General features: G+C 60.6%; 100 protein-coding genes, 1 tRNA gene, 1 other RNA gene and 3 pseudogenes (1 of these 105 running past the window's edge). 42 read left to right on the top strand and 63 right to left on the bottom strand.

The genetic code is table 11. The features are described from left to right. Positions 1-350 carry the 3' end of a fumarate/nitrate reduction transcriptional regulator Fnr gene (gene fnr / locus HBO09_RS09835; protein ID WP_029298173.1) on the top strand. Its footprint begins 385 nt before the window's first position, so the window shows 350 of its 735 coding nt (coding positions 386-735); the start codon falls outside the window, past its left edge; the stop codon is at positions 348-350. Between the two features lie 90 nt (positions 351-440). Beyond that, entirely contained in the window at positions 441-989 is a 549-nt protein-coding gene (locus tag HBO09_RS09830) for an adenine phosphoribosyltransferase (RefSeq protein WP_133715024.1), read from the top strand. Between the two features lie 343 nt (positions 990-1,332). Here the strand turns inward: HBO09_RS09830 and HBO09_RS09825 are convergent, their stop codons facing one another. The 5 genes from HBO09_RS09825 to dnaX all read right to left on the bottom strand — a co-directional run bounded on the left by HBO09_RS09825 (position 1,333) and on the right by dnaX (position 6,965). After that, positions 1,333-2,481: an acyl-CoA dehydrogenase family protein gene (locus HBO09_RS09825; protein ID WP_169992570.1), complete on the bottom strand. Its 1,149-nt coding sequence runs from the start codon at positions 2,479-2,481 to the stop codon at positions 1,333-1,335. Between the two features lie 199 nt (positions 2,482-2,680). Beyond that, entirely contained in the window at positions 2,681-3,283 is a 603-nt protein-coding gene (gene recR, locus HBO09_RS09820) for a recombination mediator RecR (RefSeq protein ID WP_070994718.1), read from the bottom strand. A gap of 58 nt (positions 3,284-3,341) precedes the next feature. After that, entirely contained in the window at positions 3,342-4,367 is a 1,026-nt protein-coding gene (locus tag HBO09_RS09815; protein WP_169992572.1) for an NADP-dependent oxidoreductase, read from the bottom strand. Between the two features lie 141 nt (positions 4,368-4,508). Beyond that, positions 4,509-4,847, bottom strand: a complete 339-nt coding sequence (locus HBO09_RS09810; RefSeq protein ID WP_003193199.1) for a YbaB/EbfC family nucleoid-associated protein — start codon at positions 4,845-4,847, stop codon at positions 4,509-4,511. Between the two features lie 66 nt (positions 4,848-4,913). Then, positions 4,914-6,965: a DNA polymerase III subunit gamma/tau gene (gene dnaX / locus HBO09_RS09805; protein ID WP_169992574.1), complete on the bottom strand. Its 2,052-nt coding sequence runs from the start codon at positions 6,963-6,965 to the stop codon at positions 4,914-4,916. Positions 6,966-7,099: 134 nt separating this feature from the next. On the opposite strand from dnaX, the gene HBO09_RS09800 reads away from it, so the two are divergent. Then, positions 7,100-7,867, top strand: coding sequence for a transporter substrate-binding domain-containing protein (locus HBO09_RS09800; protein ID WP_169992576.1), 768 nt, complete (start codon positions 7,100-7,102; stop codon positions 7,865-7,867). Here the strand turns inward: HBO09_RS09800 and HBO09_RS09795 are convergent. Together HBO09_RS09795 and HBO09_RS09790 are read right to left on the bottom strand one after the other, a co-directional pair. After that, positions 7,846-9,537: an EAL domain-containing protein gene (locus HBO09_RS09795; RefSeq protein ID WP_169992578.1), complete on the bottom strand. Its 1,692-nt coding sequence runs from the start codon at positions 9,535-9,537 to the stop codon at positions 7,846-7,848. The genes HBO09_RS09800 and HBO09_RS09795 overlap by 22 nt on opposite strands. Before the next feature lie 18 nt (positions 9,538-9,555). Next, entirely contained in the window at positions 9,556-11,121 is a 1,566-nt protein-coding gene (locus HBO09_RS09790; RefSeq protein ID WP_169992580.1) for a PAS domain-containing methyl-accepting chemotaxis protein, read from the bottom strand. Between the two features lie 458 nt (positions 11,122-11,579). Between HBO09_RS09790 and HBO09_RS09785 the strand changes: the two genes are divergently transcribed. After that, positions 11,580-11,894, top strand: coding sequence for a helix-turn-helix transcriptional regulator (locus HBO09_RS09785; protein WP_029298195.1), 315 nt, complete (start codon positions 11,580-11,582; stop codon positions 11,892-11,894). A gap of 189 nt (positions 11,895-12,083) precedes the next feature. Next, the gene (locus HBO09_RS09780) at positions 12,084-12,986 is read left to right on the top strand and encodes a DUF2167 domain-containing protein (RefSeq protein ID WP_169992582.1); all 903 of its coding nucleotides are present in this window, start codon (positions 12,084-12,086) and stop codon (positions 12,984-12,986) included. Between the two features lie 131 nt (positions 12,987-13,117). Here the strand turns inward: HBO09_RS09780 and ffs are convergent. The 8 genes and pseudogenes from ffs to HBO09_RS09750 form a co-directional block, all read right to left on the bottom strand. Next, an RNA gene (gene ffs / locus HBO09_RS09775) (signal recognition particle sRNA small type) lies at positions 13,118-13,214 on the bottom strand. A gap of 133 nt (positions 13,215-13,347) precedes the next feature. Beyond that, positions 13,348-13,434 (bottom strand): annotated as a pseudogene (locus HBO09_RS29185) (outer membrane lipoprotein carrier protein LolA); the annotation flags it as partial. 8 nt (positions 13,435-13,442) lie between these two features. Further along, a complete protein-coding gene (locus tag HBO09_RS09770; RefSeq protein ID WP_169992584.1) occupies positions 13,443-14,606 on the bottom strand; it encodes a putative zinc-binding metallopeptidase in 1,164 nt (387 codons plus the stop codon). Positions 14,607-14,687: 81 nt separating this feature from the next. Beyond that, positions 14,688-14,771: pseudogene (locus HBO09_RS28885) on the bottom strand (outer membrane lipoprotein carrier protein LolA); the annotation flags it as partial. Positions 14,772-14,798: 27 nt separating this feature from the next. Further along, positions 14,799-17,156, bottom strand: a complete 2,358-nt coding sequence (gene ligA, locus HBO09_RS09765; RefSeq protein WP_169992586.1) for an NAD-dependent DNA ligase LigA — start codon at positions 17,154-17,156, stop codon at positions 14,799-14,801. A gap of 88 nt (positions 17,157-17,244) precedes the next feature. Continuing rightward, complete coding sequence (gene zipA, locus HBO09_RS09760) at positions 17,245-18,108, bottom strand: cell division protein ZipA (RefSeq protein ID WP_169992588.1); 864 nt, start codon at positions 18,106-18,108, stop codon at positions 17,245-17,247. A 253-nt stretch (positions 18,109-18,361) separates the two neighbouring features. Further along, positions 18,362-21,850, bottom strand: a complete 3,489-nt coding sequence (gene smc, locus HBO09_RS09755; RefSeq protein ID WP_169992589.1) for a chromosome segregation protein SMC — start codon at positions 21,848-21,850, stop codon at positions 18,362-18,364. A 2-nt stretch (positions 21,851-21,852) separates the two neighbouring features. Then, the gene (locus HBO09_RS09750) at positions 21,853-22,512 is read right to left on the bottom strand and encodes a GntR family transcriptional regulator (RefSeq protein WP_057439508.1); all 660 of its coding nucleotides are present in this window, start codon (positions 22,510-22,512) and stop codon (positions 21,853-21,855) included. A gap of 267 nt (positions 22,513-22,779) precedes the next feature. Between HBO09_RS09750 and xdhA the strand changes: the two genes are divergently transcribed. The 4 genes from xdhA (at position 22,780) to guaD (ending at position 28,885) form a co-directional block, all read left to right on the top strand. After that, a complete protein-coding gene (gene xdhA / locus HBO09_RS09745) occupies positions 22,780-24,228 on the top strand; it encodes a xanthine dehydrogenase small subunit (protein ID WP_169992591.1) in 1,449 nt (482 codons plus the stop codon). Then, on the top strand, positions 24,221-26,620 hold the full coding sequence (gene xdhB / locus HBO09_RS09740) for a xanthine dehydrogenase molybdopterin binding subunit (RefSeq protein WP_169992593.1): 2,400 nt from the start codon (positions 24,221-24,223) through the stop codon (positions 26,618-26,620). The genes xdhA and xdhB overlap by 8 nt, the downstream gene beginning before the upstream one ends. A gap of 110 nt (positions 26,621-26,730) precedes the next feature. After that, positions 26,731-27,573, top strand: coding sequence for a xanthine dehydrogenase accessory protein XdhC (xdhC, locus tag HBO09_RS09735; RefSeq protein WP_169992595.1), 843 nt, complete (start codon positions 26,731-26,733; stop codon positions 27,571-27,573). A gap of 7 nt (positions 27,574-27,580) precedes the next feature. Continuing rightward, positions 27,581-28,885 (top strand): guanine deaminase, encoded by a 1,305-nt coding sequence (gene guaD / locus HBO09_RS09730; protein WP_169992597.1) that lies wholly within the window; start codon positions 27,581-27,583, stop codon positions 28,883-28,885. 47 nt (positions 28,886-28,932) lie between these two features. Here guaD and HBO09_RS09725 read toward each other — a convergent pair whose 3' ends face one another. Beyond that, the gene (locus tag HBO09_RS09725) at positions 28,933-29,697 is read right to left on the bottom strand and encodes a GntR family transcriptional regulator (RefSeq protein ID WP_029298219.1); all 765 of its coding nucleotides are present in this window, start codon (positions 29,695-29,697) and stop codon (positions 28,933-28,935) included. Between the two features lie 354 nt (positions 29,698-30,051). On the opposite strand from HBO09_RS09725, the gene HBO09_RS09720 reads away from it, so the two are divergent. After that, positions 30,052-31,242 (top strand): benzoate/H(+) symporter BenE family transporter, encoded by a 1,191-nt coding sequence (locus HBO09_RS09720; RefSeq protein WP_169992599.1) that lies wholly within the window; start codon positions 30,052-30,054, stop codon positions 31,240-31,242. A 51-nt stretch (positions 31,243-31,293) separates the two neighbouring features. Here HBO09_RS09720 and HBO09_RS09715 read toward each other — a convergent pair whose 3' ends face one another. Then, a complete protein-coding gene (locus HBO09_RS09715) occupies positions 31,294-31,638 on the bottom strand; it encodes a YggL family protein (RefSeq protein ID WP_003219101.1) in 345 nt (114 codons plus the stop codon). Between the two features lie 237 nt (positions 31,639-31,875). Here HBO09_RS09715 and dacB point away from each other — a divergent pair, with 237 nt between their 5' ends. Further along, positions 31,876-33,336, top strand: coding sequence for a D-alanyl-D-alanine carboxypeptidase/D-alanyl-D-alanine-endopeptidase (gene dacB / locus HBO09_RS09710; protein WP_169992602.1), 1,461 nt, complete (start codon positions 31,876-31,878; stop codon positions 33,334-33,336). 240 nt (positions 33,337-33,576) lie between these two features. Here dacB and HBO09_RS09705 read toward each other — a convergent pair whose 3' ends face one another. Together HBO09_RS09705 and rlmKL are read right to left on the bottom strand one after the other, a co-directional pair. Continuing rightward, the gene (locus tag HBO09_RS09705; protein ID WP_169992605.1) at positions 33,577-35,976 is read right to left on the bottom strand and encodes a GGDEF domain-containing protein; all 2,400 of its coding nucleotides are present in this window, start codon (positions 35,974-35,976) and stop codon (positions 33,577-33,579) included. A 135-nt stretch (positions 35,977-36,111) separates the two neighbouring features. Further along, positions 36,112-38,382, bottom strand: coding sequence for a bifunctional 23S rRNA (guanine(2069)-N(7))-methyltransferase RlmK/23S rRNA (guanine(2445)-N(2))-methyltransferase RlmL (rlmKL, locus tag HBO09_RS09700; RefSeq protein ID WP_057439518.1), 2,271 nt, complete (start codon positions 38,380-38,382; stop codon positions 36,112-36,114). A gap of 534 nt (positions 38,383-38,916) precedes the next feature. Between rlmKL and HBO09_RS09695 the strand changes: the two genes are divergently transcribed. Beyond that, positions 38,917-39,132, top strand: coding sequence for a ribosome modulation factor (locus HBO09_RS09695; protein WP_002553055.1), 216 nt, complete (start codon positions 38,917-38,919; stop codon positions 39,130-39,132). 145 nt (positions 39,133-39,277) lie between these two features. On the opposite strand, the gene HBO09_RS09690 is transcribed toward HBO09_RS09695, so the two are convergent. The 4 genes from HBO09_RS09690 to HBO09_RS29180 all read right to left on the bottom strand — a co-directional run bounded on the left by HBO09_RS09690 (position 39,278) and on the right by HBO09_RS29180 (position 42,301). Then, positions 39,278-40,303: a quinone-dependent dihydroorotate dehydrogenase gene (locus HBO09_RS09690; protein ID WP_169992608.1), complete on the bottom strand. Its 1,026-nt coding sequence runs from the start codon at positions 40,301-40,303 to the stop codon at positions 39,278-39,280. Between the two features lie 90 nt (positions 40,304-40,393). Then, a complete protein-coding gene (locus tag HBO09_RS09685) occupies positions 40,394-40,858 on the bottom strand; it encodes a transglycosylase SLT domain-containing protein (RefSeq protein WP_169992611.1) in 465 nt (154 codons plus the stop codon). Then, positions 40,855-41,238 (bottom strand): winged helix-turn-helix domain-containing protein, encoded by a 384-nt coding sequence (locus tag HBO09_RS09680; protein WP_262381210.1) that lies wholly within the window; start codon positions 41,236-41,238, stop codon positions 40,855-40,857. The genes HBO09_RS09685 and HBO09_RS09680 overlap by 4 nt, the downstream gene beginning before the upstream one ends. Positions 41,239-41,431: 193 nt before the next feature. Further along, positions 41,432-42,301 carry a secretin N-terminal domain-containing protein gene (locus tag HBO09_RS29180; RefSeq protein WP_346266428.1) on the bottom strand — a complete coding sequence of 290 codons (870 nt, stop codon included), beginning with the start codon at positions 42,299-42,301 and terminating at the stop codon, positions 41,432-41,434. A 245-nt stretch (positions 42,302-42,546) separates the two neighbouring features. Here HBO09_RS29180 and HBO09_RS09670 point away from each other — a divergent pair, with 245 nt between their 5' ends. The 8 genes from HBO09_RS09670 (at position 42,547) to cobA (ending at position 54,204) form a co-directional block, all read left to right on the top strand. Beyond that, a complete protein-coding gene (locus HBO09_RS09670; RefSeq protein ID WP_169992617.1) occupies positions 42,547-43,773 on the top strand; it encodes a CmpA/NrtA family ABC transporter substrate-binding protein in 1,227 nt (408 codons plus the stop codon). 13 nt (positions 43,774-43,786) lie between these two features. Beyond that, positions 43,787-44,362 (top strand): ANTAR domain-containing protein, encoded by a 576-nt coding sequence (locus tag HBO09_RS09665; RefSeq protein WP_038442299.1) that lies wholly within the window; start codon positions 43,787-43,789, stop codon positions 44,360-44,362. 460 nt (positions 44,363-44,822) lie between these two features. Beyond that, positions 44,823-46,034, top strand: a complete 1,212-nt coding sequence (locus HBO09_RS09660) for a nitrate/nitrite transporter (RefSeq protein ID WP_032863378.1) — start codon at positions 44,823-44,825, stop codon at positions 46,032-46,034. Continuing rightward, complete coding sequence (locus tag HBO09_RS09655; RefSeq protein WP_169992620.1) at positions 46,034-47,701, top strand: bifunctional protein-serine/threonine kinase/phosphatase; 1,668 nt, start codon at positions 46,034-46,036, stop codon at positions 47,699-47,701. Before HBO09_RS09660 ends, HBO09_RS09655 begins: the two co-directional genes overlap by 1 nt. Before the next feature lie 278 nt (positions 47,702-47,979). Next, on the top strand, positions 47,980-50,433 hold the full coding sequence (nirB, locus tag HBO09_RS09650; RefSeq protein WP_169992622.1) for a nitrite reductase large subunit NirB: 2,454 nt from the start codon (positions 47,980-47,982) through the stop codon (positions 50,431-50,433). Then, positions 50,430-50,747 carry a nitrite reductase small subunit NirD gene (gene nirD / locus HBO09_RS09645; protein WP_169992624.1) on the top strand — a complete coding sequence of 106 codons (318 nt, stop codon included), beginning with the start codon at positions 50,430-50,432 and terminating at the stop codon, positions 50,745-50,747. Before nirB ends, nirD begins: the two co-directional genes overlap by 4 nt. Beyond that, positions 50,747-53,455 (top strand): nitrate reductase, encoded by a 2,709-nt coding sequence (locus tag HBO09_RS09640; RefSeq protein WP_169992627.1) that lies wholly within the window; start codon positions 50,747-50,749, stop codon positions 53,453-53,455. Before nirD ends, HBO09_RS09640 begins: the two co-directional genes overlap by 1 nt. An 11-nt stretch (positions 53,456-53,466) precedes the next feature. Further along, positions 53,467-54,204, top strand: a complete 738-nt coding sequence (cobA, locus tag HBO09_RS09635; RefSeq protein ID WP_169992629.1) for a uroporphyrinogen-III C-methyltransferase — start codon at positions 53,467-53,469, stop codon at positions 54,202-54,204. A 60-nt stretch (positions 54,205-54,264) separates the two neighbouring features. Here the strand turns inward: cobA and HBO09_RS09630 are convergent, their stop codons facing one another. The 8 genes from HBO09_RS09630 to ppsA form a co-directional block, all read right to left on the bottom strand. Beyond that, positions 54,265-55,245 carry an OmpA family protein gene (locus HBO09_RS09630; protein WP_057444927.1) on the bottom strand — a complete coding sequence of 327 codons (981 nt, stop codon included), beginning with the start codon at positions 55,243-55,245 and terminating at the stop codon, positions 54,265-54,267. A 107-nt stretch (positions 55,246-55,352) separates the two neighbouring features. Continuing rightward, complete coding sequence (gene sigX, locus HBO09_RS09625; RefSeq protein WP_169992632.1) at positions 55,353-55,943, bottom strand: RNA polymerase sigma factor SigX; 591 nt, start codon at positions 55,941-55,943, stop codon at positions 55,353-55,355. An 87-nt stretch (positions 55,944-56,030) separates the two neighbouring features. Beyond that, complete coding sequence (locus tag HBO09_RS09620) at positions 56,031-56,855, bottom strand: mechanosensitive ion channel domain-containing protein (RefSeq protein WP_169992634.1); 825 nt, start codon at positions 56,853-56,855, stop codon at positions 56,031-56,033. A gap of 2 nt (positions 56,856-56,857) precedes the next feature. Further along, positions 56,858-57,103, bottom strand: coding sequence for a hypothetical protein (locus HBO09_RS09615; RefSeq protein WP_029298275.1), 246 nt, complete (start codon positions 57,101-57,103; stop codon positions 56,858-56,860). Between the two features lie 85 nt (positions 57,104-57,188). After that, positions 57,189-58,184 carry a zinc transporter ZntB gene (locus tag HBO09_RS09610; protein ID WP_169992636.1) on the bottom strand — a complete coding sequence of 332 codons (996 nt, stop codon included), beginning with the start codon at positions 58,182-58,184 and terminating at the stop codon, positions 57,189-57,191. 24 nt (positions 58,185-58,208) lie between these two features. Further along, positions 58,209-58,700 carry a ribonuclease E activity regulator RraA gene (rraA, locus tag HBO09_RS09605; protein WP_169992638.1) on the bottom strand — a complete coding sequence of 164 codons (492 nt, stop codon included), beginning with the start codon at positions 58,698-58,700 and terminating at the stop codon, positions 58,209-58,211. Positions 58,701-58,929: 229 nt separating this feature from the next. Beyond that, entirely contained in the window at positions 58,930-59,919 is a 990-nt protein-coding gene (locus HBO09_RS09600) for an alpha/beta fold hydrolase (RefSeq protein ID WP_169992640.1), read from the bottom strand. A 99-nt stretch (positions 59,920-60,018) separates the two neighbouring features. Next, positions 60,019-62,394 (bottom strand): phosphoenolpyruvate synthase, encoded by a 2,376-nt coding sequence (gene ppsA, locus HBO09_RS09595; protein ID WP_029298284.1) that lies wholly within the window; start codon positions 62,392-62,394, stop codon positions 60,019-60,021. A 178-nt stretch (positions 62,395-62,572) separates the two neighbouring features. Here ppsA and HBO09_RS09590 point away from each other — a divergent pair, with 178 nt between their 5' ends. Next, positions 62,573-63,391 carry a pyruvate, water dikinase regulatory protein gene (locus tag HBO09_RS09590; protein WP_169992642.1) on the top strand — a complete coding sequence of 273 codons (819 nt, stop codon included), beginning with the start codon at positions 62,573-62,575 and terminating at the stop codon, positions 63,389-63,391. Between the two features lie 243 nt (positions 63,392-63,634). On the opposite strand, the gene HBO09_RS09585 is transcribed toward HBO09_RS09590, so the two are convergent. Further along, positions 63,635-65,059, bottom strand: a complete 1,425-nt coding sequence (locus HBO09_RS09585; protein WP_169992644.1) for a PLP-dependent aminotransferase family protein — start codon at positions 65,057-65,059, stop codon at positions 63,635-63,637. Positions 65,060-65,218: 159 nt separating this feature from the next. Here HBO09_RS09585 and HBO09_RS09580 point away from each other — a divergent pair, with 159 nt between their 5' ends. From HBO09_RS09580 to HBO09_RS09560, 5 genes are read left to right on the top strand one after another with little or no spacing between them, the layout of a single operon-like run. Next, positions 65,219-66,112: an EamA family transporter gene (locus tag HBO09_RS09580; protein ID WP_169992805.1), complete on the top strand. Its 894-nt coding sequence runs from the start codon at positions 65,219-65,221 to the stop codon at positions 66,110-66,112. A 26-nt stretch (positions 66,113-66,138) separates the two neighbouring features. Continuing rightward, positions 66,139-67,998, top strand: a complete 1,860-nt coding sequence (moeB, locus tag HBO09_RS09575) for a molybdopterin-synthase adenylyltransferase MoeB (protein WP_169992646.1) — start codon at positions 66,139-66,141, stop codon at positions 67,996-67,998. A 25-nt stretch (positions 67,999-68,023) separates the two neighbouring features. Beyond that, complete coding sequence (locus HBO09_RS09570) at positions 68,024-68,938, top strand: PLP-dependent cysteine synthase family protein (protein ID WP_169992648.1); 915 nt, start codon at positions 68,024-68,026, stop codon at positions 68,936-68,938. Between the two features lie 23 nt (positions 68,939-68,961). Next, positions 68,962-69,954 (top strand): serine O-acetyltransferase, encoded by a 993-nt coding sequence (locus HBO09_RS09565; RefSeq protein WP_169992650.1) that lies wholly within the window; start codon positions 68,962-68,964, stop codon positions 69,952-69,954. Between the two features lie 2 nt (positions 69,955-69,956). Further along, complete coding sequence (locus HBO09_RS09560; protein WP_169992652.1) at positions 69,957-70,685, top strand: alanyl-tRNA editing protein; 729 nt, start codon at positions 69,957-69,959, stop codon at positions 70,683-70,685. A gap of 64 nt (positions 70,686-70,749) precedes the next feature. Here HBO09_RS09560 and HBO09_RS09555 read toward each other — a convergent pair whose 3' ends face one another. The 8 genes from HBO09_RS09555 to HBO09_RS09520 form a co-directional block, all read right to left on the bottom strand. Beyond that, positions 70,750-71,643 (bottom strand): hypothetical protein, encoded by an 894-nt coding sequence (locus HBO09_RS09555; RefSeq protein WP_169992654.1) that lies wholly within the window; start codon positions 71,641-71,643, stop codon positions 70,750-70,752. A 150-nt stretch (positions 71,644-71,793) separates the two neighbouring features. Then, a complete protein-coding gene (gene prpD, locus HBO09_RS09550) occupies positions 71,794-73,278 on the bottom strand; it encodes a 2-methylcitrate dehydratase (protein WP_169992656.1) in 1,485 nt (494 codons plus the stop codon). A gap of 239 nt (positions 73,279-73,517) precedes the next feature. Continuing rightward, positions 73,518-74,708 (bottom strand): 2-methylaconitate cis-trans isomerase PrpF, encoded by a 1,191-nt coding sequence (prpF, locus tag HBO09_RS09545; protein WP_169992658.1) that lies wholly within the window; start codon positions 74,706-74,708, stop codon positions 73,518-73,520. Between the two features lie 11 nt (positions 74,709-74,719). Beyond that, complete coding sequence (acnD, locus tag HBO09_RS09540; protein WP_169992660.1) at positions 74,720-77,314, bottom strand: Fe/S-dependent 2-methylisocitrate dehydratase AcnD; 2,595 nt, start codon at positions 77,312-77,314, stop codon at positions 74,720-74,722. A 202-nt stretch (positions 77,315-77,516) separates the two neighbouring features. Continuing rightward, complete coding sequence (gene prpC, locus HBO09_RS09535) at positions 77,517-78,644, bottom strand: 2-methylcitrate synthase (protein ID WP_169992661.1); 1,128 nt, start codon at positions 78,642-78,644, stop codon at positions 77,517-77,519. Next, positions 78,623-78,775, bottom strand: coding sequence for a hypothetical protein (locus tag HBO09_RS09530; protein ID WP_169992292.1), 153 nt, complete (start codon positions 78,773-78,775; stop codon positions 78,623-78,625). Before HBO09_RS09530 ends, prpC begins: the two co-directional genes overlap by 22 nt. A 28-nt stretch (positions 78,776-78,803) precedes the next feature. After that, on the bottom strand, positions 78,804-79,697 hold the full coding sequence (gene prpB / locus HBO09_RS09525) for a methylisocitrate lyase (protein WP_169954256.1): 894 nt from the start codon (positions 79,695-79,697) through the stop codon (positions 78,804-78,806). After that, on the bottom strand, positions 79,694-80,404 hold the full coding sequence (locus tag HBO09_RS09520; protein WP_029298300.1) for a GntR family transcriptional regulator: 711 nt from the start codon (positions 80,402-80,404) through the stop codon (positions 79,694-79,696). Before HBO09_RS09520 ends, prpB begins: the two co-directional genes overlap by 4 nt. 273 nt (positions 80,405-80,677) lie before the next feature. Between HBO09_RS09520 and HBO09_RS09515 the strand changes: the two genes are divergently transcribed. The 6 genes from HBO09_RS09515 to HBO09_RS09490 all read left to right on the top strand — a co-directional run bounded on the left by HBO09_RS09515 (position 80,678) and on the right by HBO09_RS09490 (position 86,103). Next, on the top strand, positions 80,678-81,214 hold the full coding sequence (locus tag HBO09_RS09515; protein WP_092231868.1) for an ATP-dependent zinc protease: 537 nt from the start codon (positions 80,678-80,680) through the stop codon (positions 81,212-81,214). A 5-nt stretch (positions 81,215-81,219) separates the two neighbouring features. Beyond that, on the top strand, positions 81,220-82,752 hold the full coding sequence (locus HBO09_RS09510; protein ID WP_169992662.1) for an inactive transglutaminase family protein: 1,533 nt from the start codon (positions 81,220-81,222) through the stop codon (positions 82,750-82,752). Continuing rightward, complete coding sequence (locus HBO09_RS09505; protein ID WP_169992663.1) at positions 82,752-83,738, top strand: alpha-L-glutamate ligase-like protein; 987 nt, start codon at positions 82,752-82,754, stop codon at positions 83,736-83,738. Before HBO09_RS09510 ends, HBO09_RS09505 begins: the two co-directional genes overlap by 1 nt. 113 nt (positions 83,739-83,851) lie before the next feature. Beyond that, positions 83,852-85,195 carry an aminodeoxychorismate synthase component I gene (gene pabB / locus HBO09_RS09500; RefSeq protein WP_169992664.1) on the top strand — a complete coding sequence of 448 codons (1,344 nt, stop codon included), beginning with the start codon at positions 83,852-83,854 and terminating at the stop codon, positions 85,193-85,195. A gap of 249 nt (positions 85,196-85,444) precedes the next feature. Next, the gene (locus tag HBO09_RS09495) at positions 85,445-85,747 is read left to right on the top strand and encodes a type II toxin-antitoxin system HigB family toxin (protein ID WP_169992665.1); all 303 of its coding nucleotides are present in this window, start codon (positions 85,445-85,447) and stop codon (positions 85,745-85,747) included. Continuing rightward, positions 85,747-86,103 carry a transcriptional regulator gene (locus HBO09_RS09490; protein ID WP_169992666.1) on the top strand — a complete coding sequence of 119 codons (357 nt, stop codon included), beginning with the start codon at positions 85,747-85,749 and terminating at the stop codon, positions 86,101-86,103. Before HBO09_RS09495 ends, HBO09_RS09490 begins: the two co-directional genes overlap by 1 nt. 123 nt (positions 86,104-86,226) lie before the next feature. Here the strand turns inward: HBO09_RS09490 and thrH are convergent, their stop codons facing one another. Beyond that, positions 86,227-86,844, bottom strand: coding sequence for a bifunctional phosphoserine phosphatase/homoserine phosphotransferase ThrH (gene thrH / locus HBO09_RS09485; protein WP_029298307.1), 618 nt, complete (start codon positions 86,842-86,844; stop codon positions 86,227-86,229). 154 nt (positions 86,845-86,998) lie between these two features. On the opposite strand from thrH, the gene HBO09_RS09480 reads away from it, so the two are divergent. From HBO09_RS09480 to HBO09_RS09470, 3 genes are all read left to right on the top strand, one after another. Then, entirely contained in the window at positions 86,999-87,733 is a 735-nt protein-coding gene (locus tag HBO09_RS09480) for a phosphoadenylyl-sulfate reductase (protein ID WP_169992667.1), read from the top strand. Positions 87,734-88,292: 559 nt separating this feature from the next. Further along, complete coding sequence (locus HBO09_RS09475) at positions 88,293-89,822, top strand: NCS1 family nucleobase:cation symporter-1 (protein WP_169992668.1); 1,530 nt, start codon at positions 88,293-88,295, stop codon at positions 89,820-89,822. A gap of 14 nt (positions 89,823-89,836) precedes the next feature. Next, on the top strand, positions 89,837-90,565 hold the full coding sequence (locus HBO09_RS09470; RefSeq protein WP_169909944.1) for an aspartate/glutamate racemase family protein: 729 nt from the start codon (positions 89,837-89,839) through the stop codon (positions 90,563-90,565). A gap of 14 nt (positions 90,566-90,579) precedes the next feature. Here the strand turns inward: HBO09_RS09470 and HBO09_RS09465 are convergent, their stop codons facing one another. Continuing rightward, positions 90,580-91,038 carry an anti-virulence regulator CigR family protein gene (locus HBO09_RS09465; RefSeq protein WP_169992669.1) on the bottom strand — a complete coding sequence of 153 codons (459 nt, stop codon included), beginning with the start codon at positions 91,036-91,038 and terminating at the stop codon, positions 90,580-90,582. Positions 91,039-91,117: 79 nt separating this feature from the next. Continuing rightward, positions 91,118-92,041, bottom strand: a complete 924-nt coding sequence (locus HBO09_RS09460) for a LysR family transcriptional regulator (protein WP_169992670.1) — start codon at positions 92,039-92,041, stop codon at positions 91,118-91,120. A gap of 127 nt (positions 92,042-92,168) precedes the next feature. On the opposite strand from HBO09_RS09460, the gene HBO09_RS09455 reads away from it, so the two are divergent. After that, a complete protein-coding gene (locus HBO09_RS09455; protein WP_169992671.1) occupies positions 92,169-92,915 on the top strand; it encodes a 3-oxoacyl-ACP reductase family protein in 747 nt (248 codons plus the stop codon). A gap of 34 nt (positions 92,916-92,949) precedes the next feature. Here HBO09_RS09455 and HBO09_RS09450 read toward each other — a convergent pair whose 3' ends face one another. After that, complete coding sequence (locus HBO09_RS09450) at positions 92,950-93,639, bottom strand: HAD-IA family hydrolase (protein ID WP_169992672.1); 690 nt, start codon at positions 93,637-93,639, stop codon at positions 92,950-92,952. A gap of 115 nt (positions 93,640-93,754) precedes the next feature. Between HBO09_RS09450 and HBO09_RS09445 the strand changes: the two genes are divergently transcribed. After that, a complete protein-coding gene (locus HBO09_RS09445) occupies positions 93,755-94,111 on the top strand; it encodes a DUF2784 domain-containing protein (RefSeq protein WP_169992673.1) in 357 nt (118 codons plus the stop codon). A gap of 92 nt (positions 94,112-94,203) precedes the next feature. Continuing rightward, on the top strand, positions 94,204-94,863 hold the full coding sequence (locus HBO09_RS09440) for an aminopeptidase P family protein (protein WP_262381209.1): 660 nt from the start codon (positions 94,204-94,206) through the stop codon (positions 94,861-94,863). Here the strand turns inward: HBO09_RS09440 and HBO09_RS09435 are convergent. The 3 genes and pseudogenes from HBO09_RS09435 to HBO09_RS09425 all read right to left on the bottom strand — a co-directional run. After that, positions 94,860-95,015: pseudogene (locus tag HBO09_RS09435) on the bottom strand (dienelactone hydrolase); the annotation flags it as partial. The gene HBO09_RS09440 and the pseudogene HBO09_RS09435 overlap by 4 nt on opposite strands. A 34-nt stretch (positions 95,016-95,049) precedes the next feature. Beyond that, the gene (locus tag HBO09_RS09430) at positions 95,050-95,688 is read right to left on the bottom strand and encodes a hypothetical protein (protein ID WP_169992674.1); all 639 of its coding nucleotides are present in this window, start codon (positions 95,686-95,688) and stop codon (positions 95,050-95,052) included. Between the two features lie 249 nt (positions 95,689-95,937). After that, positions 95,938-96,027, bottom strand: a tRNA-Ser gene (locus HBO09_RS09425). Positions 96,028-96,360: 333 nt separating this feature from the next. Between HBO09_RS09425 and HBO09_RS09420 the strand changes: the two genes are divergently transcribed. The 3 genes from HBO09_RS09420 (at position 96,361) to HBO09_RS09410 (ending at position 99,234) form a co-directional block, all read left to right on the top strand. Beyond that, positions 96,361-97,050 (top strand): crotonase/enoyl-CoA hydratase family protein, encoded by a 690-nt coding sequence (locus tag HBO09_RS09420; protein WP_169992675.1) that lies wholly within the window; start codon positions 96,361-96,363, stop codon positions 97,048-97,050. Positions 97,051-97,449: 399 nt separating this feature from the next. Then, positions 97,450-98,172 carry a 1-acylglycerol-3-phosphate O-acyltransferase gene (locus tag HBO09_RS09415; RefSeq protein ID WP_169992676.1) on the top strand — a complete coding sequence of 241 codons (723 nt, stop codon included), beginning with the start codon at positions 97,450-97,452 and terminating at the stop codon, positions 98,170-98,172. 90 nt (positions 98,173-98,262) lie between these two features. Further along, a complete protein-coding gene (locus tag HBO09_RS09410) occupies positions 98,263-99,234 on the top strand; it encodes a magnesium and cobalt transport protein CorA (RefSeq protein WP_169992677.1) in 972 nt (323 codons plus the stop codon). Between the two features lie 24 nt (positions 99,235-99,258). Here HBO09_RS09410 and HBO09_RS09405 read toward each other — a convergent pair whose 3' ends face one another. The 3 genes from HBO09_RS09405 to HBO09_RS09395 all read right to left on the bottom strand — a co-directional run bounded on the left by HBO09_RS09405 (position 99,259) and on the right by HBO09_RS09395 (position 103,640). After that, positions 99,259-99,981 (bottom strand): amidotransferase, encoded by a 723-nt coding sequence (locus tag HBO09_RS09405; protein WP_169992679.1) that lies wholly within the window; start codon positions 99,979-99,981, stop codon positions 99,259-99,261. Positions 99,982-100,273: 292 nt separating this feature from the next. After that, on the bottom strand, positions 100,274-102,418 hold the full coding sequence (locus HBO09_RS09400) for a 3-hydroxyacyl-CoA dehydrogenase NAD-binding domain-containing protein (protein WP_169992682.1): 2,145 nt from the start codon (positions 102,416-102,418) through the stop codon (positions 100,274-100,276). 16 nt (positions 102,419-102,434) lie between these two features. After that, positions 102,435-103,640: an acetyl-CoA C-acetyltransferase gene (locus HBO09_RS09395; protein ID WP_169992684.1), complete on the bottom strand. Its 1,206-nt coding sequence runs from the start codon at positions 103,638-103,640 to the stop codon at positions 102,435-102,437. A gap of 688 nt (positions 103,641-104,328) precedes the next feature. Between HBO09_RS09395 and HBO09_RS09390 the strand changes: the two genes are divergently transcribed. Next, positions 104,329-105,141, top strand: coding sequence for a cytochrome c (locus HBO09_RS09390; protein ID WP_169992687.1), 813 nt, complete (start codon positions 104,329-104,331; stop codon positions 105,139-105,141). A gap of 37 nt (positions 105,142-105,178) precedes the next feature. Here HBO09_RS09390 and HBO09_RS09385 read toward each other — a convergent pair whose 3' ends face one another. The 13 genes from HBO09_RS09385 to HBO09_RS09325 all read right to left on the bottom strand — a co-directional run. Continuing rightward, positions 105,179-105,982: a transglutaminase family protein gene (locus HBO09_RS09385; protein ID WP_169992689.1), complete on the bottom strand. Its 804-nt coding sequence runs from the start codon at positions 105,980-105,982 to the stop codon at positions 105,179-105,181. Then, complete coding sequence (locus tag HBO09_RS09380) at positions 105,979-106,929, bottom strand: alpha-E domain-containing protein (RefSeq protein ID WP_169992691.1); 951 nt, start codon at positions 106,927-106,929, stop codon at positions 105,979-105,981. The genes HBO09_RS09385 and HBO09_RS09380 overlap by 4 nt, the downstream gene beginning before the upstream one ends. 4 nt (positions 106,930-106,933) lie before the next feature. Next, entirely contained in the window at positions 106,934-108,343 is a 1,410-nt protein-coding gene (locus HBO09_RS09375) for a circularly permuted type 2 ATP-grasp protein (protein WP_169992694.1), read from the bottom strand. Between the two features lie 461 nt (positions 108,344-108,804). Continuing rightward, entirely contained in the window at positions 108,805-109,146 is a 342-nt protein-coding gene (locus HBO09_RS09370) for a ribonuclease E inhibitor RraB (RefSeq protein WP_029299641.1), read from the bottom strand. 211 nt (positions 109,147-109,357) lie between these two features. After that, positions 109,358-109,594: a hypothetical protein gene (locus HBO09_RS09365; protein WP_029299643.1), complete on the bottom strand. Its 237-nt coding sequence runs from the start codon at positions 109,592-109,594 to the stop codon at positions 109,358-109,360. A gap of 102 nt (positions 109,595-109,696) precedes the next feature. After that, on the bottom strand, positions 109,697-110,305 hold the full coding sequence (locus HBO09_RS09360) for an START domain-containing protein (protein ID WP_169992696.1): 609 nt from the start codon (positions 110,303-110,305) through the stop codon (positions 109,697-109,699). A 41-nt stretch (positions 110,306-110,346) separates the two neighbouring features. Continuing rightward, entirely contained in the window at positions 110,347-110,601 is a 255-nt protein-coding gene (locus tag HBO09_RS09355) for a YkgJ family cysteine cluster protein (RefSeq protein WP_076961156.1), read from the bottom strand. Between the two features lie 161 nt (positions 110,602-110,762). After that, positions 110,763-111,251, bottom strand: a complete 489-nt coding sequence (locus HBO09_RS09350; RefSeq protein WP_169992698.1) for a translation initiation factor 2 — start codon at positions 111,249-111,251, stop codon at positions 110,763-110,765. 104 nt (positions 111,252-111,355) lie between these two features. Further along, positions 111,356-112,795: a PLP-dependent aminotransferase family protein gene (locus tag HBO09_RS09345; RefSeq protein ID WP_029299649.1), complete on the bottom strand. Its 1,440-nt coding sequence runs from the start codon at positions 112,793-112,795 to the stop codon at positions 111,356-111,358. A 307-nt stretch (positions 112,796-113,102) separates the two neighbouring features. Then, entirely contained in the window at positions 113,103-113,906 is an 804-nt protein-coding gene (locus HBO09_RS09340; protein ID WP_169992700.1) for an OmpA family protein, read from the bottom strand. After that, on the bottom strand, positions 113,903-114,259 hold the full coding sequence (locus HBO09_RS09335; RefSeq protein ID WP_076961152.1) for a DUF4398 domain-containing protein: 357 nt from the start codon (positions 114,257-114,259) through the stop codon (positions 113,903-113,905). The genes HBO09_RS09340 and HBO09_RS09335 overlap by 4 nt, the downstream gene beginning before the upstream one ends. A 9-nt stretch (positions 114,260-114,268) precedes the next feature. After that, positions 114,269-115,084 carry a transporter substrate-binding domain-containing protein gene (locus tag HBO09_RS09330; protein ID WP_169992702.1) on the bottom strand — a complete coding sequence of 272 codons (816 nt, stop codon included), beginning with the start codon at positions 115,082-115,084 and terminating at the stop codon, positions 114,269-114,271. Between the two features lie 80 nt (positions 115,085-115,164). Further along, the coding region (locus tag HBO09_RS09325; RefSeq protein ID WP_218192385.1) for an FAD-binding protein at positions 115,165-115,343 on the bottom strand (179 nt) is incomplete at its 5' end.

Below are 115,343 nucleotides of genomic sequence, written 5' to 3'. Positions count from 1 at the left end.
TGCAATTGCCACAGTTGCGCCGCCAGTTGATGCGCGTGATGAGCCGGGAAATCCGTGACGATCAGCAAATGATGCTGCTGTTGTCGAAAAAAACCGCCGACGAACGGATTGCCACCTTCCTGGTCAACCTGTCGGCACGTTTCCGTGCCCGTGGTTTCTCGGCCAACCAGTTCCGCCTGAGCATGTCGCGCAACGAAATCGGCAATTACCTGGGCCTGGCGGTGGAAACCGTTTCCCGGGTGTTCACCCGTTTCCAGCAAAACGAACTGATTGCTGCCGAGGGCAAGGAAGTCCATATCCTCGACCCGATCCAGCTCTGCGCATTGGCCGGCGGCTCCCTCGACGGCTGACCGCCGCACCGGGGATGCGACACTTGCGGCCAAGCCAACCGGCCAGGCCGCAGGTATACTGGCGAGTCTTTGCCCCCAGGACTCCCGACGATGGCTTTCGACTCCTTTGACATCAAATCCCTGATCCGCCCCGTCATCGACTTCCCCAAGCCTGGGGTGATCTTTCGTGATATCACACCACTGTTCCAGTCGCCCAAGGCCATGCGCCTGGTGGCTGACACCTTTATCCATCGTTATGTAGAAGCCGAGTTCAGCCACATCGGCGCGATGGATGCCCGGGGCTTTTTGATCGGCTCGGTGATTGCCTATCAACTGAACAAACCACTGATCCTGTTCCGTAAACAGGGCAAGCTGCCGGCGGACGTGCTGTCCGAGGGCTATCAGACCGAATACGGGGAAGCCTTCCTCGAAGTGCACGCTGACAGCCTGTGTGAAGGGGATTCGGTGCTGATGTTCGATGATCTGATCGCCACGGGTGGCACCTTGATTGCTGCGGCTAATCTGGCGCGGCGCATGGGGGCGCGGATTTTCGAGGCGGCGGCGATTATTGACTTGCCGGAACTGGGTGGCTCGCAGCGGTTGGAGGATATGGGGGTTCCGACGTTCTGTTTGACGCAGTTTGGGTTGACTGAGCGCTGATTTGCTTTGTCTGGGCGGGCCTCATCGCGGCATAGGTATCTACACAACTTTGCCGCAACGCCTAGATCCAGGCAGATAGCGCAGTTGTGGCGAGCGGGCTTGTCCCGCGCTGGGCTGCGAAGCAGCCCCAATAAGCCGAATGCGTTGTACCAGATACACCGCAGGGGGCGGTTTTGGGGCTGCTTCGCAGCCCAGCGCGGGGCAAGCCCGCTCGCCACGGGGAGTTCGTCAGTTTCTGAAAGTTGTGTAGATACCTATGCTCATCGCGGGCAAGCCCGCTCCCACATTGGACCGAGTTCCAACTTTTGAATGCCCGCGATGAGGCCCCTGGGAGCACTATCAATCACAACCCCATCTGCTTACTGATGATCTCGTTCATCACCTCCCGAGTCCCGCCGCCAATCGACAAAATCCGATTGTCCCGGTACAGCCGCTCCACCAGACTGCCACGCATGTAACCCAGCCCACCAAGAATCTGCACCGCGTCATACGTCACCCGGTCAGCCGTGTCGGTGGCCAGGTTCTTGGCCATGGAAATCTCCTTGATCACACTCTTGCCCGCCGCCATCTTCGCCGCCTGGCGGTAAGTGAACTCCCGGGAAACCTCGACCGCCGTGGCCATCTCCGCCAGACGGTGCTTGAGCACTTGGAACTTGCCGATCGGCTTGCCAAAGGCCTCGCGCTGCGCGGCCCACTTCAGGCTCTCTTCCAGCGCCAGCTGCGCCGTCATGTTGGCCATCAACGCCAGGGCCAGGCGTTCGCTCTGGAAATTACCCATGATGCAGGCAAAGCCCATGTTTTCGGCGCCGATCAGATTGCCCACCGGCACCTGGCAATCATCGAAGAACAGCTCGGCAGTATCCGACGCCCACCAGCCCATTTTCTTCAGCGGCTGGCCAACGGTGAAGCCGGGCGTGTCCTTTTCGATCAGCAACAGGCTGATGCCGGCAAAGCCCGGCCCGCCGGTGCGCACGGCCACGGTGTAGTAGTCGGCGCGCACGCCGCTGGTGATAAAGGTTTTGCTGCCACTGACCCGATAACAGTCGCCATCCCGCACGGCTCGGGTTTGCAAGCTGGCCACGTCGGAACCACCACCAGGTTCAGTGACGGCCAAGGCCATGATCTTCGCGCCAGACAAGACCTGGGGCGCCACACGTTCGCGGATTTCGGGGCGCGCCCATTTGACGACGGGCGGCAGGCCAATATCCAGCGAGCCCAGCCCCGCCACCACGCCGCCGGAACCACAACGCATCAACTCTTCGCTGGCGGCGACCTTGGCGAACAGATCGCCCTCGTGGCTGCCGCCCAGGGCTTCGGGGTAACCGATCCCGAGAATCCCCGCCGCGCCGGCCTTGAGATACAACTCGCGGGGGAAGCGTTCGGCCTCCTCCCATTGCTCGATGCCCGGCAGAATCTCGCGCTCGACAAAACGGCGCACGCTGTCGCGGACCAATTGGTGGCTGGGATCGAAGTATTCCTGATAGGCAGGCATCGGCAAGCTCCATGCAGAGATGGAGCGAACTTACCAAGCGCTTGCTTGGTTATCAAGCCAAGCGAAAATTTCGACCACAGCACAAATCCCCTGTGGGAGCGGGCTTGCTCGCGAAAGCGGTGGGTCAGTCGGTACATGTATTGACTGATCCACCGCTTTCGCGAGCAAGCCCGCTCCCACAGGGGATTTGTGGTGGGTGTTAGAGGGCGATAGGTTTGCGACCGGCAAACGAGTGCGCCAGGGTGCCGCCGTCCACCAACTCCAGCTCGCCACCCAGCGGAACGCCGTGGGCGATGCGCGAAGTGATCAAGCCTTTGTTGGTCAGCAGTTGCGCGATGTAATGCGCAGTGGCTTCGCCTTCCACGGTGGGGTTGGTGGCCAGGATCACTTCGGTAAAGGTGCCCTGCTCTTCGATCCGCGCCACCAACTGCGGGATACCAATGGCTTCAGGCCCCAGGCCGTCAAGCGGGGACAGGTGCCCCTTGAGCACAAAGTAGCGCCCGCGATAGCCGGTCTGTTCAACCGCGTACACGTCCATCGGGCCTTCGACTACACACAGCAGCGTGTCATCACGACGAGGATCTGCGCATTGCGGGCACAGTTCTTCTTCGGTCAGGGTGCGGCACTGGCGGCAATGGCCCACGCCTTCCATGGCCTGGCTCAAGGCCTGGGCCAGTCGCGAGCCTCCGCTGCGGTCACGCTCCAGCAGTTGCAGCGCCATGCGCTGGGCGGTTTTCTGACCCACGCCCGGCAAGGTGCGCAGGGCATCGATCAGTTGACGAATCAGGGGGCTGAAGCTCATGGGGCAAAAGTCCGACAAAACAACGAGACGCGGTTTATACCCGCGCCTCGGATAAGCGTCAAATACGCACGACCAACTTGCCGAAGTTACGTCCTTCCAACAGCCCGATAAAGGCCTCGGGTGCCTGCTCCAGGCCGTCGACCACGTCTTCGCGGAACTTGACCTTGCCGTCCCGCACCCAGGGCGCCATGGCGCTGATAAATTCCGGGTGGCGGTCGCCATAGTCGTCGAACACGATAAAGCCCTGGATGCGCACGCGCTTGGTCAACAACGTGCGTTGCAACGCCGGCAGCCGATCGGGGCCGGTGGGGGCCTCGTGGGCGTTGTAACCGGCAATCAGGCCACACAGAGGGATCCGCGCCTTGGGGTTGAGCAAGGGCAGCACGGCGTCGAATACCTTGCCGCCGACATTCTCGTAATAGATGTCCACGCCCTTGGAACAGGCCTGGGCCAGTTCATCGGCAAAATCCGCGCTCTTGTGATCGATGCAAGCGTCAAAACCCAACTCCTCCACCACATAGCGGCACTTGTCGGCGCCGCCCGCAATACCCACCACGTGCAGGCCCTTGAGCTTGGCCACCTGGCCGACCACCGAGCCCACCGCGCCCGAGGCTGCCGCGACTACCAGGGTTTCCCCGGCCTTCGGTTGGCCGATATCCATCAGACCCATATAGGCCGTCATGCCAGGCATACCCAGTACGCCAAGGGCCATGGACGGGCTTGGCAAGCCCTTGGGCACCGGTATCAGGTTACCCCCATCGCTGATGCTATGGCTTTGCCAGCCGGTGGCACCGACCACCAGGTCTCCCACCTCGAACTTGGGGTTGCGCGACTGTTCGATGCGACTGACAGCACCACCGGTCATTACTTCGCCGATTTCTACCGGTGCGGCGTAGGACGGCGCGTCGCTCATACGCCCACGCATGTAGGGGTCCAGGGACAGGAACAGGGTCTTGAGCAGAACCTGGCCGTCTGCCAGGTCAGGCAGCGCCACGCGCTCCAGGCGGAAGTTCTCCGGCACGGGCGCACCCTGCGGGCGGGATACCAGGACGATGCGCTGGTTGAGGGTCATGGCTTGGGTCATCAGCGAGGCTCCTTTATATCGGTGATTGAATTCAGCGGTATAGGGTGCAGACAGCTGTTGCAGTGCTGACGTTCGATTGTGCCCGACACAAACAAAAATGCCAGGCACGATGCCTGGCATTTTTGGTGTCGCGCTGGCCGATCAGAATGGCAGCTTCATGCCCGGCGGCAGTTGCATGCCTGCGGTCACGCCGGACATTTTGTCCTGGCTGTTGGCTTCGATCTTACGCACGGCGTCGTTGACGGCCGCGGCGAACAGGGCTTCGAGCATTTCCAGGTCGTCTTCGCCAACGCCAGGCAATACGCTTGGGTCGATGCTCACGCGCTTGATGTCGTGACGACCGGTCATCACCACGCTGACCATATCGCCGCCGGCTTTACCGGTGACTTCGGCGTTGGCCAGTTCTTCCTGCATCTTGGCCATTTTTTCCTGCATCTGCTGCGCCTGCTTCATCAGGCCGGCCATGCCACCTTTCATCATGGGAATCACCTCAAAAGTACGTGGATCAATACGGCGCCGTGCCTTGGGGCACGGCGCCTTCAATTATCAGCCCGCTGCGGCCTGGGCTTCGACGGGCTCAATAGTATCGTGTCGCACCACCGCGCCAAACTGCTCCATCATCTGCTGGATGAGCGGATCGGCCTGGATCGACTCCTCGGCCTCGCGCTGGCGGTTGAGCCGGCGACGGGTGGCGGCCTGGGCCGGGGTTTCCTGCTCGGGCTTGATCAGCTCGATGGTCACCGTCAGGGTGCGTTCGTGGAATTGGTTCAGGGCATCGTTAAGCCGGCGCTGTTGGGTCGCGTTGAACAGCGCACTGTGGGCTGGGTCCAGGTGCAATAGCCAGTGATCGCCATCGACGGCGATCAGCGTGCAGTTGGCAGCGATGCTCCCGGTCATGCCGGAGATCGGCAGCTTCGGGAACAGCTCCAGCCATTGCAGGGCCAGGCCGGTGGCCGGCATGGCGGCAGGTTCCACCTCGGGCTCGGGCGCAGGCTCGGCGGTGTGCTCGCTGGCCAGGTCGTCCAAATAGCTGTAGGCCGAGTCCATGTCCGGTTCGATGTAATCTTCGTCCAGCGGCGGCTCGTCATCCAGGTCGATACCTGGGGTGGCGGCGTCCACTTCGGCAATGGTTGGCTCGGGTACGGGTGCCGAGACCCATTCCGGCGCGTCCGGTACCACGCTGTCAGGGGTGGGCGTCGGCATCGGCGTCAGCTCAGGCTGCTCGGCGCTGGTTTCCAGCACGGGCTCGACGGCAGGTGCCGACTCGACCACGGCCTCTACCGGCTCATTCCAAGGCAGATCGACCACCGGCGCTGGCGCAGGCTCGGCAACCGGCTCCGGGGCCACTACAGGCGCCACAGGCTCGACCGCGACCGGAGCTGGAGCAACTGCCACAGGTTGCGGCGCGATCACTGGCGCGACGACCGCCGCGCCAGCCACTGATTTGGCGGAATCAACTGTGGCCTGGCTGATCCCCACTGGCTTTAGCGGCTGTCTCGGCGCATCGGCGGTGTCTGCGGGGCGAAACGCCAGCATGCGTAGCATGACCATTTCAAAACCGCCGCGCGGGTCGGGTGCCAAGGGCAGGTCACGGCGCCCGATCAAGCCCATCTGGTAGTAGAACTGTACATCTTCGGCTGGCAACGCCTGGGCCAGGGCCAACACGCGGTCGCGATCGCCGTGGCCGTTATCGACCCCTTCAGGCAGCGCCTGGGCGATAGCGACGCGGTGCAGCACGTTGAGAATTTCCGAAAGCACGCCATTCCAGTCCGGGCCCTGCTCCGACAGATGGCGCACAGCTTCAAGCAGCGCCTTGGCATCGCCTTCGATCAGCGCATGCAGCACGTCAAACACTTGCCCGTGGTCGAGGGTGCCGAGCATGGCCCGCACGTCGGCGGCCATCACCTTGCCTTCACCGAAGGCAATGGCCTGGTCGGTCAGGCTCATGGCGTCGCGCATCGAGCCATCGGCGGCGCGGCCCAGCAGCCACAGCGCGTCGTCTTCGAACGGCACGTTCTCCACACCCAGCACGTGGGTCAAATGCTCGACCACGCGCTCGGGGGTCATGTTTTTGAGGGAGAACTGCAGGCACCGCGACAAAATCGTTGCGGGAAGTTTCTGTGGATCGGTGGTGGCCAGGATGAACTTAACGTAGGGCGGCGGCTCCTCCAGGGTCTTCAACAGGGCGTTGAAGGAATGGCTGGAGAGCATGTGCACTTCGTCGATCAGGTAGACCTTGAAGCGCCCGCGGCTGGGGGCGTACTGCACGTTGTCCAGCAGTTCGCGGGTGTCCTCGACCTTGGTGCGGCTCGCGGCGTCGATCTCGATCAGGTCGACAAAGCGCCCTTCGTCGATCTCACGGCATACCGAGCAGGTGCCACAGGGGGTCGAAGTGATGCCCGTTTCACAGTTCAGGCATTTGGCAATGATCCGCGCAATGGTGGTCTTGCCCACCCCGCGGGTGCCGGTGAACAGGTAGGCGTGGTGCAGCCGTTGGCTGTCCAAGGCATTGATCAGAGCCTTGAGCACATGGGTCTGGCCGACCATTTCGCGGAACGAGCGCGGACGCCATTTACGTGCAAGAACCTGATAACTCATCGAAAACCGTCGCAACTGGGAAGCGGGAGCCGGTAATGCTAGCGGAGCAGGGGGGAAATTGCATCCGGCACGCTCGCCTAATCTGACTAAGCTGGTGGAGACACGCCCCGCAAAGGGCTGATCCCGGAGATTTTATGCGCGTAGTCCTGGGCGCTTTATGGATGATCACCACACTGAGCCTGGCGGCGCCCGCCCCGTTGCGCTTTGCCATTTCCGACAGCTGGGCCATGCCCATGGTGCAGATCGACGGGGGCCAGCCGACCCAAGGCATTTTGTATGACCTGATGCTGAGCCTGGCAAACCAGGTCGGCCACCCGGCGCAATTCCAGGTATTGGCCCGAGCCCGCATCGCCCCGGCCATGGAACACGGCGAGATCGATGTGCGCTGCTACGTCACACAGGCGTGGCTCAATAACCTGTCTGGCGACTATGCCTGGAGCATTCCGTTATGGGTCCAGCGCAGTGTGCTGGTCAGCGCCCATGTCCCGCCGCTGTCGGTGAATGTGACGAAGCTGGCAGCGCAGAACATCGGCACAGTGCTCAACTACAGCTACCCGACCCTTGAACCGCTGTTCGCCACGGGCCAGCTCAAGCGCGACGACGCCCGCAGCGAAGAGCAAGTGCTGCACAAGCTGGTGGCGGGCCGCTTCAAGTACGCGATCACCAACGAATGGACCCTGGAGCGCTTCAATCAGCAGTTTCCGAAGGGCCCGGGGCTGCACGTGGTGGCGGTGATCGAGGAGCAAAGCCTGGGTTGCTACGTGCGCAACGACCCTGCCCTGCCCGTCCAACGGATTTTGCGTACGCTGCTGCGCATGAAGATGTCAGGGGAGATTGACGACATCATTGGGCTCTACACCGGCGACCGCAAGCAGCCGCCTCAACCCTCACCGGCACCGTAGTTAAGTAGATCGAAGCCCGCCGCCCAGACCGGTACTTCGTCGGCTGGCATCGGTTGGGCGAAGTAATACCCCTGGGCCACTTCGCACCCCATACGCAGCAGCAGTTGGCCATGTTCGAGGGATTCCAGGCCCTCGGCGATCACCTCGCGGCCAAATGCCCGGGCCAGGCCGATCACGGCCTGGGTCAGGGCCAGGTCGTCCTTGTCATGGAGGATGTCGCGCACAAACGACTTGTCGATCTTGATGGTCTGCGTCGGCAGGCGCTTGAGGTAGCTGAGGGACGAATAGCCGGTGCCGAAATCATCCAGGGAAAACCGCACCCCCAGCGCCTGGCAGGCCGCAAGGTGCTCGGTGACCCGCTGGATATGATCGATGGCCACCGATTCGGCAATCTCCAGGTCCAGCATGTGCGGCGCAACATCGGGATGCTGGGCCAGCAGTTGTTGCAGGCGCTCGACAAAATCCGCGCGCTGGAAGTGCCGCGCCGCGATATTCACGCTGACCGGCCAGCAATGCCCGGCCTCCTGCCACTGACGTATCTGCGCCAGCACCTGGTCCATGACCCATTCGCCGACATCGACGATCAGGTCGGTCTGCTCGATCAATGACAGGAAATCCTTGGGCGACACCAGCCCCCGTATCGGGTGCTGCCAGCGCAGCAATGCCTCGAACCCCACGACCTGGCCGTGGCGCAAATTGATCTTGGGATGGAAGTGCAGGCACAACTCCCCCGCCGCCAGGGCCTGGCGAATCTGCTGCACGGTCTGGTGGGTGGCCTTGACCTCCTGCTCCAGGGACACGTCAAACAGCTGGTAGCGGTTACGCCCACTTTGCTTGGCCACATACATGGCCTGGTCGGCATGGCGCAGCAGGGTGTCGGCATCCTCGTCATCCAACGGGAACAGCGTGACGCCAATGCTGGCAAACACGTTGATCTGCGCCCCGAGGATCGAGTACGGCTCGGAAATGGCCGTGAGGATGCGCCGCAATGCGCGGTTCAACTCATCGGCGTCGCGCACGTAGCGCAGGATCAATACGAATTCGTCACCGGCGAGCCTGGCGACCACATCTTCGCCACGAATGATGTCACGCAGGCGGCTGGCGACCTCCACCAGCAACAGGTCGCCAGAGGCATGGCCATAGCCATCGTTGACCGCCTTGAAGCCGTCCAGGTCGAGCATGCACACCGCCAGGGGGATGTGCTCGCTGCGGGAAAACTCCAAAGACTGCACGAGCAATTCGGAGAGATAGGCGCGGTTGGGCAGCCCGGTCAGCACATCGTGGCCGACCCGCCATTGCAGAGTCTGCAGTAACTGGCGCTTTTCGCTGACATCAAAACGAATCGACACGTACTTCTGCACCTTGCCAGTACGCTCATCGACCAACGGCACCATGGTGCTGTCGACCCAATACAGCGAACCATCCTTGGCACGGTTGCAGATTTCCCCGCGCCAGACCTTGCCCTCGGTGATGGTGCGCCACATGCCCTGGAAAAACCCGGCGGGGTGCAATCCTGAACTGAGGATCCGGTGGTTGCGCCCCAGCAACTCGTCGCGGCTGTAGCCGGACATGCCGCAGAATTGGTCGTTGACGTAAGTGATGCGGCCGGTGAGGTCTGTCTCGGAGAAAATGGCGGCGGCATCCACGGCCCTGCGGTATTTCTCATCCATGAATGAGGCTCTAGGTGGCTAGCGGTTGAACCGCTCGACCAGGGCACGCAACCCGGAAGAGATGCTTTCGAGTTCCCGGCCACGGGTGACTGCAGCGTTGGCATTGCCCGCTGTCTTTTGTACCGTGGCCGCGACGTTATTGATCTGTTGTGAAACATCCTCTGCGACGTGGGATTGTTCCTGTGAGGCAGCAGCCATTTGCTGACTCATGCCGGTAATGCGCTCCACCGCCTGGCGAATGCCCTGCAGTGCCTCTTGCGCTTGCAACACTTGCTGCACACCCTGCTCGGCCTCGTGAATGCCGGTGCTGGCAATTTCCACGGCTTCTTCGGCGCCAGCGCGCAAATTCTGGATGATGCCCTGGATCTGCTCCGTCGACTCCCGGGTCTTGCCCGCCAGCGCCCGCACTTCATCGGCCACCACGGCAAAACCACGCCCCTGCTCGCCAGCCCGCGCCGCTTCGATGGCGGCATTCAGCGCCAGCAGGTTGGTCTGGTCCGCGATGGCCTGGATCATGCTCGCGGCCACGCGGATTTCCTGGGTCTGGCCAGCCAGATGGCCAACCGCCTGGTTGATCTGGGTGACGGTGGCCGCCAGCAACTGGATCGCCTCGCGTGTGGTGCCGACGACATGGCTGCCGTGCCCGGCCAGGTCATTGGCGGTGCGGGCTTCGCTGGCGGTCTGCTGTACATGCGTCGCCACTTCGGCGATAGACGCGGCCATTTCGGTCATGGCGGCGGCGGTCATATCGGTCTCGGCGCGTTGTTCCAGCAGCGCCGACTCGGTATTACCCGACAACACACTGGAATCGGCCGCCGCCTCGGCCATTTGGGTGGCGAGGTCACTGAGACGCGTGAGGGCGGTTTTCAAACGCGCCTCTTCACTGATCAGGATCATCTCCAATTGCGCGGCCGGGCCCAGCGCATCGCTGTAGGTCATGGCGCTGATGGGGTCGGAAAAGGTGTTGGGTGTATGCTCGACGATCTGCTTGAGCTGTCGCCCCAGACGCAGGTGCGCCCAGGCGCCCAGGCCGAGAAACAGCAGCGCGGTCGATGCCTGCGCCCAACCAGTGGGCAACCATTGCACCGCACCGCCAGCGACCACCGCCGCCAAGGCGGGCACGGCCAGGGCATTGCCGACCTGGCCCAGACGCCGCAGCAGCGACACCGCCGAACGCCCGGCATGCAAGCGGGCGTAGAGCGCTTCGGCCCGTCGGACTTGTTCACGCGTCGGCTTGACCCGCACCGACTCATAGCCCACCAACCGGCCATCTTCGAGGATCGGCGTCACATAGGCGCTGACCCAATAAAAATTGCCATTCTTGCAGCGGTTCTTGACCACGCCCATCCAGCTCTGGCCGGCCTTGAGGTAGCGCCACATCAGCTCGAAGACCGCGGGCGGCATATCCGGATGGCGTACCAGGTTGTGGGTGCTGCCGATCAGCTCGGCCTGGGTGAAGCCGCTCATGGCAGCAAACTCGGCGTTGCAGTAGGTAATGTGGCTATTGATATCAGTTGCGGAAATGAGCCGTTGCTGCTCCCCGAAAGTCTGTTCAACTGTGGTGACCGGCAAATTGACGCGCACTTTAAAGCTCCATGGACAGCATTCGATCTACCGACCCGGGATCTTGTAGATCCGGCAAGTAGAGGGGTATTTCCAGACGGGTAAACCGTCAATCGGCTGGCTGGCCCCATTCGGCGGCCAAACCAGGTTTTGCCCAGCACCTGACCTTCGATTTGACGAAGATCAACTAGGCTTTAATTCGAGCGTCTGGTGTGAGAGGCGTGGGCTGCATGGGCGCGCAAGAGCGAGCCTGGCGCTGCGGCCAGGCCACTGTTTTGCAACTACCTTTATGAAAGTGAGGAGAAAGCAATGATTTCCTGTTTCATAAAGCTGCCCTGTGAAACGACACCGCCAAATACTTGTCCTAAACGCCGATTCTACGAATTACATCACATTTTGCAAGAAAAGGTGATGGTGCGTGCCGTTGTCTAATGCCAATATTTATCGTTAAGTTCTTGATTCTAAATGGGAATTGAGCGATGCAAATTTCAAGTTTGGGTCCAGCCATCAGACGCTATCGAAAGGTAGCGGGGCTTACTCAGGCTGAACTAGGTGAGAAAACCGGTTTTGACCCTAAAACCATTAGCCGCTTCGAAACCGGCACCTATACACCCAGCGTTGACGCTCTCTTCTTGTTTGCAGAGGCTCTGGGAGTGAAGCTGAAAGTCTTTTTTGCCGATCTGGGCGATGAGGAAGAGCAGCGCGCTTATCTGTTCGGTGTCATTCATAAAGCCACCCCGAAGGATCTGGGAAAGCTGATAGCGGCGGTAGACCAGGCCTTGTCCAAGCCTTAGAGCTCGTACGACACAAAAGAGAACAGGTCGCTGTGCTGCCTGTTCTTTGCTCTTTGCCTACTGACATGATCCGACCGGACAGCCCCTCTTCTGGCAGGCGCTGGGCCACGCCTTTTGCCAGCATGCTCGCGCGGTACAGGCGGTTTCGGTATCCTTCCGCGCAATTATTTCAAAATGTAAGGGATTACCATGAACTACCTCCGCCTACTGGTGGTGGCTGCCGCCTTGAGCCTGTCTGCTGCGCCGGCCTATGCCATCACAGCGCCAGCGCCGGTCGAAGCCAGCGCACCTGCCGAAACCGCCGAACACTTCCTCGCCTCCCTCAAGCAGCAAACCGGCACTGTCACCCTGCCCGGCGGCATCGCCACGCTCAAGCTCAACGACGAGTTCTACTACCTCGACCCCAAGGACACCGAACGCCTGCTCACCGATGGCTGGGGCAACCCTCCAGGCTTCAACACCTTGGGCATGATCATACCCAAGGCCGTCAGCCCGCTGTCGGCACGCGGCTGGGGCGTCATCGTCAGCTACAAGGATGACGGGCATATTTCCGACGAGGACGCGGCAAAAATCGACTACGCCGAACTGCTCAAGCAAATGCAGGAAGACGATGCCGAGGACAACCAGGAGCGCCAGAAACAGGGCTACGCCGGCCTGCACCTGCTGGGCTGGGCCGAGCCGCCGCACTATGACCAACAGTCGCACAAAATGTACTGGGCCCGCGAACTGAAAGCCGACGACGCCGAGCAGAACACCCTCAACTACAGCATCCGCGTGCTGGGCCGTGAGGGCGTGCTGGAACTCAACGCCGTCGCCGCCATGGCCGACCTGCCCACCATCAAACAGGAGCTGCCCAAAGTCCTGGCTTTCACCAACTTCACCGACGGCAACCTCTACACCGACTACAACCCCGGTACTGACAAACTGGCCTCTTACGGCCTGGCCGCGCTGGTCGCTGGCGGCATAGCCGGCAAGGCCGGGCTGTTTGCCAAGATCGGCATCTTCCTGCTGGCAGCGAAGAAATTTCTGGTGATTGGTGTGGTGGCGTTACTGGCAGGCGCGCGCAAGTTCTTCAATCGCAACAAGGGCTGATTGCCAGATACGAAATCGCGGCGTACGGCTGCTTTGCCCCGGACAACAGACTGGGACAGGCGAAGAATTCTATCGGTTTGAACATTGATGCAAACAGGAGGGTGTTGCGAAGGAGAGCGTTATGGAGGCAACCCCACCAGCCACACCCCGGCACACAATGTTCCCGCTGTGGCTGCTTCCTTCCGGATCTGACCAGGTTCACGGGTAATCGTTGCGGGGGGACCGATGGGATCACCATAACGACGCTGGCCTCTCGGCAAGCGGGGCCATTGTACCGATCTCATCGGAAGTTACAACCGTCAGTTCAGGTTTAAAAATCTTATGAGGTTCAAGTACTTGCCCACTGGTTTCGTAGAAGCCCTGTAGGAGCGAGCTTGCTCGCGAAGAATCCGGATGCTCCACATTCATCCAGAATGCCCGCGTTATCGTTAACGATCTTCGCGAGCAAGCTCGCTCCTACAGATGAACGGCTTCGTCGGCCCGACCGCCCTCTTCCTGGATCACCAAGTGAATGAAATGCAGCTTGGCGATCACCGCCGGCGGCAGCACGAACGGATAGAAGTCCGGCTGCCCCATGCTGCGGGACAGTTCGTTAAGCATGCCGGCCAGCTCGATCCAAGCGTTGACGAATGACAGAAACGCTGCCCCGCCAGGATGCTCAGGGTCATAGAGGGTCGTGAGGGGAAACGGCTGATAGTCCAGATCCATCTCCCGCGCACTCATGCCAAACCCCAGGGCCGTGTCGACCGCGTCCATCATATGCAGATAGTGGGCCCAGGTTTCCGCCCAGTCTTCCCACGGGTGCATGGTGGCATAGGCGCTGACGCAGGTTTGCTGCCAGTCTGGGCGCGGGCCGTTCTGGTAATGCTGATCGAGGGCGTCGGCATAGCTGGCGCGCTCATCGCCGAACAGGTTGCGAAAGAGTTCAAGCCAGTGGCTGTCGGCGATCAGGCGATCCCAGTAATAGTGACCCACCTCATGTCGAAAATGGCCGAGCAAGGTGCGGTAAGGCTCGCGCATCTGCACGCGAATTTTCTCACGATGCTCGTCGTCGGCTTCCTTGATATCCAGGGTGATCAGGCCATTGGCATGCCCTGTTGTGGGAGCCTTGCCTTCCAGGTCGATGCCCACGAAGTCAAATGCCAGGCCGCTGTCTTCATCAACCGTTTTGGGGATGACTTGCAACCCCAGGCTGATCAGTTGCGCCACCAGCCGGCGCTTGGCGGTTTCGACTTTGCGCCAGCGCTCGTGGTTTTCCGGGATCGACAGGTCGGGGATGGTGCGATTGAGACTGCACGCCACACACAGCGGCGCGGTGCTGTACGCCGGGATCAGCCAGTTGCAGGCGGCCGGTGTGTCGAGGTTGGCGCAGCGGCGAAAGGCACCGGCGTCGAGGTTGTCGTCCTGGAGCCAAGTATCGACGACGGGCCCCGACTGCAGGGACGACAGCCGGCTTTGCTGGGGCAAGTAGCCCAACAGCGCCGAGCAGGCCAGGCACTGGCTGTTGCGAAAGAACAGCGACTGCCCGCAACGGCACTGCCACACCTTGCTGTTGCGCGACGGGCCCGCCGTGAACGGCGCTGCAATGCGCGAACTGAGTTGCTCGAAGTAGCGGAACATGACGATCTCTCCAGGGGCGTGCCCAAGACTAGATCATTCCCCACGCAAGATCGTTCAAAGTGGATGCAATCAGTCCCTTGCAGGAGCGAGCTTGCTCGCGAAGAACCTGAGACCGCCACGGGGAACCAGATACCCCGCGTTATCGTTGAGGTTTTTCGCGAGCAAGCTCGCTGCTACAAGATCGGGCCGGTATCAGACAGCGATGTGGTGCTTGGCCAGGAAGGCGACGAAAGCCTCCTCATCCAAGACCTTCAACCCCAGCTCGCTGGCCTTGGCCAATTTCGACCCGGCGCCCGGCCCTGCGACCACGCAATGGGTTTTCGCCGATACCGAGCCTGCCACTTTGGCGCCCAGGCTTTCGAGCTTTTCCTTGGCCACGTCGCGGCTCATCAACTCCAGCGAGCCGGTCAGTACCCAGGTGTGACCCGCTTCAGGCAAGCCCTCGACCACCTTCTTCTCGCTCTGCCAGTGCATACCGAAGTCCTTGAGCTGCTGCTCGATGGCCAGCGCACGACGAGCGTTGTCCGGATTGTCGAAGAACTCCCGCACCGCCTTGGCCTGCTTCTCCGGTAGCGCCTGACGCATGTCCAGCCAGTCGGCCTGGATAACACCCTCCAGGGAGCCGAACTTGTCCGCCAACTTCTGCGCAGCACCCGGCCCCACGGAAGGCACGTGCAACTTGTCGAGAAGGCCGCCCAAGGTGGTGCTGGCGGCGAACTCAGCGCTGAGCTCGCCCTGATCCTGCAAGACCAGCGCGCATTCGTCCGGCGACAGCAGCGCGCCGATCACCTGCTGGTTGTGACTGTCTTCAAAGAAACTGTGGATCTCGTGAGCCACTTCCAGGCCAACATCCGGCAAGTACGTCAGCACTTCCGGCAAGGCTTGCTGCACGCGCTCAAGGGACGCCAGGGAGCGCGCCAGCACCTTGGCGGTTTCCTCGCCCACATCGGGAATACCCAGGGCGTAGATAAACCGTGCCAGGGTCGGGCTCTTGCTGTTTTCGATAGCGGCGATCAGCTTCTTGCTGGAAACATCGGCGAAGCCTTCCAGGTCGATGATCTGCTCGTACTTGAGCTTGTACAGGTCAGCCGGCGAGCCGATAAGCTTTTCATCGACCAACTGCTCGATGGTCTTGTCGCCCAAGCCATCGATATCCATCGCCCGTCGCGAGACGAAATGAATGATCGCCTGCTTGAGCTGCGCACCACAGGCCAGGCGCCCGACACAGCGATACACCGCGCCTTCGCTGACGGTTTCCTTGCCCTTGCTGCGCTTGACCAGTTGCGTGCGCTCCACATGGGACCCACACACCGGACAGCTCTCAGGAATCTGTACCGCGCGGGCATTTTCCGGGCGACGCTCAGTTACGACCGACACGACCTGTGGGATCACATCCCCCGCACGGCGGATGATCACGGTGTCGCCGATCATCAAACCCAGGCGCGCCACTTCGTCCATGTTGTGCAACGTCGCATTGGACACAGTGACACCAGCCACCTTGACCGGCTTCAAGCGCGCCACCGGCGTCACGGCGCCGGTGCGGCCGACCTGGAATTCAACGTCCAGCAACTCGGTCAGTTCTTCCATCGCCGGAAACTTATGGGCAATGGCCCAGCGCGGCTCGCGGGCGCGAAAGCCCAGTTCACGCTGGTAGGCAATACTGTTGACCTTGAACACCACCCCGTCGATTTCATACGGCAGGCTGTTACGCCGCTCACCGATATCGCGGTAGTACGCCAGGCAATCCTCGATGCCCTTGGCCAGCTTCAGCTCATGACTGATAGGCATGCCCCACTTCTGCAACTGCTGCAGGTTGCCGATGTGGGTGTCACTGATATCCGTGGTCACGCCATAGCAGCAGAACTCCAAGGGACGGCTGGCGGTAATCTTCGAGTCGAGTTGGCGCAGGCTGCCCGCCGCCGCGTTGCGCGGGTTGGCGAAGGTCTTGCCGCCGACTTCCAGTTGCGTGGCATTCAAGCGCTCGAAACCGGCCTTGGACATGAATACTTCGCCGCGCACTTCCAGGGTCGCCGGCCAACCTGTGCCGTGTAGTTTCAACGGGATATTGCGCACGGTGCGCACATTCACGCTGATGTCTTCGCCGGTGGTGCCGTCGCCACGGGTCGCGCCGCGCACCAGTTCACCGTCCTGATACAACAAGCTGACCGCCAGGCCATCAAGCTTCGGCTCACAGCTGTATTCCACCGCCGCGCCACCGCCAAACAGATCGCCCACCGGCAGGTCGAGGCCCTCGGTGACCCGGCGATCAAACTCCAGCATGGTGGTTTCATCGAAGGCGTTGCCCAGGCTGAGCATCGGGATCTCATGACGTACCTGGGTAAAGGCCGACAACGCCGCGCTGCCCACCCGCTGCGTCGGCGAATCGCGGGTCACCAGATCCGGATGCTCGGCTTCCAGCGCCTTGAGTTCGTGGAACAACCGGTCGTACTCGGCGTCCGGGATGCTCGGTTCATCGAGGACGTGGTAACGGTAGTTGTGCTGATCCAGTTCAGCGCGCAGTTCGAGGATGCGGGTGTGGGCGGCGGTCATGGGTGTTCTCTCATAAAGCAAAAGAGCAGCCGAAGCTGCTCAATATGTTAGTGCGCTTAATTCTACTGACAACGCTGAGGACCAATCCTCAGCGTTTCTGTGTCAGGGCACGACGCTCGAACTCGACGATGCGCTGACGGTAGTGCTCGATGGTCTGGGCGGTCAGCACGCTGCGCTGGTCATCCTTGAGCTCGCCGTTGAGCTCCTGGGACAGCTTGCGGGCTGCGGCCACCATGACGTCGAACGCCTGTTTCGGGTGACGCGGGCCTGGCAGGCCAAGGAAGAAGCTCACCGCCGGGGTGCTGAACAGGTCGATATCGTCCAGGTCGAAAGTGCCCGGCTTGACCGCATTGGCCATGGAGAACAGCACTTCGCCATTGCCGGCCATGCTTTCGTGACGGTGGAAAATATCCATCTCGCCAAAACGCAGGCCGCTTTCCAGGATGTTCTGCAACAACGCAGGGCCCTTGAAGCCGGCCGCATCGCGGCAGATCACGCTGATCACCAGTACTTCTTCAGCTGCCGGCTGATCCTTGGCGGACTCACGCGGCGCGCTCTTGGCCGGGCTTTCATCCGGGAAATCACCATCACGGCTGCTGAAGCTCGGGCCTTCGTCGACGTCGAGGTTCAGGTCACCCTGATGCGGCTCGGCCACGCCAGCGCTGCCACGCTTGCCGCGCTTGGACGACGGCTCGCGGGCTTCACGCAGCGGTGCGCTCATCGACGGCAAGTCGTGTTCGTCCAGTTGTGGCTCTTTATGGGTATCCAGGACGCGGGGCGGCCCCAGCAGCTCGGCAGCGCCATCGTCGTCGGGCAGATTGGACAGGTTTCGGTCCAGACGGAATTTCAGCTTGCCCTTGCCGCCGCGCATACGGCGCCAGCCATCAAAAAGAATACCGGCGATTACAACAATGCCGATGACGATCAGCCACTCGCGCAGACCGATTTCCATGTAATCCCTTGCCTCTATAAAAAATGCTGAAAAATAAGGGGTTTAGCACCGTGCAAACCGCTTTAAAACGTGGCGCCAACTCTATGTTCTGACTGACGTTTTGCCCACGCATACGAAAAATTGACATTAAACTAGCACGACCAAAGATAACTTTACACAGTTGGCGCAAAATGTGTCGGCTGACGCAGGAATTAAGCTACAAACCCTAAGCTTCAAGCCGACGCTGTTGCCGCTCGAAGCTAGCAACTTGCCGCTAACTTTCCACCATCGCCATAGCCTCTTCGACATCCACCGCTACCAGTCTTGAACATCCCGGTTCATGCATGGTCACCCCCATCAGTTGATCAGCCATTTCCATGGCGATCTTGTTGTGGGTGATATAGATGAACTGCACCGTCTGGGACATCTCTTTAACCAAGCGGGCATATCGTCCAACGTTAGCGTCATCCAGCGGCGCGTCAACTTCGTCGAGCATGCAGAACGGTGCCGGGTTCAACTTGAAGATGGCAAATACCAACGCCAATGCAGTCAGGGCCTTCTCGCCGCCGGACAACAAATGGATGGTGCTGTTCTTCTTGCCCGGAGGCCGCGCCATGATCGTTACCCCTGTATCGAGTAGATCTTCGCCCGTCAGTTCCAAGTAAGCGCTGCCACCACCGAAAACTTTTGGGAATAGGGCCTGTAAACCGCCATTAATCTGATCAAAGGTATCTTTGAAGCGGTTACGGGTTTCCTTGTCGATCTTGCGAATGACGTTTTCCAAAGTGTCGAGGGCTTCCACCAGATCGGCGTCTTGGGCATCCAGATAACGTTTACGCTCGGACTGCTGCTGGTATTCATCGATGGCCGCGAGATTGATCGCGCCGAGTCGTTGGATACGTGCAGCAATGCGCTCAAGTTCTTCTTCGGCTTCTTTCTCGTTGGCCTGGGCGGTCAATGTATTGAGTACGCCGTGCAGGTCGTAGCCATCTTCCAGCAACTGGTCCTGCAGGGTTTTGCGGCGCACCGTGAGGGCTTGCCATTCCATGCGCTGCTGTTCGAGTTGGCTGCGGATCAATTGCGACTGCTGCTCGGCCTGGGTCCGGCGCTTTTCGGCGTCCCGCAGTTCGCGGTCGGCATCTTCCAGGGCGATTTGTGCGGTCTTGAGTTCTTCGTCGACGCTCATGCGCTTGTCGAGCAACTCCTCGAGCTTCAAGCGCAGCTCTTCCAGCGGCGCTTCGCCCTCCTCCAGGTTGAGGCTCAGTTGCTCGCGCTTTTCCGTCAGTCGTTCGGATTGCATCTCCAGGCGTTCCAGGGCCTGGCGCGTGGAGTCGTGCTGGGCGCGCAACGAGCCGAGGCGCACGGCCAACTGATGGGCGTGATCCTTATGCTGGCGCGCTTCCTGGCGTACGCGATCGAGGCGCTCGCGCAGGCTGTCACGCTGGGCCAGCAACAGTTCGCGCTGCTCGGTGTCGAGGGCCATGCTGTCGAGGGCCTCCTGCAACTGCAGGCGCGCTTCGCCGACTTGTTCATGTTCGAGGGCGCGCTGCTCGCCCATCTCGGCCACTTCTTCGTCGAGCCGGGTACGGCGCAGGGTCAATTGTTCGGCCTTGGCCTTGCTGGCTGAAAGCTGGGCTTTCAATTCGCCCTGCTGGCGCGCTTCATCCTGCAACAGACGACGCAAGTGCTCGCGCCCGGTCTCTTGCTGGCGCTGGGTGGCGCGCAGGGTTTGCAGCTGAGTTTCCAGAGACTCCAGAGTGGCCTCGCGCTCTTCGCGCTCGGCACTCAGGTTGACGATTTCCTGGCCACGGGCCAATACGCCACTTTCGGCTTCACTGGCGCGACGCACCCGCAAAAAGTGCCGGCCAACCCAGTAGCCGTCGCGGCTGATCAGGCTTTCGCCAGAGGCCAATTGGCCTCGCAACGCCAAGGCCTGCTCCAAAGAATCCACCGGTTTTACCAAGCCCAGCCATGGCGACAGGTCAATCTGCGCCTCGACTTTATCCAATAGGCTGCCCGGCACGCGGGTGCCATCGGCTGCGGGGCTGAGCAGGCGTAAATCGCCTTGAGCAAAGCTCGCCAGATCAAAGCCGCCGAAATCGTCCACCAACACGGCTTGCAGGTCCGCACCCAGCACGGTTTCCACGGCCAACTCCCAACCGGCTTCAACCTTCAAGCCTTCGGCCAGGCGCGGGCGTTCGGCCAGGTGCTGGTCGCGCAGCCATTCTGCGGTGCCGGTGCCGGGGTCCAATGCAGCTTGCTGCAAGGCTTCAAGGGAGGCCAAACGACCATTGAGGCGCTGCAAATCGCCCTGGGCCTGCTGCTGCGCCTGGGTCGCCTGATGCAGCTCCTGGCGCAATTGCTCCAGGCGCTCAACTTGCTGTTCTTCGCTGGCCTCCAGCTCTTCCAGGGTCATTTCGCTTTCGGCCAACTGCTCGCTCAGCGCCATGATCGCCGCGTCTTCCGGAGCAGAGGCGAGCAATGCGCGCTCCTCCAGGGCCCGGCGCTGGCGCTCGGCCAGGCGCTCCATGCTGGTTTCCAGTTGCTGGATGCGCGACTGCTGCACCTCCGCCTGGCGCCGTGGCTCGGCGGAGCGCAGGTTGAAAGCGTCCCACTGCTCCTGCCAGCCGTGCATGGTGGTTTCCGATTCCTCCAGCGCAGCGGCGGCTTCCTCAGCGGCGGCGCTGGTGATTGCCTGCTCGGGGGTGAGCATGTCCAGCTCCTCCCCAAGGGTCAGCAGCAAAGTGCGGTCATGCCCCAGGTGGGATTCGGTTTCCAGCCGCGCCCGCTCCGCTTCCTTCAGGTCATCCTGCAACTGGCGCAGGCGCTGCTGGCCGTGCTGGATGCTCTGTTCGACCCGTGCAATGTCGCCGCCCACCGAATAGAAGCGGCCCTGCACCAGGTTGAAGCGCTCGGACAAGTCATGGTGACCGTCGCGCAGGCGCTCGATGCTGGCGTCGGCGTTGCGTTGTTCGGCAACCAGGGCTTCGAAGCTGATTTCCTGGGTGCCGATGATCGCTTCGCGCTGGCCCACCTGGTCATTCAAGGCCTGCCAGCGCAGGGCCGACAGTTGCGCCTTGAGCTGGCGCTCTTCGCCTTTGTACTCCTGATACTTCTCCGCGGCCTGGGCCTGGCGGTGCAGGCGCTCCAACTGGCGCTCCAGCTCCTCACGCAGGTCAGTCAGGCGCGCCAGGTTTTCGTGGGTTCGGCGGATACGGTTTTCGGTCTCGCGACGGCGCTCCTTGTACTTGGAGATGCCGGCCGCTTCCTCGATAAAGTTGCGCAGGTCCTCGGGCTTGGCTTCGATCAGCTTGGAGATCATGCCTTGCTCGATGATCGAGTAGCTGCGCGGGCCCAGGCCGGTGCCGAGGAAGATGTCGGTAATGTCACGGCGCCGGCACTTGGTGCCATTGAGGAAGTAACTGTTCTGGCTGTCGCGCGTCACTTTGCGGCGGATGGAAATTTCCGCGTAGGCGGCGTACTCGCCCACCAGGGTGCCGTCGGAGTTGTCGAACACCAGTTCGATGCTGGCCTGGCTCACTGGCTTGCGGCTGGTGGAACCGTTGAAGATGACGTCGGTCATCGACTCGCCACGCAGGTTTTTCGCGGAGCTCTCGCCCATCACCCAGCGCACGGCGTCGATAATGTTCGACTTGCCGCAGCCATTGGGCCCGACCACTGCCGCCATGTTACTGGGGAAGTTCACCGTGGTCGGGTCGACGAAGGATTTGAACCCCGCCAGTTTGATGCACTTGAGCCGCACGCTTAGGCGTCCGCCAGGGCTGCAATGACCAGTGAACAACTGCGCTGGCCATAGGCCGACAGCACTTGGCGAATCTGCGGCAGGTCACGGGCCAGTACGGCGGCGAGCAGTTGCTCGAACAGTGCCAGGTACTCGCTCATCGATGCCTTGCGCTGATCCAGGGCCAGGTAATAGGCGCGGTTCATCGCCGGCTGCAGGTTCTCGACGGTTTCCTGCAGGTACGGGTTATTGGCGAAGGGGTACGCGGCGCGCATCACGTTGAAGCATTCTTCGACGAAGGCGCGGATGTCCTGGCGCTCGAAATTGCTCACCAGCCGTTGCTGGATCTGCACGAAGGGCGCCATGTCGGCCTGGGTCTGCCAGCCCTCGGCGACCGCGTTGCCCAGCAGGATGTACAGCTCGCTCATCAGCGTGCACAGGCTCTGCACCTTATGCGCGGTGAGTTCGGTGACGTGTGCCCCACGGCGCGGCAAGATGGCGATAAGGTGCCGCCGCTCAAGGATCAGCAAGGCTTCGCGCACGGAGCCACGGCTGACGTTGAGTGCCAGGGTGACTTTCTGTTCCTGGATCCGCTCCCCAGGCTTGAGATCGCCGCGAATAATGCGCTCGGCGAGGTGGTGAGCGATTTGCTCGGCGAGACTGTCCGGCGCCTTGAACGTCATGTTTTCCCTTCAAAATCTTCTATCGGTACAAGGGCGGCAGTGTAGCGCAATCGCTGGGCCGACAACGCCGAATTTGGCATGAAATAAGCACACGACAAAGCCCAGGCACCGCTTAAAACGGCGGTTACAAGGATCTGAACCATAATCAAAGGTGTTGCAATCGCATTTTCTTGACCTTTCGGTCAGAAAATCGTTGACCGAAAAGTCAGACATGACTAGATTCGGCGCAAAGCGGTTAACAACAATAATGAGTCTGCGAGGCCTTCCGTGATCCAGTTTTTACTAAACCAGGAGCTCCGTAGCGAGCATGCCCTGGACCCAAACCTGACTGTGCTCAACTATCTGCGTGAGCATCTGGGCAAATCCGGAACCAAGGAAGGCTGCGCCAGCGGCGACTGTGGCGCCTGTACCGTGGTGGTGGGCGAGCTGCATACCGACGAGCAAGGCGCCGAGCAGATTCGCTATCGCAGCCTCAATTCGTGCCTGACCTTTGTCTCGTCCCTGCACGGCAAGCAACTGGTGACTGTCGAAGACCTCAAGCACCAGGGCCAACTGCACAGCGTGCAACAGGCCATGGTCGATTGCCATGGCTCGCAATGCGGCTTTTGCACCCCAGGCTTTGTGATGTCGCTGTTTGCCCTGCAAAAAAACAGCGACGCCCCGGACAGCGCCAAGGCCCACGAAGCCCTGGCCGGCAACCTGTGTCGCTGCACCGGCTACCGTCCGATCCTGGCCGCCGCCGAACAAGCCTGTTGCAACAAACCCCAGGACCAGTTCGACAGCCGCGAGGCGCAGACCATTGCCCGCCTCAAGTCCATCGCACCGACGCAAACCGGAGAACTGAACAGTGGCGACAAACGCTGCCTGGTGCCCCTGACCGTCGCCGACCTGGCCGACCTCTACGACGCCTATCCCCAAGCCCGGCTGCTGGCCGGTGGCACCGACCTGGCGCTGGAAGTCACCCAGTTCCACCGTACGTTGCCGGTGATGATTTACGTCGGCAACATCGAGGCCATGAAACGCATCGAGACCTTTGACGACCGCCTGGAAATCGGCGCCGCCACCGCCCTCTCCGACTGCTACAGCGCACTGCACCACGAATACCCCGATTTCGGCGACCTGCTGCACCGCTTCGCGTCTCTGCAAATCCGCAACCAGGGCACCCTCGGTGGCAATATCGGCAACGCCTCGCCCATCGGTGACTCGCCGCCGCTGCTGATCGCCCTTGGCGCGCAGATTGTGCTGTGCAAGGGCAACGTGCGCCGCACCCTGGCCCTGGAAGACTACTTTATCGACTACCGCGTCACCGCCCGCCAGGACAGCGAGTTCATCGAGAAAATCATCGTGCCCAAGGGCCATGCGCTGTTCCGCGCCTACAAGGTTTCCAAGCGCCTGGACGATGATATTTCTGCGGTGTGTGCGGCCTTCAACCTGAAGCTCGACAACGGCGTGATCAGCGATGCCCGCGTGGCCTTCGGCGGTATGGCCGCCACGCCCAAACGTGCGCAACACTGCGAAGCGGTGCTGATCGGCGCCACCTGGAACAGCGCCACCGTGGAGAAGGCCTGCGCGGCCCTGGCCGAGGACTTCACCCCGCTGTCGGACTTCCGTGCGAGCAAGGAATACCGCCTGCTCAGCGCCCAGAACCTGCTGCGCAAATACTTCATCGAACTGCAAACACCGCACATCGAGACTCGGGTGACCGCTTATGTCTAACCATCACGCCGTGGTAAAAACCCAAGCCGAAATGGCTGCGCTGTTTGCCCAGGACCTGACGTCCGGGGTCGGGCGCAGCGTCAAGCATGACAGCGCCGCCAAGCATGTGTCGGGCGAAGCGCAGTACATCGATGACCGTCTGGAATTCCCCAACCAGCTGCACCTGTATGCGCGCATGTCCGACCGCGCCCACGCCCGCATCCTGAGTATCGACACCGCGCCCTGCTACGCCTTCGACGGTGTGCGGATCGTCATCACCCACGAAGACGTGCCGGGCCTGAAAGACATCGGCCCGCTGATGCCCGGCGACCCGTTGCTGGCCATCGATACCGTGCAGTTCGTCGGCCAGGTGGTGCTGGCCGTCGCAGCCCGCGACCTGGAGACCGCGCGCAAGGCCGCCATGGCGGCGGTGATCGAATACGAAGACCTGGAACCGGTGCTGGATGTGGTCGAGGCCTTTCGCAAAAAACACTTCGTGCTGGACAGCCACACCCACCAGCGCGGAGATTCGGCAGGCGCCCTGGCGAGCGCGAAAAACCGTATCCAGGGCACCCTGCATATCGGTGGTCAGGAACACTTCTACCTGGAAACCCAGATCTCCTCGGTGATGCCCACCGAAGACGGCGGCATGATCGTCTACTGCTCCACCCAGAACCCCACCGAAGTGCAGAAGCTGGTGGCCGAAGTGCTGGACGTGTCGATGAACAAGATCGTTGTCGATATGCGCCGCATGGGCGGTGGTTTTGGTGGCAAGGAAACCCAGGCCGCCAGCCCGGCATGCCTGTGTGCGGTGGTTGCGCGCCTGACCGGCCAGCCGACCAAGATGCGCCTGCCGCGGGTCGAAGACATGCTGATGACCGGCAAGCGCCACCCGTTCTATATCGAATACGACGTGGGCTTCGACGACAACGGGCGCCTGCACGGGATCAATCTGGACCTGGCCGGTAACTGCGGTTGCTCACCGGACCTGTCGAACTCGATTGTCGACCGTGCGATGTTCCACTCCGACAACTCCTATTACCTGGGCGATGCCACGGTCAACGGCCACCGCTGCAAGACCAACACCGCGTCCAACACCGCGTATCGCGGCTTCGGCGGCCCCCAAGGCATGGTCGCCATCGAGGAAGTGATGGACGCCATCGCCCGCCATCTGGCGCTGGACCCGCTGGCCGTGCGCAAGGCCAACTACTACGGCAAGACCGAGCGCAACGTCACCCATTACTACCAGACCGTCGAGCACAATATGCTCGAAGAGATGACCGCCGAACTGGAAGCCAGCAGCCAATATGCCGAGCGCCGCGAAGCCATTCGTCGCTATAACGCCAACAGCCCGATCCTGAAAAAAGGCCTGGCGCTGACCCCGGTCAAGTTCGGCATTTCGTTTACCGCCAGCTTCCTCAACCAGGCCGGCGCCTTGATCCATATCTACACCGACGGCAGCATCCACCTGAACCACGGCGGCACCGAAATGGGCCAGGGCCTGAACATCAAGGTCGCGCAAGTGGTGGCCGAGATCTTCCAGGTGGAAATCGACCGGGTACAGATCACCGCGACCAATACCGACAAGGTGCCCAACACCTCGCCGACCGCTGCTTCCAGCGGTGCCGACCTTAACGGCAAGGCCGCGCAGAACGCCGCCGAGACCATCAAGCAACGCCTGGTGGAATTTGCCGCGCGCAAATACGACGTCAGCGAGGCCGATGTTGAGTTCCACAACGGCCATGTGCGGGTGCGCGAACAGATCCTGACCTTTGAGGAGCTGATCCAGCAGGCGTATTTCGCCCAGGTCTCGCTGTCGAGTACCGGGTTCTACAAGACCCCGAAAATCTTCTACGACCGCAGCCAGGCCCGGGGCCGACCGTTCTACTACTTCGCCTTCGGCGCGGCTTGCTGCGAAGTGATCGTCGATACCCTGACCGGCGAATACAAGATGCTGCGCACCGACATCCTCCACGATGTGGGCGCCTCGCTGAACCCGGCCATCGATATCGGCCAGGTCGAGGGCGGTTTTATCCAGGGCATGGGCTGGCTGACCATGGAGGAGCTGGTGTGGAACGACAAGGGCAAGCTGATGACCAATGGCCCGGCCAGCTACAAGATTCCGGCAGTGGCGGACATGCCCCTGGATTTGCGGGTGAAGTTGGTGGAAAACCGCAAGAACCCGGAAGACACGGTGTTCCACTCCAAGGCCGTGGGTGAACCGCCGTTCATGCTCGGGATTGCCTCGTGGTGCGCGATCAAGGATGCGGTGGCGAGCCTGGGTGACTATCGACATCAGCCGAAGATCGATGCACCGGCCACGCCGGAGCGGGTGTTGTGGGGCTGTGAGCAGATGCGGCAGTTGACTGCTGCGAAGGCTGTTGAAACCGAAACCGAGTTGGCTTCGCTCTAGACCGAGGCGCTGCCTTCGCGAGCAAGCCCGCTCCCACATTTGGAATGCATTTCCCTGTGGGAGCGGGCTTGCCCGCGAAGGCGGCCTGACAGACACCACAAGAGGTGACTATGAACAACTGGATCAGCGCCCTCGCCAACCTGCAAACCCAGGGCGAGCCCTGCGTGCTGGTGACCATCATCGAAGAGCTGGGCTCCACGCCGCGCAACTCAGGCTCCAAGATGGTCGTCAGCGCCACCCACACCTTCGACACCATCGGCGGCGGCCACCTGGAATACAAGGCCATGCAGATCGCCCGCGACATGCTCGTACGTGGCCAGCACAACACTCACCTGGAGCGCTTCAGCCTGGGGGCCAGCCTCGGCCAGTGCTGTGGCGGCGTGACCGTGCTGCTGTTCGAACCCATGGGCCAAGTGCAGGCGCAGATTGCCGTATTCGGCGCCGGCCATGTGGGCCGCGCCCTGGTGCCGCTGCTGGCCAGCCTGCCGTGCCGGGTACGCTGGATCGACTCGCGGGAACAGGAATTCCCGGAGCATATCCCCCAAGGCGTGCGTAAAATCGTCAGCGAAGAGCCAGTGGACGAAATTGCCGACCTGCCGGTGGGCAGTTACTGCATCGTCATGACCCACAATCACCAGCTCGACCTGGAACTGACCGCCGCCCTGCTCAAGCGCAATGATTTTGCCTACTTTGGCCTGATCGGTTCGCAGACCAAGCGCGTCAAGTTCGAACACCGCCTGCGCGAGCGCGGCTTCGAGGCCGCGCAGTTGCAACGCATGCGCTGCCCCATGGGCCTCACCGAGGTGAAGGGCAAACTGCCGGTGGAAATCGCCATCTCCATCGCCGGCGAGATCATCGCCACCTATAACGCCAACTTCGGCCAGCACACCGCGAGTGCCGAACCCATTGCCAAACTGCTGCCGGCCTCGCGCCGCAGCCAAGCTATCAATTGAGACGACCATGCCTTTGACTCGCAAAGCCTACCGTGCCGCCATCCTGCACAGCCTCGCCGACCCCGCCATCGTTGGGATCGAAGCCTCCTATGAGTATTTCGAAGACGGCCTGCTGGTGATCGACAACGGCCAGATCAGCGCCCTCGGGCATGCCAGCGACCTGCTGCCGACGCTGGCGGCCGACATCGAAATCACCCATTACCAGGATGCGCTGATCACCCCAGGCCTGATCGACACCCATATCCACCTGCCGCAAACCGGCATGGTCGGTGCCTACGGCGAACAACTGCTCGATTGGCTGAACACCTATACGTTCCCTTGCGAAAGCCAGTTCGCCGACAAGGCCCACGCTGAAGAAGTGGCGGATATCTTTATCAAGGAACTGCTGCGCAACGGCACCACCACTGCCCTGGTGTTTGGCAGCGTGCATCCGCAATCGGTGAACTCATTCTTTGAGGCCGCCCAGAAGCTGGACCTGCGCATGATCGCCGGCAAGGTGATGATGGACCGCAATGCCCCGGACTACCTGACCGACACCGCCGAGTCCGGCTACCAGGAAAGCAAGGCGCTGATCGAGCGCTGGCACGGCAAGGGCCGCTTGCACTACGCCGTGACCCCGCGCTTCGCCCCCACCAGCACACCGGAACAACTGACCCTCGCCGGCCAGTTGCTGGGGGAATACCCGGACCTGTACATGCAGACTCACATCAGTGAAAACCTGCAGGAAGTGCAATGGGTCAAAGAGCTGTTCCCAGAGCGCAGTGGCTACCTGGATGTGTACGACCACTACAAGCTGCTGGGGGAACGTTCGGTGTTCGCCCATGGCGTGCACCTGTGCGACAACGAGTGCGCGCGACTGGCCGAAGCCGGTTCAGCGGTGGCGTTCTGCCCGACTTCGAACTTTTTCCTGGGCAGCGGCTTGTTCAACCTGCCGATGGCCGAGAAGCACCAGCTCAATGTAGGCCTGGGCACGGATGTGGGTGGCGGCACCAGCTTCTCGCTGCTGCAGACGCTGAACGAGGCCTACAAGGTCATGCAACTGCAGGGCGCACGGCTGAGCCCGTTCAAATCGCTGTACCTGGCGACCCTGGGCGGTGCAAAAGCGCTGCGCCTGGAAGACAAGATCGGCACCTTGCAGCCGGGCACCGATGCAGACTTTCTGGTCCTGGACTACAACGCCACGCCACTGCTCAGCTATCGCTTGAAGCAGGCCAAGAACATAGCCGAGACGTTGTTTGTACTGATGACGCTGGGGGATGATCGGGCGGTGATGCAGACGTATGCAGCGGGCAATCTGGTACACCAACGCTGATCCCCTGTAGGAGCTGGCTTGCCAGCTCCTACACAGTTTGATCGGGGTTACAGCTTGATCGAGGAGCGACCTGGCTTCTTGGTCTGCAGCAAATGCGAGAACACCGCATGCAAATCATCCGACGCGCTTTCCTCATCGAGGTTGAGCTTGCTGTCGATGTGATCCATGTGATGCATCATCAGGTTCACCGCCAACGCCGAATCCCGGGCCTCGATGGCGTCGATCAACTGGGTGTGTTCGTCGTAGGAGCAGTGTGAGCGGTTGCCGCTTTCATACTGGGCGATGATCAGCGAGGTCTGGGACACCAGGCTGCGCTGGAAGCTGATCAGCGGGGCATTCTTCGCCGCCTCGGCCAGTTTCAGGTGGAACTCGCCGGATAGCCGGATACCCGCGCCGCGGTCACCGCGGGAGAAGCTGTCGCGCTCGTCGTTGACCATCTGGCGCAGTTCGGCCAGCTCTTCGGTCGATGCATGCTGTACCGCCAGCTCGGTGATCGCCCGCTCCACCAGGCGCCGGGCCAGGAACACCTGGCGGGCTTCCTCGACACTAGGGCTTGCCACGACCGCACCACGATTGGGGCGCAGCAACACCACGCCTTCATGGGCCAGGCGCGACAAGGCGCGACGGATGATGGTGCGGCTAACGCCAAAGATCTCGCCCAGTGCTTCTTCACTCAATTTGGTACCGGGCGCCAGGCGTTGTTCGAGGATGGCCTCGAAGATATGCGCGTAGACGATATCGTCCTGGGTTCCACTGCGACCGGCCTTACCGGCTCGCGGCTGTTTCTTGAGGGGCTGCAACTGTTCGTTCATGGGCACTCGGGTCGGGAGAACGGCGGCGAATTGACGTTGACTGTAATAAAGGTACAGCGGGTCGCTGGCAAGTATCGCGTAAAAACAGCGCACATTGTACACAACCCGTTGCGCCAACACACTGTACGGCTGTTTGCGCGGCCGGCTGTATTGCAACAGTCAGTTACGTTTGAGTTTAGGCTTGATTCCACGATTTCCCCACCCATCAATGCTGCCCCGATGCCCCTGTAGGAGCGAGCTTGCTCGCGAAGAACCTGAGAGCGCCGCATTCCTCCAGAATGCCCGCGCCATCGTTGAAGATCTTCGCCCGCAAGCCGGCGCCTACAAGTTGCCGGGTACAAGGAAGACTTTTCCATGACCGACGCGACCCAGGCGCCCTTGCGCCCACTGGCCGACACTTCGCCTTCGGCTATCGTCGCCGGCTTTATCGCCATGATGACCGGCTATACCAGCTCCCTGGTGCTGATGTTCCAGGCCGGCCAGGCCGCGGGCCTGACCACTGCACAGATATCCTCGTGGATCTGGGCGATCTCCATCGGCATGGCGGTGTGCAGCATCGGCTTGTCCCTGCGCTACCGCACCCCCATCACCATCGCCTGGTCGACCCCAGGCGCAGCGCTGTTGATTACCAGCCTGGGCGGGGTCAGCTACGGCGAGGCCATCGGTGCCTACATCACCTGCGCGGTGCTGGTCACGATCTGCGGCCTTACTGGCAGCTTTGAAAAACTGGTCAAGAAGATTCCCGCCTCGCTGGCCGCCGCACTGCTGGCCGGGATCCTGTTCAAGATCGGCAGCGAGATTTTCGTCGCCGCGCAGCACCGCACCGCCTTGGTGCTGGGCATGTTCTTTACCTACCTGATCATCAAGCGCCTGTCGCCCCGCTATGCGGTGCTGGCCGCGCTGCTGATCGGCACCGCCTTGTCCGGGTTGATGGGGCTACTGGACTTCAGCGGGTTCAGCCTGGAAGTGGCGACGCCGGTGTGGACCACACCGCACTTCTCCCTGGCGGCGACCATCAGCATTGGTATTCCGCTGTTCGTGGTGGCGATGACCTCGCAGAACATGCCCGGCGTCGCGGTACTGCGCGCCGATGGCTACAACGTGCCAGCCTCGCCGCTGATCACCGCCACCGGCCTGGCCTCGCTGGTGCTGGCGCCATTCGGCTCCCACGGTATCAACCTGGCGGCCATCAGCGCGGCCATCTGTACCGGGCCCCACGCCCATGAGGATCGCAACAAGCGCTATACCGCCGCCGTGTGGTGCGGGATTTTCTACGGGGTCGCCGGGGTATTTGGGGCCACGCTGGCGGCGTTGTTCGCCGCATTGCCAAAGGAGCTGGTGCTGTCGATCGCGGCATTGGCGTTGTTTGGCTCGATCATCAATGGCCTGAGCATTGCCATGAATGAGCCCAAGGAACGGGAAGCAGCGCTGATCACCTTTATGGTCACGGCGTCGGGGTTGACGCTGTTCTCCATCGGTTCGGCATTCTGGGGGATTGTCGCGGGGGTGTTGACGCTGGTGATTCTGAACTGGCGCAAGGCCTGATAATTACCTTGAAACGAAAAAGCGACCCGGGCGGGTCGCTTTTTCATGACATCAGACAGCCGGGTTGATCGGCTTTTCTGGGTGCCAGGCGTCCAGCAGTGCACTGACTTCAACGCGGGTCAGCTCTGGGCGAGCCTTGAGCCACGCTTCAACAGCCGCACGCTGTTCTTCGTTGACCGAACCACGGGTGGCTTTGCAGACCAGACCGAAGTCATCACCGCCAACGTAGTCCAGGCCATTGCCGTCCATCGCTTCAGTCAGGAATGCTTCGAGGAAAGCGTCAACCGCCTCATCGTCCAAACCTTCTTTGAAGTCCAGGTTCAGTTCGAAACCCAGCTCTTGAAATTCATCAACGCACAGTTTTTTGCGCAGACGCCGGGAACGGTTAGTCGCCATTGGAACAATCCTCTTAAGTATTAACGGCCGGCACTCTACCAGTTTAAGGCGCGAATTGCCCGGCAATCCAAGACGGGTGGCACGTCAGGGCTAAAAAAAACCGTCATTTGCAGCTATCGTTGAGGCACAAGTAGCCCCACCTTGGGGCATAATGCCGACACTTTCATGACCACTGGGGGATTTTCTTACATAGCCCCCGCTATATTCACCCTCCTATGCAGTAGGGTCTTACTTCTTATGATCAAATCCTTGCGCCCATTGTTACTCGCCAGTTTCCTTTTGCCCCTGGCCCTCTCTGTCACCGCCGCCCCGATCAATACCACCTTGCCACCTAAAGTTCAGGAAGCCCTGCAGAAAGCCAAGCTGCAGAACAATGCACTGTCCCTGGTGATGATTCCGCTCAATGGCCCCGGCACCGCCACGGTGTTCAATGCGGACGTCTCGGTCAACCCGGCATCGACCATGAAGCTGGTCACCACCTACGCCGCCCTGGAAATGCTCGGCCCCAACCATCAGTGGAAAACCGAGTTCTACACCGACGGCACCCTCAGTGGCGGCGTCCTGCGGGGCAACCTGTACCTCAAGGGCGGTGGCGACCCCAAGTTGAACATGGAGAAACTCTGGCTGCTGATGCGCGACCTGCGCGCCAATGGCGTACAGCAAGTCACCGGCGACCTGGTCCTGGATCGCGGCTTCTTTATTCAACCGCAATTGCCGGAATTCAACGACGACGGCAACGATGCCAACAAACCGTTCCTGGTCAAGCCGGACGCCCTGCTGGTCAACCTCAAGGCCCTGCGTTTCGTGACCCGCAATGATTCGGGCCGGGTGCTGGTTTCGGTCGAACCGCCGATTGCCAGCATCCAGATCGACAATCAGGTCAAGGCCACCAACGCCAAGCAGTGCACCGGTGACGTGCGCTACAACCCGGTCACCGCCGCCGACGGCAGCGTCACCGTGACGGTCAGCGGCCAGTTGGGCGATGGCTGCAGCTCGCAGACTTATCTGTCGCTGCTCGACCATGCCACCTACACCGCCGGCGCCGTGCGGGCGATCTGGAAAGAATTGGGCGGCACGATCCAGGGCCGCGACGTACTGGCCCCGGTGCCGAAAACCGCCAAGGTCCTGGCTCGGACGTTCTCCCCGGATCTGGCGGAGATCATTCGCGACATCAATAAATACAGTAACAACACCATGGCCCAGCAACTGTTCCTCAGCCTCGGCGCGCAATACCGCACCGATGCCGACGGCGACGACGCCAAGGCCGCGCAGCGCGTGGTCCGCCAGTGGCTGGCGAAAAAAGGCATAACGGCACCACATCTGGTGATGGAGAACGGCTCCGGCCTGTCCCGTGCCGAACGCGTGAGCGCCCGGGAAATGGCGACCATGCTGCAAGCCGCCTGGAGAAGCCCGTATGCGGCAGAGTTCATCAGCTCGATGCCGATTGCCGGCAGTGACGGCACCATGCGCAAGCGCCTGAAAACCACGGCCCTGCGCGGCGAAGCGCACGTCAAGACCGGCACCCTGAACACCGTGCGCGCCATTGCCGGCTTCAGCCGTGACAACAACGGCAATACCTGGGCCGTGGTGGCGATCCTCAACGATCCGAAGCCGTGGGGTGCATCGTCGGTGCTGGACCAGGTGTTGCTGGACCTGTATCGCCAGCCGAAGCTGGCGGCTGCTGCACCGGGCCTATAAACAGCTTGCCAGCAAGCTTTGTTGTGGCGAGCGGGCTTGTCGGAACGCCGCATCGCCCGCGCTGGGGTGCGAAGCAGCCCCCATTAGCCTCACCAAGGTCCTTCAGATAGACCGCGAAGGCAGGTTTTTGGGCTGCTTCGCAGCCCAGCGCGGGGCAAGCCCGCTCGCCACAACAAGCACGCTCGCCACAGCAGCGAGTTTTCCACAATAAACTCTAGACGGCTTGCCACAACCGGCCCATCAGGCGGGCAACGGCTGCGCCTCAACCCGATCCCGGCCCGCTTGCTTGGCCGCATACACTGCCGAATCCGCGCGCAACAACAAGCCATCCACACCGTCATCGACTCGCCAACTGGCCACGCCAAAACTGGCCGTCACTGTGCCTACGCCCTCCATCGGCGTACTGCGCAGCACTTCCCACAATTCAACCGCCAGGCTGTAGGCCTGAACGCCATCGGTGTTCGGACACAGCACCATGAACTCCTCGCCACCCAGGCGACAGAACACATCGCTGCGGCGCAAACGCTGGCTGATCCGCCGACACAGCTCCTGCAATACCCCATCTCCGGCGGCGTGCCCGTGCTGGTCATTGATGCGCTTGAAGTGATCGATGTCCAGCATGATCACGGCCAGCGCTCCCGACGTGCGCCGCACCCGGCTCATCTCGGACTTCAGCCGGTCCTGGAAGTAGCGGCGATTATGGATACCCGTCAATGAATCGGTGATCGACAGCGCCCGCAGTTCCTCCTCCACCCGCTTTAGATCGGAGATATCCGACACATAGCCATGCCATAGCGTACCGCCGCCGGGTAACTCTTCCGGCGTCGCCTCGCCACGGATCCAACGCAAGCCACGGCCTGGCAGTTGCACGCGATACTCTTCGCGCCAATGGCTCAATTGCAGCGCTGACAGGCGGATGGAGGCGCGGATACGTTCAGCATCGAGGGGATGAATACGCTCGAAGACTTGTTTGGCATCCTGTTGCAACAGCCCCGGATCGATTTCATAGATATCGCGCATACCGTCGCTGGCGTAGATAAACCGCCAGTTGTCGTTGGGCTCCAGGGTGAACTGGAAAATCCCGCCCGGCACATGGGCACTGAGCTTTTTCAGCAAGCGATCCCGCGCCGCCAGGGCCTCATAGGCGCGTTTCTGCTCGGTGACATCCAGGCAGATCGCCAGGTGTCCGATCCATAAGCCATGATCGTCAAGCAATGCCGTCGCCAGCATGTTCACGGTCAACTGGCTGCCGTCCTGGCGTACCAGCGTCCACTCCCGGGCCTCATGCAGGCTGTCAGCACCCTCCACCAACATCGCCTGGCCCGGCATGATCCGTTTGCCCAGCGCGAGGCTCAACTGCACGGCGCGGGTTTCCAGCTCCGGCGCCAGGTGCAGGCTTTCGAGGGTCATGTGACCGAGCACCTGCCCCGCCGGATAACCCAGCATCTGCTCGGCACCGGCATTGAAGGTGTTGATCACTCCCCGCAGATCCGTGGCAATGATTGCCACCTGGGTCGCGGCGTTGAGCACGCTGCGCAACTGGCCGTGGGCGCCGCGCAGCTCATACTCGCGCTGGTGTAATTGCGCAGTGCGCTGTTGTACCAGCCTCACCGCCCGCTGACGCTGGCTGACCAGTACATAGAGCAAGGCACTGAGCAACAGGCTGAGCAAGCAACCCATGGTCAGGATACTGATGACTGCGGAGTGATTGGCCTGGGCAAATACCTGGCTGGGGCGCAGGCTCAGGGCGTAGACATGATCACCCAGAGTCAGCCGGCGGATTGCCTCCAGGCTGCTATCGCCCACGGCGTTATTCGACTCATACAACACTCGCTGCTGATCATCGGAGGTATCGACAATCTGCATCACCAGATTGTCCCGCGCAGGCTTGGGCAAGCCGTCGGCCACCAATTGGCGCATGCTGATCACCGCCATGACGAAACCATAGGGTTCGTTGTAGGACATTTGCGCGGTGCCCGGTCGGCTGACGGGTGCTACCAGCAACACCCCCATGGTATACGCCGGCTCCACCCCCACCAGCGACATGGGTTGGGACACGGCGATGCTCCCGGAACGGTACGCCCGCTCGACGGTTGAGCGGCGCAGTGGCTGGGCCAGCAAGTCAAACCCCAGGGGCGAGCCGATCAGGCTTTGGGTCTGGCTATACAACACCGGCACATATTCGTCGCGCTCGCCCGCCGGCAAGAGCGTCCCGTTGTCGTTCAGCTCGCGAATGGAGAAAGGCGCGCCACGCTGGAGTGACACTTGTTGTTCGAACGCCTGGCGCTGATCGCGAAATATCCGTGGCGCCCAGGCATAGGCGCGCGCGCGCAAAAGCAACGGCTGGGCGAACCCATCGAACTCTTCGCGGGAAACAGTATGGGAATTGACGAAAAAACGCCGCAGGCTACCCAGACGCTGTTCCTGGTCTTCAAAACGCTCTTCCAGGCGGCTATAGCGTTCGTTGACCAACAACTGAAAACGCTGGCGGACCTCCTGCTGATGCAGATCGGCCGTGGCCAACGCCAGCACGGCGGTGAGTACCACGCCCACCAGCAAGACCACCGATGCCACCAGCCAAGCCGAGGCCTGTTCGCTGATAAAACCCAGTATTTTCGGGCGGACGGCTTGCAACGGCATAGGCAAAACTCGAAACACCAGCGTGCAGGGGCGCTACTTTGGCTAAGAGATTAGTTATAGCCATCGAGCCCACTTTTGACCAGCGCAAAAAAGCCGCGAGACCGGAAAAATCCAGGCCCGCGGCTTCAAGGTCGATCAGCGTGCGGTGATTTTCCAGGCCCGGTGGATTTTCGGGTTACGGGCAAAATCCGGATCGATGGTTTTATCGCTGATTTCCTCGACGGCATAGCGCTCGCCCAGGTTGTCTTCCAACTGGAACTTGCGGAAGTTGTTGGAGAAATACAGCACCCCGCCCGGCGCCAGACGGGCCATGGCCAGGTCGAGCAACTGCACGTGGTCACGCTGGACGTCGAACACGCCTTCCATGCGCTTGGAGTTGGAAAAGGTCGGCGGGTCGATGAAGATCAAGTCGAACTCATCACGGCTGGCTTCCAGCCAGGCCATCACATCACCCTGCTCCAGGCGGTTCTTGTCGGAGAAGCCATTGAGGGACAGGTTGCGGCGCGCCCAGTCCAGGTAGGTTTTCGACAAATCGACGCTGGTGGTGCTGCGCGCACCGCCCTTGGCCGCATGCACACTGGCAGTGGCGGTGTAGCAATACAGGTTGAGGAAGCGCTTGCCGGCGGCTTCTTTCTGGATGCGCATGCGCATCGGGCGGTGGTCGAGGAACAGCCCGGTGTCCAGGTAGTCGGTCAGGTTGACCAGCAGCTTCACCCCGCCTTCGCTGACTTCAGTGAACTTGCCCTGGGCGCTCTGACGCTCGTACTGCTTGGTACCGCTCTGGCGCTCGCGGCGCTTGACCACCACGCGGCTTTTGTCGATGTTCAGCGCCTGGGGAATCGCGGCCAGGGCATCGAACATGCGTGCCGAGGCCTTTTCCGGGTCGATGGACTTGGGCGCCACGTATTCCTGGACGTGCACCCAGTCGTGGTACAGGTCGATGGCCATGGAGTATTCCGGCATATCGGCGTCGTACACACGGTAGCAATCGACACCCTCGCGCTTGGCCCACTTGCCCAGCAACTTGAGGTTCTTTTGCAGGCGGTTGGCAAACATCTGCCCGCCTTCGCTCAAGCGCGCCTGCTCGACCACCGGAGCCGGTGCCGGCGCGGGTTTGATCGGGTTACCGTTCTTGTTGTACTGACGCTCTTGCGGCTCGGTCGGGGCCTGGTCGTAAGCGGCTTGCTCACGTTCGGCCTGACGCTGTTCCGGGGTACGGCGCTCGCCGGTCACGAACTGGTCCGGGTTGACCTTGATCAGCAGCAGCTTGCACGGCAACGCACCGTTCCAGAACGAATACTGCTTGTGGCTGCGGATCCCCATGCGCTTGCCCAGGTCAGGTGCGCCAGTAAATACCGCCGCCTCCCAGCCCATACACGCCTGGCGCAGACGCTCACCGAGGTTCTGGTAGAGATACAACAGGCTTGCTTCATCACCCAGGCGCTCGCCGTACGGCGGGTTGCAGATGACCAGGCCTTTCTGGTTCTGGTCCGGGCGCGGCTCGAAGGTGCCGACTTCGCCCTGGTAGATCTTGATCCAGTGGCTCAGGCCAGCGCGCTCGATGTTGTTGCGTGCGGGCTGGATCAAGCGTGGGTCTGCTTCGTAACCACGGATCCACAGTGGCGGTTTGTTCATGCCGATGGCCGCACGCTCGCTGGCTTCGGTGTGGAGCTTTTTCCACAGCGCCGGCACGTGACCGAGCCAGGCGGTGAAACCCCACTGCTCGCGATTGAGGTTGGGAGCCATGTCGGCTGCGATCATCGCGCCTTCCACCAGGAAGGTGCCGACGCCGCACATCGGGTCAGTCAAGGCGCCGTTTTCGGCGGCAATGCGCGGCCAGCCGGCACGAATCAGAATCGCCGCCGCGAGGTTTTCCTTCAACGGTGCCGCGCCCTGCTGCAGGCGGTAGCCGCGTTGGTGCAGGCTATGGCCGGACAGGTCGAGGGAAAGGATCGCTTCGCCACGGTCCAGACGCAGGTGAATGCGCAGGTCGGGGTTGATCTTGTCGATGGACGGGCGTTCGCCGGTCGGGGTGCGCAGCTTGTCGACAATCGCATCCTTGACCTTCAGCGCACCAAAGTGGGTGTTGTCGATGCCCGAGCCATGGCCGCTGAATTCCACCGCGAGGGTGCCATCAGGGACCATATGGTCTTGCCATTCGATATCCAGTACGCCGTGGTACAGGTCTTCGGCATCCTTCATCGGGAAGCGCTTGAGTACCAGCAATACACGGTTGGCCAGACGCGACCAGAGGCACAGGCGGTAGGCGGTTTCCATGTCGGCCATGCCGCGCACGGCCGAGGTGTGCTCGCGGGCATCTTCAAGGCCAAGCCCGACGGCTTCCTCGATCAGCAGGCCTTCGAGGCCCTTGGGGCAAGTGAGGAAGAGTTCGTAACGATCCGACATGGGCATTCCAGGCTTTTCAGCAATAAGTGAACGGGCGACGCATCGCACGTTCGGTTTTCAATCAAGCGCTTTTCTTGAAGAGCGCTCGCGTGGCACGAATGTGTGCCGTTCCACCCCGGCGTCCAGGCTTTATGGACCTTGATTGCCGGGGCAGATAGATAATTTTTGCAACAAAAGGAAATATTCCGACCCTTCGTCGAATAATAACCGACTACAGACGGCGGGTATTCTCACTAAAGGATTAAACCCATCCTCTATACAGGGCACATCATAGCTGGCTTTGCCCAAGAAAAGGGGCGAAAAACCATCCCAGCTTATGGCTATAGCATCGTTATCGTTACGTGCTTATGACAAAACGATCATTGAATCCATGTGACCTATTGGTTAGAACTCAACACAGGTTAGCGCCACAACGACGCTGACACATTGGCTCGCCACGCCGGCAGCGAGCCACACCAACGGCAGAAAAACTCTGCCCGGCCTCGGACGAGGCTGAAGGATATCAAGACAGTCAACAAGTGAGGGAAACACCCTATGAGAAGACTTAAGCGTGATCCGTTGGAAAGAGCATTTTTACGCGGATATCAGTATGGCGTTCATGGCAAATCCCGTGAGCTTTGCCCATTTACTCTACCGTCGGTACGCCAGGCCTGGATTAACGGGTGGCGCGAAGGACGCGGCGACAATTGGGACGGTATGACCGGCACTGCGGGGATCCACAGACTCAACGAACTTCACGCCGTCGGCTAATCAGGGCACTTAACTCCGACAACCACCTTGAAGAATGCAACAACTTAACCACGCACGCCCCATCCGGGCGGCGGGCTTCGGCCCAGGGGCTCCTTCGAGGAGCCCTTTTTTATGGCCTGGCGGCTTGCCGGCTCCTACGAAGGGCTCAGGATTTGGGCAAAGCCGCGATGGCGTCCACCGACTGGCGAATCAACGCCGGCCCCTTGTAGATAAACCCGGAATACAACTGCACCAGGCTGGCGCCCGCGGCGATTTTCTCGGCGGCGTGCTTGCCCTCGGTGATCCCGCCCACGGCGATGATCGGCAAACGCCCGGCCAACTCGGCCGCCAGCACCTTGACGATATGGGTGCTCTGGTCACGCACCGGTGCACCGGAAAGCCCACCGGCCTCGTCACCGTAGGCCAGGCCTTCAACGCCAGCACGGCTGAGGGTGGTGTTGGTGGCAATCACCGCGTCCATCCCCGAATCCACCAGGGCCTGAGCCACCAGCACGGTTTCTTCGTCGCTCATGTCCGGCGCGATCTTGATCGCCAACGGCACACGCTTGCCATGGCGTACCGCCAGGTCTTCCTGGCGCTGGCGCAGGGCCTCGAGCAACTGCTTGAGGGAGTCGCCAAACTGCAGGCTGCGCAGGCCCGGGGTATTGGGCGAGCTGACGTTGACGGTCACATAGCTGGCATGGGCGTAAACCTTGTCCAGGCAGGTCAGGTAGTCATCCACCGCACGTTCCACCGGGGTATCGAAGTTCTTGCCGATATTGATCCCGAGGATGCCCTTGTACTTGGCGGCCTGCACCCGAGACAGCAGATGGTCAACGCCCAGGTTGTTGAAGCCCATGCGATTGATGATCGCCTCGGCTTCCGGCAGGCGGAAAATGCGCGGCTTGGGATTACCCGGCTGTGGGCGCGGTGTAACCGTTCCGATCTCGACAAAACCGAACCCCAGTTGCGCAAAGCCGTCGATGGCCGCGCCGTTCTTGTCCAGGCCAGCGGCCAGGCCGACCGGGTTGGGGAAGTCGAGCCCCATCACCGAGACCGGCATTTTCGCCGGCGCCTTGCACACCAGGCCATTGAGCCCCAGGCGGCCGCCCGCGCCGATCAGGTCCAGGGACAGATCGTGGGAAGTTTCCGGGGAAAGTTTGAACAACAGCTGGCGGGCCAGGGTATACATGGGCGGGCTTGACTCGGATGGCGGCGAAAGGTGGCGGCGATTATAGCCGGGGTGGCGGATGCGCGCGAGGCATGGCACACCGCCGGTCGATCATCCCTTGCCCGCGGCCATCAACTCTTCGTAACGCGCCCAGATCTTGCGCGCATAGCGCAGGCGTAACTCATCACGCTCGGGCCCGGCCCCAGGCCCGGCGTTATAGGCGCCCACGGCGGTCCAGTTGTAGCCAAACTGCTTGATAAAGGCGGCGAGGATCGATGCCCCCACCTCCACCGACAGGCAAGGCTCATCCAACAACCGCTGCTCGGTGATCCCCTGTTTAAGCAGGCGCGGCAGATGAATGCTGTTGATTTGCATCAGGCCAATATCGCGAGTGCCATTGTTGTTGCTGTGGTTCATGGCTTCGGCGCGGTAGCCGGACTCTACAGCGGCAATCGCCTGCAACAGTTCTGGCTCGATATCGTACTGACGGGCGGCCTCGGCCCAGCAGTACGCCTGGGCCTTGCCCGCCCCACCCAGGCTCAACAACAACAGTCCCAACCGGCAGGCGCGCTTCATACCCGCTCACCACACCATCCACAGGCCGGGCAAGCACCCAGTTGCGCTCCCACCACCTGCGCCAGGCCAGAGCGCGTGACCACCCGCGCCCGGCCATTGAAGCGATAGCCGCGACCATACACCGTCGTAATCAGCGCACGGTCGCCCTCCAGTTGTTTGCGCAACGAGTAGATGCAGCGGGTCAGGGATTCTTCGGCAACGTCGATATCCGGCCAGACTTGCTCCAGCAGGCAATCCTTGGTGACCAGCACGCCAGGCGTGGCCAGCAACAGGCGCAACACGTGACTCTCCTTGGGCGGCAACTGAATGTCGCGACCTTCGGTGGTCAGCCGCCCATCCTCCTGCAACGTCCAACGCCCAAAGACGAGGGACGCCGTCATCAAGCCCTCAACTGCAACAACCATTCAAACCTCTGTACCTGTCTGCGGGTATTCACGGCGCCTGGGTATTGCGTCGCGCACCGTCTGGGAGATAGCGCGACTATAGAAACCCATCATCAATTTCACGTTAGGAAAAAGCCCACTGCGTCGAAGTTTTGCGGGAGTTTTGCGTAGGAACTTTCGAAGCCTGGCACTACTGCTCGCCTACCCGGGCAAACGCGCGCCGTACACGTTCGTACTGATCGGCGCTCAGAGGTGTCGAGGCGCCCTGCCCCTGGGCAAACTGGGGCACATCCAACTGCGCCACCCGCGCCCTGATCAGCCTTAATTGCTGCTCACTGCCCCTGATCAACAGGCTGTTGATCTGCGGATACGCAATTACGGTGATGCCGGTGCGCGCCTTGCCATCTAGTTCGGCGAGCTGTTTCTCGATAAGCGTGGCGATACCCGGCACGGTGATTGTCTGCGAGCCCCTGTCGTACTGGCGGTCTGCGACGTCGGCGTTGAGCACTTGGATGACCCCGACTCTTTGCACGTCCTCACGGCGCGCTGGGCGCGGGCGGTCCATCAACTGCGCCAGGCGCATGACGTGATCGACATAATTGGCGGGCCCCGACACATAAAACAAACGAGGGCCGGCCTTGCGAAGGGGGTAGCGCGCCTCGTCGAGCCCCGTGCGCCCCATGACGTCGCGCAGCCGGTCGACGGTCATATGTCGCAAGGTCACCCCGGAACTCTTGGCCTCGCCGGCATCGTAGAGATGCAGCACCTGGCCGTCGCTGTACCATATCAATTGCTGCTGCAACGCCACTGCCTCCAGGACGGCTTGTGCATTGGCAAAATCAAACTGCCCGCTGATACGTTTGCCCGCCGCCAGCTTGCTGACCACGATGGGCTGGCCGAGGGGCACCGCCAGCCGGTTGAAGAAGCCTTGCAGGCTTTCGTCCCACGCCAGATAGGACTCGCCCATCGCAGGCAACGCATTGAGCATCAGCAGCCCGCCCAGCAGCCAGCGCTGCAAAAGGCCATGGACGGTCGCAGGGATAAATCGAGCAAGGAACACGCTGGGTTTCCTGGGTGGTGTGCATGAAGGAGCGCCATAGTGAAAGGCCCCCACGGCGCAATCTTGATGAAAGCCTGACGGCCTACCCCATGCCGCACGTCGTGGCATGTGCCTTGCTTTACCTTGCCTAGGGCAGCCCGCGCCAATGACGGAACGGGCTCAAGGACAAAGGCGTCGTTACCCGCAGGTGGCTTGCAAGGCACCCTACGGAACGACGCCTTTTTTCACACAGAAGGTAGGTGTTGATGAGTGATCAGGTCGGCTACAGCCAGGCAACCAATCCCTTGGCCTGGGTCAACGGCAGCGATGCCCCGGAAAAGAGCAGCCTCGACCTGGGCTTCATGGCCTTGAGCGATTGCGCCTCGCTGGTGGTCGCGGCGACGCAGGGGTTCGCCCAACCCTATGGCCTGACATTGAACCTCAAGCGCCAATCGTCGTGGGCCGGGCTGCGGGACAAGCTGGTCAGTGGCGAACTGGACGCCGCCCACAGCCTGTACGGCCTGATCTATGCGGTACACCTGGGCATCGGCGGCGTCGCGCCGACCGACATGGCGGTACTGATGGGCCTGAACCAGAACGGCCAAGGCATCAACCTGTCCCAGGGCCTGAGACAACAGGGCGTGACCAGTCCTGAGGCACTGGAGCGCAAGGTGCACCAAAGCCGGACAAAACTCACCTTCGCCCAGACGTTTCCTACCGGCACCCATGCCATGTGGTTGTATTACTGGCTCGCCAGCCAGGGCATTCACCCGCTGCGGGATGTCGAGAGTGTGGTGGTCCCGCCGCCGCAAATGGTCGCGCATCTACAAGCCGGACGAATCGACGGCCTGTGCGTCGGCGAACCCTGGTGCGCCAGCGCGGTGCAACAGAACCAGGGCTTCACCCTTGCCACCAGCCAGGCGATCTGGCCGGACCACCCGGAAAAGGTCCTGGGCTGCACCCAGGCGTTTGTCGAGCAATACCCCAACACTGCACGCGTGCTGGTGATGGCGGTTCTGGAAGCCAGCCGTTTTATCGACAGCAGCCTCGAAAACCGTCGCTCCACCGCACAACTGCTCAGCGCCAGGGATTACCTGGACGCCCCGCTCGAGTGCATCGAGCCACGGCTGCTGGGCATCTATGACGACGGCCTGGGTAACCACTGGCAAGACGCGCACGCGCTGCGCTTTCATGGCGATGGCGAGGTCAACCTGCCGTACCTGTCCGATGGCATGTGGTTCATGACCCAATTCCGCCGCTGGGGCCTGCTGCGTGAAGACCCCGACTACCACGCCGTTGCCCGTCAGGTGCAGCAACTGGATCTCTATCGCCAAGCCGCAAGCGCAGTGGGCGTGGCAACCACGAACGAAGAAATGCGCAGCAGCCAATTGATCGACGGCAAGGTCTGGGACGGCTCCGACCCGGCCGGTTATGCCCGCAGTTTCCGCCTGCATGCCATGGCCGACGATGTCGTCCGCCACGCCTTGCGCTGACGGGAGGCCACCCATGTTGCGAATCCTGCTGATCAATGACACCCCGCGCAAAGTCGGGCGCCTCAAGAGCGCACTGACCGAGGCCGGTTTTGAAGTGATCGATGAGTCGGGCCTGACCATCGACCTGCCGGCACGCGTCGAAACGGTGCGCCCGGATGTGATTCTGATCGATACCGAATCACCCGGCCGCGATGTGATGGAGCAGGTGGTGCTGGTCAGCCGCGACCAGCCGCGGCCCATCGTGATGTTTACCGACGAACATGACCCCGGCGTGATGCGCCAGGCCATCAAGTCCGGGGTCAGTGCCTATATCGTCGAAGGCATCCAGGCCCAGCGCCTGCAACCGATCCTCGATGTCGCCATGGCGCGCTTCGAGAGCGACCAGGCCCTGCGAGCACAGCTGCTGGCCCGCGACCAGCAGTTGGCGGAACGCAAGCGCATCGAGCTGGCCAAAGGCTTGCTGATGAAAATGAAGGACTGCAATGAGGAACAGGCCTACACCCTGATGCGCCGCCAGGCCATGAGCCGCCAGCAAAAGCTGATCCAGGTGGCGGAGCAGATTATTGCCATGAGTGAGTTGTTGGGCTGAGATAACGGCACCTACAAAACCGCCATTGGTATCGACACACCTTTCACACACTGGCGCCCCCCCCTGTGGCGAGCGGGCTTGCCCCGCGCTGGGCTGCGAAGCAGCCCCAAAATCAGTCACCTCGGACTATCTGATAAAACATTGTGATCTTGTTGGGGCTGCTTCGCAGCCCAGCGCGGGGCAAGCCCGCTCGCCACAACAGCCCTGTCTGCCAGGATTTATGCGTTGCGGCAAAATTGTGTAGAGATCGACGCCGCGATGGCGGTGTCACGGTTGGCGCAAGACTTGCTATGTAAACACCACAGGTAGCCAACGGCGGTTGCCCCTCCACGACAAAGACGTCGCACATCCGGTTTGCCCAGGCGAACCCGGTGGCGGCGTTTTTTCGTTTTGGTGGGGCGGCCTTCGCGGGTCGTTCCATCACCAGGCCTTCTACAAGATCCCCAATCTGAGGTGCGTGATGAAATCAAGCTTCTGGAAATCCGGGCACACCCCGACCTTGTTTGCCGCGTTCCTGTATTTCGACCTGAGTTTCATGGTCTGGTACCTGTTGGGCCCGCTGGCGGTGCAGATCGCTGCCGACCTGCAACTGACCACCCAGCAACGCGGGCTGATGGTCGCCACGCCGATCCTGGCGGGGGCGATCCTGCGCTTTTTGATGGGCATGTTGGCGGACAAATTGTCGCCCAAGACCGCCGGGCTGATTGGTCAGGTGATCGTGATTGTGGCGCTGTTCTTCGCCTGGAAACTGGGGATCCACAGTTATGAACAGGCGCTGCTGCTGGGGCTTTTCCTCGGTATGGCCGGGGCATCCTTTGCTGTTGCCCTGCCGCTGGCGTCCCAGTGGTACCCCGCCGAACACCAGGGCAAGGCCATGGGCATCGCCGGAGCCGGCAACTCCGGCACCGTGTTCGCGGCCCTGTTGGCCCCGCTGATTGCCGCCGCATTTGGCTGGAGCAATGTATTCGGCTTTGCCCTGATCCCGTTGATCCTGACCCTGATCGTCTTTGCCTGGCTGGCGCGCAACGCCCCCGAACGGCCAAAAGCCAAATCCATGGCCGACTATTTCAAGGCCTTGGGCGATCGCGACAGTTGGTGGTTCATGTTCTTCTACAGCGTGACCTTCGGTGGCTTTATCGGCCTGGCCAGCGCCCTGCCCGGCTACTTCAATGACCAATATGGCTTGAGCCCGGTCACCGCCGGCTACTACACCGCCGCCTGCGTGTTCGGCGGCAGCCTGATGCGGCCTCTGGGCGGCGCCCTGGCTGACCGTTTCGGCGGGATCCGCACCCTGTTGGGCATGTACGGCGTGGCAGCCGTGTGCATTGCCGCAGTGGGTTTCAACCTGCCCAGCTCCTACGCTGCACTGGCCCTGTTCGTCTGCACCATGCTGGGCTTGGGTGCCGGTAACGGTGCGGTATTCCAGCTGGTACCCCAGCGCTTTCGCCGGGAGATCGGTGTGATGACCGGGTTGATCGGCATGGCCGGCGGCATCGGCGGCTTCGCCCTGGCAGCGGGCATGGGTGCGATCAAGCAAAGCACCGGCAGCTACCAGTTGGCGCTGTGGCTGTTCGCCAGCCTGGGTGTGCTGGCGTGGTTCGGCCTGTATGGCGTGAAACGGCGCTGGAGGACCACCTGGGGTTCGGCTGCCGTCACCGCAGCGCGGGTCTGATGAGCCTGCAGCTGAGTTTTGCCCAGGCCAGCGCCATCGGGCCACGGGAGGAAAACCAGGACGCCTTGCGCCTGGTTACCCCGGCCCCGGAACTGGCCGCCAGCAAAGGCTACCTGTGTGCTATCGCCGACGGCGTCAGCCAGTGCGCCGATGGCGGCCTGGCCGCGCGTTCGACCTTACAGGCCCTGGCCCTGGACTACTACGCCACGCCGCAAACCTGGGGCGTGGCCCAGGCCCTGGACCGGCTGTTGCTCGCGCAAAATCGCTGGTTGCAGGCCAATGGCGGCGGCCAGCCGCTGTTGACCACCCTCAGCGCCCTGGTGTTTCGCGGCCAGCGCTTTACCCTGGCCCATGTCGGTGACTGCCGGGTGTATCGCTGGTTCGACGGTGAGTTGCAGCGCATCAGTCAAGAACATGTCTGGGAGCAACCGGGCATGCAGCATGTGCTCAAGCGCGCCCTGGGCCTGGATCAGCATCTGGTGGTGGATTTTCTCGACGGTGAACTGCGCCAGGGCGAATGTTTCCTGCTACTCAGCGATGGTGTGTGGTCGACCCTGGCCGACCACAGCATCCGTGCGATCCTGCGCGAACAGGCCGACCTGGACCTGGCTGTAAATACGCTGGTCAACGCCGCACACCTGGCGGGCAGCCAGGACAATGCCAGCGCCCTGCTGGTGCGCATCGACCAACTCGGCGCCGCAACCCTGGGCGATGCGCTGGTGCAGTTGCAGCAGTGGCCATTGCCGCCGCCGTTGAAGGCCGGGCAATCCTTTGAAGGCTGGCAGGTGGAGAGCGTGCTGGCGCACAGTCGCCAATCGTTGCTGTACCGGGTGCGCGATAAACAGCAGCAACCCTGGCTGCTGAAAACCCTGGCCCCTGGGCGCGACGATGACCACGACGCCGCCCAAGCCCTGCTCTCAGAGGAGTGGTTTCTGCGCCGAGTGGCCGGAAGGGCATTTCCTGAAGTCCATCCGGCCGGCGAGCGTCAGCATTTGTACTACGTGATGCGTGAATACAGCGGGCAGACCCTGGCCGAACTGTTCCAGCAGCACGGCCCACTGCCACTGGCACAGTGGCAGTGCATCGCCGAGCGCTTGCTGCGGGCGGTGGGCATGTTGCATCGCCGGCAGATCCTGCACCGCGACATCAAGCCGGAAAACCTGCTGCTGGGGGATGACGGCGAATTGCGGGTGCTGGATTTTGGCCTGGCCTATTGCCCAGGGTTATCCGAGGATCGCGCTCACCTGCTACCGGGCACCCCCAGCTTTATCGCGCCCGAAGCCTTTAGCGGCGAACGTCCGACACCGCAGCAGGATTTGTACAGCGTCGGCGTAAGCCTGTATTACCTGCTGACGGGGCACTATCCCTACGGTGAAATCGAAGCGTTCCAGCGACCCCGCTTCAATACACCGGTCAACGCCAACCGTTATCGACCGGACTTGCCCGACTGGTTGCAGCAAAGCCTGGGACGCTCGGTGGCGGCACAAGCGGATCACCGCTACGAAACCGCCGAAGAATGGTTGCTGGTCCTGGAACAGGCCGAGCGCCGCGAACTGAGCCTGCGCCCCCGGCCACTGCTGGAGCGCGAGCCACTCAAGGTCTGGCAAACCCTGGCGCTGGTGTCGCTGCTGATCAATCTGCTGTTGCTGTATCTGTTATCCCTGTAACCCTGTGGCAACAGCGGCCCAGTTGTGGGCATAGCGCCTTTAAATGGTGCAAAAACTCCCTGTGGCATCCGCCAAAACCCCAGTAAATCCGGCTTTTCACGACTTGGCACAACCACTGCATTAACCTCTGCAACACCCCCACATACACCCCACCCTTCAACGACGAAGGTGGGGCTTTCCCGAGAGAACGGGACCAGGACAAAGGCGTCCTCGCTAGGCAACTAGCGGGGCGCCTTTTTTGTTTGCGCGTGATTTGTCGAGCCACTGCGGAGAACGACATGAAGAAACTCAAACTGGTGATGATCGGCAACGGCATGGCCGGGGTTCGCACCCTTGAAGAACTGCTGAAACTGAGCCATGAGCTGTATGACATCACGGTCTTTGGCGCCGAGCCCCACACCAATTACAACCGCATCCTGCTGTCGCCGGTGCTGGCAGGAGAGCAGACGTTCGAAGAGATCGTGCTCAACGACCTGGACTGGTACCTGCAAAACAACATCAAGCTGCTGCTCAACCGCAAGGTGGTGCAGATCGACCGGGTCAAACGCAAAGTCATCGCCGAAGACGGTACCGAGGCCGAGTACGATCGCCTGCTGATCGCCACCGGCTCAACCCCATTTATCCTGCCGATTCCCGGCAATACCTTGCAGGGCGTGATTGGCTACCGCGACATTGCCGACACCCAAGCCATGATCGACACCGCCAAGACCCACAAGCATGCCGTGGTCATCGGTGGCGGCCTGCTCGGCCTGGAAGCGGCCAATGGCCTGATGCTGCGCGGCATGCACGTCACCGTGGTGCATCTCGGCGAATGGCTGCTGGAGCGGCAACTGGACAAGACCAGCGGCCAGTTGCTGCAAACCGAACTGGAAAGCCGTGGCCTGGTGTTTCGCCTGTGCGAACAGACCCAGGCTCTGCATGACGCCGGCAATGGCCGCGTGGGCTCGGTGCAGTTCAAAAATGGCGACGTGATTCCCGCCGACTTGGTGGTGATGGCCGCCGGTATCCGCCCTAGCACCGAACTGGCGGAAAAGTCCGGCATCCCGTGCAACCGTGGGATCCTGGTCAACGACACCATGCAAACCTACGACCCACGCATCTATGCCATCGGTGAGTGCGCCAGCCATCGCGGGATTGCCTACGGCCTGGTGGCGCCGCTGTTCGAGCAGGCCAAAGTCTGCGCCAACCATCTGGCCCAGTTGGGCTTCGCCACCTACAAAGGCTCGGTGACCTCGACCAAACTGAAAGTCACCGGCATCGACCTGTTTTCTGCCGGCGACTTCATGGGCGGCGAAGGCACCGAGACCATCACCCTTTCCGACCCAATCGGCGGCGTCTACAAGAAGCTGGTGATCAAGGACGATATATTGGTCGGCGCCTGCCTGTACGGCGATACCGCCGATGGGGGTTGGTATTTCCGGCAGATCCGTGAGAACCATGGCATCAGCGAGATCCGCGATCACCTGATGTTCGGTGAAAATGCCCTCGGTGATGTCGGCCATCAGGGCCAGGACAAAGCCATGAGCATGGCCGACAACGCCGAAGTCTGCGGCTGTAACGGCGTGTGCAAGGGCACCATCGTCAAGGCGATTCAGGAACAGGGCCTGTTCAGCGTCGATGAGGTAAAAAAGCACACCAAGGCCGCCAGTTCCTGCGGTTCCTGCGCCGGGCTGGTGGAGCAGATCCTGATCAACACCGTGGGCGGCGCTGCCGACGTCAAGCCAAAAAGCGAAAAAGCCATCTGCGGCTGCAGCGATCTGAACCACGGGCAAATCCGTCAGGCGATCCGCGATCAGCACCTGCTGACCATCGCCGACACCATGAGCTACCTGAACTGGCGCACGCCCAACGGCTGTGCCACTTGCCGTCCGGCGTTGAACTACTACCTGATTTCCACCTGGCCGGGGGAAGCCAAGGACGATCCGCAATCGCGCCTGATCAACGAACGGGCCCACGCCAACATTCAGAAAGACGGCACCTACTCAGTAGTCCCGCGGATGTGGGGCGGAGTGACCAATCCTTCCGAACTGCGCCGGATTGCCGATGTGGCCGACAAATACAACGTGCCGATGGTCAAGGTCACTGGCGGCCAGCGCATCGACCTGCTGGGCATCAAGAAGCAGGACCTGCCCGGTGTCTGGAAAGACCTCGATATGCCGTCCGGGCACGCCTACGGCAAATCCATCCGTACCGTGAAGACCTGCGTCGGCAGCGAGTTCTGCCGCTTCGGCACGCAGAACTCCACGCAACTGGGGATCGAGCTGGAGCATGACCTGTTCAATATGTGGTCTCCCCACAAGGTCAAGCTGGCGGTCTCCGGGTGCCCGCGCAACTGCTCGGAAGCCGGGATCAAGGACGTGGGAATTATCGGCGTCGACTCAGGCTGGGAGATGTATATCGGCGGCAATGGCGGAATCAAGACCGAGGTCGCGGAGTTCTTCGTCAAGCTCAAGACGGCCGAGGAGGTACGCGAATACAACGGCGCCTTCCTGCAGTTGTACCGCGAAGAAGCCTTCTATCTGGAACGCACCGTGCATTACCTGCAGCGGGTCGGCATGGACCATATCAAGAAGGCCGTGCTGGAAGACCCGGCACAGCGCAAGGCCCTGAACGAGCGCCTGCAGTTCTCCCTGTCGTTTGAACAGGACCCGTGGAAAGAGCGCCTGGAGCAGCCGTTGCTGAAGAAGGAATTCGACACCATCGCCGTCAAACAGCTGGAGGTAGTGGTATGAACTGGCTGGATATCTGCGCCCTCGAAGAAATCAACACCTTGGGCTCGCGCATCATCAGTGGCCCGAAAGGTGAAATCGCGATTTTTCGTACCAGTGACGACGAAGTTTTCGCCCTCGACGACCGCTGCCCGCACAAAGGTGGGCCGTTGTCCCAGGGGCTGATCTATGGCAAACGCGTGGCGTGCCCGCTGCACAACTGGCAGATCGACCTGGCATCCGGCGAAGCCCAGGCCCCGGATATCGGTTGCGCCCATCATCACCACGCCCGGGTTGAAAACGGTCGGGTGATGCTGGCCCTGCGGGACGCCGGTTGATGAACCGCCAGGTCACCGCATCGACCTGCTGCTACTGCGGGGTCGGCTGCGGCGTGCTGATCGAGCATGATGGCGCGCAGATCCTCGGGGTCAGCGGCGACCCGACGCATCCCGCCAATTTCGGCAAATTGTGCAGCAAGGGTTCCAGCCTGCACCTGACCGGCGATCTGACGGCGCGGGCGTTGTACCCGGAGTTGCGTCTGGGCAAAGAGCTGGCCCGCGCCCGCACTGACTGGGACACCGCCCTGGAACACGCGGCCAATGTATTTGCCGACACCATCGCCGAGCACGGCCCCGACAGCGTGGCGTTCTATATCTCCGGGCAACTGCTGACCGAGGACTACTACAGCTTCAACAAACTCGCACGGGCCCTGGTGGGCACCAACAATATCGATAGCAATTCCAGGCTGTGCATGTCCTCGGCAGTGGTCGGCTACAAGCGCAGCCTGGGTGCCGATGCACCTCCATGCAGCTATGAGGACCTGGAGGCCAGCGATTGCGTGATGATCGTCGGCAGTAATATGGCCTACGCCCATCCGGTACTGTTTCGCCGGCTGGAAGAGGCCAAGGCGCGCCGGCCGGATATGAAAGTGGTGGTCATTGATCCACGGCGCACCGATACCTGCGATTTGGCGGATATGCACCTGGCGATTCTGCCGGGTACTGACGTCGCCTTGTTCCATGGGATTTTGCATCTACTGCTGTGGGAAGACTGGATCGATCGGGACTTTATCCAGGCTCATACCGATGGTTTGGTCGAACTCAAACGCCTGGTCCACGACTACACGCCGCAGATGGTCACGCAACTGTGCGGGATCAGCGTCGAGCAACTGCGCCAGTGCGCACAGTGGGTCGGCACCTCGCAGAGCTTTCTGTCGCTGTGGTGCATGGGGCTCAACCAGTCCAGCGCCGGCAGCGCGAAAAACAGCGCGTTGATCAACCTGCACCTGGCCACCGGCACCATTGGCCGCCCAGGTTGCGGGCCGTTTTCCCTGACCGGCCAGCCCAACGCCATGGGCGGCCGGGAAACCGGCAGCCTGTCGAACCTGCTGCCGGGCCATCGCGACGCCAACAACCCCGAGCACCGCGCACAAGTGGCCGCCTACTGGGGGGTTGAACAACTGCCATCGAGCACCGGCTTGACTGCCATCGAACTGTTCGAGCAGGTCCAGGCTGGCAAGATCAAGGCACTGTGGATCGCCTGCACCAACCCTGCACAATCGTTGCCGGACCAGAACAGCGTGCGCCAGGCTCTCGCTGCGTGCCCATTCGTGGTGTTGCAGGAAGCCTTCCGCACCACCGAAACCGCCGCCTTCGCCGATCTGTTGCTGCCAGCCGCCAGTTGGGGCGAGAAAGAAGGCACCGTGACCAACTCCGAGCGCCGCATTTCCCACGTCCGCCAAGCCATTGCCCCACCAGGTGAGGCGCGGGCCGACTGGGCGATCACCGTGGATTTCGCGCAGCGCCTGGAACAACGTTTGCGGCCCGGCCTGCCGAGCCTGTTCGCTCTTGCGCACCCGGCGCAGATTTTTGATGAGTTCAAGCAACTGACTCGCGGCCAGGATCTGGACCTATCAGGTATCAGCCATGCCCTGCTGGATCGGATCGGCCCACAGCAGTGGCCGTTTCCCGCAGCAGCGCAGACCGGTACGCCACGGCTTTACACCGACGGCATCTTCCCGACCGACAGTGGCCGCGCGCACTTTATCGCCGAGCCTTATCGCGGCGCTAAAGAACAACGTGACGCACGCTTTCCACTGACCCTGATCACCGGCCGCTTGCGCGACCAATGGCACGGCATGAGCCGCACAGGAACAGCAGCGCAACTGTTTGGCCACGTCAGCGAGGCATTGCTCAGCCTGCACCCGGACGAACTACGCCGGCATCGCTTCAAGGACGGCGATCTGGTCAGCCTGAAGAGCCGCCGTGGCCAGGTGATTGTCGCGGTGACCAGTGATGACAGCGTGCGCCCCGGCCAGGCATTCCTGCCCATGCATTGGGGGGATCGCTTCCTCAAGGGCGGGGTCAATGCGCTGACTCAGCCGGCATTCGATCCCTTATCGAAACAACCCGAGCTCAAGCACAGCGGTGTGCGCCTGGAAGCAGTGCAATTGCCTTGGCAGCTGTTTGCGCTGATCGAAGGTGACGTCCAGCAGCACTTCGAGGCGTTGCGCCCGCTTTGTGAGTGCTTTGCCTACGTCAGCCTGAGTTTGACCGGGCGTGAACGGCCGGCGCTGCTGCTGCGTGCTGCCCATACCGAGGCGCCGGACCTGCTGTTGCTTAAAAACATCGACCAACTGTTGGGCCTTAATGACGGCCCGGTCATGGCCTATGACGACCCACGGCGCTCTATCGGCAAACGGGTAAAAATCGAGAAAGGCCGGATTACCGCAATCCGCCTGGCCGGCGAAACCCTGGCCCGCCACTGGCTGCAAAGCCTGTGGCTGGAAGGCCGTACCGATGAGCAACTGCGGCGCTGGCTGCTGGCACCTCTCAGCGCGCCGCCCGGTGGTGGAAGTACCAGCAATAGGATTCTCTGCAACTGCAAGAACGTCAGTGAAAACGCGATATGTGCAGGCATCAGTCGCGGCCTGGACCTGGATGGACTGAAGCAAGAACTGGGCTGCGGTACGCAATGTGGCTCCTGCGTCCCCGAAATCAAACGGCTTTTGGCGAACACTTCGCAGCCAATCGCTATCAGTGTGTGAGGGCAATGAATATGAGTGCAAAAGTCTGGCTGGTGGGCGCAGGCCCGGGTGATCCGGAGTTGTTGACCCTCAAGGCGGTGCGGGCCCTGCACGAGGCGGATGTGGTGTTGATTGATGACTTGGTCAACCCGGCGGTGCTTGAGCATTGCCCCGGTACACGGGTGATTACCGTCGGCAAACGTGGTGGTTGCCGTTCCACGCCCCAGGATTTTATTCATCGCCTGATGCTGCGTTACGCGCGCCAAGGCAAATGTGTGGTGCGCCTCAAGGGCGGTGATCCGTGCATTTTTGGACGGGGCGGCGAGGAAGCTACATGGCTCAGGGATCGCGGCGTGAGTGTGGAGTTGGTCAATGGCATTACGGCTGGGCTGGCGGGTGCGACAAATTGCGATATACCGCTGACACTGCGCGGGATCAGTCGCGGCGTCACACTGGTCACGGCCCATACCCAGGACGACAGCAGGCTCAATTGGCGGGCTTTGGCCGACGGGGGCACGACGCTAGTGATCTACATGGGCGTGGCGAAACTTTCAGAAATTGCCCAGCAACTGCTGGAGGGTGGCATGGCTTCGAATATGCCGGTGGCGATGATCGAGAACGCCTCAATGCCTCAGCAGCGTGAATGCCGCAGCTCCCTGGCGTGCATGCAGGATGATGCCAAGGCGTTTGCCTTGAAGAGCCCGGCTATCCTGGTGATCGGTGCAGTGGCGGCCACCGCCGTGGAAGCAGCGTTGCTGGCCAGCGCCTGAAGCAAATTCCAGGCGAAAAAAAGCCCGGCCTAAGCCGGGCTTTTTTCTACCACTCAGTAATTACTGAGCTTGTGCTTCAACCGATGCTTCTACGCGACGGTTAACAGCACGACCAGCTTCAGTTGCGTTGTCAGCAACTGGGCGGGACTCGCCGTAACCTACGGAGGTGATACGGCTAGGAGCTACGCCATCTTTAACCAGAACTTGCTTAACAGCGTCAGCACGACGCTGGGACAGCTTCTGGTTGTAAGCGTCTGGACCGACGGAGTCAGTGTGACCAGCAACTTCTACGTTGGTAGCTGGGTACTGAGCCATGAAGTCGGCCAGGTTTTTCACGTCGCCGTAGCTGTTAGGCTTAACAACGGCCTTGTCGAAGTCGAACTTCACGTCCAGCTCAACACGAACAACCTGAGCAACCGGAGCTTCTGGCTCTGGAACTGGCTCTGGAGCTGGTGCTGGGGTAGGAGCTGGAGCTGCTGCGCCAGCGTTACCGCCGAAGTTTACGCCCAGGCCGACCAGTGCGGAGTAGTCCCACTTGCCGTTGTCCAGACCGTAGTCAGCTTCAACACCGGCACGAGCGTACAGGTTGTTGGTGAAGTAGTACTTAACGCCGGTACCGACGGTAGCGAAGGTAGTCTGATCGCGACCAGTGTGGCCATCAGCACGTACGTTGCCACGGCTCTGGTGACCGAAACCACCTTCTACGTATGGACGCAGGGAGTCGACGCCAGCTTGACCGAAGTGGTATTGGGCAACGAGGCTGCCGGTATCACCTTTGATCTTCTGGTTGCCAGTACCGTCAGTCGAACGGGTGTGGTTGGTCTTGTCGTAGGACAAGTTCAAGGACAGGTCGTCGGTCAGGAAGTAACCGATGCGAGCGCCAGGATTGAAGCCGTCTTCGATGTGCTTGACGCTATCGTTGTACTGCTTCTTGTAGAACAGCTCGCCTTCAACTGCGCCTTGGCCTTGTGCCAGAACGCCGAAAGAAGTAGCGGCAATAAGAGAACCAATGGCCAAGCCCAAGGTGTTTTTCAGTTTCATCCGTTAAATCCCCATCTGGTGATTGTAAAGCAGTCCCACATACCGGGGGACAACTCGGCGACAAGTCTAACAGAACTTGCCTACACGTAAGAGATATTTGCACCGAACTAAGTTTCAGTACCGCCCGCAAATTTCTCACGTAATTTATCAAGAGCACGTTTGTAACGCATTTTTGTAGCACTCAAACCCATATGCATAATGTCAGCGATTTCTTGAAATTCCAGTTCTGCGACAAATCGTAGCACCAGAATTTCGCGGTCAATCGGGTTCACATGCACCAGCCAGCGATCAAGTCCGCCCTTCTCCTCGGGTGCCGGCGCCTTTTCTTCAGACGCTTCCTCAAGGGGGTCCAGACTCAAGGCGTCCATCAAGCGACGCTTTCGCCGTTCCTTACGATACTGCGTGATGCACTCGTTGTACGTGATGCTGTAGAGCCAGGTTTTGAACTTCGATTTACCCTCGAAGTTCTTCAGGCCATACAACACCTTGAGCATCACTTCCTGACAGACATCATCCGCATCACGATCGTTCCCTAAATATCTTGAACAAACGTTGAACAGAGTGCGTTGATACCTGCGCATCAATTCTTCGTACGCGCGTGTTACGTGAAACAGCTCCGTGTGCGAGCGCGCGACCAACTCCTCATCAGAGAGCTCACGGGGGTCATAGCGCGTGGACAGCGTTTGGGCTTTATTCAAAACAAGTCGTGCCGACAGTCAGGTCAATGTCCGCCACATCCTGGATACCCAGGTTTGCGGCGGCGTACATTAGCAGGGTTTACCGGGTTAGCGGCTACTCACCTGCTGTTCAAGCAGAACCCGATTGGACAGCGACACTAGTTCGCCATCATCGGTCAGCAGTGTAGTTTTCACCGTGCCGATCTCTTCAATCTGCCCTTCGACCTCGCCAACACGCACGTGTTGCCCCACTTGATACAACTCACGCACATAGATTCCCGCAAGAATCTGACCAGCAATTCCTCTGCTTCCCAGGCCCATTGCCAATGCAACGGCCAGACCAACGGTAATCAAAACGATCACAATCACATGGTTGAGCAGGTCTGTCTTGACCTCCAACTGGCTGATCGCCACCGAAATACTGATGATGATCACCAGCCCTTGGGCAATTCGCCCCAGGCCGCCTGCGTAGTCCAGACCTACACCTTCAGCGGCGCCGCGCACCAGGCCATTGGCCAGTTGCGCCAGCAAAACACCGACCAACAACACCAGCGCGCCGCCGAATACTTTCGGCAAATACAGCGCCAGCATGTCGAGCGTAGCTGAAACTCGCTCAAGTCCAAGGGATTGTGCGGCAGAAACCAGAAAAATCAGCAAAACAAACCAGTAGACGATCTTGCCGATCAGTGTCGAGATCGGCACTTGCAGCCCCGCGCGCCCCAGCAACTTGGTCAAACCAGTGCCGGCCATCAAGCGATCCAGGCCCAGCTTGGCGAGCAATTTGGAGAGCAGGGTGTCGAGCAGCTTGGCCACGACAAAACCCAGCAGCACCAGCACCAGCGCACCAAACAGGTTGGGAATGAAGTTCGCCACCTTGGTCCACAACGCAGTCATTGCAGTGACCAGACTCTGCGTCCAGAGATCAAGTTCCATATTCAATCAGCCTTATCAGCAGTGCGAGCAATAGGTTTACGACGAGAAACAGGTGAAACGTGGGCCGAACCGTTGTTCAACGCCATCATCAGTGCCGGCAACCAGCGGCCGAGCAGACCAAACAGGTCGCCCGCACCTACCTGGCGGTTGGCGGTTTTCAGTACGCGGCCCAGGCAAGCATCGTCGTCACGGTTGGACGGCGAAGCGTTAAGCATGTCACGCAAAGACTGTTCAAACGGATCGTGCATAGGGACCTCTGGCAAGTGATTTAAAAGACGAGGGCAAAATTGGCCGGGTCACATGACCTTGCTCGCCATTCAGGTCACGTTCAGGTCAAACCCAGCGTAAACGTCGAAACAACCACCACTGCCCAAGGGCCACCGAGACCATCAACATGCAGGCAATCGCGAAGCCATAGGGGCTCTCTGAAAACGGAATCCCCCCTACGTTGATCCCCAGCAACCCGGTCAGAAAACTCATCGGCAAAAAGATCCCGGTGATGATCCCGAAGCGGTACATGGTGCGGTTCATACGCACGCTCAAACGCCTATCCTCGGCCTCCAGCACCAGCCCCACGCGCTCCCGGCTCAATTCCAGCTCTTCCAGGTAACGGGTCAGACTGTTATTCAATTCATTCCAATAGTCGGCATCGTCATCGACGAACCAAGGCAATTTTATACGGGTCAGTTGCGCGAAAATATCGCGCTGGGGTGCCAGGAACCGTTTGAGCGCGGCGGCACGCCGACGGATCTGTAGGACACTGCCATGCTCCGGGGTATACCGTTCGTCGGTATCCAGTTTTTCTTCTTCGATATCGACGATTTCAGACAGGTCGCTGACCAGATCCTGCACTTTATGGGTCAGGTACTGCGCCATGTACAGGATCAGTTCGGAAGCAGTCCTGGGACCTTTTCCATCCGCCAACTGCACCAGCAACTCGTCGGTGGCGCGCAAGGGTCGCAGACGCAGGGAGATGACCCGCGCAGCCGAGGCGAAAATACGCACCGACACCATGTCTTCCGGTTCTGCCCCCGGGTTGAGGTTGATCCCCCGCAGAAACAGCAGCAACTCGTCGTCCGGCAACGGCAACAACCGTGGCCGGGTGTTTTCCTCCAGCAGCAGGTCGCAGGCGAACTCGCTCAGGCCGCTGGATTTGCGCAACCAGGTCTGGGTCTGGGGATGGCTGCGATCCCAATGCAGCCACAGGCTTTCCTGGGGCTGCAATTGCAGGTCGTCAAGCTCAGTCCGGGCAATCGAACGCGCACCGCCTTTACCGTCCAGCACCAGGGCATGTACCAGCCCCCACTGCGCGTTTTCTTCCTCGAACATCCTCACCCCTGTCGACTACTGCAGTTATTCAGGCATTTTCAGCGGGCTGGGCGAAACAATCACGCCATTGTTATCGGCATAGATATATTCGCCCGGGCGCAATGTCACACCGGCAAAGGTCACAGTGACACCCACGTCGCCCACACCCTGGCGATTGCTCTTCTTCGGGTGGCTGGCCAAGGCCTGCACGCCCAGGTCGGTCTGGGCGAGGACATCCACATCACGCACACAGCCGTAGATCACCAACCCTTCCCAGCCATTCTTTGCGGCTCGATCAGCGATCATATCGCCCAGCAAGGCGCAGCGCAGCGAACCACCGCCGTCGACCACCAGCACTTTGCCAGTGCCATCCAGCTCTGCCTGCTCCTTGACCCGGGAGTTGTCCTCATAGCACTTGACGGTCACGATCTGGCCACCGAAGGAGTCCCGGCCCCCAAAGTTGGCGAACATCGGCTCCAGCACCTGTACCAGGTCCGGGTAGGCGTCACACAGGTCGGGGGTAACGTAATGGTTCATCGAAAAACTCCTGTCGGTGAAAGAAGGTGTCGAACATCCACAGCTACATCAAGAAAACGCATCGCAACGGGCATTCTTTAAGACCTGCCGCTGCAAGGGCGACAATGATCAGACTCGCCAGACTGTAACGCAATAGCCACTGCGCGACTGAATATGACCAGAATGGCCCGGTGCGTCATATCTTAGCCGCAAGCAATCTCCAGCGGAACGCCCTCTTTAGAGCCTTTTCTCAAACAGTCGCAGGCACCTGCGCCTGTGCACCCGGCAAAGGTGTCAGGGGATCTTTCAGCCAACGTTGCACCAATGGCCACACTTCGGCCTGCGCCGCCTTGCTGACCAGCATCTCCACATGCCCGAAATCACCGCTGAACCCTTGCTTGCGCCCCAAGCACAGGTATTGGCGGTGCTCGCTGCCCACTTGGTCAAACAGCTTGCGGCAGGCCCAGTCCGGATCTTGATGATCGCCCGCGGCACTTACCGCCAGAAGCGGCACATCGACCTCAGCCAAGCCTTTCCACCAGTCGCGCTCGGAATCGCCAAAACGCCCGAACAAACCGTGCCAGCGCATGCTTTCCAAGGCCAGGCCGATGGGCTCGTCTTCCGGGCCACGCTTGAGTCGCGAACCGGAAAGTTGGGCAAAGCGCTTCAAGATCAAGCGCCCACCCCACTCCACCGGCGGAATCTTCAACGGCCAGTAAGTGCGGCTGACCTGGCAGCCAAACAGCGCCACCGACGCCACCGCCGGCGCGCCCAGATACTGACCGCCCAAGGCGGCCGCCAAAGTCGTGCCACCCAACGAATGGCCGATCCAGTGCGGGATCTGCGCACTTTGCTCCCGCACAAAGGCGGCAATGGCTGGCAGATCGTAACGAGCATAGTCGGCGACACGATTCTTGGCGTAGTCCTGGTTACGCCGGGAAAGCCCGTGGCCACGCATTTCCGGGATCCACACATCAAAACCCTGGCGCGCCAGATACGCACCCAGGCCGATGCCTTTGGGCGAATACCAGAAACGGCGATTGGAAAAGCTGCCGTGTACCAGCACCACCGGCACACCACGATTTTGCTCGACATCGGCCAGGCCCAGGCGCGTCACCGCCAGCTCTACGGTGCTGTCGGGGCTGTTGCCAGGCTTGAGGCGGTAGACATCTTCACTCAGGTCGCCACGACGCTCAGCGCTGAGCAAGGCGACGGGAAACAGGTTGCTGCTGCTTTGCATAATGTTCTTGCACAAAAAAGGGCGGCGTCCGGAGGGAGTTCCGCCCTGTACAGAATGAGAAATGCCGGTCAGCCCTACAGGCCGACCGGCAGATGGCAATTACGCCGAGGCTTGGCCTTCAGCCAGGAAGAACCAGGTTTCCAGCACGGAATCGGGGTTCAGCGAGACGCTTTCGATGCCCTGTTCCATCAGCCATTTGGCCAGGTCCGGGTGATCGGAAGGACCTTGGCCGCAGATACCGATGTACTTGCCAGCCTTGTTGCAGGCCTGGATGGCGTTGGCCAACAGCTTTTTGACCGCTGGGTTACGCTCGTCAAACAGGTGAGCGATGATCCCGGAGTCGCGATCCAGACCCAGGGTCAGTTGGGTAAGGTCGTTGGAACCGATGGAGAAACCATCGAAGAACTCCAGGAACTCCTCGGCGAGGATGGCGTTGGACGGCAGCTCGCACATCATGATCACGCGCAGGCCATTTTCGCCACGGGTCAGACCATTCTCAGCCAGCAGATCGACCACCTGGCTCGCTTCGCCCAGGGTGCGCACGAACGGCACCATGATCTCGACGTTGGTCAGGCCCATCTCGTTGCGCACACGCTTGAGGGCGCGACATTCGAGCTCGAAGCAGTCACGGAACGCTTCGCTGATGTAACGCGAGGCGCCACGGAAACCCAGCATCGGGTTTTCTTCTTCCGGCTCGTAGAGCTTGCCGCCGATCAGGTTCGCGTATTCGTTGGACTTGAAGTCCGACAGGCGCACGATGACTTTCTTCGGCCAGAAGGCCGCTGCCAGGGTGCTGATGCCTTCCACCAGCTTCTCGACGTAGAAGCCAACAGGGTCGTTGTAGCCGGCGATGCGCTTGTCGACGCTGTCCTTGATTTCCACCGGCAGGCCGTCGTAGTTCAACAGGGCCTTGGGGTGCACACCGATCATGCGGTTGATGATGAACTCCAGGCGGGCCAGGCCCACTCCGGCGTTCGGCAACTGCGCGAAGTCGAAGGCGCGGTCGGGGTTGCCGACGTTCATCATGATCTTGAACGGCAGGTCGGGCATGGCATCGATGGAGTTTTGCTTGATGTCGAAGCCCAGCTCACCTTCAAAGATGAAGCCGGTATCGCCTTCGGCGCAGGATACGGTGACGCCCTGGCCATCCTTGAGCAGTTGGGTGGCGTTGCCGCAACCGACGACTGCCGGGATCCCCAGTTCACGGGCAATGATCGCCGCGTGGCAGGTACGCCCGCCACGGTTGGTGACGATGGCGCTGGCGCGCTTCATCACGGGTTCCCAATCCGGGTCGGTCATGTCGGAGACCAGCACGTCACCCGGCTGGACCTTGTCCATCTCGGACACGTCCTTGATGATCCGCACCTTGCCAGCGCCGATGCGCTGGCCGATGGCACGGCCTTCCACCAGCACGGTGCCGGTTTCTTTCAACAGGTAGCGTTCCATGACATTGGCCGAGGTGCGGCTTTTCACGGTTTCCGGACGCGCCTGGACGATGTACAGCTTGCCATCATCGCCGTCTTTGGCCCACTCGATATCCATCGGGCACTTGTAGTGCTTCTCGATGATCATCGCCTGCTTGGCCAATTCGCTGACTTCGGCGTCGCTGAGGCAGAAGCGCGCACGCTCGGCCTTGTCGACATCAACGGTTTTCACCGAACGACCGGCCTTGGCCTCGTCGCCGTAGATCATCTTGATGGCCTTGCTGCCCAGGTTGCGGCGCAGGATCGCCGGGCGACCAGCTTCAAGGGTGTGCTTATGCACGTAAAACTCGTCCGGGTTGACCGCGCCTTGTACGACGGTTTCGCCCAGGCCGTAGGCGCCGGTGATAAACACCACGTCACGGAAGCCCGATTCGGTATCCAGGGTGAACATCACGCCGGCGGTACCGGTTTCCGAACGTACCATGCGCTGCACACCGGCAGACAGGGCCACCAGCTTGTGGTCAAAACCCTGGTGTACACGGTAGGAAATGGCGCGGTCGTTGAACAGCGAGGCAAATACTTCCTTCGCCGCGCGGATGACGTTTTCCACGCCACGAATGTTCAGGAAGGTTTCCTGCTGGCCGGCGAAGGAGGCGTCGGGCAAGTCTTCGGCGGTGGCCGAGGAGCGCACGGCGACGGCCATGTCCGGGTTGCCGGCCGACAGGGTGGCGAAGGCGGTGCGGATTTCTGCGTTGAGCTTCTCGGGGAACTCGGCTTCCATGATCCACTGACGGATCTGTGCGCCGGTCTTGGCCAGAGCGTTGACATCATCCACATCCAGCGCGTCCAGGGCAGCGTGGATCTGGTCGTTGAGACCGCTCAGTTCGAGGAAGTCGCGATATGCCTGGGCGGTGGTGGCGAAACCACCCGGCACCGAGACACCAGCGCCCGCAAGATTACTGATCATCTCGCCGAGGGATGCGTTCTTGCCCCCCACATGCTCTACATCATGGACGCCGAGCTTATCGAGGGAAACTACGTACTCTACCAAGGTGATCTCTCCACTAACTGTGTTGGAAAAGCTCAGGGCGCCGGTGGCTCAGTAGGAGCATTTACCGGCGTTTGTGGCCTGGACCTGGAAAATAAGTGAGAATGCGGCCCACTGTGGGACGGCAAAATCGCGCCTATCATATCCAAGATTCGTCATCAGCTTAAGGCCCAAGGCTCAAATGAAACGATCTGCTTTCTTTATCTCCGATGGCACCGGCATTACCGCCGAAACCCTGGGTCAGAGCCTGCTGGCGCAGTTCGAAAGCATTACCTTCGCCAAATTCACCCGGCCTTATATCGATAACGTGGATAAAGCGCGGGCCATGGTACAACAAATCAATCTGGCCGCCGAAAAAGACGGTGTGCGCCCGATCATTTTCGACACCATCGTCAACCAGGACATCCGTGAGATCCTCGCGACCTCCAATGGTTTCATGATCGACATCTTCTCGACCTTCCTTGCGCCCCTAGAACAGGAGCTCAGTGAGCATTCCTCGTACTCCGTGGGCAAGTCCCATTCCATTGGCCATAACTCCAACTATATGGAGCGGATCGAGGCGGTGAACTTCGCCCTGGACAACGACGACGGCGCCCGCACCCACTACTACGACAAGGCTGACCTGATCCTGGTCGGCGTGTCGCGCTGCGGCAAGACCCCGACCTGCCTGTACATGGCCATGCAGTTTGGCATCCGCGCGGCCAACTACCCGCTGACCGAGGACGACATGGAACGCCTGCAACTGCCGACGGTGCTGCGCACCCACCAGCACAAGCTCTTCGGCCTGACCATCGACCCGGACCGACTCACGGCCATCCGTAACGAACGCAAGCCCAACAGCCGCTACTCGAGCTATGCCCAGTGCGAATTCGAAGTGCGGGAAGTGGAAAACCTGTTCCGCCGGGAAAATATTGCGCACATCAATTCCACGCATTTTTCGGTGGAAGAGATTTCGGCGAAAATCCTTGTAGAAAAGGGTGTTGAGCGGCGTTTCAAATAACCCGTAGCGGCTTATGTGGCGAGCGGGCTTGTCGGAACGCCGCATCGCCCGCGCTGGGATGCGTAGCAGCCCCAATAAAGATGCCTCGGTGTGTCAGACACTGCTGCGATAGCTTGGTTTTTTGGGGTAGCTTCGCCACCCAGCGCGGGCGATGCGGCGCTCCGACAAGCCCGCTCGCCACAACAAGCCCATTTGCCACAACAAGCCCGTATGACACAAAAAGCCCGTGTGCCACGACTGGGTTCACAGGTGAAACCGGTCCCCACCCTGCCCCAGCGCCGTGGCCAGCGCATCAAACCCAGCCTTCAGCAACTGATCATCCCCCGACGTATTGCAGATACTCGCCCGGATAAACTGCGGTACCGCGGTCTGCCCCACGGCAAAGGCTTCGGCGGTGGCGATCAGGTAATTATTCTGCTTGAGCTCTGCCTCGATTTCCGACGCACGCCAAGGCTCCGGGACTTCAATCCAGAAGTGCGGGCTGTTGGGGTGGGTTCGGTACTCCAAACCGGTCAGCAGGTCTGCGACCAACGCCTTGCGCCGGCTGATTTCATGGATCTGCTGATGCAACAGGTACTCTGCCGTGCCGTTTTCAATCCACTGCGTGGCCAGTTCCAGGGTCACCGGCGTGGCCATCCAGCAGGTTGAGCGCAGGGCGGCAGAAATACGGCTGACCAGCGCTGGTGGCGCGTGCACATATCCCACCCGCAAGCCCGCCGACACGGCCTTGCTCAAGCTGCTGATCAGAATCGTGCGCTCCGGAGCAAAATGACTCAGGGGCGGCGGGCGATCTTCCACCAACACCCCATGCGCCTCGTCCTCCAAGATCAGCAGATTGTGCTCGCGACACACCTTCACCAGCGCCTCACGGCGGGCCACCGACAACACGGCCGTGGTCGGATTCTGAATGGTCGGCGTGCAATACAAGGCCGACACCCGGTGATTGCGACAGACTTCCTCCAGGGCCGCCGGCAACACGCCTTCCTCATCCATTTCCAGGCCGATCAGGCGGATGCCGAGCATTCGCGCGGCGGTAATCAGGCCCGGATAGGTCAATTGCTCGGTGACGACCGTGTCGCCCGCACGCACCAACGCCATCAACGCGCACAGCAGCCCATGCTGGCCGCCGTTGACACAGATGACCTGCTCTGGAATCGGGTGAAAGTCACGCTGCACCAACCATTGCGCACCTGCCGCGCGGTAACGTGGCAAGCCGGCGTCCGGGGTGTAGGCACTGATGTCCTGCAGGAACTTGGCATTCTTGGCCAGGGTTTCAAAACCCTGGGCCAGGAACGTGGTCTCCTGCCCCGGGATATGCATATTGCGGCTCATATCGAAGTACTGGCGCGGCTCCTCGCTGACGTTACGAAAGCCTTCGTCACGCTGGCGCTCCATCCCACGCTTGCGTACGAACGTTCCGTCACCTACCCGCGCCACCACCAGGCCCAGGCGCTCCAACTCGCCGTAGGCGCGGCTGATAGTGCCGATGGTCACCCCCAGATTGTCGGAGAGCACCCGGTGAGGTGGCAGTTTGCGCCCCGGTTCAATCAAGCCTTCGAGAATGCCCCGTTCCATGACGTCGGACAGGCGTTTGTACTTCACGCCCTGCCCATTGGACAGTCCCTCTCGCATAATTGACACCATGTCAATATTTGTTTTGACAGCCATCATTCGCCCTAATAGTGTGCTTTACGGGTTCAATCACCGGGTGAAACCTCTAATTACAAGTTCAATATAGAGTTCAATTCCGGCTCAGGGAAGCAATAAACGATGCCAATGTCCGCCGTTCTCGAAAATACCGAAAAAACCAAATCCCCCAAACAATGGCTGGCTGGCCTGATCACCAGTGTGATGTTCCTGATTGTCTGCCTGAGCTGGGGCACCACCTGGCTGGGGATCAAGATCGCGGTGGAAAGCGTGCCGCCCCTGACGTCGGCGGGGTTGCGCTTTTTGATCGCCTTCCCACTGTTCCTGTGCTTTGCCTTTCTGCGTCGCGAGCCGATCCTGTTCCCCCGGGAAAGCCGCTGGTTCTTTGTGTTCGTGACCCTTTGCTACTTCAGCGTGCCCTACTACCTCCTCAACTACGGCGAGATGCATGTCTCATCCGGGCTCACCGCGCTGCTGTTCAGCTGCATGCCGGTGTTCATCCTGATCTTCTCGGCGCTGTTCCTGCGCGAGCGCATCTACTTTTCCCAGGTCGTCGGCATCGGCATCGGTTTCGGCAGCCTGTACATGATTATCCGCAGCCAGGGGCTGCACCTTGACCACGCCGAGTTCTTCGGCGTACTGGCAATTCTGAGCGCTGCGATCATGCATGCCTTGTGCTATGTCATTACCAAGCAAAAAGGCAGCGCCATCAGCGTGATCACCTACAACACCCTGCCCATCGGGATTGCCGGGTTGATGCTGTTTGTCGCCGGGCTGTGGTTTGAATCGCCGACCTTCGAGGCCATCACCCTGCGGTCCTGGAGCGCCCTGTTCTACCTGGGCCTGGTGGCCTCGGTCGGCGGGTTTATCGTGTACTTCATGCTGCTCAAGCGCCTGAGCCCGATCATCCTGTCGTTCGTCTTCATTATTTTCCCGGTGTTCGCCGTAATCATCGGCGCCTGGTACGAAGGCCTGGAGTTGTCCCGGGACCTGATGCTGTACTCGGCGATCCTGCTGGCCGGCTTTGCCATCACCAAGTTGCCGATCGAAAAGCTGCTGGCAAAAGCCAACTGACCCTTTCCCCACAACGCGAGAGAAACATGGACGTCCTCCGCCAAAACGCACTGGAACAGATCTACGCCCACGCCAGCAGCACTTACCCCGAAGAGTGCTGCGGCTTTGTCTTCGCAGACGGCAGCGTCTACCTGGGCAGCAATATCCAGAACGAGTTGCATCGCAAGAACCCCGAGGCCTACCCCCGCAGCGCGGCCAACGGCTACACCTTCTCGGTGACCGACACGCTGCTGATGAACAAGGCCTTTCGCACCGACAACCCGGTGGTGGTGATCTATCACTCCCACCCCGATGTCGGTGCCTACTTCAGCGACGAGGATCAGGACAAGGCCCTGTACATGGGCGAACCGATCTACCCCGTCAGCTACCTGGTGGTGGATGTCCGCCAGGGCAAGGCCCTTGGGTCGAAGCTGTTTGCCTGGGATGGCACGCACTTCGCCCTCACCCCCTTCAACGACCTGCAAACGGAGTTGTACATGAACGCTGTCTCTTTCCCCGACATCCTGGTCCGCGTGGCCAAGTTGCCAGAATCGACCCTCGAGGGTGCCGGATCGACATTGCGCAAAGTCATTGAAGACACCTGCACCCGCCACCCCCAACTGCGGGCGCACCTGTTCCACGAAAACAACGGCCAGCTCAAGGAGCATTTCCTGTTCACCGCAGGGGAAGAACTGATCGACCCCGACGAGCCACTACCCGCAAAGGCCAGGATTGAAGTACTGCTCGCCACCTCCGGCGGCATGGACATCGAGTCGCTGAGCAACGAGGAAGTGCAGCGCTATGTGCGCCATATCACCCTGCCCGGGGTTGGCCGCGAAGGGCAACTGAACCTGAAGAAAGCCAAGGTCCTGATCATCGGTACCGGTGGCCTGGGTTCGCCCATCAGCCTGTACCTGGCCGCTGCCGGCATCGGCACCCTGGGGCTGGTGGACTTCGATGTGGTGGAAAGCAGCAACCTGCAACGCCAGGTCGTGCACGGCAACAGCACCCTGGGCCTGCCCAAGGTCGAATCCGCCAAACGCCGGCTGCAAGACCTCAACGCGCATATCCGCATCAACACCTACGACACCGCGCTGAACGCCGACAATGCCCTGGACCTGGTCGGCGCCTACGACCTGGTGATCGATGGCACCGATAACTTCGAGACCCGCTACCTGGTCAATGATGCCTGCGTACAGCTGGGCAAGCCGCTGGTATATGGCGCGATCTACCGTTTCGACGGCCAGATCAGCGTGTTCAATTATCAAGGCGGGCCCTGCTACCGTTGCCTGTACCCCCACGCGCCACCCACGGAGCTGGCACCCAACTGCAGCGCCGGCGGCGTCATCGGCGTACTGCCCGGCGTAGTCGGGATGATCCAGGCCACCGAGGCCATCAAGCTGTTGATCGGCCTGGGCGAATCCTTGTCGGGCCGGTTGATGCGCTTTGATGCCCTGGCCATGAAGTTCAGTGAAATCCGGTTCAAGCGCCGCGCCGACTGCCCGTGCTGCTCCGAACTGCGTGAAGAACACCAACCCGCGCCAGCCGTGTGTGCCGATACCGTCCGCGCCCCCAGCCTGGCCGAAGAGCACTACATCAAGCCCCAGGTGCTCAAGCAGCTGTTGGAGCAGCGCAGCAGCGCCGATATCCTGCTGGATGTACGCGACGCCAGCGAGCTGGAGGTCTGCCAACTACCCGGCGTGGTGCACATCCCCCTGGCCCAGCTCGACGAGCAACTCGACACCCTGAGCCGTGAAAACACCCATTACCTGATCTGCTATGCCGGCACCCGCGCCGAGCAAGCCGCCAGCACGTTGCTGGCCGCAGGCTTTGCCAACACCCGGGTGCTGCAAGGCGGTATGAAACACTGGGTGCGCGACGTCGAACCCGACATGCCTTTGTACTGATCACAGGCCTTGGGGGACTTATCTGATGCTGCATAACTCCATACTCGACGCCATTGGCCAGACGCCCATCGTGCGCCTGGAACAATTCTCCGAAGACCTCGGCATCGAGGTCTTCGCCAAGCTTGAATCCCTCAACCCGGGCGGCAGCCACAAGGCACGGATCGCCCTGGGAATGATCCTCGACGCCGAGCGCCGGGGCATCCTGATTCGCGACTCGGGGCAGACCATCATCGAACCCAGCGGCGGCAACACCGGCATCGGCCTGGTCATGGCCGGCAATGTGCTGGGCTACAAAGTGGTGTTGGTGATTCCCGATAACTACAGCCCCGAAAAGCAAAAACTGCTGCGCCTGTATGGGGCCAAGGTGGTGCTCTCGGACAGCCGCCTGGGCAACAATTCCCATGGCGAAAAGTGCATGGAACTGCAGTTGGAAAACCCCAGCTTCGTCATGCTCAACCAACAGCGCAACGGCGCCAACCCCCAGACCCATCGCGACACCACCGCCCCGGAAATCATCCGCGCCTTTGGCGAGCGCCAGGTCGATTACTTCGTCAGCGGTATCGGCACCGGGGGCCATATCACCGGTATCGGTGAAACCCTCAAGGCCACCTGGCCGCAGATCCGCGTGATGGGTGTCGAACCCGAGGAGTGCGACCTGCTCAGCGACCGCCATGCGCCGCACCATATCCAGGGCCTGTCCATCGGCCTGATCCCGAGCATTCTCAACCTGAATGTACTGGACGGCATGCTCAAGGTTTCGCGCCTCGAATGCCTGGAAATGATGAAGCGCATCATGCGTACCGATGCCATCAGCCTGGGCCTGTCGTCAGCCGCCAATATGGTGGCCATCGCCAGGCTCGCCCCGGAACTGCCCACCGACACCGTCGTCCTGACCATGGTGTACGACAGCGCCGACAGCTATCTGCCCTGTTTCGAATAACGACAATTGCGGGGGTGCCTTCCATGGGAGGCTTTATCGACATGCAACAGTTGCACGATGAGTTGCTGACCCACCTCATCAAGACCCTTTCGCCGGCGCAGATGGCACAGTTGCAGCCGCACCTGGCAGCATTGATCCAGCCGGCGGCGCAGGAAGTGGCCGAGGACCTGATTGCCTATGCCTGGCGTGACCCGGCGTCCAGGGGCCGGGGCGAGTTGATCCTGGAATCCTACGCCTCGTTCAAGGCCGTGCTGTACTACCGGTTGGCGCATCGGGTATGGAACCTTCCCGACCAACCCCACGGCCAGTTCTGCGCCATCGCGCTGACCTTGAGCAACCAGGGCAAGATCCTGTCCGGGGCCGAAATCCACCCGGCCGCCTGCATTGGCCGGCGCTTTGTACTGGATCATGGCTTTGGCACGGTGATCGGCGAAACCTGCGAGATCGGCAATGACTGCTACATCCTGTGTGGCGTGACCCTGGGCGCCCGGGGCATCGCCAACAACCCGGACGGCAAGCGCCACCCGCGCCTGGGCAACAACGTGGAAGTCGGCTCGGGCGCCAGGGTGCTCGGCTACGTGCTGATTGGCGACAACGTGTTTATCAGCCCTTCCTGTGTCATCACCCAGGACGTGCCTGCAGGCACCAAGGTCAAGGTGGTCAACCAGATCCAGCTACAGAAAAACGACGAATCGGACGCCAGTAACTATCTTGGCGCGTTTGCTCTCGACGAGCGTCTGCATGTGGTCGGCGAAGTCAACACCAGCCACCGCGTCACGGTGCTGGATGCCGACTTCCATCCGCTGACCGGCCTAGTGCTGGAGCCCACGGTCAAGGAACGTCATCACCTGCAATTTCGCCTGCGCACACTGCAGACACCCACTTACCCACCACGCCTGCCCCTGAACCTGAAGGTGTGCGGGCCGAAGTTCGAAGTCACCCTGCTTTCCCCGCCCGGGTTGAGCGCAATGGTGCGGCGCCTGCTGCAAACCAGCCCACTGATCGTTGGAGGTTGAACATGTCCGTGCACACAATGGAAACCCTGGCGCTGTTCGACAGCGCGCCTTACCAGAACGCCTTCAGCGCCCGGGTGATTGCCGTCAGCGAACAGGGCGTTGCCCTGGAACACACCCTGTTCTATCCCACGGGAGGCGGGCAACCGGGCGACACCGGCTATTTCACCCTGGCCGACGGCAGCCGGGTCAACGTGACCGGGACCGTGCGCGACCCGGTCCTGCGCTCGATCATCTGGCATCAAGTGGAGCATTGCCCCGAATCATTGCGCGCCGGCGTGCAGGTAGACGCCGGCCTGGACTGGGAGCGGCGCTACCAGCACATGAAGATGCACACCTGCCTGCACCTGCTGTGCTCGATCATCGACGCACCGGTGACCGGTTGCAGCATCAGCGCCGACAAGGGCCGCCTGGATTTCGACCTGCCGGAAATGAACCTGGACAAGGAAAGCATCACCCGCGACCTGAATGCCCTGATCGAGCAGGCCCATGAGGTCAAGTCGCTGTCGATGCCAGCGTCTGAATATTCCACCTTGCTGCAAATCACCCGCACCCAAGCCGTCGCGCCGCCGGTGATCCAGGGCGCGGTGCGAGTGATTGAAATTACCGGCATCGATATCCAGCCGTGTGGCGGCACCCATGTGGTCAACACCGAGGAAATCGGCCGGGTGTTCTGCGAGAAAATCGAGAAGAAGAGCAAGCACAACCGCAGGGTAATCCTGCGATTTGAATGAAACGGCAAACCGGTAGCGGTCAATATGGGCCTGTCTCTGCCTTCTCCATATTGACCCTTTGACGTCACGCTGCCTGGGCTTTAACCCTGGCAGTCAGCGCCTCTATTTGCTGCTTCAGTTGTGAGATCACCTGTGTGAATTGGGCGATCATTTGCTCTATACGGGTGCGAAGTTCCTCATTGTCGCGTAGGAGATCATTCACTGTGCGAGTCTCGGACGAAGTGGCATCGTTGGCCTGAGTGGGTGACCCGGCTTCATCGGCATCGGGCGCAGCTGTAACCGAAGAAGAGTTCTGGGAGGAATTAACGCCAGCGCCCGAGGCGTGGGGAGCCGTCTGATCGGGTGGAGTGCCCCCTCCGTCCAGCCTTTTATTCAACGTTTGTATTTGTTCTTGAAGCTGTTTGACGATCCCGTTGAACTGGGTTTGCATACGGTCAACTGTTTGGCGCAGTTGGTTATTTTCGGCCGTCAGCTGCTGCAGGCTCTGCGGCGCCTTTTGCTCTGACACCGGTGTGTTTTCTTCCGGAGCATTCACGTCAGGCGAGGCAGGGTGCCTGGAATCATTACCGACCTCTGGAGACGACCGCAAGCTCTCTTTGACAGGCTCCCCCGTCTTATTGAGTTGTTGCGTGAGGTCTGCCACTTGCTGTCGAAGTTCAATGATTACCGGCGTGAGCTGAGCAACCAACTGCTCAAGCTTGCCACGCAGTTGTTGGTTTTCCTTGGAAAGCTGTACCAGCCGATCAGGCTCTGCTTGTGTCGTGGATGCTGGCGAGTTGACTAGGCCACGATGTTTTGAAAACTGCCCGCGCTGCTGAGTGGACATTGGCTGGCGGGGTGGCTCTGAATTCGCCTGGTGGCTCTCGGCACTGCCTTCATTTTGATTGGGCGCGGGCTTAGGTGGCATTTCATAGTTAGCGTGATAGGGTGCGTACTGTTGATTGCTTACTCTGGTCATAGAGCGTCTCTCATATTCAGGTGTTGTATTCAAGACGACCCGCTTAGCAGGCCGTCTGACTACCTGATTGGCAGTTATCTGAAAACGGTTCCGCAGTTGTAGGATGCATGAATAGCAAAATGTGTTTGCGCCATCCGTCGAAACAAGTTTTCAGATCACCCAAGCATCCACAAACCGGTTCACCGGCGTCGCTTCAAGCCGCGCCTGATCCTTGCACAGGGCAAAAATCTCGGCGCTGCGCTGCGCAGTGAAGCGTGTCGCCAGGTTGGCCTTGAACTTGTCTTCCAGCAACGGAATGCCATCCGCCCGGCGCCGACGATGGCCGATCGGGTATTCCACCGCAACCTGCTCGGTGCTCGAACCATCCGTGAAGAACACCTGCACCGCGTTGGCAATGGAACGCTTGTCGGCTTCCAGGTATTCGCGGCTGTAGCGAGGGTCTTCGACAATGACCATCTTCTCGCGCAACTCATCGATGATCGGGTGCGCGGCATGGAACTCATCTTCGTACTGCTCGGCCACCAGGTTGCCAAACGCCAGGGGCACGGCCGTCATGTATTGCAGGCAATGGTCGCGGTCTGCCGCATTGGCCAGTTGGCCGACCTTGGAAATGATGCGAATGGCCGATTCGTGGGTGGTGATCACGATCCGCTCGATTTCATGCAGGCGCTGCTTTACCTGCGGATGCAAGGTGACGGCGGCTTCACACGCGGTCTGGGCGTGAAACTCCGCCGGAAAGCTGATCTTGAACAGCACGTTTTCCATCACATAGGTGCCATAGGGCTGGGGCAGGCTGAATGCGCGCTTGCCCTCAGGCTTGAGGGCCAGATCCTTGTTGGTATGGCTGAACAGCACGTCGTAGAAGCCCCACTGCGGCGCGCTCAGCACACCCGGAATGCCCATTTCGCCGCGCATGGCGATATCCGCCAGGCGCACGCCACGGCTCGACGCATCCCCCGCCGCCCACGACTTGCGTGAACCGGCATTCGGCGCATGACGGTAAGTACGCAGGGCCTGCCCATCGACAAACGCCTGGGACAGCGCCGCCAACAGTTGCTCGCGATTGGCGCCCATCAACTTGGCGCAGACTGCAGTGGAGGCGACCTTGACCAGCAGCACATGGTCGAGGCCGACGCGGTTGAAGGAGTTTTCCAGGGCAATCACCCCCTGGATTTCGTGGGCCATGATCATCGCTTCCAACACCGCCCGCACAGTCAACGGCGCCTCGCCCTGCGCCACGCGCTTTTGCGACAGGTGATCGGCAACCGCCAGGATGCCACCGAGGTTGTCCGAAGGATGGCCCCATTCAGCGGCGAGCCAGGTGTCGTTGTAATCGAGCCAACGCACGATGCAACCGATATCCCACGCGGCCTTGACCGGATCCAGGCGATAGGACGTGCCCGGCACCCGCGCACCGAACGGCACCACCGTGCCTTCGACGATCGGCCCCAGATGCTTGGTGCACTCAGGGAAACGCAGGGCCAGCAGGCCACAGCCAAGGGTGTCCATCAGACAGTTGCGGGCGGTGTCCAGGGCGTCCCGGGAATCAACGCGGTAGTTGAGGACGTAATCGGCGATGTCCTGCAAAACCTGGTCGTAGTCGGGGCGGTTGTTCTGGTCGACGTTGGCGCTCATGGCAGTACTCCAAAATAGGTGGGGTGTGTTCCTTCCTCAGGCTCAGGGTTGGTCGTTTATGGCAGGTCTGAAGCCTGCTCTCGTACATAAATTCAGCAGCTACCGATAATCCCCAGTGGAAGCGGGTTTGTGTGGGAGCGGGCTTGCTCGCGAAAGCGGTATTTCAGTCAGCACCTGTATTGACTGATCCACCGCTTTCGCGAGCAAGCCCGCTCCCACATTGGGGCCGGTGCAGGGCTTTAGAACGCGTCGCCGGGCACGCGCACGAAGCCTTCCATCAATACTCGCGCACTGCGGCTCATGATGGCCTTTTTCACCACCCATTCGCCGTTGACCTGGCTGGCTTCGGCGCCCACACGCAGGGTGCCGGACGGATGCCCGAAGCGCACGGCATTGCGTTCTACGCCGCCCGCCGCGAGGTTGACCAGGGTTCCGGAAATCGCCGCCGCCGTGCCAATCGCCACCGCCGCCGTGCCCATCATGGCGTGATGCAATTTGCCCATGGACAATGCGCGCACCAGCAGATCCACATCCCCGGCCTTGATCGCCTTGCCGCTGGAGGCCTGGTAATCGGCAGGTTTGGCCACGAACGCCACCTTTGGCGTGTGCTGGCGCTGGGCTGCTTCGTCCAGGTGCTTGATCAGGCCCATGCGCAACGCGCCATGGGCGCGCACGGTCTCGAACATGGCCAGGGCTTTGGGATCGCTATTGATCGCGCCTTGCAGCTCGGTGCCGGTGTAGCCGAGGTCTTCGGCGTTGATAAAAATCGTCGGGATCCCCGCGTTGATCAGCGTCGCCTTGAACGTGCCGACACCCGGCACGTCCAGGTCGTCGATCAGGTTGCCGGTGGGGAACATCGAACCACCGCCGCCCTCTTCTTCCGCTGCCGGGTCGAGGAATTCCAGTTGCACTTCGGCCGCCGGGAAGGTCACGCCATCCAGTTCGAAATCACCGGTTTCCTGCACCGCGCCGTCGGTGATGGGCACATGGGCGATGATGGTCTTGCCGATATTCGCCTGCCAGACCCGCACCACGGCCATGCCGTTATGGGGCACGCGGCTGGGGTCCACCAGCCCGGCGCTGATGGCGAACGAGCCGACCGCCGCCGACAGGTTGCCGCAGTTGCCGCTCCAGTCGACAAAGGGCTTGTCGATGGATACCTGGCCGAACAGGTAGTCCACGTCATGATCGGCGCGGGTACTCTTGGCGAGAATCACGGTCTTGCTGGTGCTTGATGTGGCACCGCCCATGCCGTCGATCTGCTTGTCGTAGGGATCGGGGCTGCCGATCACCCGCAACAACAAGGCATCGCGTGCCGCACCCGGGACCTGGGCCGCTGCGGGCAGGTCCTTGAGGTTGAAAAACACGCCCTTGCTGGTGCCGCCACGCATATAGGTGGCGGCGATCTTGATTTGCGCTACGTGTGTCATGGTCATCCTCTTCAGGCCGTCGCCGCCGATTCCAGGAAGTCCTGGGCGAAGCGTTGCAACACGCCGCCCGCCTCGTAGATCGACACTTCTTCGGCGGTGTCCAGGCGGCAGGTCACCGGCACTTCGACACGCTCGCCATTCTTGCGGTTGATCACCAGGGTCAACTGCGCGCGCGGGGTGCGCGCACCGATCACGTCATAGGTTTCGCTGCCATCGATATGCAGGGTCTTGCGGTCGGTGCCCGGCAAAAACTCCAGGGGCAGCACGCCCATGCCCACCAGGTTGGTGCGGTGGATGCGCTCGAAGCCTTCGGCGGCAATCGCTTCCACACCCGCCAGGCGTACGCCCTTGGCCGCCCAGTCGCGGGAAGAACCCTGGCCGTAGTCGGCACCGGCAATGATGATCAGCGGCTGCTTGCGCTCCATGTAGGTTTCGATGGCTTCCCACATGCGTGTGACCTTGCCTTCCGGCTCGATCCGCGCCAGGGAGCCCTGCTTGACCTTGCCGTTTTCCACGACCATTTCATTGAACAGTTTCGGGTTGGCAAAGGTTGCGCGCTGGGCGGTCAAGTGGTCGCCGCGGTGCGTGGCGTAGGAGTTGAAGTCGACTTCCGGCAAGCCCATTTTCGCCAGGTATTCGCCGGCGGCGCTGTCGAGCATGATCGCGTTGGATGGCGACAGGTGGTCGGTGGTGATGTTGTCCGGCAGCACCGCCAGCGGGCGCATGCCCTTGAGCGGACGCGCGCCGGCCAGGGCACCTTCCCAGTACGGCGGGCGGCGGATGTAGGTGCTTTGCGGGCGCCAGTCGTACAGCGGCGTGACTTTCGGGCCGGTGTCCTCGTGGATCGCGAACATCGGGATGTAGACCTGGCGGAACTGCTCTGGCTTGACCGAAGCCTTGACCACCGCGTCGATTTCTTCATCGCTCGGCCAGATGTCCTTCAGGCGGATTTCCTTGCCGGTCGCATCCAGGCCCAGCACGTCTTTTTCGATATCGAAACGGATGGTGCCAGCAATCGCGTAGGCCACCACCAGCGGTGGCGATGCCAGGAACGCTTGCTTGGCGTAAGGGTGGATGCGCCCGTCGAAGTTGCGGTTGCCCGACAACACGGCGGTGGCATACAGGTCGCGGTCGATGATTTCTTGCTGGATCACCGGGTCGAGTGCACCGGACATGCCGTTGCAAGTGGTGCAAGCGAAGGCCACGACGCCAAAACCCAACTGCTCCAACTCGCTGGTCAGCCCGGCTTCGTCGAGGTACATGGCCACGGTTTTCGAACCCGGCGCCAGGGACGACTTGACCCACGGCTTGCGGGCCAGCCCCAGCTTGTTGGCATTGCGCGCCAGCAGGCCGGCGGCAATAACGTTGCGTGGGTTACTGGTGTTGGTGCAACTGGTGATGGCAGCGATGATCACTGCGCCGTCGGGCATTTGCCCCGGTACGTCGTCCCATTGCCCGGAAATGCCCTTGGCCGCCAGGTCGCTGGTGGCGACGCGGGCGTGCGGGTTGCTCGGGCCGGCCATGTTGCGCACGACGCTGGACAAGTCGAAGCTCAAGCCACGCTCGTACTGCGCACCCTTGAGGTCATCGGCCCACAGGCCGGTGTGCCGGGCGTACTGCTCGACCAGGGCGACTTGTTCGTCTTCACGCCCAGTGAGCTTGAGGTAGGCAATGGTTTGCGCGTCGATGTAGAACATCGCCGCCGTGGCGCCATATTCCGGCGCCATGTTGGAGATGGTCGCGCGGTCGCCCAAGGTCAGGGCCGAGGCGCCTTCGCCGAAGAACTCCAACCAGGCACCGACGACTTTCTGCTGGCGCAGGAACTCGGTCAGCGCCAGCACCATGTCGGTGGCGGTGATGCCGGGTTGCAGCTTGCCCGTCAGCTCGACGCCAACACTTTCCGGCAAGCGCATCCACGACGCGCGGCCGAGCATCACGCTCTCGGCTTCCAGGCCGCCGACGCCGATGGCGATCACGCCCAGGGCGTCCACGTGGGGGGTATGGCTGTCGGTGCCGACGCAGGTATCCGGGAAGGCCACGCCATCACGCACCTGGATCACCGGGGACATTTTCTCCAGGTTGATCTGGTGCATGATGCCGTTGCCGGGCGGGATCACGTCGACGTTTTTGAAGGCTTTCTTGGTCCACTCGATAAAGTGGAAACGGTCTTCGTTGCGGCGGTCTTCGATGGCGCGGTTTTTCTCGAAGGCGTCCGGGTCAGAACCACCGGCCTCGACAGCCAGGGAGTGGTCGACGATCAGTTGGGTCGGCACCACCGGGTTGACCTGGGCCGGGTCACCGCCTTGCAGGGCGATGGCGTCACGCAGGCCGGCGAGGTCCACCAGGGCGGTCTGGCCAAGAATGTCATGGCACACCACACGCGCCGGAAACCATGGGAAGTCGAGGTCGCGCTTGCGCTCGATCAGTTGGCTCAGGGAAGCATTGAGGGTCGCCGGGTCGCAACGGCGCACCAGGTTCTCGGCGAGCACACGGGAGGTGTAGGGCAAGGTGGCGTAGGCACCGGGAGTGATTGCCTCGACAGCCGCACGGGCGTCGAAGTAATCCAGGCGGCTGCCGGGGAGCGATTTGCGAAATTCAGTGTTCATCGTCAGGACTCGGTCACGGTAGTTACAAAAGGAAGACCTGCGCCGCCCCAGAACGGGTATGAGCTCCAAATGTGGGAGCGGGCTTGCTCGCGAATGCGGTGTGTCATTCAACACATTCAGTGACTGTTACCGCGCATTCGCGAGCAAGCCCGCTCCCACATTTTTGACTCGGTTACCCATTCGGGACTGGCGGCCTCCTCACTCAGCGACGTTCGATTGGCACGAACTTGCGCTGCTCGACGCCGGTGTATTCGGCGCTTGGACGGATGATGCGGTTGTTGGCCCGCTGCTCGAATACATGCGCGGCCCAGCCGGTAAGGCGCGAGCACACGAAGATCGGGGTGAACAGCTTGGTCGGGATGCCCATGAAGTGGTACGCCGAGGCATGGTAGAAGTCGGCGTTGGGGAACAGTTTCTTCTGTTCCCACATGGTCTTGTCGATCGCTTCGGAGACCGGGAACAGCACCTTGTCGCCCACTTCATCCGCGAGTTTTTTCGACCAGCCCTTGATCACTTCATTACGCGGGTCATTGTCTTTATAGATCGCGTGGCCAAAGCCCATGATCTTGTCCTTGCGCTCCAGCATGCCGAGGGTGCCTTTGACGGCTTCTTCGGCCGAAGAGAAACGCTCGATCATTTCCATCGCCGCTTCGTTGGCGCCGCCATGCAGCGGGCCGCGCAGCGAGCCAATGGCGGCGGTAACGCAGGAATACAGGTCGGACAGGGTCGAAGCACACACGCGAGCGGTGAAGGTCGAGGCGTTGAATTCGTGCTCGGCGTAGAGGATCAGCGACACGTTCATGACTTTTTCATGCAGCTCGCTTGGCTTCTCGCCGTGCAGCAGGTGCAGGAAATGCCCGCCGATGCTCGGCTCGTCGGTCACGCAATCGATGCGCTTGCCGTCATGGCTGAAGCGGTACCAGTAGCACATGATGGCCGGGAACGCGGCCAGCAGGCGGTCGGTCACATCGCGCTGCACGCTGAAGTCTTTTTCCGGCTCGATATTGCCCAGGAACGAGCAACCGGTGCGCATTACGTCCATCGGGTGGGCGTCGGCGGGAATGCGCTCCAGCACTTCTTTAAGCGCTTGGGGCAGGTCGCGCAGCTTGGCCAGCTTGGCGGTGTAGGCCGCGAGTTCGGCTTTGCTTGGCAACTCGCCGTACAGCAACAGATAGGCAACTTCTTCGAACTGCGCATCGGCGGCCAGTTCGCGCACATCGTAGCCGCGATAGGTCAGGCCGGCACCGGCCTGGCCCACGGTGGACAGTGCGGTCTGCCCGGCCACCTGGCCACGCAGGCCGGCGCCACTCAGTACTTTTGCTTCAGCCATGGTTCTTCTCCACTCTTATATTTATCAAGACGACCACTGCCCCCTGTAGGAGCGGGCTTGCCCGCGAAAAACGCCAGGGCACCGTGTTTAATCAGGTTGGCCGCGTTATCGTTGACGATTTTCGCGGGCAAGCCCGCTCCTACAGTGAGCATGTAGCCTTTATTTTTTCGCGGCGAACAGCGCGTCAAGCTTTTGCTCGAAGGTGTGGTAGTCGATGCGGTCGTAAAGCTCCATGCGCGTTTGCATGGTGTCGATCACGTTCTGTTGGGTACCGTCGCGACGGATCGCGGTATAGACGTTTTCGGCGGCCTTGTTCATGGCGCGGAATGCCGAGAGCGGGTACAGCACGATGGAAACATCGGCAGATTTCAACTGTTCGGTGGTGTACAGCGGCGTTGCGCCGAATTCTGTGATGTTGGCCAGGATCGGGGCTTTTACCCGCGAAGCGAACAGCTTGTACATCTCAAGCTCGGTAATGGCTTCCGGGAACACCATGTCGGCGCCGGCCTCGATGCACGCGGCGGCGCGCTCCAGGGCGGACTCCAGGCCTTCCACGGCTAGGGCGTCGGTGCGCGCCATGATCACGAAGCTGTCATCGGTGCGGGCATCCACGGCAGCCTTGATGCGGTCGACCATTTCCTGCTGCGAAACGATTTCTTTATTTGGACGATGGCCGCAGCGCTTGGCGCCTACCTGGTCCTCGATATGGATCGCAGCAGCGCCGAACTTGATCATCGACTTGACGGTGCGCGCCACGTTGAATGCCGAGGAACCGAACCCGGTGTCCACGTCCACCAGCAGCGGCAGGTCGCACACGTCGGTGATACGGCGCACATCGGTCAGTACATCATCCAGGCCGGTGATGCCCAGATCCGGCACGCCCAGGGAGCCCGCGGCCACACCGCCACCGGACAGGTAGATGGCCTTGAAACCGGCGCGTTTGGCCAGCAGAGCGTGGTTGGCGTTGATCGCGCCGACGACTTGCAGGGGGTGTTCGCTGGCGACTGCGTCACGGAAACGCTGGCCTGGGGTGCTGTTTTTATCGGAACTCATGACTCACCTCTCGAGGGGGCGCCGTCGGGGAAGTGACGGGCGATATTGCGTTTGGAAGCGCCGATATGGCGGCGCATCAACAACTCGGCCAGTTCACCGTCGCGATCGGCAATCGCGTCAAGAATGCGGTGATGCTCGGCAAATGCCTGGCGTGGACGATTGGGGGTGGCGGAGAACTGGATGCGGTACATGCGCACCAACTGATACAACTCGCCGCACAACATTTGGGTCAAGGTGCGGTTGCGCGCGCCCTGGATGATCCGGTAGTGAAAGTCGAAGTCGCCTTCCTGCTGGTAGTAACCGACCCCGGCCTGGAACGCGGCATCGCGCTCGTGGGTGTGCAATACCTGGCGCAGCTCCTCGATTTCTTCGTCGGTCATGCGCTCGGCGGCCAGGCGACAGGCCATGCCTTCGAGGGACTCGCGGATTTCATAGAGTTCCACCAGCTCGGCCTGGCTCAGGGATACCACCCGCGCGCCGACATGGGGCACGCGCACCAGCAGGCGCTGGCCTTCCAGGCGGTGGATCGCCTCGCGCAGCGGGCCACGGCTGATGCCGTAGGTGCGCGCCAGCTCCGGCTCCGAGATCTTGCTGCCGGGCGCTATCTCGCCCTTGACGATGGCGGCCTGGATGCGGCGGAAGACGTTCTCGGACATGGTCTGGGAATCGTCCTGCCCTGCTACCGGAATTTCCAGCTGATCGAGCATGATTGTCGACACCTTTAAAAGCAATGCCGCAAAAACTAGCCAATCAGCCCCTGATAGTCAAAGAATAAATGCACATTGTCGACAATCGTCTAATAACCCCTCTTGCACTCTATAGGGGCATGGCCGCCTGCCAGCGCTGGCGTCAGAAAACCTTCATGTTAGAATGCCCGCCGCATTTGCCTGACATCTCCGGATGAAAAGGCGCACGAGGGAGCTTGCGCAGCAATGCCAGTCGCCTTGAATCAAACATCGCACTGCACCGCCTCAGGATCTATGAGACTCAAGCCCTTCCCCCTATTGTTCTGCCTAATGATGTTCCCGGGCCTTGGCATCGCTGCCGAGAAGACCGTTTATGGCCTCAATGAATACGCCAAGTTGGCGGGCATTGACCTGGAAGTCGCCGCCAAGCTCGACACCGGCGCCAAGACTGCGTCCCTGAGTGCCCGGGATATCAAGCGCTTCAAGCGCAATGGTGAATCCTGGGTACGCTTCTACCTGGCCATCGATACCGCCCACTCGCACCCCATCGAACGTCCACTGGCCCGCGTCAGCAAGATCAAGCGACGCGCCGGTGACTACGACCCCGATGAGGACAAGAACTACACCGCCCGTCCGGTGATTGCCCTGGACATCTGCATGGGCACCGCTTTACGCAGCATCGAAGTGAACTTGACTGACCGCAGCGCCTTCCAATACCCGCTGCTGATCGGCTCCGAAGCGTTGAAACGCTTTGATGCGCTGGTCGACCCCAGTCTTAAATACGCAGCGGGCAAACCTGCCTGCGCCACCGACGCTCATACCGCCGAGTAATTCCAATGCGCTCTCTTACTATGCACCTGAAGATTCTGATCGCCATCCTGGTGGTACTGGGCATTTCGGTCACGGCCTATCAGATCTTCGTCCTCGGCATCCCGGTGACCGAAGACGCCACTGACGACCTGTGGAACATCGACGCCAAGGTCGAGTTCGTCGCCAACGCCAAGGACCCGGTAAAGGTCCAGATGTTCGTGCCGCCCCTGAGCCGCGACTTCGTCAGCCTCAACGAGAGCTTCATCTCCAATAACTACGGGGTGAGCGTCAACCGCATCGACGGCAACCGCAAGGTCACCTGGTCGGCGCGGCGTGCCAAGGGTAACCAGACCCTCTACTACCGCCTGGTGCTGACCAAGCGCTACAGCGGTGAAAAGGTCAAGGTCAAGGGCCCGACCTTCCGCGACAGCATCGCCGTGGAAGGCCCGGAAAAAGTCGCCGCCGAAGCCCTGCTGGCGCCAATCCGCCAGCACTCGGCCGATGTCGAAACGTTTATCAGCGAAGCCATCAAGCGCACCAACAACCTCAACGACGACAACGTCAAGCTGCTGCTGGCGGGCGATCCATCGACGCCGCACAAGGCCAAGATCGTCGAGTTGCTGCTGTCCATCGCCCACGTACCGGTGGAAAAGGTCCACACCCTCCGCCTGGTGGCCGACCAGCCGCAAACCCCGGAACTGTGGCTGCGCAGCTTCAATGGCAACGACTGGCTGTACTTCAACCCGGAAACCGGCGAACAGGGCCTGCCCTCCGATCGCCTGCTGTGGTGGACCGGCGATGAAAACCTGATCACCGTCGATGGCGGCAAGAAAGCCGCCGTGACCTTCAGCCTGAACAACAGCGAGATGAACGCAATCCGCCTGGCCAAGCTGACGGACGAGAACACCGACGCCAACTTCCTCGAATACTCGCTGTACGGCCTGCCACTGCAAACCCAGCAGACCTTCATGATCATGGTGATGATCCCGATTGGCGTGCTGGTGATCCTGATCCTGCGCAACCTGATCGGCCTGCAGACCCTGGGCACGTTCACCCCGGTACTGATCGCCCTGGCCTTTCGCGAGACGCAACTGGGCTTTGGCATCGTGCTGTTTACGGTGATCACGGCGCTCGGGCTGTCTCTACGCTCGTACCTGGAGCACTTGAAGCTGCAAATGCTGCCACGCCTGTCGGTGGTGCTGACCTTTGTGGTGGTGCTGATCGCCGCCATCAGCCTGTTCAGCCATAAGCTGGGCCTGGAGCGCGGCCTGTCGGTGGCGTTGTTCCCGATGGTGATCCTGACCATGACCATCGAACGCCTGTCGATCACCTGGGAAGAACGCGGCGGTGGCCATGCGATGAAAGTCGCGATCGGCACCCTGTTCGCTGCGTCCCTGGCACACCTGATCATGAGCGTGCCGGAGTTGATCTACTTCGTGTTCACCTTCCCGGCGATCCTGTTGATCCTCGTGGGCTTCATGCTGGCCATGGGTCGCTATCGTGGCTACCGCCTGACCGAGCTGGTGCGTTTCAAGGCCTTCCTCAAGGCTGATTCGTAATGTTCGGGTTCTGGAAGACCTGGAAGGCCCTGGAAGCGCGGGGCATCATGGGCATCAACCGGCGTAACGCCGACTACGTGCTCAAGTACAACAAGCGCAGCCTGTATCCGATTGTCGATGACAAGATCATCACCAAGGAACGGGCGATCCAGGCCGGCATCCACGTGCCGGAGATGTACGGGATCATTTCCACCGAGAAAGAAATCGACAAGCTCGACGAAATCATCGGTGGCCGTAGCGACTTCGTGATCAAGCCGGCCCAGGGCGCCGGCGGCGACGGCATCCTGGTGATCGCCGACCGTTTTGAGGGACGCTATCGCACGGTGTCCGGCAAGATCATCAGCCATGAGGAAATCGAGCACCAGATTTCCAGCATCCTCACCGGCCTGTATTCCCTGGGCGGTCACCGTGACCGCGCATTGATCGAATACCGCGTGGTGCCCGACCAGATCTTCAAGAGCATCAGCTACGAAGGGGTGCCGGACATCCGCATTATCGTGCTGATGGGCTACCCGGTGATGGCCATGCTGCGCTTGCCAACCCGCCAATCCGGCGGCAAGGCCAACCTGCACCAGGGCGCGATTGGCGTCGGTGTGGACCTGGCGACCGGCCTGACCCTGCGCGGCACCTGGCTGAACAACATCATCACCAAGCACCCCGACACCACCAACGCGGTGGACGGTGTGCAACTGCCCAACTGGGATGGTTTCATGAAACTCGCCGCCGGCTGCTACGAGCTCTGCGGGCTGGGCTACATCGGTGTGGACATGGTGCTGGACCAGGAAAAAGGCCCGCTGATCCTCGAACTCAATGCTCGGCCTGGGTTGAACATCCAGATCGCCAACGATTGCGGCCTGACCTTGCGTACCCATGCAGTGGAGGCTCGCCTTGAAGAGCTGAAGGCGGCGGGCGTGACGGAAACGGCGGAAGAACGCGTGAGATTTGCCCAGGAAATGTTTGGGCATATTCCGCCCGTGGAAGGCTGAAACCTGCACCCGGCTCCGTCCTCCATCCAGCAATCCCCGACATCCCCTCTAGGAGCAAATCCTTGAGGGGACTACAATCCCCTCCCCCGCGCCCATGGCTGATACACCCCCGCATGTCGACCTGCTCCGTACACCCGCTGCCCTACCACGCCAACCCCGCCGAGTATTTTGCGGCGATCCGCCATGCACCCGGGGCCGTACTGCTGGACAGCGGCCGACCAGCAGCCGAGCGGGGTCGTTATGACCTGCTCAGCGCCTGGCCGGAAGCAACGTTGGCGGTGTGGCCGGATGAAAGCGGTAGCGATTTCCTGCAACGCCTGCGGGAAAACCTGACGCTGCTGGGTGAAGCGAGCCTGCCCGCACCTTATGAGCTACCGTTTGCCGGCGGCCTGATCGGTTACCTGAGCTACGACTTTGGCCGCCACCTGGAACAACTGCCGCACCAGGCAATCGACGACCTGGGTCTGCCCGATGCGCGTTTTGGCCTCTACGCCTGGGCGCTGATCAGCGACCATCAGGCGCGCACCAGCCAATTGGTGTTCCATCCGAAACTGCAGGAAAGCGAACGGCAACGGCTGCTGGCCCTGTTCAGCCAACCTGCCGCCCAGACCCAGGCCAGCTTCAAGCTGCACACCCGGATGACCCCGGACCTGAGCGCCGAAGCCTATGAGCAAGCCTTGGCCCGCATCCAGGCCTATATCCAGGCCGGTGATTGCTATCAGGTCAACTTCGCCCAACGCTTTCGCGCGACCTGCAACGGGGATCCATGGGTCGCCTATTGCGCCCTGCGCGCAGCGTGCCCGACGCCGTTCTCCGGCTTCCAGAGCCTGCCGGATGACGGCGCGGTAGTAAGCCTTTCACCGGAGCGTTTCGTACGGGTCAGCCAGCGCCAGGTGGAAACCCGGCCGATCAAGGGCACCCGGCCTCGGGGGCTGACGCCTCAAGAAGATGCCGCCAACGCCGCCGAACTCCTGGCCAGCCCCAAGGATCGCGCGGAGAACCTGATGATCGTCGACCTGCTGCGCAATGACCTGGGCCGCACCTGCCGCACCGGCTCGGTCAAGGTGCCGGAGTTGTTCAGCCTGGAAAGCTATCCGAATGTGCATCACCTGGTCAGCAGCGTGACCGGCGAACTGGCTGACGGCAAAGACGCCTTGGACCTGATCGCCGGCAGCTTCCCCGGCGGCTCGATCACCGGTGCGCCGAAGATCCGCGCGATGCAGATCATCGACGAACTGGAACCCACCCGCCGCGGGCTGTACTGCGGCTCGTTGCTCTACCTGGATGTGCGCGGCGAGATGGACAGTTCCATCGCCATTCGCAGCCTGCTGGTCAAGGACGGCCAGGTCTGTTGTTGGGGCGGCGGCGGGATCGTTGCCGACTCCCAGTGGCAGGCGGAGTATCAGGAATCGATGACCAAGGTGCGGGTGTTGCTGGAGACGCTGGAAGCGCTGTAAACCCACCTCCCAGGGAAAGAACCTGAATCAGAACCGCCGTGGACAGCATCGGGGCGCAGGGATAGCGTCTCGCTTCGAAGTTACTTGGCCGTCTGTGAGGGATCACATGGATCGACTGCTTGTTGCCTTTGTCGTTTTATCGCTTGCTACGTTGAAGCAAAGCCCATTTCCTACACATCGCGTTGCCTGTCTGGGGTTGAAAATCCCGGAAGCGACGCCTAATATCTCCCAAATTGGGAGGTTCGATATATGCGAATAATCGCAAGAGCCGCCTTAAGGGAGTTCTGGGAAAGCAATCAGGCTTATACCGACTCAAAAACACCACTGGTTGAATGGTATCGCCATCTGGAGAAGTCCACCTATCACACGCCACAAGACCTGAAGATGGCGCTTCGAACCGCAAGCGTTCTCAAAGGAGGAAGGGTCGTGTTCAATATTGGTGGCAATAAGTATCGGGTGGTCATGGCGATCGACTACTTGCGGCAGCTGGGTTTCATACGGTTTGTTGGCACTCACGCCCAGTACGACCAGATCAACGCGGAGATTGTGTGATGAACATCAAACCTATTCGTACCCCAGAAGACCTGGCCGCTGCGCTGGCGCGTGTGGATCAGTTATGGGGGGCGCAGATCGGCTCGCCGGAAGGTGATGAGCTGGAAATTCTCGCGCTGCTGATCGAGAGATACGAAGACGAACACTTTCCCATGCCGCCTTCCGATCCGGTGGAAGCCATCAAATTCCGTATGGACCAGATGGGCCTGACGGCGCGCGACCTGGAGCCCTTTATCGGCTCCAGCGGCCGAGTGTCCGAAGTGCTGAACCACAAGCGCAAGCTGAGCCTGGCCATGATCAAGCGCCTGCACGAGGGCTTGCGCATTCCCTATGAGCGGTTGCTTGCGGGAGCTTGATCTTCAGGGTTTTCGAGGGCCTCATCGCGGGCAAGCCCACTCCCACATTTTTGCTCTGCAAACACAGTCGAAAATGGGGGAGCGAGCTTGCTCGCGATGAAGCCGTCCGCCTCGCTAAATTACTTACAGGCTCAACGACCGATTCGAGGCCTTGATGAACTCCCGCTTCAAGTCCTCAAAGGTATGCACCGCTGGGAATTGCGGGAACTCGCGAATCACATTCTCCGGCGCATGGAACAGAATCCCACGATCCGCCTCACCCAACATGGTGGTGTCGTTGTACGAATCACCTGCAGCAATGACCCGGTAGTACAGGGTCTTGAAGGCCAGTACCGACTGGCGCTTGGGGTCTTTCTGGCGCAGTTGATAGCTCACCACCCGATCATTTTCATCGGTGATCAGGCGGTGGCAAAGCAGGGTCGGGAAGCCCAGTTGACGCATCAACGGCTGGGAGAATTCATAGAAGGTGTCCGAGAGGATCACCACCTGGAAGCGCTCGCGCAGCCAATCGACGAACTCGATGGCGCCCTCCAGCGGTTTGAGGGTGGCGATCACTTCCTGGATATCCGACAGTTTCAAGCCGTGCTCGTCAAGAATCCGCAGGCGCTGCTTCATCAGCACGTCGTAGTCGGGAATGTCCCGGGTGGTGGCCCGCAAGGATTCAATACCGGTTTTTTCAGCGAAGGCGATCCAGATTTCCGGAACCAGCACCCCTTCCAGGTCGAGACAGGCAATTTCCACAAGACACTCCCATTTGGATTTTTTTTCAGTTGAGCGAGTAAAAGGACTGCCGAACTCTAGCGATTCGCGCTGGCCGCCGCAACGCAGGGCGGATTTTGTTAACATCCCACCCCTATAGAGCGCTCAGCGCCACTGACCTGTAGGAACCGTCCTGATGAACCAAGCCTTCGACGTCGCTGAACTCGCCGCGACCTATGCCAACAAGTCCGCCCAAGACATCCTCAAGCTGGCGTTCAGCCAGTTCGGCGATGACCTGTGGATTTCCTTCAGCGGTGCCGAGGACGTGGTGCTGGTGGATATGGCCTGGAAGCTGAACAAAAACGTCAAGGTCTTCAGCCTCGACACCGGCCGCCTGCATCCGGAGACCTACCGGTTTATCGAGCAGGTGCGCGACTTCTACAAGATCGATATCGAGTTGATCTCGCCGGACCAGAGCAAGCTGGAACCCTTCGTCAAGGAGAAGGGCCTGTTCAGCTTCTACAAGGACGGCCATGGCGAATGCTGTGGCGTGCGCAAGATCGAACCGCTGCGCCGCAAACTCTCTGGCGTCAGCGCCTGGGCCACCGGCCAGCGCCGCGACCAGAGCCCCGGCACCCGCAGCCAGGTGGCGGCCCTGGAAATCGACACGGCGTTCTCCACGCCGGAACGCACCCTCTACAAGTTCAACCCGCTGGCACAAATGACCAGTGAAGAGATCTGGGGCTATATCCGCATGCTGGAGCTGCCCTACAACAGCCTGCACGAGCGCGGCTTTATCAGCATCGGCTGCGAGCCTTGCACCCGCCCGGTGTTGCCGAACCAGCATGAGCGCGAAGGCCGTTGGTGGTGGGAAGAAGCAACCCAGAAGGAATGCGGGTTGCATGCGGGGAATATCATCAGCAAGGCCTGAAACCGGCCCCCTCCGACTATAGCGCTTTGTGGCGAGCGGGCTCGCCCCCCGCTGGGCTGCGTAGCAGCCCCACTCCAGGCATCGCGGTTGTTTCAGACATACCGTTGGGGCGGCTGCGCCACCCAGCGCGGGCGATACGGCGTTCCGGCAAGCCCGCTCGCCACAATAAGCCCGCACACTTCATTCACCCTGCCGAAAAATCCCGTACACAATATTGTCACTAACAGTGCCATTTTTGTGTGCACTTCAATTATTTCGCACCGAAAAGTTACACCCCACTTCGGCCAACTTCCTACATCCTCCACGCCTACATTCCCGCAACAAAATAAATACCTGTTCAAACGGTCAATTTATAGTTGTTTAAATTCAGCTATTTATTAATCAAACCTGCAAAAACGAAATTAGCCAAGCTTTTGATAGATAAAAACCTGGCACACAAGTGGCTAAGGGAGTTGAAGTCTTTGTATACAACTTCAACAACAACCTTCATACACTTTGTGTCCGCATGCCAGGCGCCCTGCAACCCAGCGCCTGCTGCAGATGCCAGGAGCCTGCCGGAATGCGCACAACTCTCCCCAATAATCTCGCACTGGATCTGCCCTCCTCCACAGGCAGCCCCACGGCCGCAAACCCCGGCCTGCTGGTGCTCAGCCCACGCCTGCACAACAAGGACCTGGCGCCGACCAAGGTCGAAGGCCGGCGCTGGGGTGGCTATAGCATCTTCGCCCTGTGGACCAACGATGTGCACAACATCGCCAACTATTCCTTCGCCATCGGCTTGTACGCACTGGGGCTGGGTGGCTGGCAGATTCTGTTGTCACTGGGGATCGGCGCGGCGCTGGTGTATTTCTTTATGAATCTGTCCGGCTATATGGGCCAGAAAACCGGTGTGCCGTTTCCGGTGATCAGCCGGATCAGTTTCGGCATATATGGCGCGCAAATACCTGCGCTTATCCGGGCGGTGATTGCCATCGCCTGGTTCGGGATTCAAACCTACCTCGCATCAGTGGTGTTCCGCGTTCTATTGGTGGCGATTGATCCAGGATTTTCCGACTACGACCATAACTCGATCCTCGGCCTTTCAACCTTGGGCTGGGCATGTTTTGTGCTGATCTGGTTCGTGCAACTGGTGATCCTGGCCTATGGCATGGAAATGGTCCGACGCTACGAAGGCTTTGCCGGCCCGGTCATCCTGCTGACTGTCGCGGCGCTGGCCGGTTGGATGTATTTCCAGGCAAGCGGCAATATCGCCTGGTCAATCCGCGAGCCCCTGAGCGGTGGCGAGATGTGGCGCAACATCTTTGCCGGTGGCGCCTTGTGGTTGGCGATCTACGGCACCCTGATCCTCAATTTCTGCGACTTCGCCCGTTCATCGCCCTGCCGCAAGACCATCCAGGTCGGTAACTTCTGGGGCCTGCCGGTGAATATCCTGGTGTTCGCGATCATCACCGTGCTGTTGTGCGGCGGGCAGTTCCAACTCAATGGCCAGGTGATCGAAAGCCCGACCCAGATCATCGCGGCCATTCCCAATACCTTCTTCCTGGTGCTGGGCTGCCTGGCATTCCTGATCGTCACGGTGGCGGTGAACATCATGGCCAACTTCGTTGCCCCGGCCTTTGTCTTGAGCAACCTGGCGCCCAAGTACCTGAACTTCCGCCGCGCCGGGCTGATCAGCGCGTTTCTCGCGGTGCTCATCCTGCCTTGGAACCTCTACAACAGCCCCCTGGTGATTGTGTACTTCCTTTCCGGCCTCGGTGCCCTGCTGGGCCCACTGTATGGCGTGATCATGGTGGATTACTGGTTGATCCGTAAGGGCCGGATCGACGTGCCGCAGTTGTACAGCGAAGATCCCAACGGGGCGTATTACTACAGCCGCGGGGTCAACCTGCGGGCGGTGGCCGCGTTTGTCCCGGCGGCGGTGATTGCCATTGTGCTGGCGCTGCTGCCGGGTTTTGCCAGCGTCTCGCCGTTCTCCTGGCTGTTTGGCGCCGGCATTGGCGGGGTGCTGTATCTGCTGATCGCCAAGCGCCAGCCGGTCTATGCCGATATCAGCGGCGAGAGCATCGCTGTCGACAACGTCAGTCATTGATCAGGGAGCATTCCATGCGCATTCTCGTCGTCAACGTCAACACCACCGAATCCATCACCGAGGCCATTGCCCAGCAGGCCCGCAGCGTGGCGGCGGCGGGCACCGAAATTGTCGGGCTGACGCCGTTTTTCGGCGCCGAATCGGTAGAAGGCAATTTCGAAAGCTACCTGGCGGCCATCGCGGTGATGGATCGGGTGATGGCCTACGATCAGCCATTCGATGCGGTCATCCAGGCCGGTTATGGCGAACATGGCCGCGAAGGCCTGCAAGAATTGTTGAACGTGCCGGTAGTAGATATCACCGATGCCGCCGCCAGCACCGCCATGTTTCTCGGCCATGCTTACTCAGTGGTTACCACCCTGGACCGCACGGTGCCGTTGATCGAAGACCGGCTCAAGCTTTCCGGGCTGTATGAGCGCTGCGCCTCGGTGCGGGCCAGCGGTATGGCGGTGCTGGAACTGGAGGAACACCCGTTGCGAGCCATGGAAGCCATCGTGCGCCAGGCCGAGTTGGCCATCAGCGAAGACAAGGCCGAAGTGATCTGCCTGGGTTGCGGCGGCATGGCCGGGCTGGATGAACAGATCCGCCAGCGCACCGGGGTACCAGTGGTGGATGGCGTGACCGCCGCCGTAACCCTGGCCGAAGCACTGGTGAGGCTGGGGTTGTCGACTTCGAAGGTGCGCACTTATGCGCCCCCCCGGCCAAAGAACATCATCGGTTGGCCGGGCAGGTTCGCACGCTGAATCGCCGATTTCGGTCAGTTCAAGACGTCATTGAGCACTTCATAAATGATCCCGGTGGCAATCGTCACCAGGATCAGGTCGGTGCCCGCCTGCTGCCATTCGTAGCCGTCGTAATGGGGCAGGCGCCCCAACAGGCGTCCATCGAGTTTCTTGGCTATCCCCGGTGGCAGGGGTTTGCCCCGGGCCAGGTTTTTCTGGATACCCGGCGGCAGGGATGAATCGCCGCGCCAGTAGTCGCGGTTATCACCGATGATGCCCCGCACACCGCCGATGTCAATTTGCGGGCCATTGTAATGAGCTCCCGCGCCCTTCTTGCCACCACCCTGGCCCTGATTACCCTGGCCGCCGCCCTTATTGCCATGGGCACTGCCTTTGTCCTTGCCGTTGCCGTTGCCGGGATCGGCCAACAGCGCCGGGGAGCCTGCAATCAACGCCAAGCTGGTAAATACGAGTAAAGCGCGTGATATGGACATGATCCGTCTCGACAGTCGCAAGCCCCATTGGCTCGTATCAGCTTAGAACAGTAGTGGGTAACAAGTTCAGCGGCGAGCGCTAAACCGCGCTGAACCGCTGCGCCAACTGCTGCTGGGCAAACTGCTCGAGGATGAAGTCGACAAATACCCGGGTCTTGCCCGGCAGCAGTTTGTGCTCGGCGTAATACAGGGAGATATTGCCGTCATCGACGTACCAGTCGGGCAACACCCTCACCACGGCGCCACTTTCCAGAAACGGCACGGCCATCGGCATGCTGACCAGGGCAATGCCCAGGCCTTGGGTGCAAGCGCAGCACGCGGCTTCGGAGTCGCCCATGGTCATGCGCGGTTTGAGCATCAACGGCCGCTGTTCGCGGGCGCGATTGGTCAATTGCCAGGTCCGCACGCGGCCGGTTTGCGGCGAGCGGATCAGGATGCCATTGCACAAACCCAGGTCTTCTGGGACACGCACGGGCAGGCGTTGCGCCAGGTAATCGGGCGAGGCCACCAAAATCCGATGGGCCGGGGTCAGCTTGCGCGCGACCACGCCTTGGGGCAGATCGAACCCGCCGCCGATGGCCGCATCAAAACCCTGGCCGATAAGGTCGACCTGGCGATTATCAAAATGCCAGTCAGGACTGATATCGGGAAATCGTCGCAGAAACTCTGCCAACAGCGGCACCACATAGCGGTTGCCGAATACCGTGCCCATACTCACTTTGAGCGTACCCACGGGCCGCCCTTCGGCGCTGGCCAGGTTGGCCACGGCATTCTGGATGGTGGTGAGACTGGCGCCGACTTGCTCCAGGAACAACTTGCCGGCTTCGGTCAATGTCAGGCGCCGCGTACTGCGCTGAAACAGTCGCACCCCCAGTCGCGCCTCCAATTTGGCGACGCTTTTGCCGACGGCTGCCGGGGTCAGACTCAGGTGCCGGGCCGCTTCGGCAAAGCTGCCGCCTTCGGCACTGCGCACAAAGCATTCGATACTGCCAAAGCTCTCCATCTCGCCACACTCTAAACTTTTGGTTTACACAGACTATAGCAATCGCGGTCTACCGAGGCTGGTCAACGAGGTCGATACTCCCCTCCAACAACAAGGCAACCTCGCCTTGAATGATCTGGAGATCGACATGACTACGCAAAACCTCAGCGGCAAAGTTGCCTTGATCCAGGGCGGCTCCCGCGGCATCGGTGCCGCCATCGTCCAACGCTTGGCAGCGCAAGGCGCAGCTGTTGCCTTTACCTACGTCAGCTCCGCCGCCAAGGCCGAAGACTTGCAAAACAGCGTCATTCGCGCTGGCGGCAAGGCCCTGGCGATTCAAGCCGACAGTGCCGATGCAAGCGCCATCCGCAATGCCGTCAGTGCCACTGTCGACGCGTTCGGGCGCCTGGATATCCTGGTGAACAACGCCGGTGTGCTGGCGGTCGGCCCGCTGGAGGATTTCAAACTGGAAGACTTTGACCAGACCTTGGCCATCAACGTGCGCAGCGTGTTTATTGCCACCCAGGAAGCGGCCCGGCACATGGGCGAAGGGGGTCGCATCATCAATATCGGCAGTACCAACGCTGAGCGCATGCCCTTCGCCGGTGGCGGCCCGTATGCCATGAGCAAAGCCGCGCTGGTGGGCCTGACCAAAGGCCTGGCGCGCGACCTGGGACCACGAGGGATTACCATCAACAACGTGCAGCCAGGCCCGGTGGACACCGATATGAACCCGGCCAACAGTGAATTTGCCGAGAGCCTGATTGGCCTGATGGCGGTCGGTCGGTATGGGCAGGTGGAAGAGATCGCCAGCTTTGTGGCTTACCTGGCAGGGCCGGAGGCTGGGTACATCACCGGCGCAAGCTTGACCATCGATGGTGGCTTCAGCGCATGACGCTTGTAGGAGCCGGCAAGCCGGCTCCTACAATTCAGCGCAGCGGCGGCAGGCCGTAGGCCGCCAAGTCGAAGTCCGCAAGTTTGCGGATGATCTGGTCGGCGTGAGCGTACTTGCTGTCGGCCATGGCCTCATCAGGCACTGCGATGGCGGTCATGTTCGCGGCCTTGGCAGCGGTCACGCCAAACGGCGAGTCTTCAAACACCAGGCAATCCTGGGGCGCAACGCCCAGGCGGCGGGCGGCGGTGAGGAAGATGTCCGGCGCAGGCTTGGCAGCGCCGACCTCCGGGTCGTCGGCAGTGACGATGGTACCGAACAGGCCAAACCACTCCCGGTGCAGCGTGGTCTTGTGGCCAAACGAATTGCGCGACGAACTGGTGCCCACGGCGATGGGAATATCGTGCGCCTTTAAATGCCGTACCAACGCCTCGGCGCCCGGCATGCCCAGTGCCTTGGGAAAACGCTCGCTCATCAACGGCTCGCGGATGCGCAGGAACTCTTCAGGCGTGATCGGCAAGTCCAGCGCCTTGACCACATACTCGGCCAGATCCTGGGCGCCACGGCCAATAATGTGCTGCTTGATGCCCCAGTCGTAGGTGCGGCCATAGCGCTCGGCGATAATCTGTGTGACTTCGGTGTAGATGCCTTCGGTGTCCAGCAACAACCCGTCCATATCGAAAATCACGGCCTTGATCGGGCCGACAGCAGTACGCGATGCGCTCATCACAAAAGATCCGTGGCAAAGGACTAAAAGGATTCAGCACAATAACGGCCCTGCCAGCCTGCAAGCAACTCATTATCCCTTAGACTGGCGCCCTCCCCGTCCAAGCGAACCCGATATGCTTTTGCGCATTGCTGCCGACAGCCTGGTGCTGTTTCACCTGTGTTTTATCCTGTTTGTGCTGTTCGGTGGCCTGCTCGCCCTGCGGTGGCGCCGGGTCATCTGGCTGCACTTGCCCGCCGCAGCCTGGGGCATGGCCGTCGAGTTCTTCCACCTGCCCTGCCCCCTGACCCGCTGGGAAAACCTGTTACGCCACCTCGCCGGGCAAGAGGGTTATGGCGCAGGCTTTATCGAGCATTACATTATTGCCCTGATATATCCCGCGGGGCTGACACCACAGATCCAACTGGGCCTGGGCGCGCTGGTCCTGGCGATCAATGTTGCGGTGTATACGCGCCTGGTCAGGCGCTGGTAGCGATTCGGTGCAGGCATGGGTATCCCGATCACAATTCTTCGCTATATAGTGAAAGACATAACGATCAGCCTATAAAAACCGAGGACACCCCGTTGAACGCACCTTCGAAGGAAGCCGTGGGCGCCGCCTACAGCATCGACTCCATGCGCCACGCCCAAGCCATGACCTGGCGCGCCATCGAGCAACTGGCCCAGCAGATCCGCCCCGGCATGCTCGAATCCGAGGCCCGGGAACTGGGCAAGCACGTGCTTGCCGAGCTGGACATGCAGCGCATCTGGCACCCGCTGCTGGTGCGATTTGGCGCCAACACCCTCAAGACCTTCAAGCAGCGCTCGGACGGCGATCCAGTATTAACCGAGGACGACATCTTCTTTATCGACATGGGTGCGGTGTGGCAAGGCCACGAAGGCGACGCCGGCGCCACATTTACCACCGGCAGCGACCCGCAAATGGCCGCTTGTGCGAGCGCGGCCAAAGAGCTGTTCGACCGGGTGCAGTTTCGCTGGAAAACCGAAAAAGTCGTGGGCCTTGAGCTGTATCGCTATGCCGAGGAACAGGCCCGGGACATGGGCTGGGTACTGAACCTGAGCATCAAGGGGCACCGCGTCAGCGACTACCCCCATGCCATCCATCGTGGTGGTGACTTGGGGGATTTCGCGCACTACCCCAATGAAGGGCTGTGGATCCTGGAGATCCAGATTGCTCATCCGAGCAAACCGTATGGCGCGTTTTATGAGGACTTACTGGCCTAGCCTTGTTGCCGCGCCAGAAACTCCACAATCAATGAGGTGGTCTGCTGCTGGATCACCTCACGTGGGCGGGCACCTGCGCCATCCCTGCAGATCATGCCATCGCCCGGCGAGCTCTCTTCGATCAACGCCTCACCGCCCGGCTTGCACACCGCCCTTACCTGCTCACCTGCGTCCTGTTCTGGCATTTCAAGGCAAAGGCGCAGCGTTGGCGGTGTACCAGCCCGACGGGGTCTTGGCACACACCTGCGGTCTTAGCGGCGTTTCCACCGTGGTATTGGCCTGAGTGGAGAGTTGGCGAACAGCAATCACGCAGCCGGCCTTGAACGTGCTGATCTTTATAATTTGAAGTTCCATCTCATAGTCTTTGCCAGGCTCGGGGATGAGTGTGACGGGCGCGGGAAAGCAGGAGATTTGCGATCCACCCATGCCAAACCCTGCAATAAAGGGTTTGCCGGCCGCAATGACATGCTCGTCAAACACCTTGGGCGACTGATTGATGGCTTTGCTCGCCTTACTGGCAGGCATGCCAATCACACTGTTCTGGCTGTCTGTCGCCCGAAAAGGGTACAGACCTGCCGAGTCGACATGCGCGGTTTGCCACCCAGCCTCTTCAGGCGTTTTGGTCAGCAGGGACTCGTTGTAAAACATCTCGCAGGTCTGGCCACTGATAAAGCCCGCGTTGGTGGTATCACCCGTGATCAAGCGAACACGAGCAGTGTTGGCCGGATCATATTTGCTGATTTGCACTTCGTTGCGAACATCGGTTTTAGTCGTGGCGCAGCCAATAAGAGCCAGGCTGACAGCCAGCGGGAAGAGTAAACGCATGGGTAACCTTCATATCCTGTGAGGGTTGGAGGCCGCAACGATACTATGAAGGCCGCGCAGTTGCCCACTTGCCACCCGGCCACGCAGAAATGCTGCTTCGCTCAAAAGACTGGCTGGCCAATGGGATGGGGGAACCGTTCGCAGACCTGGAAAACCAGTCATCTACCCCGTATCTCCTTTTTCCAGATGCCAGAAACCACAAACCCCCGGCTTTCTCGAAGAAAACCGGGGGTGTGTGTTTGTAGAATGTGGCGGTGAAGGAGAGATTCGAACTCTCGATACAGTTTCCTGTATACACACTTTCCAGGCGTGCTCCTTAAGCCACTCGGACACTTCACCGTATCTCGTCAAACTGATTCAGTCTGTCGAGGCGCGCTAATGTAGTCGAAAGCTTTTCCGATGGCAAAGGTTTTTTTCAGAATTTTCATGCGCTTAGACGGTTATCTCGACCTGCATCCCTCTGGTGTGGGGTGAAGGGTGGCGATTGTGCCATTCTCAAGGCCTGTCGACAGGGGTGAAGAGTGGCTGGCGAGCGCTGTCATGGCCTGTTCCAGGCCGGCGGCTGGGGAAAAGTCTGACTGGCCAGTCAGTCATGGCGCTTTACCGGGGCGGCCATGCTGGGTAACGTCTGCGGCCTGCCCTTCTATTAAACGTATTACAAGGAATCGCGTCATGAGTGAGTTGATTGCCTACCACCTAGAAGACGGTATCGCGACCCTGACCTTGAGCAACGGTAAGGTCAATGCCATTTCCCCTGCCGTGGTCAGTGCGTTTAATGAAGCGCTGGATCAGGCCGAGAAGGATCGCGCGGTGGTGATCATTACCGGTACGCCGGGGATTCTTTCCGGTGGTTATGATTTGAAGGTGATGACGGCCGGGCCTAAAGAGGCAGTCAGCCTGGTGACGTCGGGCTCGACCCTGGCGCGCCGTCTGTTGTCGCACCCCTTCCCGGTGATTGTGGCGTGCCCAGGGCATGCGGTGGCCAAGGGGGCGTTCCTGTTGTTGTCGGCCGATTACCGGATTGGTGTCGAGGGGCCATTTAGCATTGGCCTGAATGAAGTCATGATCGGTATGACCATGCACCACGCTGGCATTGAATTGGCACGTGATCGTCTGCGTAAGTCGGCGTTTAATCGTTCGGTAATCAATGCCGAGATGTTTACCCCGCAGGAGGCATTGAATGCCGGTTTCCTCGACAAGGTGGTAGCGCCAGAGGAGTTGCAGGCTGCGGCCCTGGAAGCAGCGCGGCAGTTGAAGAAGATCAATATGAACGCCCACAAGCACACGAAGCTGAAGGTGCGTAAAGGCCTGCTGGATCTGCTGGATAACGCGATCATCCAGGACCAGGAGCATCTGGGCTGAGTCACCCACGCCTGTATCAAATAAAGCCCGACCACGTGTCGTAATGCTGTTCAGTTAAGCCTTTTTGTAGGAGCGAGGGGGACGCCTAGTTCTTGCTCGCGAAGAACTTGAGAGCGCCGCGTTTACCTAGCAAACACGCGTTATCGTTGACGTCCTTCGCGAGCAAGCTCGCTCCTACAGAAAGCAGAATCCGCTTAACTGAACGGCATTACGACCAAGTGTCGGGCTTTTTCTTACGCGCCGTTCCGAATCACCTTGCAACCGCTCTAGATAGCATCTGACTCAAACTGTTGAAACATGCGCTTAAACATCGCCCATCTCCTACCTCTACAGGGGTAATTGCCGAATACAGTGCACGTCCGTACACTGCGCCACCTTTTGTCCCGATGGTCCGTGTCGATGCTCTATTTTTTACGCATGTTATTGATGGGCCTGCATTTTCTGATCGCCGGTGTGCTCGGGGTGTTGCTCGGTGTGTGTCGGCCGTTCAACCCGGATAACAGCCGCCTGTGCGCGCGCCTGTATGCATTGCCGGCCATGTGGATCCTGCGACTGCGGGTCAAGGCGCAAGTGGACTCGCTGCGCAACAAGCCCAGCAGTTGCGTGATTATCGCCAACCATCAGTCCAACTATGATCTGTTCGTATTTGGCACCGTGGTGCCCTACCGCACCGTGTGTATCGGCAAAAAAAGCCTGAAGTGGGTGCCGCTGTTCGGGCAGTTGTTCTGGCTGGCGGGCAATGTGTTGATTGACCGGGGCAATGCCCAGAAGGCGCGACGGTCGATGCTGTCCACCACCCATACCCTGCAACACGAGGACACGTCGATCTGGGTCTTTCCAGAGGGCACACGCAACCTGGGTGAGTCGTTGTTGCCGTTCAAGAAGGGCGCGTTCCAAATGGCGATCGCCGCCGGAGTGCCGATTGTGCCGGTGTGCGTCAGTACCTATGTGAAACAGATGAAGCTCAATCGCTGGAACAGTGGCGATATTTTCATCCGGTCATTGGCGCCGATTCCTACGGCTGGTTTGACGATGGATGACATGCCCGGGCTGATGGAAAAGTGCCGGGAGCAGATGGTCGAGTGTATTGAAGCCATGGATCAAGAACTGCAAAACCGCTGAATCGTAGGAACCCGCAGGCCGGCTCCTACAATGTGGTGTTTCAGGCTAAGCTGGCCGGTTACTGCCACTTGTAAAGAAGCGATCAGCATTATGGGTAGAGTTGTTGCGGCGGCCGTCTATAGCGCCGGGAAAAAAGTCAGGGATATCACCCTCGATGAAGGCGCCGCGTGGGCGGCCAAGCCCGGCCACTTTGTGTGGATCGGCCTGGAAGAGCCCGACGCCCAGGAACTGGCCAACCTGCAACGCCAGTTCAACCTGCATGAACTGGCCATTGAAGACGCCCTGGAAAAACACAGCCGGCCGAAGCTGGAAACCTTTGGCGACGCACTGTTTATCGTGACCTACTCGCCGGTGCGCCATGAAGGCAAGCTGGAGTTTATCGAGACCCATATCTTCGCCGGCAAAGGCTATATCATCACCGCGCGCAACGGTCACTCGGCGTCCTACGGCTATGTGCGCCAGCGCTGTGAGGCACGGCCGCTGTTGCTGGAGCACGGGGAAGATTTCGTACTCTATGCGCTGTTGGATTTTGTCACCGAAAACTACCAGCCCGTGAGCGAGGCGATTCACGCCGAGATCGATGCGCTGGAGCACAACGTGTTGTGCAACTCCCTCAATGAGCGCGATATCCAGAACCTGCATGGCCTGCGCCGCGACGTACTGCGGCTGCGCCGGCACGTGGCGCCGATGGTAGAGATCAGCGAGGAACTGCAGAAGCTGGACTTCCCGTTTATCGACAAGAACATGCGCCCGTACTTCCGCGATGTGGAGATCCACGTCACACGGCAGATGGAAGACCTTTCGACCCTGCGCGACATCGCCAGCCAGACCATCGAGATCGGTGTGCTGCTCGAAGCCTCGCGCCAGAGCGTGGTGCAGCGCAAGTTTGCGGCCTGGGCGGCGATCCTCGCCTTCCCCACGGCTGTGGCCGGGATCTATGGGATGAACTTCCAGAACATGCCGGAGCTGCAATGGCACTACGGCTATTTTGCGGTATTGGGATTTATCGCGGTGGGGTGTACAGGCTTGTGGGCCAGCTTCAAGCGCTCGGGGTGGCTGTAGCCTGCCCACCCCGGCCGGCCAGGGTCAGGCAACCTGCGGCTTGTGGGCCACAAAGCGCATCATCCATTCCGCCACGGTTACGCCGTGGTGGTCGCGAGCAAGGCTGGCGACGCCTTGCTGATAGATCTGCTCGCCAAGGTTGAGCTGGCGGATATCGAGCAAGGCCCGGGAGTAATCGTGGATAAACTCCGGATGCCCCTGGAAGCACAGCACCTGGTCATTGATGTGATAAGCAGCAAACGGGCAGAAATCGCTGGAAGCGATCACCGTGGCGTTTTCCGGCAATGCCGTGACCTGGTCCTGATGGCTGATCAACAGGGTCAGTTCTTCCACCACCGGGCTCATCCACGGGGCCTTGGCGTCCAGTTGATAGTTGTGGATGCCCACGCCCCAACCCTGGCTCGCACGCTCGCTCTTGCCGCCCAGCAGCAGCGCCAGCAGTTGATGGCCGAAGCAAATACCAAGCAGCTTGTCGCCCCGCTCGTAGCGGTTCAACAGGTAGGTCTTGAGGGTTTCGATCCAAGGGTCGGTGGCGAAGGAATCCGCCTTGCTGCCCGTCACCAGGTAGGCGTCGAACACTTCGCTGTCCGCCGGGTAGTGGCCTTGCATCACGTTGTAGACGATGAACTCGGCGGCAATCGGCTGCTGCGAAAACAGGCGCTGGAACATCTGCCCGTAACCTTGATATTGATCGACCAGCTCCGGACGCAGGATATCGGTTTCCAGAATGCAGACGCGTAGCGACATAAAAAATACCTGACACGGTGATGGGAATAACGCACACCCGCCAGCCTGCCCTGAAATACCCGTTCAAGGCAAGCCCGACCTGTGGCGAGGGGACAAGCCCCAATGCCGTTCAGTTAAACGCAGATCCCCTGTGGGAGCGGGCTTGCTCGCGAATGCGGTGGGTCAGTGATGGATAGGTTGACTGATACACCGCATTCGCGAGCAAGCCCGCTCCCACATTTGATCTTCGCTGCTTTGGGCATTTCGTTCGCTTAACTGAACGGCATTAGGCTTGCCCCCTCACCACAACGGGTTAAAAGTTTGCGCCCTGGGCGGCCTTTTCCAGCAACAAGGCGGGTGGGTTGAAGCGCTCGCCGTATTGCTCGGTCAGGTAACGCGCGCGCGCCACGAAGTCCTTCAGCCCGTACTGGTTGATAAACTGCAGCGCCCCGCCGGTCCAGGCCGCAAAACCGATGCCGAAGATCGAACCGATGTTGGCATCGGCGGTGGACATCAATACGCCCTCCTCCACACACCGCACCGTTTCGATGGCCTGGATAAACAGCAGGCGGTCGCGCACGTCCTGCGCCGAAATCTGCTGGCCGGGCTTTTCAAAGCGCACCTTGAGCTCTGGCCACAGGTATTTCTGGCCACCACTGGGGTACTCGTAGAATCCACCACCCGCCGCCTTGCCCGGGCGTTTGTACTCATTGAGCAACAGGTCGATCACCGCAAAGGCCGGATGCTCGGGCAGTGCCTTGCCTTCGGCCTGCAGATCCTTGGCTGTCTGCTGGCGGATATGGCTCATCAGGCTGAGGGAAACTTCGTCAGAAATCGCCAGAGGGCCAATCGGCATCCCGGCCTTGCGCGCCTCGGTCTCGATCATCGGCGCGGCCACGCCCTCGCCGAGCAGGGTGATGCCTTCGTTGGTGAAGGTACCGAACACCCGCGAGGTGAAGAAACCGCGACTGTCATTCACCACAATCGGGGTTTTCTTGATTTGCAGTACGAAATCAAAACCGCGAGCCAGTGTTTCATCACTGGTGTTGGCGCCCTTGATGATTTCCACCAGCGGCATTTTTTCCACCGGGCTGAAGAAGTGCAGGCCAATAAACTTGCTCTGATCAGGCACGGCGTTCGCCAAGCCGCTGATGGGCAAGGTGGAGGTATTGGAAGCGATCACCGCGTCTGCGCCTACCACGCGCTGGGCCGCAGCCGAGACCTTGGCCTTGAGGTCACGGTCTTCGAACACCGCTTCGATGATCAGGTCGCAACCGGCCAGGTCGGCATCGTTGTCTGTAGGATGGATCCGCGCCAGGGTACTGTCGCGCTGCTCGGGCGTCAGTTGCCCACGGCTGACTTTCTTGTCCAACAGCGCCGCCGAGTGGGCCTTGCCCTTCTCTGCCGCCGCCAGCGTCACGTCCTTGAGCACCACCTCCACTCCCGCCGATGCGCTGGTGTAGGCAATCCCCGCGCCCATCATGCCGGCGCCAAGGATGCCGACCTTGCGCGTGACATAGGGTGCAAAACCCGCAGGCCGCGAGCCACCGGCGTTGATTTCGTTGAGTTGGAACCAGAACGTACCGATCATGTTCTTCGCCACCTGGCCGGTGGTGAGTTCGGTGAAGTAGCGAGTCTCGATCAGGTGCGCGGTGTCGAAATCCACTTGGGCGCCTTCCACGGCAGCACAGTGGATTTTCTCCGGCGCGGGGAAGCAGCCATTGGTTTTGCTGCGCAGGATCGACGGCGCAATGGCGAGCATCTGCGCGACTTTTGGATTGGACGGGGTGCCGCCGGGGATCTGGTGGCCCTTGATGTCCCAAGGTTGCCTGGCCGCAGGATTGGCCAGGATCCAGGCCCGGGACTTGGCCAGCAGCTCATCACGGTCTGCCGCCAACTCGTCGATCAAGCCCGCTTGCAAGGCCTTTTGCGCGCTGACCTTCTTGCCTTCGAGCAAGTATGGCAAGGCCTTTTCCAGGCCCAGCATGCGCACCATACGCACCACGCCGCCGCCGCCCGGCAGCAGGCCGAGGGTCACTTCCGGCAAGCCGATCTGTACGGCTGGATGATCCAGCGCCACACGGTGCTGGCACGCCAGGCACAGCTCCCAGCCACCGCCAAGGGCTGCGCCGTTGATCGCGGCCACCACCGGCTTGCCGAGGGTTTCCAGGCTGCGCAGTTGCGCCTTCAGGCCCAGGACCATGTCGTAGAACGCCTTGGCGTGTGGCTTGTCGACTTTGATCAGTTCATTGAGGTCGCCGCCGGCAAAGAAGGTTTTTTTCGCCGAGGTGATAATGACCCCGGCAATCTCGTCCTTTTCTGCGTCCAGGCGCGCGACGGTGGCGGCCATGGCCTCGCGGTAGGCCGCATTCATGGTGTTGGCACTCTGGCCAGGCATGTCGAGGGTCAGCACCACGATCTGGTCCTGGCCTTTTTCGTAACGAATGGCGTCGGTCATGACAAATTCCTTAGGCTCAGAGGCGTTCGATAATGGTGGCGATACCCATGCCGCCGCCCACACAGAGCGTGGCCAGGCCGTAGCGCTGCTGGCGCACCTCCAGTTCATCGAGCAAGGTGCCAAGGATCGCGCAGCCTGTGGCTCCCAGCGGGTGGCCCATGGCAATCGAACCGCCATTGACGTTGACCCGGGCGGCGTCGATGCCCATGTCCTTGATGAACTTGAGCACCACCGAGGCAAAGGCCTCATTGACTTCAAACAGGTCAATGTCCTCGACTCGCAAGCCGGCCTTGGCCAGGGCCTTGCGGGTGGCGGGCGCGGGGCCGGTAAGCATGATGGTCGGGTCGGTGCTGGTCACCGCCGTGGCGACAATACGCGCCCGCGGTTGCAGGCCCAGTTCGCGGCCCCGGGCCTCGGAGCCAATCAGCATCAACGCCGCACCATCGACAATCCCAGAGCTGTTACCCGGTGTGTGCACATGGTGGATGCGCTCGACATGGCTGTAGACCCGCAGGGCGGTGGCATCGAAACCCATCTGGCCCATCATTTCGAAGCTGGGCTTGAGTTTGCCCAGCCCCTCGAGCGTCGAATCGCCACGGATAAATTCGTCGTGATCCAGCAGCACGATACCGTTCTGGTCCTGCACCGGGACCAGGGATTTCTTGAAGGAACCGTCTGATCTGGCCCGTGCCGCTTTCTGCTGGGAGTGCAAGGCGAAAGCATCGACATCTTCGCGGGTGAAGCCCTCCAGGGTAGCAATCAGGTCGGCGCCAATCCCCTGGGGTGTGAAGTGGCTGTGCATATTGGTCTGGGGGTCCAACACCCAGGCCCCGCCGTCGCTACCCATGGGCACCCGGGACATGGACTCGACACCGCCCACCACCACCAGGTCCTCAAAGCCGGAGCGCACCTTCATGGCGCCGAGGTTGACCGCCTCCAGACCCGACGCGCAGAAACGGTTGACCTGAACACCGGCGACGCTCACGTCCCAGTCGGCCACCAGCGCAGCGGTCTTGGCGATATCCGCGCCCTGATCCCCGACTGGCGTGACGCAGCCAAGCACAATGTCATCCACCTGGCGGGTATCCAGGTCGCTGCGCCGTTGCAGAGCGCTGAGCAAGCCGGCCACCAGGTTCACCGGCTTGACGCTATGCAACGCGCCATCGGCCTTGCCCTTGCCCCGGGGCGTACGTATCGCATCAAAGATCAAAGCTTGGGTCATGACGTCCTCGAACCACTGTGCAATGGAGCTCTCAAGGGGAGAGCCGACCGTGCCCTTACCTTAAGCGCCACGAGGGCAGATTCAATGACCGATACGCTCATTGACCTTGACGACCACGCTCAGACGAACGGTAAGAGACTACCGAAAACCTCGGGTTAATCGTTTTAGCTGTCTAGCCAAGGGGCTGGCGCGGAGATGGCTATATGCCTCATACCTTTTTAAAAGGATTTCAATATAACTTGATATGAAAGCGATCTAAGCCACGCCCCACATGGGCTCTAAGGTTCAATCAGTAAGAAGTGTATGACGCTGCTGCCGGGTCTTGCTGGAGCAGCTGTAAGAAAAATGCCATCTAGTCGGCTTAACGTAACGAATGGATGGTGCTTGTATCGGCGCATTTGACGCTCAGGAATAACAACAAAAGGCAGTCAGCCATGTTTAAACAATCGAAAGTTCGCCAGGCGGGGCTTATTCTCTTCGCCACTACCCTGATTCTGATTTTGCCCAATCTGACCAAGATCATTGGCTGAACGGGCAGGTCACACCTCGACATTGCAACCTTTGGCAGCACCGCCCGGGCAACCGCGTAAAGCGTTCCCGTGGCTGGGGCTGTCTTTTTTTGCATACGGCTGAGCGGCGGTTTTCCGGTATCGTGGGCGCGTATCGCCATTGCCATATGGGCTTCGCCTTGAAACAAATTATTGTCCTACTGCTGCTGATCCTGGCCGGCCCCACCAGCGCCGCCGAGTTAACCATTGCGCTGGATCACAGCCGCACCACTTGGCAAACCGCCGAGCTGCTCAAGCACCCGGCTGCGCAGACCGTGCAGATCGTCGACGACGTTTCCTACAAGCGCAATATGACCTATCGCGCAGTGCCGCTGGCCGTACTCTTACCGGGCCTGAAGGTACAGAACCATGTGCAGGCCGTGGCGCTCGATGGTTTTGCCGCCGAACTGGCCGCGGCGCCGCTGCTTGCGCAAAGCGGCGCGCAAGCGTGGCTGGCGGTTGAGGATCCGGCCCATCCCTGGCCCCCGTTGGCCAATGGCAAACCCAGTGCCGGGCCGTTCTATCTGGTGTGGACCCAGCCTCAGGTGAGCGGGATCAGCCCGGAACAATGGCCCTTCCAGATCTCGACGATCAAACAATTGAAAACCGTTGCCGAACGCTTCCCCGCGCTGCTGCCCGACCCGGCTCTGGCGGCGGATGATCCGATCAACCAGGGGTTCGCCCTGTTTCAGAAAAACTGCCTGGCCTGCCATCGCCTAAATGGCGCGGGGGACGCGCAGGTAGGACCGGATCTGAATGTGCCCTACAGCCCGACCGAGTATTTCGGCGGCGACTTCCTCAAGCGTTACATCCGTGATCCCCAGAGCCTGAGGCATTGGCCGCAGGCGAAGATGCCGGCGTTTGCCGCCAGCGTCTTGCCAGACGCCGAACTGGAATTGCTGGTGGGGTATTTGAAGCATATGGCCGCTCGCAAAACCGACACGCCCTTGTAGGAACCGGCTTGCCGGCTCCTACAAGGGCGTGGTGGAGTTATTGCTGCTGCACCAGGATCACCGGGGTCGGCGCGACAAATACCCGCGCATGCATCTGCTCATGCCCGCCACCACGGCGCATGCCGCGCACCGGGCACGCGTCGAGGTAATCCAGGCCCACCGCCAGTTTCAAATGCCGCTCCGGGCGGGCCAACTGGTTGGTCACATCGAAGCTGTACCAGGCGTCATCCAGCCAGGCTTCAGCCCAGGCGTGGCTGGCCAGGTGCTCGCTGTCCTCACTGTACAAATACCCCGACACATAACGCGTGGCGATCCCCAGGCTACGCGCGCAGGCCAGGAAGGCGTGGGCGTGGTCCTGACAAACGCCGGCACGCCCGGCGAACGCCTCCGCCGCACAGGTCTGAACTTGCGTGGCACCCGGCACGTAGGCGATGTGCTGGTTGAGGGCGTGCATCAGGTCGATCAGGGCATTGCGATCCCGGCGCTTGCCGCAGTGCTGCTGGGCAAAGGCGCACAGGGCCTCGTCCGGTTCGGTCAGGCGCGTGCCACGCTGGTAGGGAAATGGCGATCGGCTGTCATGCTCGGCCTCGCGCCACTCGTCAATGTCCACCTGGCCACGGGCGCCGATGATGATCGATTCATGGGGCTCATCCATGGTCAGCACATGCAGGATATTGCCGAACGGGTCCAACTGGGCCCGTACCGGACGCGGCAAATCGAGCTGCCAACTGAGCACATGCTGACGCTCGCTGTCGTGAGGCGTCAGGCGCAGGTATTGGATGCTGGCGCGCACCTGGTCTTCGTAGCGGTAGGTGGTTTCGTGGCTGATGGAAAGTCTCATGCCGCCTCCAGGTAGGAATGATGAATGGCGTTACCCAGCTGGCGTACCAGTGGAATGAAATCGGTCAGCCAGGCGTGCAGGCCTTCCTCGAGGATTTCGTCAATGGCCGTAAAGCGCAGGCGTGCGTCCATCTCAGCAGCCAGGCGCTGGGCCGGACGGCCATTGATGCCACGCAGGCTGGCGAGGATTTGGTCGATTTCTTCGCTGCATGCGCGCAAGGACCGCGGCACATCGGCGCGCAGCAGTAACAACTCCGCCACCTGGCGGGCACCGGGCGCATCACGGTAGATCTCGGTGTAGGCCTCGAATGACGACAAGGCGCGCAGCAGCGCACTCCATTGGTAATAGGCATGGGCGGTGCCATCAATCACCACTTCGGCCTGGTCCCCGGCCATCTCGTACCGCGCGTCCAACAGGCGCAGGGTGTTGTCGGCCCTTTCGATAAAGGTGCCCAGGCGAATAAAGCGAAAGGCGTCATTGCGCATGATGGTGCCGTAGGTCGCACCGCGAAAGAGGTGAGAGCGTTCCTTGACCCACTCGCAGAAACGGCTCATGCCATAACGGCTCAGGCCTTCCTGGGCGATGACGCGAATATCCAGCCAGGTGGCGTTGATGTTTTCCCACATGTCAGCGGTAATTCGCCCACGCACCGCATGGGCGCTGGCGCGGGCCGCCCCCAAGCAACTGTAGATGCTCGCCGGGTTGGCGGCGTCCAGGGCGAAGAAATGCAGCAGGCGCTCGGCGTGCAACTCGCCATGACGCTCACGGTAGTCGTCCAGGGTGCCGGTAATCAGCAAGGGCATGGCCAGTTCGTGCAGGCCATCGCCGCGCCCATCCTGGGGCATCAGTGACAGTGAATAGCTGACATCCAGCATGCGCGCGAGGTTTTCCGCACGCTCCAGATAGCGCGACATCCAATATAAATCCGAGGCAGTTCTACTCAACATGGTTTTATTCCTCGACCACCCAGGTGTCTTTGGTGCCGCCGCCCTGGGACGAGTTGACCACCAGCGAGCCTTCACGCAGCGCCACACGGGTCAACCCCCCCGGCACCACGCGGGTTTCCTTGCCGGACAGGACGAACGGTCGCAGGTCGATATGCCGGGGCGCGATGCCGTTTTCGACAAAGGTCGGGCACGTCGACAGGCACAGGGTCGGTTGGGCGATGTAGGCATGGGGCTTGGCCTTGATCCGCGCACGGAAAGCTTCGATCTCGGCGGCCGTGGCGGCCGGGCCGACCAGCATGCCGTAGCCACCGGAGCCTTGGGTTTCCTTGACCACCAGCTCCGGCAGATTCGCCAGTACGTGGGAAAGTTCGTCAGGCTTGCGGCATTGGAACGTCGGAACGTTCTTGAGGATCGGCTCTTCATCCAGGTAAAAACGGATCATGTCGGTGACGAAGGGATACACCGACTTGTCATCCGCCACCCCAGTGCCAATGGCATTGGCCAGCACCACGTTGCCCGAACGGTAGGCGGCCAACAGCCCCGGCACGCCGAGCATTGATTCCGGATTGAAGGCCAGCGGATCGAGGTAGGCATCGTCGAGGCGACGGTAGATCACGTCCACCGCCTTCGGGCCGTCTGTGGTACGCATGAACACGCGGTCGTCACGCACGAACAGATCGGCGCCCTCCACCAGTTCCACGCCCATTTCCCGGGCGAGGAAGGCATGTTCGAAAAACGCGCTGTTGAATCGCCCGGGCGTCAGCACTACTACGCTGGGGTTTTCCCGCGGGCTGGCGCTTTTCAGGGTGTCGAGCAACAGGTTGGGGTAATGATCGATCGGGGCAATGCGCTGGGCAGCGAACAATTCGGGGAACAGGCGCATCATCATCTTGCGGTCTTCGAGCATGTAGCTCACGCCGCTGGGGGTACGCAGGTTGTCTTCCAGCACGTAGTAGCTGCCGTCGCCATCGCGTACGAGATCGACACCCGAGACGTGGGAATAGATATCACGGTGCAAGTCCAGGCCCTGCATCGCCAGTTGGTATTGCTCGTTGGCCAGCACTTGCTCGGCCGGAATGATCCCGGCCTTGATAATGCGTTGGTCGTGGTAAAGGTCGGCAAGAAACAGGTTCAACGCCTTGACCCGCTGAATGCAGCCTCGTTCGACCATTCGCCATTCGCTGGCGGGAATGCTGCGCGGGATGGTATCGAAGGGAATCAGGCGCTCGGTGCCCTGCTCATCGCCGTACAGGGTGAAGGTGATGCCGGCACGGTGAAACAGCAAATCGGCTTCACGCCGCCGCTGGGCCAGCAGTTCGGGCGGGGTTTCAGCCAGCCAACGGGCGAACTCGCGATAGTGAGGTCGGACCTGGCCGGCCCCATCGTACATTTCATCGTAATAAGTGCGGATCATGCCGAACTCCTTGTCACCCGGACGCAACGGACTGTCGCAAGGCCCGTGCCAGCGGCATAAACACTTAAGTATCAATCAGTTGGATACAGTCAAAGGCAATGCCGCACCGTCCTGGTGCAGCAAATGCCCGAGCCTTGCCATGCGCGCTTCATCAAGACGCAAGCATTGCCTATCACCAGCATAGTCAGAGTTGATTTCACTGCCGGGGAAAGCCTGCGGATAATCGCCAACATTCGCTGAACAGGACTCTTCCTACAGCATCACCCCATCACCGCCGGTAATTTGCTTGTGCATGTACCGATCGGTTCCCCTTCATACCGATCTTCCCTTTTGGCCACCCTGCTCCGGTGGCCTTTTTTTGTGCCGGTTTTTTCATATTTAGTTCCGAGCACTTTGCACCACCACAAACAAAATCGGCCGACCCAAAGGTCAGCCGATACGCTGCGTTACTGATCATGTGTCTACATGGGTAACCCACGAACCTCGTGCTTGACGCCCCACCCCTCGATAATCCCGCCCAAGGGCTCGACTACCGCCTCAAAGTCCTGCTCGAAATCACCGATACCGTCATAGGTGGCGAACATGACCTTGCTCAACTCCAGGAACCAGGCACCGTCATCCCGTGCGCTGACCTGTGCGTTGATCGACTCCCCACGAAACCGACCCGCAGCTCGGCGCGCACGTTCCTCATCCGGGAAAATGGCGTAGAACTCGATGGGATGGAAACGCGAGAAGTCAAAGCCGCCCTCTTTCATGCGGCGTAACACGTGGGTGCTGATGTCTTCTTGATAGGCTGTGCTCATGAAACGTCCTCCTGAACCGATGGATAGACTTTCCGTGCTTCCCAGGGCCTGCGCGTGAACGGCGCAGGTGGACGGCAATGACATCACCGCAGGAAAACAAGCATGTAGCTGACAAGACCAGACCTTAGCGATTCATTCGCTGATCTCTCTTGCAGAGTAGCGCGAAGCTATCAGCTCCACCAGCAGCGCTTTAACAACGTACAGGGAATGTTCAGGGGGCGGGAGAAATGTCGAGGATCTGGATACTGTTCTGGTCCTTCAGGCTTTTGACCGTCGGCTCGGCGATCCGGCCGTCCAGGTCGTTGAGGTCCAGTTGAGCGGGGATGGGCAGCAATTTGGCGCGAATCATCTGTGCGGCGTCTTCGAGGCTGGGCTTCTGGGCGCAGCTGAACTGCTCTACGGACTGCACACCGTGATCATCAACGAAGGTAACTTGCCAGTTTTGCATCAGTGCCTCCTCGATAAAGCCCATGGATGGGCTCACATCTATCTGGACCTTGAGGGCGCGATGATCGTTCCACTCAAGGCTGGAGGCACTGCTCGGCTGCGCTTAAGGCTTCTCGGCGCTTTCCTTGAGGGCTTTCAAGGTATTGAAGGGCGCTTCAACCACGAACTTGTTGGCCAACCAGGACGGCACGCTGCCACCAGGCTCGGTGTGGACCTGGTAGGTCACTTCAGTCTGGTCGGCGCCTTTAGGCACCAGTTTCCAGAAGCCCTCGACCTGGGCCACGCGCACATAGCCTTTCTCTTCCGGCAGATAGGTGGGCACTTCCAGCAACTTGCGGGTCACGCTGCCGTCGGCGGCCTGGGTCGTGGTGATTTCCAGGATCGAGTCACGATCGGTGACTGGGAACGGGGCTTTGAACTGGGTGTAGGTCCAGCTCTTGTCGCCTTCCTTCTTGAGCAGCTTCTGCGACTTGCATTCGTGAATCCACTTACAGGCACCGACTACATCGTCCTGTAGGGCCTGGATCTTGGCCAATGGCGCCTTGATCACCGTAACGCCGCGATAAGCCTTGTATTTGGAGCCGGACACTTCACTCAAGGCAACCTTGATACCTTCCTCGTCCTTGGCAACCTGCCACTCTTCTGCCTGTGCAGCACCCGCAAACAACACCGTAAAACCGCACAACACAGCCATTCGTTTCAGCGAACCCATTGTTGTATTCCTTATTGTTGAAGTTCTGACATTAAAGCCCACTACGCCGCCGTCATCTGCTCCCACCAGCCGATCAACCTGATCGCTTCTTCCTGGCTACTACCACAGACCTCGAGATCCGCCGCGAAGGCACCGCATACCGCAGGCCGCTCAGGCTGGCCAAACAATTGGCACAGCTGTTCGACCGACAGATGCAGGCAGCGTTCGCCCGCGGGCTTGCCATTGGGCATACCGGGTAACGGCGAACTGATGGAAGGGGCGATACAGCAGGCGCCACAGCCTTCACGGCATTTCATGACCAGTAGGTCCTCGACGACAAAGTGTTGATGGCCGGGCTAGAGTACGCCCTAAAACATCCGTTTTAAAATGGTCTAACAGGGGTTTTTCGCAGAAAACAAAAGTGACCGACCAGTCTGCGACAGAAGGTCAGGGGATCAGGTCACTTTGCCAGGCAAGATTAATTCTTGAATTCGAAATCCAGGGCCGCGCCTTCCACATCGCGCCGCTCTTCATTGCGCATTTGCAGTTGCATTTCGTTGCTCAATAAGCGGCCGTTGATCTGGAATGCACTGTTATCGATCGGTTTCTCGCCAAACATCGGCGGCAACAACGGCACATTCTTGGGCTGCGGCATAGTGCCGAGGGGCTGCAGGTGCCGGACCATTTCTTGAGGCAGACTCAGGTCCAATTGCGCTGGCGCCAGTTTGGTCTGGGCCACTTCCCGGGCCGACTTGGACTTGTTGGCGATGGGTGCGCGCTTTTTTTCCTTGGCGGCTTTTGTAACCGGAGCGGCTTTTTTAGCCTGGGTCGTTTTTTTAGCCGGTGCCGGCTTTTGTTCGGCGGCTGCCAGCACAACTGGCGCACTGGCAGGCGCTGCCAGTACAGAAGTGGTGTTGCACAGGCTCGCCAGACAGATCAACAGCGCGGCAGGAAAAATAGAGGTCATATCGCCAACAGCATTAACGGCAGAAGGCCATATGCTCGCTTGTTGAGCGCGACATGACAAGCGCGGTGATTAGCCAGCTACCGTTCACGCCCCGTTTTGGCGCGTCAAAAACCACCCGCAGCCTCTTGGCATAACTGGTTGGCCAGCATGCCCAGGGTCATCAGGGCGCGCTCCGCTTCGCGATTCCACGGCGTGCCGCAGTTGAGCCGAATACAGTGGTTGAACTGTTCGGTATTGCTGAAGATCAGCCCCGGCGCGATGCTGATGCCTTGCTGCAAAGCCCGCACGTGCAGCTCCTGGGTATTGACCCGGCCCGGCAGACTCACCCACAGGATAAAACCGCCCGTCGGCCGGCTCATCTGCGTGCCTTCCGGGAAATACTGCTGCACCGCTAACTGGAAGGCACTGAGGTTCTTGCGGTACTCCTGGCGAATGTAGCGCAGATGCCGGTCGTAACCGCCATTCTCCAGATACGCCGCCACTCCCATCTGCGTAACGCTGCACGCCGAATGGGTACTGAACATCTGCAGGCGCTGGATCTCCTGCTGGTATTTGCCGGCAATCATCCAGCCGATGCGCACGCCAGGGGACAGGGTCTTGGAGAAACTGGAGCAGTAGATCACCCGATCCAGGCGGTCATAGGCCTTGAGGGCCTTGGTGCGGCCCAGTTCGAACATCAATTCGCCGTAGATATCGTCTTCGACGATCTGGATATCGAAATCCGAGGCCAGGCGCAGCAGCTGTTTCTGCCGTTCTTCCGGCATGGTGCCGCCCAGGGGATTACTCAGGCGCGTGGTCAACACCAGGGCCTTGATCGACCACTGGTTGGCCGCCAACTGCAGGGCTTCCAGGCTCATGCCAGTGGCCGGGTCGCTGGGAATCTCGATGACCTTGAGGCCAAGCAAGTCCGCCAGTTGCAGCAGGCCGTAATAGGTGGGCGATTCGGCGGCAATGAGGTCGCCGGGGCGGGTCAGCACCCGCAACGACATCTGCAATGCATCGACGCACCCGTGGGTGATCACCACTTCGGACGGATCGACCACCACTCCGGCATCGCGCATACGAATCGCGACCTGGCGCCGCAGCGGCTCGAAGCCCGGGCTGAACATATAGCTGAACGCCCGTGGGCTCTGAAAGCGCGTGACCTTGGCCAGTTGCTGGTGCAGCGCCCGCACCGGTAGGTAATCGACACTGGGAACAGCGGCACCCAGCGGGAACACCCCTTCGCGACGGGATTCAACCAGGACCTGTTGGATGATACTGCTGCGGGTGACCAGGCCCGGGCGCTCGACCCGAGCGATATCAGGCGTCGGTGCGGTCAGAGCCGGCGTCTGGTGCACGTAATACCCGGACTGCGGCCGCGCACGGATCAACCCCTGGTCTTCAAGGTTGGCGTAAGCCTGTAGCACGGTGGCATGACTGACATTGAGCTGGGAGCTCATCTTGCGCACCGAAGGCACGCGCTCACCCGGTTGATAGACACCGCGCCGGATATCCTCAGCCAACTGCTGGGCGATACGTTGGTAAAGCAAGAGATTGGTCATGACGCAGCACTCGATTTCACGGGTATTTTATTTTTGTGTGAAACATACCGGCACAGTTTAGAAGTGTACGGGGACAGTTGCCACAATAGTCGAGGACGCGCGGCAGTGATAGAAAAAACTGTATGGGTTGAGCTGTGAATCGCGGGCATGAAAAACCCGATCAAAGATCGGGTTGCATAGCGGGTGCGCCACATACCCGGTAGGAGCTGGCTTGCCTGCGATGCTGGCGACGCGAGTGTTCAGATGCACCGCGCCGATGCTATCGCAGGCAAGCCAGCTCCCACATCGACCGCACGCGCACTGAGGTTTAGCGCGCGGCGCCGAGCTGGCCCTTCTCATCGGAGAAGACGATTTCCACACGCCGGTTCTGCGCACGACCACGTTCGGAAGCATTCACTTCCACCGGATACTGATCGCCATAGCCTTCCACCTGGATGCGTTTTTCATCAATACCCAGGTCGACCAGTACGTCCGCCACGGCCTGTGCACGGTCACGGGACAGTTTGAGGTTTTCGTGCTCGCCGCCGGTGCTATCGGTATAACCCTCGATCCGCACGACCCGCTTGGGGTTCAGTTGCAGGAACTGCACGATCTTCAGCACTGTACGGTTGGCGGAGTTTTTCAGCTCCGCCTGGCCGGTGTCGAACAGCACGTCGCCCAAGGTCATCACCAGGCCACGATCGGTCTGGGTGGTGGTCAGGCTGGCGATCTGCTCTTCCAGCCACTTGCCCTGTTGCTGCACGCTCAATAACTTGGCTTCGCGCAGCGCCAGTTGCAGGCGTTGACGTTCCAGTTCGAGCTTGGCCGCACGTTCTTCGTTGAGTACCAACTCGGTATGTTCCCGGGCGATGGCGCTATAGCGCTGGCTCAGGTAGGCGTAATGCACAACGTCGCCACCGCTGCCCCAGTAGCTGGAAAGGCGGTCGGCGCGGGCCAGGGACTCACCGGCGCGGATCACGTCCTTGGGCGCGATGCGCAACACATTGGAGTCTTCCTTGACCTTCTGGAAGTCGCTGCCAGCCTGCTGCAACGCGGCGTCGCTATTGGGATGGCTGGCGCAACCGGCGAGCAGCAGGCTGCTCAATAGCAGCCCAAATGTCAGGCGGTTCATTGGGCATCTCCCAGCTGTTTGCGCAGGCGGGTGATACGAGTGTCGAGGACATTCAACTGCTCCTGACTCTTTTGCGTCAGTACCCGCGCCTCTGCCAGGCGCGCGTCGAGTTCGGCCTGTTCAGCCTGCATGCGGGCATCCTTGTAGGACTCGTCAGCCATGTCGGCCTTGGCCTGGGCCAGCTTCGTCTCGGCGAGTTTCAACTCAGGCACGTCGTCAGCGACGGCCCCCACGGCGGCGGCTTGCTCCAAGGCTTGCTGGGTCAGGCGCATTTGCTCATTCGGCGCAGGATCTGCGGCACAGCCCGCCAGCGTTACTACGGCGAGGGCGGCGAAAAGAGGTCGAATAGTCACTAAAAATCCCTACTTTGTTGGGGTACTGACGGGTTGCTGCAACTGCGTCTTCCAGCGTTCGATATTGCGCTGCAACGCGGCTTCCGTCAGACCGGACGCGGACAATTCTGTCATCTTTTTGGCGAGCTGTCCGCGCAACCACGGATCATTGCAGGCCGAGTTGTGGGAAATCGCCAGGAACAGCCCCGGCTGATCAATCGGTAGTTCACGGGCCAGCAGGTCTTTGCTCATGCCCAGGGTCTGCGCCATGGCCATGCCGGAGTAACGGCCGGCCAGCACGTAGTCCACTTCGCCAAGCAGCAGTTTCTGCAAGGCCGGGGTTACGGTTGGCAGGCGTTCCAGGGTCAGGTGTTCGCTGGCAAAGGTTTCAAACTCAGGGGACAGGCGCGCCCGCTCCGAGACCGCACCCTTGTGGCCATGCAGGTCGGCTGCATGGGTATAGACCAGGGGCGACTCGACGCGGGTCCACACCCGGTAATCGGCCTGCATCAGTGCCGGATGGATGTAGTCCAGGGTCTCCAGCTCGCTGACACTCAACGGCGCATCGACCAGCATGTCCATGCGCCCGCTGCGGACTTCATCAAGGGCCAGGGAACGCTTGCCGCCATACAACAGGTCGACTTTCAGCCCCAGCTCCTTGGCCACTTGTTGCAGCACGTCGGCATTGGCGCCGATCAGGTGGGTGGGGTCTTGCGGGTCTCGCCACAAATAGGGCGGCGCATCCGGGCTGCCGGTCACCACCAGGCGCTCGCATTTGCCGGCAGCGATAGACAAGGTCGGCAGCAGTGACAGGCCCAGCAGTACAGTCCAGCGACGCAGTTCCATGGCGTGGTTCCCGATCAAGATTGGCGTGCAAAAAAAAGCCCGGTCATAAGACCGGGCTCTTTATAAGTGAAGCCGCTGGTTTAGACCAGCTTCTCCAACTCAGGTACGGCTTCGAACAAGTCCGCCACCAGGCCGTAATCAGCCACCTGGAAGATCGGTGCTTCTTCGTCCTTGTTGATCGCAACGATCACTTTGGAGTCCTTCATACCAGCCAAATGCTGGATCGCGCCGGAGATACCGACCGCGATGTACAGCTGTG

Origin of the sequence: Pseudomonas sp. WS 5027, from assembly GCF_012985695.1 — a bacterium.
GTDB classification, from domain to species: Bacteria; Pseudomonadota; Gammaproteobacteria; order Pseudomonadales; family Pseudomonadaceae; genus Aquipseudomonas; species Aquipseudomonas hygromyciniae.
Note: the sequence above shows the minus strand (reverse complement) of the source record. Positions and strands in the feature narration are given on the sequence as shown.

What these genes read in the sequence shown, in the direction of transcription:
- HBO09_RS09430 (WP_169992674.1), bottom strand. Translation starts at nt 95,688, where the DNA reads ATGCGTTTACTCTTCCCGCTGGCTGTCAGCCTGGCTCTTATTGGCTGC.
- HBO09_RS09340 (WP_169992700.1), bottom strand. Translation starts at nt 113,906, where the DNA reads ATGAACCGCCTGACATTTGGGCTGCTATTGAGCAGCCTGCTGCTCGCC.
- HBO09_RS09660 (WP_032863378.1), top strand. Translation starts at nt 44,823, where the DNA reads ATGAAATCAAGCTTCTGGAAATCCGGGCACACCCCGACCTTGTTTGCC.
- HBO09_RS09355 (WP_076961156.1), bottom strand. Translation starts at nt 110,601, where the DNA reads ATGAAATGCCGTGAAGGCTGTGGCGCCTGCTGTATCGCCCCTTCCATC.
- HBO09_RS09655 (WP_169992620.1), top strand. Translation starts at nt 46,034, where the DNA reads ATGAGCCTGCAGCTGAGTTTTGCCCAGGCCAGCGCCATCGGGCCACGG.
- rlmKL (WP_057439518.1), bottom strand. Translation starts at nt 38,382, where the DNA reads ATGTCGGATCGTTACGAACTCTTCCTCACTTGCCCCAAGGGCCTCGAA.
- prpF (WP_169992658.1), bottom strand. Translation starts at nt 74,708, where the DNA reads ATGACACACGTAGCGCAAATCAAGATCGCCGCCACCTATATGCGTGGC.
- acnD (WP_169992660.1), bottom strand. Translation starts at nt 77,314, where the DNA reads ATGAACACTGAATTTCGCAAATCGCTCCCCGGCAGCCGCCTGGATTAC.
- cobA (WP_169992629.1), top strand. Translation starts at nt 53,467, where the DNA reads ATGAGTGCAAAAGTCTGGCTGGTGGGCGCAGGCCCGGGTGATCCGGAG.
- HBO09_RS09750 (WP_057439508.1), bottom strand. Translation starts at nt 22,512, where the DNA reads ATGACGTTCAAGGCGCCGGACAGTCTCGCCGAGCAAATCGCTCACCAC.
- HBO09_RS09725 (WP_029298219.1), bottom strand. Translation starts at nt 29,697, where the DNA reads ATGAACGAACAGTTGCAGCCCCTCAAGAAACAGCCGCGAGCCGGTAAG.
- HBO09_RS09565 (WP_169992650.1), top strand. Translation starts at nt 68,962, where the DNA reads ATGGGAGGCTTTATCGACATGCAACAGTTGCACGATGAGTTGCTGACC.
- guaD (WP_169992597.1), top strand. Translation starts at nt 27,581, where the DNA reads ATGCCTTTGACTCGCAAAGCCTACCGTGCCGCCATCCTGCACAGCCTC.
- HBO09_RS09715 (WP_003219101.1), bottom strand. Translation starts at nt 31,638, where the DNA reads ATGGCGACTAACCGTTCCCGGCGTCTGCGCAAAAAACTGTGCGTTGAT.
- HBO09_RS09690 (WP_169992608.1), bottom strand. Translation starts at nt 40,303, where the DNA reads ATGTATACCCTGGCCCGCCAGCTGTTGTTCAAACTTTCCCCGGAAACT.
- HBO09_RS09465 (WP_169992669.1), bottom strand. Translation starts at nt 91,038, where the DNA reads ATGTCCATATCACGCGCTTTACTCGTATTTACCAGCTTGGCGTTGATT.
- dnaX (WP_169992574.1), bottom strand. Translation starts at nt 6,965, where the DNA reads ATGAGTTATCAGGTTCTTGCACGTAAATGGCGTCCGCGCTCGTTCCGC.
- HBO09_RS09585 (WP_169992644.1), bottom strand. Translation starts at nt 65,059, where the DNA reads ATGGCTGTCAAAACAAATATTGACATGGTGTCAATTATGCGAGAGGGA.
- HBO09_RS09360 (WP_169992696.1), bottom strand. Translation starts at nt 110,305, where the DNA reads ATGGGTTCGCTGAAACGAATGGCTGTGTTGTGCGGTTTTACGGTGTTG.
- HBO09_RS09620 (WP_169992634.1), bottom strand. Translation starts at nt 56,855, where the DNA reads ATGGAACTTGATCTCTGGACGCAGAGTCTGGTCACTGCAATGACTGCG.
- HBO09_RS09385 (WP_169992689.1), bottom strand. Translation starts at nt 105,982, where the DNA reads ATGAGACTTTCCATCAGCCACGAAACCACCTACCGCTACGAAGACCAG.
- HBO09_RS09415 (WP_169992676.1), top strand. Translation starts at nt 97,450, where the DNA reads ATGCTCTATTTTTTACGCATGTTATTGATGGGCCTGCATTTTCTGATC.
- HBO09_RS09445 (WP_169992673.1), top strand. Translation starts at nt 93,755, where the DNA reads ATGCTTTTGCGCATTGCTGCCGACAGCCTGGTGCTGTTTCACCTGTGT.
- HBO09_RS09555 (WP_169992654.1), bottom strand. Translation starts at nt 71,643, where the DNA reads ATGACCAGAGTAAGCAATCAACAGTACGCACCCTATCACGCTAACTAT.
- HBO09_RS09330 (WP_169992702.1), bottom strand. Translation starts at nt 115,084, where the DNA reads ATGGAACTGCGTCGCTGGACTGTACTGCTGGGCCTGTCACTGCTGCCG.
- HBO09_RS09350 (WP_169992698.1), bottom strand. Translation starts at nt 111,251, where the DNA reads ATGACCTCTATTTTTCCTGCCGCGCTGTTGATCTGTCTGGCGAGCCTG.
- HBO09_RS09345 (WP_029299649.1), bottom strand. Translation starts at nt 112,795, where the DNA reads ATGACCAATCTCTTGCTTTACCAACGTATCGCCCAGCAGTTGGCTGAG.
- prpC (WP_169992661.1), bottom strand. Translation starts at nt 78,644, where the DNA reads ATGGCTGAAGCAAAAGTACTGAGTGGCGCCGGCCTGCGTGGCCAGGTG.
- prpD (WP_169992656.1), bottom strand. Translation starts at nt 73,278, where the DNA reads ATGAGCGCCAACGTCGACCAGAACAACCGCCCCGACTACGACCAGGTT.
- prpB (WP_169954256.1), bottom strand. Translation starts at nt 79,697, where the DNA reads ATGAGTTCCGATAAAAACAGCACCCCAGGCCAGCGTTTCCGTGACGCA.
- HBO09_RS09830 (WP_133715024.1), top strand. Translation starts at nt 441, where the DNA reads ATGGCTTTCGACTCCTTTGACATCAAATCCCTGATCCGCCCCGTCATC.
- xdhC (WP_169992595.1), top strand. Translation starts at nt 26,731, where the DNA reads ATGAACAACTGGATCAGCGCCCTCGCCAACCTGCAAACCCAGGGCGAG.
- HBO09_RS09670 (WP_169992617.1), top strand. Translation starts at nt 42,547, where the DNA reads ATGAGTGATCAGGTCGGCTACAGCCAGGCAACCAATCCCTTGGCCTGG.
- HBO09_RS09410 (WP_169992677.1), top strand. Translation starts at nt 98,263, where the DNA reads ATGGGTAGAGTTGTTGCGGCGGCCGTCTATAGCGCCGGGAAAAAAGTC.
- HBO09_RS09800 (WP_169992576.1), top strand. Translation starts at nt 7,100, where the DNA reads ATGCGCGTAGTCCTGGGCGCTTTATGGATGATCACCACACTGAGCCTG.
- HBO09_RS09495 (WP_169992665.1), top strand. Translation starts at nt 85,445, where the DNA reads ATGCGAATAATCGCAAGAGCCGCCTTAAGGGAGTTCTGGGAAAGCAAT.
- HBO09_RS09695 (WP_002553055.1), top strand. Translation starts at nt 38,917, where the DNA reads ATGAGAAGACTTAAGCGTGATCCGTTGGAAAGAGCATTTTTACGCGGA.
- HBO09_RS09490 (WP_169992666.1), top strand. Translation starts at nt 85,747, where the DNA reads ATGAACATCAAACCTATTCGTACCCCAGAAGACCTGGCCGCTGCGCTG.
- HBO09_RS09685 (WP_169992611.1), bottom strand. Translation starts at nt 40,858, where the DNA reads ATGAAGCGCGCCTGCCGGTTGGGACTGTTGTTGTTGAGCCTGGGTGGG.
- HBO09_RS09815 (WP_169992572.1), bottom strand. Translation starts at nt 4,367, where the DNA reads ATGACCCAAGCCATGACCCTCAACCAGCGCATCGTCCTGGTATCCCGC.
- HBO09_RS09450 (WP_169992672.1), bottom strand. Translation starts at nt 93,639, where the DNA reads ATGAGCGCATCGCGTACTGCTGTCGGCCCGATCAAGGCCGTGATTTTC.
- HBO09_RS09475 (WP_169992668.1), top strand. Translation starts at nt 88,293, where the DNA reads ATGCGCACAACTCTCCCCAATAATCTCGCACTGGATCTGCCCTCCTCC.
- pabB (WP_169992664.1), top strand. Translation starts at nt 83,852, where the DNA reads ATGTCGACCTGCTCCGTACACCCGCTGCCCTACCACGCCAACCCCGCC.
- HBO09_RS09560 (WP_169992652.1), top strand. Translation starts at nt 69,957, where the DNA reads ATGTCCGTGCACACAATGGAAACCCTGGCGCTGTTCGACAGCGCGCCT.
- HBO09_RS09780 (WP_169992582.1), top strand. Translation starts at nt 12,084, where the DNA reads ATGAACTACCTCCGCCTACTGGTGGTGGCTGCCGCCTTGAGCCTGTCT.
- HBO09_RS09520 (WP_029298300.1), bottom strand. Translation starts at nt 80,404, where the DNA reads ATGCTCGATCAGCTGGAAATTCCGGTAGCAGGGCAGGACGATTCCCAG.
- HBO09_RS09470 (WP_169909944.1), top strand. Translation starts at nt 89,837, where the DNA reads ATGCGCATTCTCGTCGTCAACGTCAACACCACCGAATCCATCACCGAG.
- moeB (WP_169992646.1), top strand. Translation starts at nt 66,139, where the DNA reads ATGGACGTCCTCCGCCAAAACGCACTGGAACAGATCTACGCCCACGCC.
- xdhB (WP_169992593.1), top strand. Translation starts at nt 24,221, where the DNA reads ATGTCTAACCATCACGCCGTGGTAAAAACCCAAGCCGAAATGGCTGCG.
- nirB (WP_169992622.1), top strand. Translation starts at nt 47,980, where the DNA reads ATGAAGAAACTCAAACTGGTGATGATCGGCAACGGCATGGCCGGGGTT.
- HBO09_RS09770 (WP_169992584.1), bottom strand. Translation starts at nt 14,606, where the DNA reads ATGTTCCGCTACTTCGAGCAACTCAGTTCGCGCATTGCAGCGCCGTTC.
- HBO09_RS09680 (WP_262381210.1), bottom strand. Translation starts at nt 41,238, where the DNA reads ATGACGGCGTCCCTCGTCTTTGGGCGTTGGACGTTGCAGGAGGATGGG.
- HBO09_RS09665 (WP_038442299.1), top strand. Translation starts at nt 43,787, where the DNA reads ATGTTGCGAATCCTGCTGATCAATGACACCCCGCGCAAAGTCGGGCGC.
- HBO09_RS09570 (WP_169992648.1), top strand. Translation starts at nt 68,024, where the DNA reads ATGCTGCATAACTCCATACTCGACGCCATTGGCCAGACGCCCATCGTG.
- HBO09_RS09825 (WP_169992570.1), bottom strand. Translation starts at nt 2,481, where the DNA reads ATGCCTGCCTATCAGGAATACTTCGATCCCAGCCACCAATTGGTCCGC.
- HBO09_RS09510 (WP_169992662.1), top strand. Translation starts at nt 81,220, where the DNA reads ATGCGCTCTCTTACTATGCACCTGAAGATTCTGATCGCCATCCTGGTG.
- HBO09_RS09785 (WP_029298195.1), top strand. Translation starts at nt 11,580, where the DNA reads ATGCAAATTTCAAGTTTGGGTCCAGCCATCAGACGCTATCGAAAGGTA.
- HBO09_RS09460 (WP_169992670.1), bottom strand. Translation starts at nt 92,041, where the DNA reads ATGGAGAGCTTTGGCAGTATCGAATGCTTTGTGCGCAGTGCCGAAGGC.
- HBO09_RS09405 (WP_169992679.1), bottom strand. Translation starts at nt 99,981, where the DNA reads ATGTCGCTACGCGTCTGCATTCTGGAAACCGATATCCTGCGTCCGGAG.
- dacB (WP_169992602.1), top strand. Translation starts at nt 31,876, where the DNA reads ATGATCAAATCCTTGCGCCCATTGTTACTCGCCAGTTTCCTTTTGCCC.
- zipA (WP_169992588.1), bottom strand. Translation starts at nt 18,108, where the DNA reads ATGGAAATCGGTCTGCGCGAGTGGCTGATCGTCATCGGCATTGTTGTA.
- HBO09_RS09600 (WP_169992640.1), bottom strand. Translation starts at nt 59,919, where the DNA reads ATGCAAAGCAGCAGCAACCTGTTTCCCGTCGCCTTGCTCAGCGCTGAG.
- HBO09_RS09610 (WP_169992636.1), bottom strand. Translation starts at nt 58,184, where the DNA reads ATGTTCGAGGAAGAAAACGCGCAGTGGGGGCTGGTACATGCCCTGGTG.
- HBO09_RS09455 (WP_169992671.1), top strand. Translation starts at nt 92,169, where the DNA reads ATGACTACGCAAAACCTCAGCGGCAAAGTTGCCTTGATCCAGGGCGGC.
- HBO09_RS09505 (WP_169992663.1), top strand. Translation starts at nt 82,752, where the DNA reads ATGTTCGGGTTCTGGAAGACCTGGAAGGCCCTGGAAGCGCGGGGCATC.
- HBO09_RS09380 (WP_169992691.1), bottom strand. Translation starts at nt 106,929, where the DNA reads ATGTTGAGTAGAACTGCCTCGGATTTATATTGGATGTCGCGCTATCTG.
- HBO09_RS09395 (WP_169992684.1), bottom strand. Translation starts at nt 103,640, where the DNA reads ATGACCCAAGCTTTGATCTTTGATGCGATACGTACGCCCCGGGGCAAG.
- HBO09_RS09640 (WP_169992627.1), top strand. Translation starts at nt 50,747, where the DNA reads ATGAACCGCCAGGTCACCGCATCGACCTGCTGCTACTGCGGGGTCGGC.
- HBO09_RS09590 (WP_169992642.1), top strand. Translation starts at nt 62,573, where the DNA reads ATGAAACGATCTGCTTTCTTTATCTCCGATGGCACCGGCATTACCGCC.
- HBO09_RS09705 (WP_169992605.1), bottom strand. Translation starts at nt 35,976, where the DNA reads ATGCCGTTGCAAGCCGTCCGCCCGAAAATACTGGGTTTTATCAGCGAA.
- HBO09_RS09370 (WP_029299641.1), bottom strand. Translation starts at nt 109,146, where the DNA reads ATGAGCACAGCCTATCAAGAAGACATCAGCACCCACGTGTTACGCCGC.
- HBO09_RS09795 (WP_169992578.1), bottom strand. Translation starts at nt 9,537, where the DNA reads ATGGATGAGAAATACCGCAGGGCCGTGGATGCCGCCGCCATTTTCTCC.
- HBO09_RS09630 (WP_057444927.1), bottom strand. Translation starts at nt 55,245, where the DNA reads ATGAAACTGAAAAACACCTTGGGCTTGGCCATTGGTTCTCTTATTGCC.
- HBO09_RS09375 (WP_169992694.1), bottom strand. Translation starts at nt 108,343, where the DNA reads ATGATCCGCACTTATTACGATGAAATGTACGATGGGGCCGGCCAGGTC.
- HBO09_RS09400 (WP_169992682.1), bottom strand. Translation starts at nt 102,418, where the DNA reads ATGACCGACGCCATTCGTTACGAAAAAGGCCAGGACCAGATCGTGGTG.
- HBO09_RS09615 (WP_029298275.1), bottom strand. Translation starts at nt 57,103, where the DNA reads ATGCACGATCCGTTTGAACAGTCTTTGCGTGACATGCTTAACGCTTCG.
- HBO09_RS09720 (WP_169992599.1), top strand. Translation starts at nt 30,052, where the DNA reads ATGACCGACGCGACCCAGGCGCCCTTGCGCCCACTGGCCGACACTTCG.
- HBO09_RS09420 (WP_169992675.1), top strand. Translation starts at nt 96,361, where the DNA reads ATGAGTGAGTTGATTGCCTACCACCTAGAAGACGGTATCGCGACCCTG.
- HBO09_RS09480 (WP_169992667.1), top strand. Translation starts at nt 86,999, where the DNA reads ATGAACCAAGCCTTCGACGTCGCTGAACTCGCCGCGACCTATGCCAAC.
- recR (WP_070994718.1), bottom strand. Translation starts at nt 3,283, where the DNA reads ATGAGCTTCAGCCCCCTGATTCGTCAACTGATCGATGCCCTGCGCACC.
- HBO09_RS09365 (WP_029299643.1), bottom strand. Translation starts at nt 109,594, where the DNA reads ATGCAAAACTGGCAAGTTACCTTCGTTGATGATCACGGTGTGCAGTCC.
- HBO09_RS09810 (WP_003193199.1), bottom strand. Translation starts at nt 4,847, where the DNA reads ATGATGAAAGGTGGCATGGCCGGCCTGATGAAGCAGGCGCAGCAGATG.
- HBO09_RS09515 (WP_092231868.1), top strand. Translation starts at nt 80,678, where the DNA reads ATGAGACTCAAGCCCTTCCCCCTATTGTTCTGCCTAATGATGTTCCCG.
- nirD (WP_169992624.1), top strand. Translation starts at nt 50,430, where the DNA reads ATGAACTGGCTGGATATCTGCGCCCTCGAAGAAATCAACACCTTGGGC.
- rraA (WP_169992638.1), bottom strand. Translation starts at nt 58,700, where the DNA reads ATGAACCATTACGTTACCCCCGACCTGTGTGACGCCTACCCGGACCTG.
- ligA (WP_169992586.1), bottom strand. Translation starts at nt 17,156, where the DNA reads ATGACCGCCGCCCACACCCGCATCCTCGAACTGCGCGCTGAACTGGAT.